This window comes from Xanthomonas translucens pv. cerealis, from assembly GCF_006838285.1.
GTDB lineage: Bacteria > Pseudomonadota > Gammaproteobacteria > Xanthomonadales > Xanthomonadaceae > Xanthomonas_A > Xanthomonas_A cerealis.
In genome coordinates this window covers 4,456,823-4,572,165 of sequence record NZ_CP038228.1, presented here as the reverse complement: position 1 = coordinate 4,572,165, position 115,343 = coordinate 4,456,823, and the positions used below count along the sequence as shown (strand labels likewise).

Sequence of the window (115,343 nt, the reverse complement as noted above, 5' to 3'; positions counted from 1 at the left end):
TCGCCGACAGCCCCAAGCAACGCTACAGCGCGGGAAACACCGGCTTGCTGGCGCATGCCGGCACCGCACCGGATACCGAGGCCGCATAGGTGCTGACCGAGCTGTCGACGCTCGGCTGCAGGTTGGAGCGGTCCACGCCGATGCGCGCATTGCTGGCTTTCAGCGCGGTGACGTCGACCGACACGTTGGCCAGCACCAGATCCAGCGGCGCCGAGGCGTTGTAGCCCTGCACCGAACTACCCTTGCCCTTCACCGACCCCTGCGCCTTCAGGCCGTTGACCACGATGTTGGCGAAGCTCGGCATGGTGCCGCTGCTGCCGCCGCCGTACAGCGGGTTGATCACCAATGCATTGGCCACGCCGAACAGGCAGGTATTGCGATAGGTGACGTCGCTCACCGCGCCGCCCTTGGCCAGCCCGGTCTTGATGCGCAGGCCGTTGTTGTCGGTGCTGGGCGTGCCATCGGCGTCGCTGCCGAGCACGCTGTTGCCGTCGATCAGGACGTTGTCCACGCCGTACATCACCTCGCTGCCGATGGAGATGCCGTGGGTGCCGTAGAAGCGCGAGTCGCGCACGCTGATGTTGGCCGATCTGGAGGCGATGGTCTTGATCGCCACGCCGTCGTCGCCGCTCATCACGTCGTTGTCGTAGAGGGTGGCGTTGCTGACGCTGTCCAGGTCCAGGCCGTCGGTGTTCGGGCTGCTGGCCGGTGCCTTGACGCGCACGCCCCAGATGGTGAGGCCGTCGGCGATGTGCACGAACAGATGGAAGTACGGCGCGTTGACCAGATTGACGTGATAGATGCTCACGTCGCTGGCGTTCTGTACCTTGATCAGGTCGGGGCTGTTCTGGGTCTGGCTACTCGCCTTGGCCTTTTCCCCGAACTGCCACCAGCTGCCGCTGCCGCCAAGCATCGGCAGGTCGCCGCGGCCATCGATGCTGCCCTGGCGGCCAGCGCCGTCGCGCAGACCCATCACGCCCAGCGACTTGCCCTTCAGATTGAGCAGCGCGCGGCAGCCGCCGCTGGAGCCGGCGGCCTTGCCGCAGGCATTGGCGCCGGCGACCTGATAGTCGGACGGCTTGCGCGAGGCGAACAGGGTCACCCCGGCATCGATCACCAGGGTCACGTTGCCGCCGATGTTCAACGGCCCGCTGAGGAAGGCATTGCCGGCGCCGGCACGCAGCAGCACCGCCGAACGTCCTCCCTTGGCGGCGCACCTGCCCAGCGCGGCCTGGATGCGCGCGGTGTCCGGCGCGCTCTGCTCATCGGCATCGCCGAAGAGGCGCGCGTCCGCCTGCAGCGTGGCATCGAGGGTGTCGCACAGACTCGGCATCGCGGGTTCGGCGACCACCCGCGTATCGCCGGTCGCGGCGGATGCGTGGAGCGTGACCAGGGCCAGGAGCAGAAGGCAACCGAACGCGGGCGATGTCATTGCTGCAGGACTCCAGACGAGGTGCGCAGCGGCGAGGGTTGCACTGCGTCCACGCGAGGATGCCTGGCATCTATTGCAGCCATGGGGCGGCGTGCGCCTTCTGCGAGCTGCTGCCAACGGTTGTCTACAATCGTCGCCAAGCCGGCCGGATGCTGGTCGAAATGATGGCCGCCATGCAGCGCGACGATCTGCGCGCCGCTGCCGCGCAACTGCGGACACACCGTGTCCTTCTCCTGGTCGCCGTACACGCACAGCAGCTGCGACGGCGCAATGCGCGCGATCTCCGGCAACACCGGCTTGGCGTCGTCGGCATCGCCCAGGTCCAGCCAGTTGCGCACGCGGATCTGGAAATCGGCCTTGCGGTCCACGCCGAACAAGGCCAGCAGAGCGACCTGCGCGCGCTGCGCGGGCGGCAACCGGTTGTACATGAACGGCATCGCGGTGGCGCCGAAGGAATAGCCGACCAGCAGGATGCGTTGCGGATGCCATTGCTGCTGGTAGTGCGCGATGACCCGCGCCAGGTCGGCGCTGGCCTGCGCCGGCGGCTTGTCGTGCCAGAAGTAACGCAGGCTGTCCCAGCCGACCACCGCGATGCCGCGCTGCTGCAAGGCCTCGGCCATGCCTTTGTCGATGTCGCGCCAGCCGCCGTCGCCGGACAGCACGATCGCCAGCGGCGCGCCCGGCGCGCGCACCGGCAATTCGGTCAGCGGCAGGTCGTCGAGCGCACCGCCGCTGCCCGGCGTGTGCAGGTGCATGGCCACGCGTGCGGCCACGGCCGCTTCCGGCGTGCCCGCGGCCGGTGCCGTCGCGATATCGACGAAGCCCTGCGCGGCGCTGGCTGGCGCGGTGCCAGCGCACACCTCGGTCGGCGCCGGCGCCACGCCGATCGCGCCGCCCAGGGTTGCCGCCGGCGCGGCGCCGACGATGCGTTCGACCAGGGTCGCGCTGGTACCGGTCCCGGCCAGCATCGGCAGGAAGTAGCGGTCGCCGTGCAGATCGCGCTGCAGGTGCCGGCTCAGCTGCTCGGCATCGTGCCAGGCATGCCCGCAGCCACTGCCGGCATGCTGCAGCCGGGCAAGATAGCGATCGCCATCGACCGTGGCGACCACCGCGCCGGTCGCGGCGATGCGCGCTGCCGCCGCCTGGCGCTGCGCCCGGTTGCCGCTGGCGAACAAGATCACCATGCCCTGCGCCGGGCCGGCCGGCTGGGTCAGCGCGACCCGGCCGTAGCCGTGGCTGTGCATCGCACCCGCAGGAAAGTAGTAGCGGATCAACGCATAGCCGCTCAGGCCCAGCGCAACACTCAGCAGCAACAGGAATTTCAGGAATTTCATCAACACACAACCATGTCGGCACAGCCGAGCGGACAGGAACCACGGGGAAGACGCGAGGAGGGCGGACGGACGCAGAAAGGACGACACCAGCCAGGCCGGATCGACGATGCGCTGCGTTGGCTCCCCTCGATGGACGCGGGCCGGCTGGGCGGCATCGACGCCGCGCATGGCTCACCCGGAACAGATCCTGCGCTCGTGGCTGGTCGCTGCAATCAGCGCCGTCACAGGGCATCGACGCGAATTGTGGCGAGCGCCGGCACATCCGGCAATCGTTGCGTACATCGACGCATACTTCCGGTTAAGCCGGCGGTGCACCCGCCATGACCGCGCTCAGTAGCCGTGCACCGGGCGGTGCGCCTTGACCGCCATCACCAAGCCCAGGCCGGCCAGCAGCGACACCGCGGAGGTGCCCCCGTAGCTCATCAGCGGCATCGGTACCCCGACCACCGGCAGCAGCCCGGAGATCATGCCGCCGTTGACCAGCACGTAGACGAAGAACGCCAGGCCGGTGGCACCGGCGAGCAGCCGCGAGAACGTGTCGCGCGCCTGCGCGGCGATCCACAGGCAGCGCGCGATCACCACCAGGTACAGAGTCAGCACGGTGGCCACGCCGATCCAGCCGAATTCCTCGCTGAGCACCGAGAACGCGAAGTCGGTGGTCTGTTCGGGGATGAAGTTCAGGTGCGACTGCGAACCCAGGCCCCAGCCCTTGCCGTGCAGGCCGCCGGAGCCGATCGCGATCTTGGACTGGATGATGTTCCAGCCGGCACCGAGCGCATCGTTTTCCGGATTGAGGAACATCATGATCCGGTCCTTCTGGTAAGGCCGCAGCAACCACAGCCAGGCCACCGGCGCGGCCGCGGCGACGCCGCCCACCGCGATGCCGACCCACCACCACGGCAGCCCGGCCAGCAGCAGCACGAAGCCGCCGCTGGCGGCGATCAGCACGCCAGTGCCGAAGTCCGGCTGCAGCATGATCAATGCGGTCGGCAGGCCGATGATCGCCGCGCTGACCAGCACCGTGGGCAGCCGCGGCGGCAGCGGCATGCGATGCAGGTACCAGGCCACCATCATCGGCATGCTGATCTTCAGCAACTCGGCCGGCTGCAGGTAGAACACCTTCAGATCCAGCCACTGCCTGCCGTACTTGCCGGTGCCCAGCGCGAACACCGCCAGCAGCGGCAGCATCGACAGCGCGTAGATCAGCGGCGTCCAGGCGCGCAGGCGCAGCGCCGAGACCCGCGACAGGCCCCACATCGCCGCCGCGCCGATCGCAAAGCGCATAGTCTGGGCCAGCATCAGATGGTTGCCGCCTGCCTGGCCGCCGGCGCTCTTGAGCACGGCCAGGCCGATCACCATCAGCGCCCCTAGGGCCAGGCACATCGGCCAGTCCAGGGTGCGGGCGAAACGGCCACCGAGATCGGCCAGCCAGCGCAGGAAGTCCTTCATCGCTCGTCCGGGATCTCGTCGGGGATCGGCGGCGGCGCGTCCGGCGGCGGCACCGCGGCGGCATCCACCACCACCGGCCCGACCAGCACCGGGCGTTCGCCGGCGGCCAGCGCCACCGCCTCGGCGGCGCCGCGCGAGCCCGGATCCTCGGCATAGTAAAGCCGGCTGCCGAACGCGGTGGCGCCGCGCAGGCTGTCCAGCGGCTCGATGCCGGCGGGCAGGCGCCCGAGCAGCCAGGCATCGAAGATCTTGCGCGCGATCGGTGCGGCGGTACTGGCGCCGTAACCGCCGCCCTCCACCGCCACCGCCAGCGCGATGGTCGGCTGCTCGGCCGGGGCGAAACCTTCGAACAGCGAACGATGGCGCAGGTGCATCGGCAGGCTGCGCGGATCCACCGCGGCCAGGCCCTTGCGGCTGACCACCTGCGCGGTGCCGGTCTTGCCGGCCATCTGGTACGGCGCGCTGACCGCGATCGCATGCCCGCTGCCGCCCGGACGCATGGTGTCCATCATGCCCTCGCGCACCGCCTGCAGGTTGGCGGGATTGTCGCTGATCGGCTTGCCCGGGCCGAGCGCCACCGACGCCCACGGCTGATCGAACGCGCCGCGCTGGGCCATCACCAGGTGCGGGGTGCGCAGCTGGCCATCGGCGATGCCGGCCACCGCGCGTACCAGCTGCAGCGGCGTCACCTTCCAATCGCCCTGGCCGATGGCGATGTTGACCGTGTCGCCGGGATACCACGCTTCCTTGCGGCTTTTCGCCTTATAGGCCGGCGACGGCACGATGCCGCCGATCTCGCCCAACAGGTCGATGCCGGTCGGCGTGCCGAAGCCGTAGCGGTTCATGTACTGGTCGACCTTGCCGATGCCCATGTCGACGGCCAGCTTGTAGTAATAGGTGTTGACCGACTGCGAGATCGACTTGCGCAGGTCGGTCCAGCCATGTCCGCCGCGGTGCGAGTCGCCCCAGCCGCGGCTGACCCCGGGCAGGTAGAACATGCCGGTGGACAGGATCTTGTCCTCCGGGCGGCGGGTGCCGCTGTCCAGGCCGGCCAGGCCCATGAACGGCTTGATGGTCGAGCCGGGCGCCACTCCGCCCAATACCAGCCGGTTGAACTGCGGCCGCGACGGATCGCTGTTGAGCGCCTGGAAATCGGCGTGCGAGATGCCGTTGACGAACAGGTTGGGATCGTAGGACGGCAGGCTGACCATGGCCAGAATCTCGCCGGTGCGCGGATCGATCGCGATGGCTGCGCCCTGGTAGTCGCCGAACGCGGCGACCATCGCACGCTGCAGGTCGGCGTCGATCGACAGGCGCAGGTCGGCACCGGACTGCGCCGGGACCCGGCCGACGGTGCGGATCGCGCGGCCCTGCACGTTGGTCTCGACCTGCTCGTAGCCGACCTTGCCGCGCAGTGCCTCTTCGTAATAGCGCTCCAGCCCGGACTTGCCGATGTGGGTCAGCGCGGCATTGCCCTCGCCGAGCATCTCCAGATCCTTCTCGTCGATACGACCGACGTAGCCGATGATGTGCGCGAACAGGTCGCCGTAGGGATAGTGGCGGGTCAGGTACGGCTCCAGCTCAACGCCGGGGAAGCGCCAGCGGTCCACCGCGAAACGCGCGCGCTCCTGCTCGCTGACCCGCAGCTTCAGGGTCACCGGGCGGAAGCTGCGGCTGGCCTTGCGCGCGGCCTGGAAGCGTTCGATGTCTTCGGCCGACAGCGCGATGACCTTGCCCAGTTCGACCAGCAGCGCGTCCATGTCCTGGACCTTGTCCGGGGTCACGTCGAGCCGGAACGCGGGCACGTTCTCGGCAAGCAGGCGGCCGTTGCGGTCGTAGATCATGCCGCGCCCCGGCACTACCGGCCGCGGCTTGATCCGGTTGGCGTCCGAGCGCGTGGCGTAGATGTCGTGGTCCAGCACCTGCAACTTGAAGTACCAGGCGCCCAGGCCGACCAGCGCCACCAGCACGCCAAGGAACCCCAGCGCCGCGCGGCGCCGGAACTGCTCGGCCTCGGCGTGCGGGTTCTTCTGCGTGCGACGGGTATGCAAGGCCACGCTACTTGCTCCGGCGGCCCAGCCGCAGCGCATCCATCAGCACGAACAGCGGCGGCCACAGCGCCATGCCCAGCAGCGGCGCCCACCAGTAGTTCCACGGCAGGGTCGGCTCGCCCACCGCCAGGTGCACCGCTGCGGCGACGATGCGGTCGTTGACCAGCAGCCCGCCGATCGCCAGCGCCTGCTGCGACATCGGGAAGAAGCGGATGCGCGCGCGGAAGCGCTGCAGGATGAAGCTCAGGATCACCAGCCGCAGCGCCTGTTCGCCGAGCACCCCGCCGTACAGCAGGTCGGCGACCACGCCGATGGCGAAGGCGAAACCCAGCCCGACCTTGTCCGGGGTCTCGATCACCCAGTACGCCACCACCAGGGCCAGCCAGTACGGCCGCAGCGGCTGCAGCAGCAGCGGCAACGGCAGCAGGCCCAGCAGCAGCGCCAGGAGCAAGCTGACCGGCAGCACCCAGCCTTTGCTGCGGGGGCGGCTCATTGCGGCTCCTGCGCAGCCGCCGGGACCGGGGACCGGGGACCGGGGAGCCGGTCAGGAGCGGACGCAGAACCGCGCCCTTGAGCCGGCCCATGCGTCGCATTGCTGTTGCTGTTACCGGGTCCCTGGTCCCCGGTTCCTGGTCCCGATTCTCCCGGCTGTCCGGGTCCCTGGTCCCCGGTTCCCGGTCCCGCTGCCGCGACCGAAGGTCGCAGCAGCAAAACGTCCCGCCCGCGGTCCAGCTTCGCCGCCGGCTTCAGATTGCCGACCAGGAAGGCATGGGTGTCGTCCGGGCGCAGCGTCGCCACGGTGCCGACCGGGAAGCCGGCCGGGAAGCGCCCGCCCAGGCCGGAGGTGACGATCTCGTCGCCGACCTCGACCCCGGCGCTGAGCGGCACGTCGCGCAGCTCCAGGGTGTCGCCGCGGCCGTAGACGATCAGGCGCACGCCGTTGCGTGCCACCGTCACCGGCACCGCATGGTCCGGGTCGGTCAGCAGCAGCACGGTGGAATGCAGCGGGGTCACCTCGATCACCTGGCCCATCAGCCCGCCGGCGTCGATCACCGCCTGGCCGACGTGCACGCCGTCGCGGCCGCCGGCATCCAGCACCAGGCGCTGCCGGGTCGGGTCCAGGTCGATGTCCAGGATCGGCGCCAGCTGCACGTCCAGGCCACGGCGTTCGGCCACCCCCAGCAACTCGCGCAGCTGCGCATTGTCCAGCGCCGCGGTCTGCAGCCGGGTCAGGCGCGCCTTGGCGATCAGCAGCTCGTTGCGCAGCGCACGGTTTTCCCTGACCAGCTGCGCATGGCTGGCGGCGCTCTCCTGCACCTGCGAGCCGAGCCGGCCGGGCAGCCCGGCCAAGGCCCACAGCGGCTGCACCAGCAGGTTGGTCTGGCTGCGCACCTGCTTCAGCCAGCCAGCCTGCACGTCGAGCACGATCAGCACCACCGCCAGAGCCAGGTACGCCAGCAGGCGCGGCGTGCTGGCGGCTTCGCCCGGGCGGGCAGTGACGGGAGGACCGGCGTAGGGAGGCACGGGCTAGAGCCGGGAAAGGGGAATCGGGAAAGGGGAATCGGACAACGACAGCGTGCTCCCGACTCGATCGGGCCGGGGCGCAGGCACGGTGGCGGTCGCGGAGCCGGCAATGTCGGTGCGGATGGGGGATTCGATTCCCCATTCCCCATTCCCGATTCCCGGCCTCACCATCACTCCGGCGCGAAGAACTCGTTGCCGTGCATGTCCACCAGCTCCAGCGCACGGCCGCCGCCGCGCGCCACGCAGGTCAGCGGGTCGTCGGCGACCTGCACGTGCAGGCCGGTCTCCTCGGAGATCAGCCGGTCCAGGTCGCGCAGCAGCGCGCCGCCGCCGGTCAGCACGATACCGCGCTCGGCGACGTCGGCGCACAGCTCCGGCGGGGTCTGCTCCAGCGCCAGCTTGACCGCCGAGACGATGCCCGACAGCGGCTCGTGCAGCGCCTCCAGCACCTCGTTGGAGTTGATCTTGATCATCTTCGGCACGCCCTCGGCGAGGTTGCGGCCGGAGATTTCCATCTCCTGCACTTCTTCCTGCGGATAGGCGCAGCCGATCTGCAGCTTGATGCGCTCGGCGGTGGCCTCGCCGATCAGCATGCCGTGGTTGCGGCGCACGTAGTTGGTGATCGACTCGTCGAAGCGGTCGCCGCCGATGCGCACCGACTGCGAGTAGACGATGCCGTTCAGCGAGATCACCGCGACCTCGGTGGTGCCGCCGCCGATATCGATGACCATCGAACCGCGCGCCTCGGTGACCGGCATGCCGGCGCCGATCGCCGCGGCCATCGGTTCCTCGATCAGGTACACGTCGCGCGCGCCGGCTTCTTCGGCCGATTCCTTGATCGCGCGGCGCTCGACCTGGGTCGAGCCGGCCGGCACGCAGACCAGCACGCGCGGACTCGGGCGCAGGAAGCGCGACTTGTGCACCTTCTTGATGAAGTGCTTCAGCATCGCCTCGGTATAGGTGAAGTCGGCGATGACGCCGTCCTTCATCGGGCGGATGGTGGTGATGTGGCCCGGGGTGCGGCCGAGCATCTGCTTGGCCTCGGCGCCGACCGCAGCCACCGACCGGGTGCCGCCGATCGCCCGGTCCTGGCGCACCGCGACCACCGACGGTTCGTTCAGCACGATGCCCTGGCCACGCACGTAGATGAGGGTGTTGGCCGTGCCCAGATCGATGGACAGGTCGTTGGAGAACATGCCGCGGAGTTTCTTGAACATCGGGGAATTGAGTCCTGGGGAGTCGCGTGCCGTCGCCGAATGGCGAAAAAATGGGCAGAAAACGAAGTCTGCTAGCGTAACAACCCACTTGGGTGCGGGCAAGGAAAATTCTCGCTAAAACCGCGCCTTGCATGCGCTCGCAGGGGCGCCGTCGATCGCGCTTCTGGCCCTGCCCGGCCGCAGCCGTTACCCTTTGCGCCGCGGCGACCCCGCACACTGCCCGCCTGAATGCGGGCTCCTCCCTCCGCCAAGGCCTGTCCGATGTCCGTACTGATCTGTGGTTCCCTCGCTTTCGACACCATCATGGTGTTCCCGGACCAGTTCAAGAACCACATCCTGCCGGACAAGGTGCACATCCTGAACGTATCGTTCCTGGTGCCGCGGATGCGCCGCGAGTTCGGCGGCTGCGCCGGCAACATCGCCTACAACCTGCACCTGCTGGGCGGCGATCCGATCCCGATGGGCACGGTGGGCCAGGATTTCGGCCCGTACCGCGAGCATTTCGAGACGCTGGGCATCGACCTGTCGCGGGTCAAGGTGATCGAGGACCTGTTCACCCCGCAAGCGTTCATCACCACCGATCACGACAACAACCAGATCACCGCGTTCCATCCGGGCGCGATGATGCGCAGCTACGAGAACCACGTGCGCGACGTGCCGGGCGTGACCCTGGGCCTGGTCGGCCCGGACGGGCGCGAGGGCATGATCCAGAACGCCGAGGAGTTCGCCGCCGGCGGCATTCCCTTCATCTTCGACCCCGGCCAGGCGATGCCGCTGTTCAACGGCCCGGAGCTGCGCACCTTCATCGAACAGGCCGACTACGTGGTGGTCAACGACTACGAGTCCAACCTGCTGCAGGAGCGCACCGGCTGGAACGAGCAGGACATCGTCTCGCGGGTGCAGGCCTACATCACCACCCAGGGTCCGAAGGGCGCGCTGATGTACACCCCCGACAAGACTTACGACGTCCCGCCGGCGCACGAGCGCCGCGTGGTCGACCCGACCGGCTGCGGCGACGCGTTCCGCGCCGGCCTGATCTTCGGCATCGAGCGCGGCTGCGACTGGCTGACGATCGGGCGCATGGGCAATCTGATGGGCGCCTTGAAAGTGGAACACCCGGGCACCCAGAACCAGCGCTTCGACTTCGACGAATTCAACGACCAGTTCAAGCAGCAGTTCGGCTATGCCTTGTAACTGCGATTCGGGAGTGATGAGTGGGGATTCGTAAAAGCCGGGTCCTGCCGCTTTAATGACACGATGAACCGCGCAACCGCGCGGTTCTTTCGTTTTGGGCGGAGGCCGGAAAGGGATCCGCATAGGCAAACTGCTCTTGCCAATCCCCGCTTTGAACAGCCGACTGTCTGGTCATCGCGAATCCCCAATCCCAGCTTTTGCTGAAGTGCGGTTTGAGCCCCGGCCCGGTTTGTGCGTCACTGCCGCTCTGCTCCCGGGTGGGGACCGAGGATGCGCCACGTGTCGGAACTGACTGTCGCCCTCCCGCAGGCCACGGCCGGAGCGCTGTCCGCCGCCGAGGCCGCATCCGCGTTGCTGGCGCGGATGCGCCGCTTCCGCCAGATCGAACCGCTGCCGCCGGCGCTGGCACGCTCGTGGCAGCGCTGCCTGGACGAGTACGAACTGAGTCCGCCCCCCTTCGCCGATGGTCCACGATGGCAGCGGCTCGAAGACGTGCTGCGCATCGCCAAGGTGGAGATGGAGAACCACTACGAGAAGATCGCCGGCGGCGGCTACGCAGTGGTGTTGGCCGACGCCGAGGCGACCTTGCTGCACAGCGTGCAGGACCCGGCGCTGCTGCGCGAATTCCGCGAGACCGGGCTGTTCTGCGGCGCCAGTTGGGCCGAGCGCTAGCAGGGTACCAACGGCATCGGCACCTGCGCGGTAGAGCGCAGCGCGCTCAGCGTGCACCGCGGCGAGCACTAGCTGGTCCGGCATCTGCCCCTGTCGTGCAGCCGCGCACCGATCCTGGACCCGCACGGGCAACTGCTGGCGGTACTGGACGCCTCCACCCCGGACGCGCGCGGCACCAAGCTGGTGTAGCGCCACACCAACGCGCTGGTAGGCATGTCCGCGGCGCAGATCGCACGCTCGTATTTCCTGGAGCAATACCGGCATGCCTGGATCCTGCGCTTCCACAGCCGCCCGGAGTTGGCCGGCCTGCTGCACGAGGCGCCGATGGCGATCGGCGACGACGGCTGCGTGCTCGCGGTCAACGAAGCCGCGCTGAAACAGCGCGGCAAGGGCGACCGCAGCCTGCTGGCCGGGCGCGACATCTCGCAGGTGATGCAACTGCATTTTGGACACAGTGGAGCAGCGCGCACGCAACGACGCCAGCACGCTGTGGTCGATCCGCTGCGCCTGCCACGGGCGCCGTTTCTTCTCCCTGGCGCAGCCGCCGCGACGCGGCCGCTGGCCGCGCGCACGCGGCCAGTGCCGACAGCGGCGAGGCTGCCTACGCCCGCGCACACGTGGGCTCCTATCCGCGCATGCGCCACAACCTGGACAACGCGCTGAAGCTGGCCGCGCATCGCGTGTCGATCCTGCTGTGCGGCGCCACCGGCACCGGCAAGGAGGAGTTCGCCAAGGCGGTGCACCGCGGCTTGCCGTGGGCGGCGCAGCCGTTCGTGGCGGTGAACTGCGCGGCGATCCCGGAAGCATTGATCGAGAGCGAGCTGTTCGGCTGCGCCCGCGGCGCCTTCACCGATGCCGCGCGCGAAGGCCGCCACGGCAAGCTGCTGCAGGCCAGCGGAAGTACCCTGTTCCTGGACGAGATCGGCGACATGCCGCTGCAGACGCAGCTGCTGCGGGTGCTGGAAGAACAGCACATGACCGCCCTGGGCAGCGACCGGACGATGCCGCTGGAACTGCACGTGGTCAGCGCCAGCCACCGCGACCTGATGCAGATGGTGGCCGCCGGCGAGTGTCGCAAGGACCTGTATTACCGCCTCAACGGTGTGGTGCTGCACCTGCCGCCGCTGCGCGAACGCAGCGACAAGGCCGAACTGATCCGCACCCTGCTGCGCGAGGAGAGCGGCGAGCTTCACATGCGCATCAACGAAGACGCGCTGCACGAGCTGCTCAGCTATCCCTGGCCGGGCAATCTGCGGCAGCTGCGCAACGTGCTGCGCACCGCCGCGGTGCTGTGCGCCGACGGCATGATCCGCATCTCCAACCTGCCGCAGGGAATCGTCGATGCCGACAGCGGCCCGTGCCTGGTCAACGGCGATATGGTCGCCGCCGACGACATGCCCGGCCGCGTGGCCCTGGACAGCGCCGAGCGCAGCGTGCTGCAGCAGCACCTAGTTAATCGCCCCGGCTTCGGTGCCACGACTGAAGTCGCTCCCACAAAGAAGCTGTCGCCTGGTGCGAAGGCCTTTGCCTTTAGCTTTTGCCTTTGCCCCCTATTGCGGTGGTGATGGCAAGGGAATCAGAAATTGGCAATCCGCCAAGCGACGCATGCACACAAGAAACCGGCTCTGCATGAAAGAGGCAACAACCGCAGCTGGCGCGCTTTTCACTTTGTGGGAGGGACTTCAGTCCCGACGAAACTTCACCCACAAAGCGTCGGGACTGAAGTCCCTCCCACAGAAAAGAACCCCCTACCCGGCCGAGCCGTGCCACCATTCCAGCAGCGCCGCACAATCGGCGAAATGCAAATCGGCCAGCGCCGGCCAGAGATTGTCCACATGCAGCAGCACCGTCGTCGCGCCGGCATGGCGCCCGCACTGCAGGTCGTATTCGTGATCGCCGAGCATTGCCAGCGAATGCGGCGCCACGCCCCAGTGCGCAGCCAACTGCTGCAGACCGCCAGGATGCGGCTTGGGCGGCGCCTCATCGCGGCCGAGGATGGCAACGCCCTCGAACACGTCCTCCACCCCGATCTCGCGCAACGTCAGCCGCGCCAGTTCCTGCGCATTGCGGGTCAGCACCGCCAGCCGGCAACCGGCCGCGTGCAGCGTGCGCAGCAGCGCCGGCGCGCCGGGCGCGGCGACGGCGCCAAAGGCCAACTCGCGTTCGTGCTCGAGCAGCCAGGCATGCTTGGCCGCGGCCTCCTCGGCCGGCAGCGCGGCCAGATGCTGCAGGATGTCGGCCTGCTGCGGAATCTGCAGCTCGCGGCGGATCAGCGCGAAATCGTGCACCGCACGGGTCAGCGTGCCGTCCATATCGAACACCCAGTGCCGCACCTGGCGCAGGCGCGCGCCGGGTGCCGCCGCGCTCAATCCCATCCCGGCATCTGCGACCCGTCCAGGCCGCCGGTCTCGAACACCGCGGTACGGGTGCCGCCGGCCTTCACCGGGAACTCGATCTGCAGCACCGTGGTCTTGCGCGCCAGCTTCCACAGCGCCTTGTCGTCGCTGATGAACATCGCGATCGCCTCGTCGGTGTTCGGACGCCATGCCGCAGCCGCGCGCGGCGCGGCAGCGTCGGCCTTGAGCTGCACCTTGCAGCCGCCTGCGCAACGGAAATCGCCGGCCTGCAGCACCAGGTAGGCGCTGCGCTTCCATTCGGGGTGATCGCGGAACACCAGCTGCACCGGCTTGGGACCGCTGCCGTCCACATCGACCTTGTCGCGGCTGTACAACATCGCAGAGCGTTGCGTGCCCTTGCCGGCCGGTACCTGCGAATATTCCCAGGCGGCCTGCATGCGCCGCAGTTCGCGCGCCGCCTCGCCCTTGGCCTTGACCTCGGCATAGCCGGGTTCGATGCGCTCGGCCGCGTCCGAACCGGGATACTGCTCCAGCAGCGCCGCGCCATGGATGCGCGCCAGGTCCCAGTTGCCGGACTTCACTGCGGCGTCGTAGTGCTTGGCCAGGTCGTCGGCGGCCTGCGCCGTGGCTTGCGCTTCGGCGGCGGCCTGCGCCTTGCGTTCGGCCTCGTGGTCGCCGCAACCGGCCAGGGCCACGGCGCACAGCGCGCCGAGCAGAATGCGTTTCATCGGGGAACTCCTCGTTGGATCAATTGATCGATCGCCTGCGCGACCTCGGCCGGCTTCTCGACGATGGACATGTGGCCGCTGCCGTCGAGCAGCACCTGCAGCGCCTGCGGCACGCGCGCGGCGTACAGCGCCAGCGCGCTGGCATCGATCACCGCGTCCTGCACGCAGTTCAGCAGCAGCGCCGGCTGGCGGATGCGCGCGGCTTCTTCGAACGGCAGGAAGGCCTCCTCGCTGCGTCCGATCCGCGCCAGCACCTGTTGCTCGAAACCGGCTTCGCTGCGCCGCCAGGCGACGACCGACGACACCGCCCAGGACGGGATGCGCGGCTTGCGCGGCTCCAGCAGAAACACCGTATCGATGTAGCGGCGCAGCGAGTCGGCGTCGTACACCGCGAACGGATTGTCGCCGTCCAGCACCGCCTGGCCGAAGGCGTTGTCGGCGAAGCGCACGCCGGCGGCGTTGAGCAGGCCGACCCGATCGAACAAGGCCGGATGGCGCGCGGCGGCGAGCGCGGCGATGCCGCCGCCCATGGAATGCCCGATCAGCACGCATTCGCTGCCCGTACCGCGCACGCACTGCGCGGCGAACGCGGCCATGCGCTCGGCCTGCGCGACGAAGCCGTAGTCCTGCCCGTCGATGCGCTGGCTCTCGGCCCAGCCGGGCAGATCAGGAATAAACAGGTGATAGCGATCGCCGAGCGCGCGCGCCAGCGGCAACCAGTTCTCCTTGCTGCCGGTGAAGCCGTGCACCAGCAACAGCGCCGGCGCGCCGGGATCGGCCGCGGCGCGGTGCAGATAGGTCCAGCGATGCACGGCGACCTGCGTCCGGCAGCGCCGCAGGCCGCTGCCCCGGCGCTGGCGCAGGCTTTCCAGGCGCACCAGCAGGAACGGCTTGCTGCGCAACAACAGCACCGCGCCCACCAGCAGCGTCAACCCCACGGCCAACGCGGCGAACGCCACCAGCAGCAACAACGTCAGCAGCAACATGGAAGAGCCGGGAACCGGAAACGGGCCATGCGCCTACCTTCGCATGTGGCTCGGTTTGCGCCAAGTCCTGCACCGGAGGGACTGCGGGGCGCTCCACTCACCCATGTGGGAGCGACTTCAGCCGCGACGGGCTTTACCGGGAAAGCCGTCGCGATTGAAGTCGCTCCCACAGGTGCTGCATCCATCGGCGCGCCGCCTCAGTGCGCGGCGGCGCCCTCGTCGGCCTTGGCCAGCATGTCTTCCACCGACACCGTGGTGATCGGGTGGTAGCCGGGCTTGGCCTGGGCGAAGACCTGCTTGGCGAAGGCCAGGCCGTCCGCGGTCTTCACCAGCTCGGCGTAGATCGGCAGGATCAGCTTACGGCGGCCGACGCGGGCGATGAACTCGCCGGCGGCCGGGCGCGCTTCGGCGTAGCCGCTGCGGATCGCCAGCGGATACCAGCGCATGGCGATCTCGCCGTTCGCGGTGCCGGTGAAATGATAGGCGGCGTCGAGCTGCTTGAGCTGTTCGGGCTTCAGCGTGGCGCCCAGGCCGCTGAGGAAGCGCGTCCATTCCTGCGTGCTCCACGCGTCGGTGACCTGCTTGCCCGGCAGGGTGCCGCTGCCGGCCCAGGCGATGCGCGCGGTATCGACCATCGCGAAGTTGCGCGAACGCGCCTTCTGCGCGAACGCCGGGATGCCCGGCTCGTCCAGCCATGCGTGCAGTTCGGCTTCGGTGACCGCATCGGGCTTGCTGGCCAGCAGGTTCTTCTTCAGATACGCGACGAACTGGTCGGTATTGGCGCTCTGGAACGCGTGGTCGTCGAACCAGCCGCGCAGGAACGCGTCGAAGGTGGCGCGGCCGAAGCGCTGTTCCAGGAACTGCAGGAACCAGGCGCCCTTGACGTAGGCGACCTGGCTCAGCGCAATGTCCGGATCGCGCTCGGTCAGCGCCGGCAGCGCCAGCACCTGGTCGGCCGGACGCATGTCCTTGAACTCGGCGAGCAGGTCGGTCTGGTCGATCTCGCGTTCCATCTCCGCCGCTTCGGCGCCGTACAGCGCTTCGGTGATGCGCGCCTGCACGTAGGTGGTGAAGCCTTCGTTGAGCCAGATGTCCTTCCAGCTGGCGTTGGTCACCAGGTTGCCGGACCAGCTATGCGCCAGCTCGTGCGCGATCAGCGACACCAGCGACTTGTCGCCGACGATCACGGTCGGGGTGGCGAAGGTCAGACGCGGGTTCTCCATGCCGCCGAACGGGAACGACGGCGGCAGCACCAGCATGTCGTAGCGGCCCCAGCGGTACGGACCGTACAGCGTCTCGGCGGCGGCGATCATCTTCTCGGTGTCCTCGAACTCCTTGGCCGCCTTGTCGGCCATGGACGGTTCGGCCCAGATGCCCGAACGCGCGGAGATCGGCTTGAACACCAGGTCGCCGGCGGCGATGGCCAGCAGGTAGGACGGGATCGGCTGCGGCATCTTGAACGTGTAGTCGCCGTCGCGCGCCGCCGTGGGGTCGTTGTCGGCGCTCATCAGCACCATCACGTCCGGACGCGACACGACGTGCGCGCTGTAGGTGAAGCGCACACTCGGCGTGTCCTGCAGCGGCACCCAGCTGCGCGCATGGATCGCCTGCGACTGGCTGAACATGAAGGGCAGTTGCTTGCCCTCGGTCATCGACGGCTGCAGCCACTGCAGGCCCGAGGCGGTCGCGGCGGTGTGGTAGGCGATGGTGACCTTCTGCGGCTGGTTCGGCGCTTCGATGGTCAGCTTGCTGCCGTAGATCTTGTCGGCTGGCGCCAGTGCGTATTGCAGCGGCGCCAGGTTGCCCTTGCCGTCGTCGCCCTGCACGTTTTCGATGGTCAGTTCGCGCGTGTCCAGCAGCAGCTGCTTGGCGCTTTTGTTCTTCCAGTCAAGGGTATAGGTGGCGGTGCCACCGATCTGCTTGCGGTCGAAGTCCAGCTTCAGGTCCAGCGCCAGGTCCTTGATCACGACCTTGCCCGGTTCGGCGTAGGAGCTTTCGTCGTGGCTACGATCGGTGGGTTTCACGGCGGCGTCTGGCTTTGCAGGGATGGAGGACGCGGCTGGCGGAGCAGGCGTATTGGAACAGGCGGCCGCAGCGAAGGCCACGGCCAGGGACAGCAGGAACGCAGATCGCATGAACGCCACCGCATTTAGAAAGCGTGGATTCTATCGCAGCCGTGCCGGGCGCCGCATGCGGCGCCCGGCAGCGACGGATGCTATGCCGGCAATTCCTGCACGATCGGTTGCCAGGTCGCCGGAAGCTTGCCCATATCGCGTTCCTGCCATTGCGCGTGGTCAAGATATTCCTCGGCGATTCCCTGCACCAGCCGCTGCCTGAGCTGCGCATCCATGTCCGGCAGCCGGGGCACAGGCACGCCCCACTGCTGCGCGAACCGGATCGCATACCGATATCCGTCCACGTCCTGCAGAACCGGGCGAAGCGCAGGATCCGCCCACGCCGCGACCAGTTCCTGCAACAGCGAGGAACGTCCCTGGTCCGCGCGTAGCATCTGCTCGACACGACGCCTGGCCCTGTCCAGGAACGCTGCAGGATCCCCCAGGCGGAACCTGCGCGAACTCCAGTGGAATACGTTTGCCCAATGCGGGTCGGCCATCATCTCCCTGAGCAGGGAAATCGATCCTCCCTCGAGGATGACCGCGCCGCTGCCTCCATTCCGGGCGACGGCATGCTTGAGCAAGGCGTTGGCCTCCGATGCGGTCATCATGCCGTCGGCCAGCCGGCGCGAGGCGAGATAGATCCGGCGCGTAGCGCGCAGCTCCACCGGCAGCGGCCGCCCACTGCCGGTGGCCAACTCGGGGTAGCACTGGATCCGGTCCAGGGCAACGACCGGCAGTCCGCTGCGTTCGGCCAATGCCACGGCAGCGGCGGTCTTGCCGCTGCATGTCGGGCCCCAGATCAAATGCACGCAAACGTCCATTACGCCTCTGCCTCTTGCTGGCGTTTTAGCGTGACGGACGGGGACGTAGGCCGCGCACGCGTCTGCATGAAATTGGCGATCGTCCTGGCGGCATGCCGGCCAATCCCTTCCTTCCAATTTTCGGACAGAATCAGGCCGCTGCTCAATGACTGCGCAACGTCCATGCCAGGAGTCTCCCACTGCAGATGCGCAGAAGCGGCGACTGTTTGCGCAAAGGTGGGGCCAAGCGTGGAGTCATCCCAGGTATACAGAAGGCAGATGCGTCCCCCCTGCCGCGCCACAGCGTCGAAGCGGTTCGCCGCCTCGCGCGACATCGCGCCCGGCACCAACGGGATCGACGAACGGATGAAGACGATGTCGGTGGCGCGAAACCACTGGCGATTTCCCGCATCGCAGCCATGAATGAGAAAAAACCGCGAGCCCCCGGGCAACCGGAATTCGCGCTGGCAAGAATGGTGAGCCTCGAACACATGCGGCACCAACTGCGACAGCGCGGGCATGCACTCGAACTCTTCGAAACACAGGATATCCATCAGCACCAGCCATTCGAAGGCATCGCCAATGCAGGTGCAGGTGAGGGGGGGCAATGTCATGCGTCACTATCACCGTGACCGGGAAGAGCAACCAGCCTGCGCCGCGCGATGTAACAAGCAGGCCAAAGCGATGTGACGAATTTCTGCAGTTCTGAACCCGGTCATGCCGATCGCGCTGCAGCTGCGCAAGCACCGCCGAAACTGCGGACTTCAGGCAACGGGATTGCGCACACCGCACATGATTGCCATCACATCTCTGGCCCGTGGCGGTGGCAGTCGCCGCAGCGCGCAACCGCGCCTCGCGCAGACAGCGGATCGCCAGGGACTACCACCGGCACCGAAGCGCCGACGCGGCATCTAGACCTTGTAGCCCGAGTGGATCGCGACGATGCCGCCGGTCAGGTTCTTGTAGTGGCTGCGGGCGAAGCCGGCCTCGGCCATCATGCCCTTCAGCGCGTCCTGCGGCGGGTGCTTGCGGATGCTCTCGGCCAGGTACTGGTAGCTGTCGGCGTCCTTGGCGAACAGCTTGCCCAGCCGCGGCAGGATCTTGAACGAATGGAAGTCGTAGATCGGCTTGAACCAGTCGGCAGTGACCGCGGAAAACTCCAGTACCCGCGCCTGCCCGCCGACCTTCAGCACCCGGTACATCTCACGCAGCGCCGCATCCTTGTCGGTGACGTTGCGCAGGCCGAAGGCGATGGTGACCAGGTCGAAGCTCTGGTCCGGGAACGGCAGCGCCTCGGCGTTGCACTGCACGTAGTCCAGGCCCGCGACCAGGCCACGGTTGGTCAGCCGGTCGCGGCCCACCGACAGCATGCCGGCGTTGATGTCGCCCAGCACCACCGCGCCGTCGTCGCCAACCCGCTCCTTCAGCAACGCGGCGATGTCGCCGGTGCCGCCGGCAAGGTCGAGCACGCGGTCGCCCGGCTTGACCTGCGCGGTGGCCACGAAATAGCGCTTCCAGGCCCGGTGGATGCCCAGGCTCATCAGGTCGTTCATCAGGTCGTAGTTGCCGGCGACCGAGGTGAACACCTCACCGACCAGCTTCTGCTTGTCCTTGGCGGCGACGTCGCGGAAGCCGAAATGGGTGGTACCGGAGGTGTAGGGGGATTCGCTCATGCGGGGGATTATCGCACTGCCGGCCGGTTCGTGGCGGTGAAGCGAGCGCAGCGCCGCCGCGCCGGGGTGACAGCCGCCCGCCGCCTGGGCCAGACTCCGGGGCCATGCCCCCCCATTGGCCCGACGATGCTGACCACGCCCGATTACCGCGCCCTGCTCGACACCGCCATCGCCGAGGCCCGCCAGGGCCTGGCCGAGGGCGGCATCCCGATCGGCGCGGCGCTGTACCACAACGATGGCCGCCTGCTCGGCTGCGGCCACAACCGCCGCGTGCAGGAAGGCGACCCGTCGGTGCACGGCGAAACCGATGCGTTCCGCAAGGCCGGCCGCCAGCGCCGCTACCAGGACACCATCATGGTCACCACGCTGGCGCCGTGCTGGTACTGCAGCGGCCTGGTGCGGCAGTTCAACATCGGCACCGTGGTGGTCGGCGAATCGGTGACCTTCCAGGGCGGCATCGACTGGCTGCGCGAGAATGGGGTCAGCGTGATCGACCTGCGCAGCCAGGAATGCATCGACCTGCTCGGCGGCTACATCGCCGCCAATCCGGATGTGTGGAACGAGGACATCGGCGAGGACTGAGCGCGCGCCGCGCTCAGAACCGGTACTGCACGCCGGCGGTGAAGGTGCGCGCCGCGCCCACCGACACCCACGGCGTCGCCGCGACCGAGCTGGTGTAGTAGCGGCGGTCGAACACGTTGTCCACGTCCAGCGACACGCGCAGCCGTTCGTCGATGCGCCAGTACGCCAGCAACTTGGCCACGCTGTAGCCGGGCAGCTGCGCCGGCGCGATGCCGGCGTCGGCCTGCGCCTGGGTATAGACTTCGGCTAGCCGCTGGCCGCTGTAGGTCATGCCGCCGCCGAAACCGAGCAGGCCGCCGCCGGGCAGCGCCGTCTCGCGCACCGCGAGCAAGCTGGCGTTGAACTTGGGCACGTTGATCAGGCTGCCGCCGAGCTGCAGCGTGTTGTCGCGCAGCACCTGCACCCGGTTCCACGAGGCACTGGCGTTGAGCCGCCAAGACTCGCTCAGCTGGCCGGAAACGTCGGCCTCGGCGCCGCGGCTGCGCACGCGGCCGGCGGCGATCTGGTTGCCGGGATTGTTCGGATCGCCAGTGAGCACGTTGTCCTTGACGATCTCGTACAGCGCCACGGTGGCGCCGAGGCGGCCATCGCGCGCCTGCCACTTGCTGCCCAGTTCCAGCGCGCGGCCGCTTTCCGGCGCCGGCGCGTGCGCAGTGCCGGTGCCGTTCCACACATCGGAACCGGTGTTGGGGCGGAACGTGCGCCCGGCGTTGAAGTACCACGACCACTGCTCGCCCGGTGCGTAGCTCAGGCCGATGCGCGGGGTGGTCTTGGTCGGCGCCTGCAGGTAATGGCCGCCGCTGCGGCGGTCGTCCAGCGCCTGCCGGTAGCGGTCGTGGCGCAGGCCCAGCAGCAGCGTCCACTGCGGCGTCAACGCGATCGCATCCTGCAGGTATAGCGCCGCGTTGCGCTGGCGCTCGCGGGTATCGACGAACGGCAGCGGCGTCGGCAGCGGCTGCCCATAGACCGGTGCGAACACGTCCAGCGCGTATGGCGCGGCGGCGCTGGGGCGGATCCGCCGCATGCGCTGGGTCAGCACGAAGTCGTAAGCCTCGGCGCCAAGCAGCAACCCGTGGCGCCAGGCGCCGGTGTCCACCTGGCCGCGCAGTTCGGCCTGCAGCGCGGTGTCGTGCGAGGCGAAGTCGCGCCAGCGCCGCTGTCGCCACAGGCTGCGGCCGTCGTCGCGCAGCACGCTGGGCTCGGTGGAATAGCCGCTCAGGCTGCCGTCGCGGCGCGAGGCGGCGAGCAGCGCGCTCCAGTCGGCGGCGATGTCGTGCTGCAGCAGCAGCTGGTGATTGCGGTTGTCGACCTGCACGTCGCCGTCGCCCGGCTCGCCGAGGAAGCGCGAACGCGGGATCGCGCCGAGGTCGCCGCGCACCGCGACGATGCCGCGGTCCAGCGGCACCTGCTGGCGCAGCCATTCGCCGTCGTAGCGCAACGTGGTCGCCTCGCCCAGGCGCCAGGTCAGCGCCGGCGCCACGAAACGGCGCCGGGTGTGCACGAAGTCGCGGAAGCTGTGCTTGTCCTCGAGCGCGACGTTGAGCCGGTAGGCGAGCGACTCGCCGAGCAGCGGGCCGGTGCTGTCGGCGGCGACGCGGTAGGCATCGTGGCTGCCGGCGGACACTTCCAGCGCCGCGGCCGGCCGCCACTGTGGACGCTTGGTGACGATGTTGAGCGTGCCGCCCGGTTCGCTGCTGCCGTACAGCGCCGCCGCCGGCCCCTTCAGGAATTCGATCGCCTCGATGTTGGCGGTATCGCGCGGGGCGTTGTAGCCGCGGTTGGCGGCTAGGCCGTTGCGCAGGGTCGCGCTGCCGGTGTTCTCGTTGCCGGGCAGGCCGCGCACCGCGAAGTTGTCCCACAGCCCGCCGAAGCCGTTCTGCCGCGAGATGCCGCCGACGTAGTCGAGGGTGGCGTCGAGCCGGGTCGCACCGAGATCGTCGATCGCCTGCCGCGGCAGCACCCGCACCGATTGCGGCAACTGGCGCAGGTTCAGGCCGGTCTTGCTGCCCTCGATGGCGTCGGCCTGATAGGTCCCCGAATCGCGGCGACCGACCACCTGCACCGCATCCAGCTCGACCCGCTCCGGATCGGTAGCGGGATCGGTGCCGCGCAAGACCGTATCGGCGGCCGCCGGACCCGCGTACAAGCCGGCCAGCAAGGCCATGCAGGACAGGAACAAGGGATGCGGTGAGGGTAACGGCATGAAAAAGGCACCTTAAAAAATCGTTATATTATTTCATTATTGCAACGAATGCAGCAGATGTCTTCCGCTTCTCTCGCCGCCTCCGCAACTTCTCCTCCCGTGTCATCGCGCCTGGCCTCGAATCGATCTGCTGCGCGGCACGGTGATGGCGCTGATGCTGCTCGACCACGTGCGCGAGACGTTCTACTCGCATCATCCGATCGGCGATCCGCTGGACGTGGAAACCACCGCCCCGGCGCTGTTCGTGGCGCGCGCCCTGGCGTACCTGTGCGCGCCGATCTTCGTGTTCCTGACCGGCCTGTCGGCGTGGCTGTACGCGGCGCGGCGCGGCAGCCGCATGGCCGCACAGCGGCGGCGGCGTTCCTGCTCAAGCGCGGGCTGTTCCTGATCGTGCTGGAAATGACCCTGGTCAACTTCGCCTGGACCTTTGCCTTCCCGTCGCAGCTGCTGTCCTTGCAGATGATCTGGGCGATCGGGCTGAGCATGCTGGCGCTGGCGGCGCTGCTGTGGCTGCCACGGCCGCTGCTGGCGCTGCTCGGCGTGGCGCTGGTGGCCGGGCACAACCTGCTCGATGGCGTGTACGTGCACGGCGACGGCCCGTTGGCCACCGCCTGGGCCATGCTGCACGATCGCAGCTGGCTGCACCTGGGCGAGCTGCGCGTGCGCACCTCGTATCCGTTGCTGCCGTGGACCGGAGTGATCGCGTTGGGCTATGCGGCCGGCCCCTGGTATGGCGCCGGCACCGCGCCGGCGTAACGCCAGCAGCGCTTGCTGGCCTGCGGCCTCGGTGCGCTGGCGCTGTTCCCTCTGCTGCGCTGGCACAACGGCTATGGCGACGCGCCCTGGCGCGACCAGGCCGACGTGGCGCATACCGCGATGAGTTTCTTCAACCTGACCAAGTACCCACCGTCGCTGCTATTCCTGCTGCTGACCCTTGGCGTGGGCCTGCTGTTACTGCGCCTGTACGAACAGCCGCGGCTGGCGCCTGCGCTGGCGCCGCTGGCGGCGATCGGCGCGGCGCCGATGTTCTTTTACCAGCTGCATCTGTACGTGCTGAAGCTGCTGAACCTGGGGGCGCTGGCGTACTGGGGCGCGAATCACGACGGGTTGTTCGGCGTGGACAGCGTCGTCGCGCTGTGGGCGATCGCCGCGGTGTTGGGCGTGGCATTGTACTGGCCGGTGGCCGCATTCGCGCGACTGAAGGCACGCCGCCGCGACCTGAACTGGCTGCGCTATCTGTAGCGGCGCCTGGGTCGGGTCGGTCCAGGATTCATCCCCATGTAATGGCGGCATGCTCGACTGGTCGCCCTGTCCGCGCCTGGAGACCTGCAGTGCCGACCCGCCTGCCGCGCCTGCTGCTGATCGGCCTACTCCTGGCCGCCGCCGGCGGCGCCACCGCCGCGCGTCAGCGCGACGCCTGGGTGGTGCAGCAGATCCACGACTACAACCATCCCTACGCGGCGCAGCAGGCCGAGCTGGACACCAAGATGGCGATCATGGCCAGCAGCGCCTACGCGTTCTACCGCGGCACCGACCATCTGTTCTACCAGGACATGAAGACCTTGCCGGCCTCGCTGTGGACCAGCCCGCAGACCGGCTACACCTGGCTCGGCGGCGACACCCACATCGGCAACTTCGACGCCGCGCGCGGCAGCAGCGGCAAGGCGGTGTTCCAGGTCGCCGACTTCGACGAAGGCCACCTCGGCCAGTACGTGTGGGACCTGCGCAGGCTGGCGGCGAGCATGGTCCTGGCCGGGCGCGACAACGGCCTGTCCGACAGCGACATCGGCAGCGCGATCGACACGATGGTCGGCGCGTACCTGGACAAGATCGGCGACTTCAAGGGCAGCGACGCCGAGAAGCGTTTCCAGCTGGTCAAGAGCAACACCAGCGGCGTGGTGGCCAAGGCCATCGACAGCGCCGACGGCAAGAGCCGCAGCAGCCTGCTGGGCAAATACACCGCGGTCAGCGGCGGCAAGCGGACGTTCCAGTCCCTGGACAACCTGGTCGCGGTGGACAGCGCCACCGCCTCGGCGGTCGCCGCGGCGATGAACGGCTACGTGGCCTCGATCGCCGCCTCCAAGCGCTATGCGCCCAGTTACTACACGATCAAGGACGTGCACCAGAAACTCGGCTCGGGTACCGGTAGCCTCGGCCGGCAGCGCCTGTATGTGTTGGTCGAAGGCGCGAGCAGCGCGACCGGCGACGATGTGATCCTGGAATGGAAGCAGCAAGCGGCCAGCGTGGTCGCCGTCGCCGCGCCGTCGCAGATGCCTGCCTCCAGCTACGACAAACACGAAGGCGAGCGCGTGGCGCGCACCGCCAAGGCGCAGACCCTGGATGCCGACGTGCTGATCGGCTACGCCAGCGTCGCCGGCGTGCCGTTCTACGTGCACGAGAAATCGCCGTTCCAGGAAGACCTGGACCCGACCACGCTGAGCAGCGCCGGCAAGCTGGCCACCGCCGCCACCTACCTGGGCCAGGCGGTGGCCTCGGCGCACGCGCTGTCCGACCAGGACTACGACCCGGCCTTGGTCGGTTACAGCATCGACAAGCAGATCGATGCCGCGGCCAGCAGCAAGAGCGGGCTGACGTCGGAACTGCGCCAGTTCGCGTTCGACTACGCGGCGCAGGTGCAGCTGGACTGGCGGGGATTCGTGGCCGCGTACCAGGCGGGGACGCCGTTGTACTGAGCGTCGCGCAAGCGTGCGTCTTCCATATCCGGCCGTAGATGGAATTTTTGTGGGGGGCGACTTCAGTCGCGACGGGCTCTACCGGTAAAGCCGTCGCGACTGAAGTCGCTCCCACAAGGTACCGGCGCGCCCGCCGCGTGCCGGTATGCAAGCAGTCACAGCAAGCAACGCACTTACAGGATATAACGGCTCAAATCCGGATCCTGTACCAGCTCGCCCAGATGCGTGTTGACGTAGGCGGCATCGACGACGACGCTCTGTCCTTCGCGATCCGGCGCTTCGAAGCTGAGCGTGTCGAGCAGGCGCTCGAGCACCGTGTGCAGGCGCCGCGCGCCGATGTTCTCCTGGCGTTCGTTGACCAGGAACGCGATCTCGGCGAGGCGGTCGATCGCATCCTCGGTGAAGCTCAGGGTCACCCCTTCGGTCAGCAACAGCGCTTCGTATTGCTTGCTCAATGCCGCCTTCGGCTCGGTGAGGATGCGGATGAAATCGTCCTTGGACAGTGCCGACAGTTCGACCCGGATCGGGAAGCGACCCTGCAATTCCGGAATCAGGTCGCTGGGCTTGGCCAGGTGGAACGCACCGGAGGCGATGAACAGGATGTGGTCGGTCTTGACCGTGCCGTACTTGGTGCTGACGTTGGAGCCTTCGACCAGCGGCAGCAGGTCGCGCTGCACGCCTTCGCGCGACACGTCGCCGCCCGTGGATCCTGCCTCGCCGCGCTTGGCGACCTTGTCGATCTCGTCGATGAACACGATGCCGTGCTGCTCGCAGGCCTCGATCGCCGCGGCGCGCACGTCGTCCTCGTTGACCAGCTTGCCCGCCTCTTCCTCGATCAGCAGCGGCCGCGCCGCCTTGATCGTCAGCTTGCGCGACTGCGACTTGCCGCCACCCAGGTTGGAGAACATCTGCCGCAGCTGCTGGCCCATTTCCTCCATGCCCGGCGGGGTCATGATGTCCATGCTGACGTTGACCGCCACGTCCAGCTCGATCTCGCGCTCGTCCAGTTCGCCGGCGCGCAGCATGCGGCGGAACTTGCTGCGGGTATCGTTGTCCTGCGCCGAGGGCTCGTTGCGCGCGGCTTCCGGATCGAAGCCGATGCCGGCGCTGCGCCGCGGCAGCAGCGCGTCGAGGATGCGGTCTTCGGCGCGTTCCTCGGCCTGGGTGCGCACGCGGGTCTTGGCCTGTTCGCGATACAGCTTGACCGCGGTGTCGGCCAGGTCGCGCACGATCTGCTCCACGTCCTTGCCGACGTAGCCGACCTCGGTGAAGCGGGTAGCCTCGACCTTGACGAACGGCGCGTTGGCCAGCGTCGCCAGGCGCCGCGCGATCTCGGTCTTGCCGACGCCGGTGGGGCCGATCATCAGGATGTTCTTGGGCATCACTTCGTTGCGCAGCGCATCGGGCAACTGCATGCGCCGCCAGCGGTTGCGCAGCGCGATCGCCACCGCGCGCTTGGCATCGTGCTGGCCGACGATGTGGCGGTCCAGTTCCTGCACGATCTCGCGCGGGGTCATGGTGCTATGGGGATCGGTCATGGTCGGGAAATCGAAGAGGGAATCGGGAAGGGAGCATCGGCAATGGCAAGCGCAGGCGTCATCGGCAAGGGAGACGGGAACCGTGGTTGCGATTCCCCAATCCCCATTGCCGATTCACAGCTCCTCGACCACCACGTTGCGATTGGTATAGATGCAGATGTCGCCGGCGATGTTCAGCGCTTCGACCGCGATGGTCTTGGCATCCAGTTCGGTGTGGCCGAGCAGCGCGCGCGCCGCCGACAGCGCGTAGGAACCGCCCGAGCCGATGGCGATGATGCCGTCCTCCGGCTCGATCACGTCGCCGGTGCCGCTGATGATCAGCGAGGTTTCCTTGTCGGCCACCGCCAGCAACGCCTCGAGCTTGCCCAGGCGGCGTTCGGTGCGCCAATCCTTGGCCAGTTCCACCGCCGCGCGGGTCAGCTGGCCGTGCTTCTCGAGCTTGGCCTCGAACAGCTCGAACAGGGTGAACGCATCGGCGGCGGCGCCGGCGAAACCGGCCAGCACCTGGCCGTCGCGGCCGAGCCGGCGCACCTTGCGCGCATTGCCCTTCATCACGGTATGGCCCAATGTCACCTGACCATCGCCGGCCACGGCGACATGGCCGTTGCGGCGCACCGACAGGATCGTGGTGGCGTGGAAAACGGTGGGATTCTGACTGGGGTCCATGCGGCCTCCGGGGTGTTCTGCCAGAGGTGGGGCCGGCCGCGCGCGCTTCAAGCGCCGCGACGCAGAGTCAGGCTGCGGGCTTGCGCTTGGCGCGCGGATGGGCCGCGTCGTAGACCTTGGCCAGATGCTGGAAATCCAGGTGAGTGTAGATCTGCGTGGTGGCGATGTCGGCATGCCCAAGCAGCTCCTGCACGCCGCGCAGGTCGCCGGAGGATTCGAGGATGTGGCTGGCGAAACTGTGCCTTAGCATGTGCGGATGCACATGCTTGAACAGGCCCTGGCGCCCGGCCAGCTGCTTGATCCGGATCTGCACCGCGCGCGCGCCGATCGGCGCGCCGCCGCGGCCCGGGAACACCGGCGCCTCGGCGGCGGCCTTGGTTTCCGCCTGCCATACCAGCAGCGCCTTACGCGCGTGCGAGCCGACCGGCACCAGCCGCTGCTTGTTGCCCTTGCCGAGCACGCGGACCAGGCCGCTGGCAAAATCCAGGTCGCGCCAGCGCAGCGCGCACAGCTCGCTCAGGCGCAGCCCGGAGGAATAGAACAGTTCCAGCAGCGCGCGATCGCGCAGGCCCAGCGGTACGTCGGTCGGCACTTCGACCAGGCGCACCGCCTCGTCCGCATCCAGCACCTGTGGCAGCTTGCGCGGCGCCTTCGGCGCACGCAGCGCGGCGGCCGGACTGGCCGCGATCCGGCCGTGCTTGAGCAACCACGCATAGAAACTGCGGCACGCCGACAGGCGCCGCTGCAGGCTCTTCGGCGACAGTCCGCGGCGGTGCTCGGCGGCGATGAAATGGCGCAACTGCTCGGCGCCGAGCGCCACTATCTCGCCACCGGCATTGTCCGCCGCCCACGCCGCCAGCGCAGCCAGATCGCGGCGGTACGCGTCCAGGGTGTGCGCGGACATGCGGCGTTCGACTTGCAGATAGTCGAGGAAGGCGAACACGTGACCGAGGACCGGGGACCGGGGACCTGGTGCAAGCGAGCCTTGGGCATCGGCTACGGCGCAAACGGCCTCATCATTGCGGCTTTGCTGCTCTTTCCCGGTCCCCGGTCCCCGGTCCCCGGTCCCGCGCTTCATCGCTGCAGCGCCACCGTCAGCGACTCGCCCATCATGCGCAGGAACAAGGTGCCCATGCCGGGGTAGAAGCGGTTCGGATCGCGGCTGCCGACCGCGAGCAGGCCCACGCCCGGCAGCGGCAGCAGCGCGGTGGACTGCACTTGCTCGATGCGCTCGGCGTACAGCAACGCCTGCTTCTCCGGCTGCAGGCGGCCGCAGATCGGCTCGCCGTCCTGCAGGCAGTCGCGGAATGGCGCCAGCCGCGGATCGTCCTGCGCCAGGATCTGCAGCCACGGCGCCTGTTCCAGCCCGGGCAGCGGGCGCAGCAGCACGATGCTGACCAGATCGCCCTGGAAATCCTCCTGCAGCGAGGCGGCCATGGCGCGCACACTGTCGGCGGCGCTGGTCTGGCGCATCAGCGCCAGGGTCAGCTGGTGGGTGCGCACCGCCAGGCGCTCGTTGACCTGGGCGTTGCCGGCCAGCTCGGACAGGCGCCGCGACAGCTCGCGGTTCTTGTCGCGCAGCACTTCCAGCTGGTAGCTCGCCAGCGACGCGGTCGGGCCGTCGTCGCGCGGCACCACCAGGGTCAGCGCCAGGTCGGGGAACTGTTTCAGGAATGCCGGGTGGCGGCGCAGCCATGCGGCGATTTCGTGCGCGCCGATCTTGTCCTGGGTCTCGCTCATCGGATCCACTCCCCATCGAAAACGAAGGCGGCCGGCCCGGACATCACCACCGGCGCCGCGTCGTGCGGCCAGCGCACGCGCAGTTCGCCGCCGGGCAGCACCACGCGCACGTCGCGCTCCACGCGGCCGCGCTGGATCAGCACCGCCGCGGCCGCGCAGGCGCCGCTGCCGCAGGCCAGGGTCTCGCCGACGCCGCGCTCGTACACGCGCAGGCGCACATGGCCGCGGTCGATCACCTGGGCGAAGCCGACGTTGACCGAATCGGGGAACGACGCATGCTGCTGCAACAGCGGCCCCAGCCGCTCGACCGGCGCCGCATCGACCAGGCCCACTTCCAGCACCGCATGCGGATTGCCCATCGACACCGCGCCGAAGCGCACGCTGCCGCCTTGCAGCGGCAGCACGTATTCCTCGCGCATGCGCGGGAAGCCGATCAGCGGCACGTCCTCCGGGGCGAAGCGCGGCACGCCCATCGCCACCGCGAACTGGCCGTCGGCGCCGCGTTCGATGCGGTGCGAGGCGAACGGACTGTCGATGACGAACGCATCGCTGCCGGCGGCACCGTCGCGCACCAGCCAGGCGGCGACGCAGCGCGCGCCGTTGCCGCACTGCCCGGCCAGGCTGCCGTCGGTGTTCCAGATGCGGTAGCTGGCCACCGCCTCCGGGGTACGCGGCGCCTCGATGGTCAGCAGCTGGTCGCAGCCGACGCCGAAATGGCGGTCGGCCAGGCGTATCGCCAGCGCGGCGTCCGGCGGCGGGGTGCCGTCGCGCAGATCGAGCACCACGAAATCGTTGCCCGCGCCCTGCATCTTGGAAAAGCGCAGGCGCGCCGCGCCACTGGCCTCACTCATTCCCATCGGTGGACGTGGGGCTGGTGGTGGCGGCCGGCTTCTGCTGGCCATCGACCGGCTGCGCCTGGCCGGCCGGATCGGTGGTGGCGGGCGGCGTCGCGGCGGGCGCGGCGGCCGGTGCGGCTTCCACCGGCACCGGCTTCTGCGGCATCACCAGCGGGCCCTTGTTGCCGCACCCGGACAGCACCAGCAGAGCGGCGCCGAACAGGACGGTACGGATCGGATGAGGGAACGATGTACTCATGCGCCGAGTATAGCCAGAAGGGCATGAACCGGCTGTGCCGTCTGCCACGCTGTGTCCGGGCGTAGCCACGCCTGGGCCGAGGCAGACGCGCGATCCCGCTTCAATCGCGTGGCGGCGGCTCCGGGCGCAGCCACAGCCACAGCGCCACGCCGCTCATGCAGCCGATCGCCAGCACCTGCACCCAGAGTTTGTGCACGAACAGCAGCAGCACCAGCGCGCAGACGGCCATGGTCAGCGTGGCCATCCACTTGCCACGGCGGCTGACCGCGCCGTGCGCTTCCCAGTCGCGGATGCTGGCGCCGAAGCGCGGATCCTCCAGCAGCCGGCGGCGCAGGCGCTCGGAGCCGCGCGAGGCGGCATAGGCCGAAATCAGCACGAATACCGTGGTCGGCAATCCGGGCACGAAGATGCCGACGATGCCCGTGGCCAGGCTGGCATAGGCCAGCAGCCACCAGGCCCAGCGGAAACGGGAAGGGGGTTCCATCGGCGCATGATAAAGCCGCGACCGGATGGCCACGCGGGAGATGCATGCTCGGCAGCCGCCTCTTGTGCGGTGTGCGAGCGACGTCAGTTGCGACGCGCGAAGCGGTGCGCTTGCCGAACCTCGATGCCGTCGGGACTGAAGTCCCTCCCACAGTGCGCCGAGCGGCACTCGGCCTACCCCGTCCTTGTGGGAACGACTTCGGTCGCGACGCGGAAATCGTCGGCCACCGGCTTCGGAATCCGTCGCGGCTGAAGCCGCTCCTACAGGACGCGGGTGGCGCGCCGGCCGCCTGCACTGTGCAGCGGCTTCAGCCGCGACGAACGCCAGGCCACTGCGTCTTACTTCGCCGCCTGCTCCAGGCCCAACTGGTCGAGCATGAACGCGTACGATTCGGCCTGCTCGCGGTAGCGGCGGAAGCGCCCGGACTTGCCGCCGTGGCCGGCTTCCATGTTGACCCGGAACACGATCGGGCGGGTACCGGTGTTGTCCTCGCGTAACTTAGCCACCCACTTGGCCGGCTCCCAGTACTGCACCTGCGAATCCCACAGGCCGGTACCGACGAACAGTGCCGGATACGCCTGGCGCGTGACGTTGTCGTACGGCGAATAGCCGAGCATGTAGTCGTAGTACTGCTTCTGCTCGGGGTTGCCCCACTCGTCGTATTCGTTGGTGGTCAGCGGGATGCTCGGGTCGAGCATGGTGGTGACCACGTCGACGAACGGCACCTGCGCGACCATCACCCGGTAATCCTGCGGCGCCATGTTCGCCACCGCCCCCATCAGCAGGCCGCCGGCGCTGCCGCCGGCCGCGGCGACGCGGTCCGGCGCCGCATAGCCCAACTTGACCAGGCTGCGGGTGACGTCGATGAAGTCGGTAAAGGTGTTCTTCTTGTGGAGCAGCTTGCCGTGGTCGTACCAGTCGCGGCCCATCTCCTGGCCGCCGCGGATGTGCGCGATGGCGTAGACCACGCCGCGGTCGAGCAGGCTGACCACCGGCAGGTTGAAGGCCGGATCGGTGGACATGCCGTAGCTGCCGTAGGCGTACTGGTACAGCGCGGCCGTGCCGTCCTTCTTGAAGCCCTTCCTGTACACCAGCGACACCGGCACCTTGACCCCATCGCGCGCTGCCACCCACACGCGCTCGGTCTGGTACTTGCTCGCGTCATAGCCGGTCACCGTCTGCTGCTTGAGCAGCTTGCGCTCGCCGGTGCGGGTGTTGAGTTCGTAGGTGGTGGCCGGCGTAGTCAGCGAGGTGTAGCTGTAGCGCAGCCACGGCGTGTGGGGCTCGGAATTGACCGACAGGCCCATCGAGTACGCCGGCTCGTCGGCCTTGACGTAGTCCTCCTTGCCATCTGCGAAGTGCAGGCGGATCCGCTCCAGGCCGTCGGAACGCTCGGCGATCGCGGTGAAGCCGTCGAACAGTTCGAAGCTGTCGATGAACACCTTCTCGTCGTAGGGCAGCCAGGCCTGCCATTGCGCACGCTTGGTGGCGCCGTCGGGCGCGGTCATCAGCGCGTAGTTCTTGGCCTTCCAGTTGGTGCGGATCACCCAGCGCCCGTCGAAATGGTCGGCGTGGTATTCGACGTCGCGCTGGCGCGGCGCCAGCACCGCAAAGCGCTGCGGATCGGCGGCCGGCGCATAGCGCTGCTCGGAAGCCACGGTGCTTTTCAAGTCGATGACGATGTACTTGTCGTCGCGGGTGCGACCCAGGCCCATGTAGAAACTGTCGTCCTTCTCCTCGTAGACCAGCGCGTCCTGCGCCGCCGGCGTGCCAAGTACATGCTTCTTGACGCGCACGGTGAGCAGCGTTTCCGGATCGTTCTCGACGTAGAACAGGGTCTTGTTATCGTCGGCCCAGACCAGGTCCGGCGACACGCCGGGCACACGGTCGGCGTAGACCTCGCCAGTGTCCAGGTTCTTGAAGCGCACCACGTACTGGTTGCGGCCAACGTCGTCCTCGGTCCAGGCCAGGATGCGGTTGTCCTGGCTGACCACCGCATCGCCCAGATTGAAATAGCCCTTGTCGGCGGCCATCGCGTTGACGTCGAGCAGGATTTCCTCCGCCGCGTCCATGCTGCCCTTGCGCCGCGCGTGCACCGGGTAGTCCTTGCCGCTCTCGTAGCGGGTGTAGTACCAGTAGCCGCGCTCGCGGTACGGCACGCTGCTGTCGTCCTGCTTGATGCGGCCGACGATTTCCTTGTACAGCGTGTCCTCCAGCGGCTTGAGCGGCTTCAGCACTTGGTCGGCGTAGGCGTTCTCGGCATTGAGATAGGCCAGCATCTGCGGGTTTTCGCGCTTGTCGTCGCGCAGCCAGTAGTAGTCGTCCTGGCGGGTGGCGCCGAACGGCGCGGTGACCGTGTGCGGCTGCTTGGCCGGATGCGGCGGCGTGGCGTCGGTGGCGAGGGCGGAAGCGAAGGGCGCGGTCATGAGCAGGAACAAGCTCGCTAGCAAGGGACGGTGGTGCATCTCTAATGGGGCTCCGAGGGCGGTAACGCAACAGGGACACGCCGCCCGGACCGGGAGACGGCAGACACGCGGCGCGGCGGCGCACAATGCCGGCCGAGTGTCCGCACAACACCGCATTCTGGCAAGCGCGCGCGACGGTTTTTGAGGCGTACTGCTCTATGATCGGGGCATGAGCCCGCTTCCGAACGAATCCCGTACCGCGCCGCACGGGCCACCCGCCTACAGCCAGCGCAGCCGCGACATCGAACCGTTCCATGTGATGGCGCTGCTGGCCCGCGCCAACGAACTGGAACACGCCGGCCACGACGTGATCCACCTGGAGATCGGCGAACCTGACTTCACCACCGCCGCGCCGATCGTCGCCGCCGGCCAGGCCGCGCTCGCTGCCGGCCACACCCGCTATACCGCCGCGCGCGGGCTGCCGGCGCTGCGCGAAGCGCTGGCCGGTTCCTACCGGCAGCGCCACGACGTGGACCTGGACCCCGCGCGGATCATGATCACCCCAGGCGGCTCCGGCGCGCTGCTGCTGGCCAGCGCGCTGCTGGTGGATCCGGGCAAGCGCTGGCTGCTGGCCGACCCCGGCTATCCGTGCAACCGGCATTTCCTGCGCCTGGTCGAAGGCGCCGCGCAACTGGTGCCGGTCGGCCCGGACAGCCGCTACCAGTTGACCCCGGCCTTGCTGGACGCGCACTGGAATGCCGACAGCGTCGGCGCGCTGGTCGCCTCGCCGGCGAACCCGACCGGCACCCTGCTGGACCGCACCGAACTTGCCGCGCTGGCGCAGGCGCTGCAAGCGCATGGCGGCCACCTGGTGGTCGACGAGATCTACCACGGCCTCAGCTACGGCATCGACGCGCCCAGCGTGCTCGAGGTCGACGACAGCGCCTACGTGCTCAACAGCTTCTCCAAGTACTTCGGCATGACCGGCTGGCGCCTGGGCTGGCTGGTGGCACCACGCGCGGCGGTGCCGTCGCTGGAGAAGCTGGCGCAGAACCTGTACATCAGCGCCTCCAGCATCGCCCAGCATGCGGCGCTAGCCTGTTTCCTGCCGGAAACCCTGCAGATCCTGGAAGCGCGCCGCGCCGAATTCGGCCAGCGCCGCGACTACCTGCTGCCGGCGCTGCGCGCGCTCGGTTTTCGCATCGAAGTGGAACCGCAGGGTGCGTTTTATCTGTATGCCGACGTGAGCGCCTTCACCGACGACGCGCAGGCGTTCTGCGCGCATTTCCTGGAGACCGAGCACGTGGCGTTCACCCCCGGCGTGGACTTCGGCCGGTACCGCGCGCGCCAGCACGTGCGCATCGCCTACACGCAGAGCCTGCCCCGGTTGCAAGAAGCGGTGGCGCGCATCGCGCACGGGCTGGCGCGTTGCGATCGCCACGCTGAACCGTAAGCGCCTTCATGCACTGTCGATCGCAATGATCTTGCAGACCGAAACCAAGTCCAAGATCGCCAGAGGCCACATCGCGTAGCCAACGCCGTCTTGGCTTTGGCTTTTGATTGTCTTCGCCTTAAAGCGAGCCGAGCACCGCAGGCGCAAGCGGCCGAAGAGGCGCCCTTGTTTGAGCGAAGCGAGTTTGGGCGCCGTGCCGCTTGCGCCGAGGAGCGCAGGGAACCGATGCGGCTTTATCGCATCGGCTCGCGTCGGCGACAGCGGTTTTGGTTACTTTTGCCAAGACAAAAGTAACTCGCGCCGAGGGCGCGAAAGCCTTTGCCTTTGCTCCGGCCGTTGCTGTTGCTCCGGCCGTGGGATTACACCGCCTTGCCAGAACTCCAAACGCCCGCACCAGGCGCACGGACATCCGCTGCGACTGGCCGCTACCGAGCCTTCAATCCTTCAGCCGCTCCCACAGGAACCCGTACGCCAGCGCCTGCATGTGCGCGGCCTGCGCGTTGTTGGCCGCGCCGCCGTGGCCGCCTTCGGTGTTCTCGAAGTAGCTCACGTCCTTGCCGGCGTCGATCATCTTCGCCGCCATCTTGCGCGCATGCCCTGGGTGCACCCGGTCGTCGCGGGTGGAGGTCAGGAAGATCACCGGCGGATAGGTCTTCTTCGGGTCGAACAGATGGTACGGGGAGAAGGTCTGGATGTAGGTCCAGTCGTCGGTGTCCGGATTGCCGAACTCGGCCATCCACGAGGCGCCGGCCAGCAGGTGGCTGTAGCGCTTCATGTCCAGCAGCGGCACCTGCACCACCACCGCACCGAACAGCTGCGGGTACTGCACCAGCATGTTGCCGGCCATCAGCCCGCCGTTGCTACCGCCCTGCACGCCCAGGTGCTTGGCCGAGGTGATCTTGCGCGCGGCCAGGTCCTGCGCCACCGCCGCCATGTCCTCGTAGGCCTTGTGCCGGTTCTGCTTCAGCGCCGCCTGGTGCCAGCGCGGGCCGTACTCGCCGCCGCCGCGGATATTGGCCAGCGCGTACACGCCGCCCTGGTCGAGCCAGGCGCGGCCGAGGCCGCCGTAGTAGAACGGGGTCATCGAGATCTCGAAGCCGCCGTAGGCGTACAGCAGGGTCGGATGGCTGCCGTCGAGCTTGAGCTGCTTCGGCCGGACCAGGAAGTACGGCACCTTGGTACCGTCCTTGGATACGGCGAAGTGCTGCTCGATCACGTCCTTGGACGCATCGAAAAAGCTCGGCATCGCCTTCAGCGTCTCGATGCTCTGCGGGCCGCGCTGCACGTCGGCCAGCATCAGCGTGGTCGGGGTCAGGAAGTCGGTGGAGGTCAGCCATACCTGGTCGTTCTCGTCGGCATCGACCGCATCGACATCGATGCTGCCGAACGCCAGGTCGCCGACCGGGAACGGCGTGCGCGCCCACTCGCCCTCGCCCGGGGTCAGCACCCACAGCCGGCTCTTGACGTTATCCAGCACGTTCAACACCAGGTGCGACTTGGTCCATGCGAAGGCTTCCAGCGAAGTGCTGTCGGTCGGGGTGAACAGCACCTGGAACGCGCGCTTGCCGGCCATGAAGTCGTCGAACTTGGCGGCCAGCAGCGCGCCGGCGGGATACGTGGTACCGCCCACGGTCCACGGCTCGCGCAGCTGCAGGGTCAGCCATTCGCGGTGCACGCGCTTGCTGGCAGAGTTGGGCACGTCGATCTTGCGCAGACGGCCATCGGCGCCCCGCAGGTACAGCTCGTCGTTGTAGAACGCCAGCGTGCGGCTGACGAAATCGCGCTCGTAGCCGGGCGTGTCGTCGTGCGTCGCGGCGACGTACATGTCTTCCGGCTTGCCTTCGTAGACCAGGCTCGCGCTCTGTTGCGGGGTGCCGCGCTTCCACTGCTTGACCATGCGCGGATAACCAGAGCTGGTCAACGAACCGGCGCCGAAATCGGTGTAGAGATAGACGCTATCGGCATCGATCCATCTCAGGCCGCCCTTGGCCTCGGGACGGAAGAAGCCGTCCTTCACCCATTGTTTGGAACCCAGATCGAACTCGCGGGTAACGTCGGCGTCGGCACCGCCGCGCGACAGCGCGATCAGGCAGCGGCGGTAGTCCGGACGCAGGCAGTCGGCGCCGTGCCACACCCAGTTCTCGCCCTCGGCCTTGTTCAGCGCGTCCAGGTCCAGCACCGTCTCCCACTTCGGCTCGGGCTTGCGGTATTCGTCCAGGGTGGTACGCCGCCACAAGCCGCGCTCGTGGGCGCGGTCCTTCCACAGGTTGTAGTAGTACGGGCCGATCTTCTGCACCGCCGGAATCTTCGCGTCCGAGTCCAGCACTTCGCGGATGCCGGCTTCGCGCGCCTGGAAGCCCGGTTGCGCACTCAGCCGCGCCTCGGTCTTGGCGTTCTGTGCCTTGACCCAGTCCAGCGGCTTGGTGCCGGCGACGTCTTCGAGCCAGGCGTAGGGGTCTTTGGGCATCGCAGTTTCCTTCGCCGCTGCGGTGCCTGAGACGATCAGTCCGGCGAGCAAGCAGGCATGGGCAAGAGAGGGCATGGGTCAGGTCCAGGGGGTGGTGGAGGAACAGCCCGGAACCGTAGCATGCAGGGCCGCGGCCATCCCCTGCCGAAGGTCAGGCCGCGCGGGTGAATCGCCATGCCGGCGCACGCCGTCGGCGCCGCGCCTGCACCCGTGGCCGTACCCGCGCCAGGATCCGGCGCAACGGCCACAGCGGCAGCGGAAATCGATGCAACGCCCACCATGCGCTCAGCGGCATGCCCAGCAGCCACAACGGCCGCCATCCCAGCCATTCGCTATAGCCGCGCGCGGCTGGCCATACCACGACCAGGGCCAGGCCGGCGAGCAGCGCCTGCCGCACCAGGCGGCGCAGGCCGGGGTGCGGCGCGTGAGCGCGGCGGGAGGAACGGGCGATCGGCATGGCGGCGACTCCGGAGCAGGGCTGAGGCGCGCAGCCTGCCGCGCGGCCATCTCAACGACTGCGACCCACTATTGACATGACTTTCGCCCGATACTGGGTAGCGTATTTCTTCAAGCCCCGGATTCCTGCCCTATGCGCCTGTTTTCCCTGTTCGCCTCCGTGCTGCTGCTCGGCATGGCCGTTCCCCTGCCGGCGGCGCGCGCGAAGTCCCCGGAGCAAGAACCCTCGCAGCCGCCGCCGATCGACCTGCAGCGCTTCATGGGCCGCTGGTACGTGATCGCGCACGTGCCTTATTTCGCCGAACGCGGCCATGTCGCCAGCAGCGACGAGTACACACTCAAGGAAGACGGCAAGATCGGCGTGCGCTACCAGTACCGTGAAGGCTTCGACGAGCCGCTCAAGGAAGTGACCTCGCGCGCCACGGTCAAGGACGGCACCGGCAACCGCCGCTGGACCACCTGGTTCTTCGCCGTGGTCCCGACCAAGTACCGCATCCTCGAGGTGGCGCCGGACTATTCCTGGGCGCTGATCGACTATCCCGGCCGCGACCTGGCCTGGATATTCGCGCGCAAGCCGGACATGGATCACAAGCAATACCGCGAACTAGTAGACAAGCTGGACCGCGACTACGGGATCAATGTAGACAAACTCAAGCGCGTGGCGCAGCACCGCGCCCAGGTCGGCAAGCTCGGTTTCGAAGTGCCGAGCAAGCCCTGAGGCGTGTCGTCAATCCCCGAATAGGTTGCAGCGCCGATCACCTGCCGCTCAGCGAAGCGCAAGCCGGCCCACGTATGATCGGGCCGGTCCGTCCCAGACAGGTGCACCGCTTGGCCACCGTTCCCTCCGACATCCTCTGCGCTTCGCCGCCCGCTCCCGCCGCAGATCCGACACGGGGCCAGGTGTTCGCGCAGCACTGCCCTTCGCGCGCCGTCCTCAGCCATGTGACCAGCCGCTGGGGCGTGCTGGTGCTGGTGGCCTTGCGCAAGGGCACGCACCGCTTCGGCGACCTGCGCCGCACGCTCGAAGGGGTCAGCGAGAAGATGCTGTCGCAGAGCCTCCAGGCGCTGGAAGCGGACGGCTTGGTGCAGCGCACCGCCTACCCGGTGGTGCCACCGCACGTGGAATACGCGCTGACCCCGCTGGGCGAGGACGCAGCGCTGCATGTGCAGGCGCTGGTGGATTGGATCGAGACCAATATCGGTGCCATCCTCAGCAGCGGCAGCGCACCGCCGGATGTTGTGTAGAAGCGGCTTCACGCCCGATCGCAACGCCTCAGTCGTCGCTGTAATTGCTCAACGCCAGCGACAGCAGCGCTTTGGCCTGTTCACGCAGCGAGCGCGGCTCGACAATCTCGGCATCCGAACCGTAATGCAGCACGTCCATCAGCAGCTCGCGCGAGACGCTGTACGGCACCTTCAGTTCGTAGCGGCCGTCGGCCAGGAAGCGCCCCTGCTGCTTGGAATGCCAGTGTTCGTCGGCGACCCAGCGCGCCGCCTTGGGACTGAACACGATCGTCGCCCAGCCCTTGGGCGCGCCGGAGAAGATCCCGTAGCTGGCCGCCAGCTGCGAGTCCAGTTCCTCGTCGGCCACGTCCTGCGCCACCTGATCGAGCAGCCGCGCATGGTTGATGCGGTCCACCGCGAAGCTGCGTACCGCATCGCGGCCATGGTCCCAGGCATCCAGGTACCAGTTGTCGCGGTAGTGGGTGATGCGCTGTGGAGACACAGTGCGCTTGGTCGATTCGTCGGTGGAGCGCGCGCGGTAGTCGAACGACAGCCGCTTGCGCTCCAGCACCGCCGAGGCGACGGTGCGGAAGCTGGCTTCGTCGAGCTTGCGGCCGCGGTGCGGGATCACCCGCACCCGCTCCACCGGCCAGTGGGTGGCCCCGGCCTGTGCCGCCAGCAGGCTCTCGATGCGCTGCTGCAACGGCGCCAGCACCGAGGACAGCACCCCGCCGCCGGTGCGCGCCAGCAATTGCTGCGAGGCCAGCAGCGCGTGCAGTTCCTCGGAACTGAGCCACAGCCCGGGCAGTTCGAAGCGATCGCTCTCGCCGGTTTCGTAGCGAAACCCGGCCTCGCCGTCGCCTTCGACCGGGGCCATCAGCGCATCGCGCAGGAACGCCAGGTCGCGGTAGACGGTGGCGCGGGAACAACTCAATTCGTCCTGCAGGCGCGCCACCGTCACCGGGTAGCGGGCGGACTTGAGCAGCCGGTGCAGAGCATTGATGCGTTCGTAGCGGTCCATGGCGCCGATTATGTCTGAGTCCGCGGCGGAAAACGCGCCGCGGCCCGGCGTGCGTTCGCTCCGGAGCGCGGCGGCGCCCCCGAACCGGCGATGAAGCCGGAGCCTGGCAGCGGCCGGGAGATCATGTGGATCCGGTATGATGAAATCGTTTCCATTTCGTTAGCCGAAGGCTGCGTCCTCAACCGGAGAGTAAAGCCATGCCCCGCCGCGCCACCGCACTATCCGCGATCACCTTGCTGCTGCTGTACACCTCCGCGGCCTGCGCCGCCGACGTGCCCGCCCCGCCGGCGGAACCGGGCAGTTCACCGTGGAGCGGCTCCGGCGAGCTGGGCTTCGCCTCTTCGCGCGGCAACAGCTCCAACGAAAGCTTCAACGGCCGGCTCAAGGGCCAGTATCTGGATGGCGACTGGATCCACAGCATCGACCTGTTCGCGCTGCGCGCCAGCGCCGAGTACACCAACACCAACGACGACGGCAGCACCGAGCGCGTGCGCCAGACCACCTCCAACCGCTATACCGGCAGCGCCGGCAGCGCGCTGCAGCTGGGCGAACACCGCCAGCTGACCGCCTCGCTGCGCTACGAGCGCGACGATTTCGCCACCTACGACCGGCTGGCCACGATCGGCATCGGCTACGGCACGCGGATCATGGACGGCGACCGCAAAAGCATCGACGTACAGATCGGCCCCGGCGTACGCCGCGCCCACGACGTGGACGAGGACCGCACCGAAACCGGCCTGATCGGCCGCGGCCTGGTCGACTTCAAGTACGGCCTGACCACCAACACCGAGCTGGTCAATACCCTGCTGGTCGAGTCCGGTTCGTACAACACCTTCGCGCAGGACGACCTGGGCATCTCGGTCAGCATGAACTCGCGGCTGGCGCTGAAGGCCGGCTGGCAGGCGCGTCACAACAGCGATGTCAGCGACGACAAGAAGAAGACCGATACGCTGACGACGATGAATGTGGTCTACAAGTTCAAGTAGGGCTGGGAATCGGGAATCGGAAACTGCATGCGCGGACCATCCCGCGCGTGCGACCCGGCGTTTCAGCCGACCACGGCTTTCGTAGGAGCAGCCTCTATATCTCCGCGTGCCCGGATCGGGCGCGCGCGGGCTCCGATCCGCTCAAGCCGGCAGGTGCAGATCCAGTAGCTCGCGCGCACCGGCGCCGAGCAGCGCCTCGGCCACGGCCTGGCCCAGCGCCCCAGGATCATGTGCCGGACGCTGCGCATCGGCGCGCACCAGGCGACCGTCGGCGACCCCGCCGACCATGCCCTGCAGCAGCAGGTCTTCGCCCTGCCATTGCGCGAACGCGGCCACCGGCACGTGGCAGCTGCCGTGCAGCGCACGGTTCATCGCCCGCTCGGCCTCCACGCAGCGGCGGGTGGACGCATCGTCGAGCGCGGCGAACAGGCCCAGCGCCGCCGCGTCGTCGCCGCGGCATTCCACCGCGATGGCGCCCTGCGCGGGCGCCGGCAACCAGTCCGGCGCCTGCAGGCGCTGGGTGATGCGCGCTTCCAGGCCCAGCCGCTGCAGGCCGGCGCAGGCAAGCACGATGCCGTCGTAGCCGCCGTTGTCGAGCTTGGCCAGGCGCGTGTTGACGTTGCCACGCAGGTCCAGCAGTTGCAGGTCCGGGCGCCGCGCGCGCAGTTGCGCCTGCCGGCGCAGCGAGGAGGTGCCCACGCGCGCACCCAGCGGCAGCGCCTCCAAAGACGCATAGAGATTGGAGACCAGCGCATCGGCCGGGTCGGCGCGGACCAGGATCGCCGGCAGTACGAACGGCGGGTCCAGTTCCATCGGCACGTCCTTCAGCGAATGCACCGCGCAATCGGCATCGCCGCGCAGCATCGCCAGCTCCAGCTCCTTCAGGAACAGGCCCTTGCCGCCGATCGCCGCCAGCGAGCGGTCCAGTACCTCATCGCCGCGGGTGCTCATCGGCACCAGCACCACGTCCAGCTGCGGATGCGCCTGGCGCAGGCGGGCGGCGACGTGTTCGCTCTGCCAAAGGGCAAGCGGACTCTTGCGGGTAGCGATGCGCAGGATCTTCATCGGCCCATTATCGCGGAAAGCGCCGCCACCGGCCGCTGGCGCAAAGGCCGACCACGGCTGCCAATCGCCGCCTTTGCACAGGCGCACGCCCGGTCAACGCAAATCGCAACGCCGAACGGCTCCCCATGCCGAGTCCCCAATCGCGGCCTTCAACGATGGCGGATCTCCTGCCGCAGCTGCGCCACGCAGCGCCGGCTCACCTCCAGCGGCTGCTTGCCGTGGCGCAGGACCGCATGCACCTGGCCTTCGCCGAGGCGTCGCAGTTCGACAAGTTCGTGGCGCGCGACCAGGCAGTTGCGGTGGATGCGCACGAAGCGTTCGGCGAATTCCTCTTCCAGCGACTTCAGCGACTCTTCGATCAGATCCTCGCCGCGCGCATGGTGCACCACCACGTATTTTTCCTCGGCCTGCAGATAGTGGATGTCGTCGACCGGGATCAGCCGCAGGCTGCCGCGCAGGCGCGCGCACAGGTGGCTGCGGCGTTGCTGCGACGGGAGCGCCGTGGCGCTGCCGCGCCCGGCCATGAAGGTGCGCGCGCGTTCCAGCGCCGCCGCCAGCCGCTCGGCGCGCACCGGTTTCATCAGGTAGTCGATCGCCGCGGCCTCGAACGCGGACAGCGCGTGCGCGTCGTAGGCGGTGCAGAACACCACCGCCGGACGCGGCTCGAAGCTGGCCAGGTGGCGCGCCGTCTCCAGGCCATCGATGCCGGGCATGGCGATGTCCAGCAACACCAGGTCCGGGTGGAGGTCGGCGCAGGCGCGCAGCGCCTCCAGGCCATTGCCGGCCTCGGCCAGCACCTCGACGCCGGGGTGTTCGGCCAGCAACGCACGCAGGCGCTCGCGCGCCAGGGGTTCGTCGTCGGCGATCACCACCTTCACGTACGTCACCTCAGTGGGCTGGAGCGCGGTCTCGCCGCATAGTAGCCCCGCTGCCGGCGGGCCGTCATCGGCGCCGCATCGGCTGTCGCCGCGGAGTGCGCCCATCCGGCGATGCGCTTCGCCGCGGCTCAGCCAGCGGCGAAGCGCGCGCTCATCCAGTCGCGCAGATCGGCGATCTCCTCGGCGCAGACCTGGTGCGCCATCGGATAGCGCTGCCACTGCAGCGGCATGCCCAGCGCCTGCAGCGCCTGTGCGGTCTGCTCGGCATAGGCGTACGGGATCACCGGATCGCCCTGCCCGTGGGCCATGAATAGCGGCTGCGACAACGCCGCCGGCGCATGCCAGCGGGCCACCTCGGCCACCTCCGGCAGATAGGTGGACAAGGCGATCAGCCCGGCCAGCGGCCGTTCGCGGCGCAGTCCCGTCGCCAGCGTGATCGCCCCGCCCTGCGAGAACCCGGCCAGCAACAGACGCTCGGCGGGCACCCCGCGCACGTGCTCGCGCGCGATCAATGCCTCGAGCTGGGCGACCGAGGCGGCAACGCCGGCGCTGTCGGCGCGGTTGGAGAAATCCGGGCTGACGATGTCGTACCAGGCGCGCATGCGCACGCCATTGTTGATCGTCACCGCACGCACCGGCGCATGCGGGAACACGAAGCGCAAGGCCGGCCAGTCCGGTCGCAGCAACTCCGGCACCAGCGGCGCGAAGTCGTGGCCGTCGGCACCGAGTCCGTGCAACCACAAGACGGTCCACGCCGGCGAAGCGGCGGTTTCGTGTTCCACTGTTTCCAGCATGCGCGCAGTCCCCCATCGAGATGGGGCGCATTATGCCTGCCGCGTCAGCCAGTGACGCGGCGCGCGGCGGCGGCGCGGCGCAATTCGCCCGCGCGCAGCAGTACGGCCGGCGGCGGCTGCTCTTCGGGGATGGCCAGGATGCGCAGCTGGCGCAGCCAAAGCCCGGCCGCACGCGAGGAACTCAGCGCCACCACCGGAATCGCCAGCGCCATGCCGATCACCACCGGCGCCATCCACGCCGCCAGCGACGGCGACACCACATAGGCCATCCCGCCCATCAGCAAGCCGAACGCGCTGAGCCCGCCATAGCTGCGCGCCAACGCCAGCCACGACAGGCGGCCATCGTCGCGCTGCTGCGCGTCCCAGCCCGAGTCCTTGCCGGCCAGCACTTCGGCCACGCCGCGCGACTGCACGTACATCACCACCGGCGCCATCAGCGCCGCCAGCACCGTCTCCAGCAGCATGCTCAGCAGCGCGCGCAGCGCACCGCCGCAGCCGCGTCGCTCCTGCGGCTTGAGCAGCATCGCGAAGTAACCCAGCACCTTCGGCGCCAGCAGCACGAACATGGTCACCGCGAACACCCAGAACACGCGGGTCGAATCCTGCTGGTGCCAATAGCGCGCCGGCGAGAACGGGGACACCACCTTGGCGACCAAGTCGAAGCCGTCGCTCTGCAGCGGGATCGCGATGCCGATCAGCATCAGCAAGCCCCACATCGGCGCGGTGAAGTAATGGCCGATGCCGATCATCATGTGCATGCGGCTGATCCAGTGCAGGCCGCGCGCGAAGACCACCTTGGAGTGCTGCAGGTTGCCCTGGCACCAGCGGCGGTCGCGCACCAGCAGGTCGGTCAGCGTCGGTGGGCCTTCCTCGTAGCTGCCCTGCAGGTACGGCACCATGTGCGTGGCCCAGCCGCCGCGGCGCATCAGCGCGGCCTCGACGAAATCGTGGCTGAGCACGTGGCCGCCGAACGGCTTGCGCCCCGGCAGCGCCGGCAGGCCGGCCTGTTCGGCGAAGGCCTGGGTACGGATCACCGCGTTGTGGCCCCAATAATTGCTCTCCGCGCCATGCCACCAGGCCACGCCATAGGCGATCACCGGGCCGTAGACACGGCCGCCGAACTGCTGCATGCGTGCGAACACGCTGTTGCCGTTGACCACTTCCGGCAGGGTCTGGATCAGGCCGACATCGGGATTGGCCTCCATCCCCGCGACCAGGCGCACGATGGTGTCGCCGGTCATCAGGCTGTCGGCGTCCAGGATCAGCATCTGCGGATAGGCGGCGCCGAACCGGCGCACCCAGTCGGCGATGTTGCCGGCCTTGCGCTCGGCGTTGTCGGCGCGGCGCCGGTAGTAGATGCGGCCGTGGCCGCCGGTGCGTTCGACCAGGTCGGCGTAGACCTGCTCTTCCTCGGTGCCGACCGCGGCACGGGTGGTGTCGCTGAGGATGAAGAAGTCGAAGTGCGCGATCTGCCCGGTGGCCTCGACCGATTCGTAGATCGCCTGCAATCCGGCCATCAGCCGGTGCGGATCCTCGTTGTAAGTGGGCATCAGCAACGCGGTGCGGCTGCGCACGCTGGGCAGCGGCACGTCCGGGTCGATGCCCAGCTTGCGCCCGCCGCCGAACACCAGGGTCACGAATCCGGCCAGCGCGCTGACGAACGAGAACGCGATCCACGCGAACAAGGGGATGAACAAGGCCATCAGGCAGCCTTCGAGCACGCTGACCCCGCCGATCAGCAACACCTTGCCGATCAGCACGCTGGCGTAGGCGGTCATCAGCGCAGTGCTGCCGAACACGTACAGCCGCCGCCAGAACATGCCGGGCGGGGTGCTGGGCAGGCGCTTGTTGCGCAGTTTTCCCTGGCGCAGCGATTGCACCGGCATCGGCAACGGCGCCTCCGGCGGCAGCACCGCATGGCCGGCATCGAGGACAGCGGAATCGGGCAGGGTCGATGTGGGGGCGACCATGCTCATGCGTTCCGCCAGCCTCGTCGGACGGCGCAACGACGCGACGACGCATCTGCGCGCGGCGCGACGAACCCTGGCGCCACTACCGGCGCCGTCTTGCTGTGATTGCCACTGGTACCCACGTTCTCTCCTGTCGGGCGGGCAAAATACTGCCGCCACTGTAAACCTCTAATAGTAAGCTTTCGCGAAGATGGCCAGGCAGGCGGCGCCACAGGCGCAGGCAGGTTCGTTCAGCCATGTGGCAATGCAGCGGCGTGCACACGGCAATCGCTGCAGGCACCGGCATTGCAGGCAGCGGCCGGCACATGCAGATGTGGCGTTACCTCAACTGCAAGACGCCATGCCCTGCCGCGCGATCGCACGCGAAGACAACACGCAACCCCGATCCGATCGGTTGCGACGCAGATGCCGAAGCCGCGGCGCCGTTGCAGTTGCAGTTACCCCAATGCTGGCGTGCACGCGGCGCAACAGGGCGCATGCCGCAGCGACGCGGGATCGGCGCCGTTGCAGCGCGCGGCACGCCGCTGCGCGGCTCAGGCCGGCGCCGGCAGGGCGGCGCTGCCGCTGGCCTCGCCCGGCGGTGCTTCGGCGACGTACGGAAACGCCAGGGTGATGGTGGTGCCGCACCCCAGTTCGGAATCCACATCGACGAAGCCGCCGGCCTGGCGCACCAGGCCGTAGACCTGCGCCAGGCCCAGGCCGGTGCCCTTGCCTTCGGGCTTGGTGGTGAAATAGGCCTCGAACAGCCGCGACTTGGTGTCCTCGGACATACCCTCGCCCTGGTCGCTGACCGCCAGGGTCACGTAGCGGCCCGGCTGGCGCATCGCTGCGGCCTGCTTTGGCGGTACCTGCAGGCTGCCGCAGCGAATCGACACCACGTCGCCAGGCTGACAGGCATCGCGCGCGTTCAAGGCCAGGTTCAGCACGGCCTGCTCGACCGAACTGCGGTCGGCATAGGTGGTGGCGCCGCCGGCGGTGGTCGCCAGCTGCAGTTTCATGTCCCCGCCCAAGGCCTGCGCCAGCAGCGGCTGCATCTGCGCGACCACCTCGCACAGGTCCAGCCACTGCGGCTTGACCGGGTGCGCGCGAGCGAAGCCGAGCAGGCGCCGGGTCATCCGCGCACCATGCTGCAAGGCATCGCCGGCGATGCCGAGCAGCTTGCGCTGGTCCGGCTGCAGCCGCTGCGGATGTTCGGCCACCATGCTCACCGAGGTCATCGCGGTCTGCAGCATGTTGTTGAAGTCGTGGACGATGCCAGCCAGCATCTGCCCGATCGCCTCGCCCTTCTGCGCCTGGGTCATGGCCCGCTCGGCGACGCGCTGCGCGGCCAGGGCGATATCCAGTTGCCCACGCAGCTCGATGTGCTCGGCCTGCAATTGCTGTCCCAGCGTATCGCTGACGACCTGCACCACCGCGCCGGTGCCTGCCTGCGGCAGATCGCCCAAGGTGCGCAGGGCCTCTTCGATCTGGCGATGCTGGGTGACGTCGCGGCTGATCACCAGCACGCGTTCCACTTCGGCGTTGGCGTTGGTCAGCGGACTGGCCAGCACGTGCCACCAGCGCGGCCTGGCGTCGAACGTCTCGCGCTGCGCCCAGAATTCGTATTGCTCGTTGCGCAAGGCGGCGTCGAATGCCGTTCCCACGAGCGGGCGCATCTCCTCCGGCCACAGATCCAGCCAGGCGCGGCCAACGACATGCTTGGGCTCGGTCGCGCCGAGCAGGCTCAGGCCGCGGGTGTTGATCGAACGCACGACACCGTCGCGGCCGATCTCCTTGATGCAGTCGTGCGAGAGTTCGACGATCTGGCGATAACGGGCATGGGTGGGCAAGCTGCGTCTCATGAGGGGTAGATTCAGCATATCGGCATCACTGCAGCGTCACCAGCGCTTCACCGGCGAATCGTGAAGCTGCACGTAATGAAGACGACGTGGCATCGCATTATGCGCGGGACTTGCGCCCTTACTACGATTCTCTTGGTAGAGGACGACCAAACGATTCGGGAATTGGCGGCAATGATGCTGGATGGCGATGGCTATCGCGTCCTGTCCGCCGGCACTGCCAACGAGGCACTCTCGCTTCTGGAGCGGCATCCCGACGTGGACCTGATCTTCAGCGACGTGCAGATGCCCGGTTGCGACGGCATGACCATGGTCCGCGAACTGCGCCGCCGCCTGGTCACGATCCCCGCCTTGCTCACCTCTGGCATGAAGAACCCCGACACCGCGACGCTGCCGACGCATACCGGCTTCCTGTCCAAACCCTACAGCCATGCCGGCCTGTTGGCGGCGCTGCATCGGCTGCAGCCGGCGCACTAGCGCGCGCTGCCGGCGCACGCCGCCCACGTTTGGTAGCGGCACTCGCAACTCAACCAAACACCAATTTCCCGTACTGCGCCGAACGGATCGCGGCCAGACGTTCGGCGACAAAGTGCTCGCCTGCGCGGACATCGCCGAAGTACACGCCGTCGAAGGCGTGCCGTCTGAGCACGGCGCCATCCGCGTCGGAGATCTGGATCTGCGGCACCAGCGCCCCGTCCGGCGCCGCGGCGAGAATCGCGTCCAGCACGAAGCCGTCCAACTCGCGTCGCATTCGCTGTGCAGAGGAGTTCATGCCGGCATTGCAGCACAGGGCCGATGAAGACAACACAACCGCAGGTTCGCGTCGGCGATGGCAGTGGACGGCGGCATCGGAGACGAAGCTAAACGGTTCATCGGTATCCCCCGCGTCCTGCCGCCTGGAGTGCGGCGAAATCACTATGCGGTAACCCCGCGGGCGCAGTGTAGACAAGGCGCCACTTCACGTTGCTTTTATCGTTGCATTCGTACATTACTTGACAGGCGTTGATCGGGCCGTTCAGTCCCCTCTGTTTCGTCTCGGGTTTTTGGTTTCCGCGTCGCGCGCCCGCATGGACGCGCGGCGGCAGTCGCTTTCCGTGTGCCCCGTGCCCCGTCCCCCCCTCCCCGACGGAACCGCCATGTCGCCCCCAACCCTCGCCGATCTGCCCGATAGACAACGCGATACCCATCCGGTGCTGCGCGCCCCGCGGCGGCGCCACCGCGATGCGCGCGGACGCTTCATCCGCCCCGCCGAAGTGACCGTCAAGCTGCAGCCGGCGCGGCGCCGCGCCAGCCTGTTCGTGACCTCGGAGATGGCCGACTTCATCAAGGCCGGCGGCCTGGGCGACGTGGCCGCGGCGCTGCCGCGCGCGCTGCGCGGCAGCTGCGACATCCGCGTGCTGATCCCCGGCTACCCGGCGGTGCTGCGCAAGACCGGGCCGCTGGAGATCGTCGGCCAGATCGCTGCCCACGCCAGCCTGCCGGCCTGCACCGTGGGCCGCGCGGACCGCCCCGACGGCCTGTGCGTGTACGTACTGCTGTGCCCGCAGCTGTTCGAGCGCCAGGGTTCGCCGTACGTGACCAGCGAAGGCCGCGACTGGGAAGACAATGCGCTGCGCTTCGCCACGCTGTCGCACGCCGCCGCGCAGATCGCCGGCGGCCACGCCGGGCTGGACTGGAATCCTGACCTGCTGCACCTCAACGACTGGCCATGCGCGCTGGCCGCCGCCTACGTGCGGTGGTCAGGCGGGCGCACGCCGTGCCTGCTCACCATCCACAACCTGGCCTACCAGGGCCTGTTCCCGTATGCGATGGCCAGCGCGCTCGGCATCCCCGGCGACGGCCTGCAGGACCTTGAGTTCTACGGGCAAATGTCGTTCCTGCGCGCCGGCATCGTCCACGCCGACCACATCAACACGGTCAGCGTCAGCTACGCCGCGCAGATCACCGGGCCGGCGCAGGGTTGCGGCCTGGACCCGCTGCTGGCCCGGCATGCCGCCAGCGGCCGCCTCAGCGGTATCGTCAACGGCATCGACCCCAGCTGGGACCCGCGTACCGACGATCATCTGCATACTCATTTCGGCATCGACCAGGTGCAGGGCAAGCGCGACAACGCCGCCCAGGTGCGCCGTGCGTTCGGCCTGATTAACAGCGACGGCCCGCTGTTCGCGGTGGTATCGCGGCTGGTGCACCAGAAAGGCCTGGACATGGTCTGCGAGGTAGCGCCGCAGATCGTCGCCGCCGGCGGCCAGATCGTGCTGATCGGCGGCGGCGAGCCGCAGATCGAGCAGGCGGTGGCGGCGCTGGCGCGGCGCTTCCCCGGCCATGTCGGCGCCCACATCGGCTTCGAGGAGCCGCTGGCGCGGCGTATGTTCGCCGGCTCGGATTTCCTGCTGATGCCGTCGCGCTTCGAACCGTGCGGGCTGAGCCAGATGTACGCGCAGCGCTTCGGCAGCTTGCCGATCGCGCACGCCACCGGCGGCCTGATCGATACCGTGGACGACGGCGTCACCGGCTTCCTGTTCGAGGAACCGTCCGCCGATGGCCTGCGCCGCTGCCTGCAGCGGGTGTTCCGCACCTTCCGCCTGCCCAGCCTGCTGCAGGCGATGCGCCGCGCGGCGATGCTGCGGCCCAGCGGCTGGGACCTGGCCGGGCGCAAGTACATGGCCCTGTACGACCGCACCGCCCCGCTGTCGCCGGCGGTGGCATGAGCGAACGGGAACGGGCGCCGGATGCGATCCCGGTGTGGGACGCGCCGCTGGAAGCGGCGAACGACGAGCGCGAGCGGCTGGCGCTGCGGGCACTGGCCCGCGGCGACGCGGTGGACGCGTTCGCCTGGCTGGGTCCGCACAGCAACGCAGACGGCACCGTCCGGGTCCGCGCGCTGGTGCCGGGCGCTGACGCGCTGGGCCTGCTCGACGGCAACGGCAAGCTGGTGGCACGGATGCGCGCGCACCCGGATGCCGAGGGCCTGTTCGAAGGCGAACTGAAGACCACGATGGACTACCGGCTGCGCATCGTGTGGCCGGACGCCCTGCAGGAAATCGACGATCCCTACGCATTTGGCCCGGTGCTGGACGAGGCCTGGCTGCAAGGCATGGCCGAAGGCGACGGCGCCGCGCTGCGCACCGCGCTGGGCGCGCACCACAGCCGCATCGGCACGGTCGACGGGGTGCGCTTCGCGGTGTGGGCGCCGCATGCGCGGCGGGTCGCGCTGGTCGGCGATTTCAACGGCTGGGACGGCCGCCGGCATCCGCTGCGCCTGCATCGCGAGGCCGGCGTCTGGGAACTGTTCGTACCTGGGCTGCTAGGTGGTGAGCACTACCAGTACGAAATTCTCGATGCCGACGGCACGCCGCTGCCGCGCAAGGCCGACCCGGTCGCCCGCCACAGCACGTGCGCACCGGACACCGCCTCGGTGGTGCCCGGTGCTGCCGGCTTCGTCTGGCACGACACGGCCTGGCTGGCGCAGCGCGAGGGGCGCGTCGGCGCCGCGCAGCCGATGAGCATTTACGAAGTGCATGCCGGCTCCTGGCGCCACGACGCGCACGGCCAGCCGCTGCACTGGGATGCGCTGGCCGCGCAGCTGATCCCGTACGTGCAGGAGCTGGGCTTCACCCATCTCGAACTGCTGCCGATCGCCGAATATCCGTTCGGCGGCTCCTGGGGCTACCAGCCGCTGGGCCTGTACGCGCCGACCGCGCGGCATGGCGACGCGGACGGTTTCGCGCGCTTCGTCGATGCCTGCCACCAGGCCGGGATCGGGGTGATCCTGGACTGGGTCGGCGCGCACTTTCCCGACGACGCGCACGGCCTGCAGCGCTTCGACGGCACCGCGCTGTACGAGCACGCCGACCCGCGCGAAGGCGTGCATCGCGAGTGGAACACGCTGATCTACAACTACGGCCGCGCCGAAGTGGTCGCCTACCTGATCGGCAGCGCACTGGAGTGGATCGAGCGTTTCCATGTCGATGGCCTGCGCGTGGATGCGGTGGCGGCGATGCTGTACCGCGACTATGGCCGCAACGAGGGCGAATGGGTGCCCAACGCCCAGGGCGGGCGCGAGAACCTGGAGGCGATCGCGTTCCTGCGCCGACTCAACGCCGAGATCGCGCAACGCTTCCCCGGGGTGCGGGTGATGGCCGAGGAATCCACCTCCTGGCCGGGCGTGACCGCGCCGCTGGAGCAGCGCGGGCTGGGCTTCAGCCACAAATGGAACATGGGCTGGAGCCACGACACGCTGAGCTACATGCAGCGCGACACTAGCCATCGCCAGCACCACCACAGCGAGATGAGCTTCGGCCTGGTGTATGCGTTCTCCGAGCACTTCGTGCTGCCGCTGTCGCACGACGAAGTGGTGCACGGCAAGGGCTCGCTGCTGGCGAAGATGCCCGGCGACAACTGGCAGCGCTTCGCCAATCTGCGCGCCTACCTGGCCTTCATGTGGGCGCACCCGGGACGCAAGCTGCTGTTCATGGGCGGCGAGTTCGGACAATGGCAGGAATGGGACCACGACCGCGCGCTGGACTGGGTGCAGGCGCAGCGTGCAGAGCACCGCGGCGTGGCGCGGCTGGTCGGCGACCTCAACCGGCAGCTGCGCGCGCAGCCGGCGCTATACCGCAGCGATCGCGCCGCGGACGGCTTCGAATGGAGCGTGGCCGACGACCACAGCAACAGCGTATTCGCCTTCGTGCGCCACGACCGCGCCGGCGGCGCGCCGCCGCTGCTGGCGGTGAGCAACTTCACCCCGGCCGTGCACCACGGCTACCGCCTCGGCGTGCCCCGCGGCGGGCAGTGGCGCGAACTGCTCAACACCGACAGCGGCCATTACGGCGGTTCCAACCAGGGCAACGACGGTGTCTTGCGCACCGCGGCGCAAGCGATGCACGGACACGCGCAATCGCTGGCGCTGACCCTGCCGCCGCTGTCCACCCTTTGGTTGCAAGTGGAGTATTGATGTGAAAATCGCAACGAGCACGACCCCGACCGACGGCGCGGCCACCACCTCGCCCTCAGCACTGCGCCAGGGCGCATGGCCTACCGCCAACGGCGAAGTCGCCTTCGCACTGTGGGCGCCGGATGCCAGCAGCGTCGACATCGTGTTCGACGACGGCCGCCGCCAGCCGCTGGCCGCCGCGGCGGACGGCTACTTCGCCGCGACCGTGGCCTGCGCCGCCGGCGCCCGCTACCGCTACGCGATCGACGGCGGCGAACCGGTACCGGACCCGGCCTCGCGCTGGCAGCCCGACGGCGTGCATGGCGCCAGCGCGGTGCTGGCCAGCGACAGCTATCGCTGGCAGCACGACGATTGGCGCGGCCGGCCGTGGGCGGACACGGTGTTCTACGAACTGCACGTGGGCGCCTGCGGCGGCTACGCCGGGCTGCGCGCGCAGCTGCGGACGCTGGCGGCGCTGGGCGTCACCGCGATCGAGCTAATGCCACTGGCGGCATTCCCTGGCCGCCACAACTGGGGCTACGACGGCGTGCTGCCGTACGCGCCGGCCGCGGCCTACGGCCATCCGGACGAGCTCAAGGCGCTGATCGACGAAGCCCACGGCCTTGGCCTGAGCGTGTTCCTGGACGTGGTCTACAACCACTTCGGCCCGGACGGCAATTACATCGGCCAGTACGCCTCGGCGTTCTTCCGCCAGGACGCGCCGACCCCGTGGGGCGCGGCGATCGACTTCCGGCTCGCGCCGGTGCAGCGCTACTTCATCGACAACGCGCTGATGTGGCTGCACGAATACCGCTTCGACGGCCTGCGCCTGGACGCGGTGCACGCGATCGTGCCGAACGCGTTCCTGGACACGCTGCGCGAAGCGATCGCGGCCAGCGTGCAGGCCGGGCGCCATGTGCACCTGGTGCTGGAAAACGAGTTCAACCAGGCCGGCGTGCTGGAGCGCGGCTACAGCGCGCAATGGGACGACGATTTCCACAACAGCCTGCACGTGCTGCTGACCGGCGAGAACGAGGGCTATTACGCCGGTTTCGCCGATGCGCCGGCGCAGCACCTGGCGCGGGTGCTGGGCGAAGGCTTCGCCTACCAGGGCCAAGCCGACTATCGCGGGCATGCGCGCGGCGAGCCGAGCGCGCAGCTGCCGCCGCACAAGTTCGTGATCTTCGCGCAGAACCACGACCAGATCGGCAACCGCGCGCGCGGCGACCGGCTGATCACCCAGGTGTCCGAGCCGGCGCTGCGCGCGGCGCTGGCGCTGACCGCGCTGACCCCGATGATCCCGCTGTTCTTCATGGGCGAACCGTGGGGCAGCCGCACCCCGTTCCTGTTCTTCACCGACTTCGCGCCGCCGCTGGACGAAGCCGTGCGCGAAGGCCGGCGCCGCGAGTTCGCGCATTTCGCCGCGTTCGCCGATCCGCAGCAGCGCGCGACCATTCCCGACCCGAACGCGCTGAGCACGTTCGAAGCATCCATCGCCGACATCGGCGATGCCACCCACGGCGACGGCGCGCGCTGGCGCGACTGGTTCGTGGCGCTGCTGGCGCTGCGCCGCCAGCACCTGGTGCCGGCGTTGCCACAGGCACGCGCGGTGGGCGCCCGCACGCTGGGGCCAAAGGCGGTGGCCGCGGGCTGGACCCTGGGCAGCGGCGAATGGCATGTGGCGGCGAACTTCGGCGATACGCCGGTGGCGCTGGATCTGCCTGGCGCAACGGTACATGCCGAAAACGCCGGCGACGACCCGACGCAGCTGCCGCCGAACGCCTTCGTCGCCCGCTACCGAGCCGGTTCCGCCACGTGAGCGCGGGCTGTCGCGACGCCATCGCGACAGCGCTTCCGGCAAGCTGCCCATTCCGTTCGTCGCCCGCGAGTGTGCGCCTGCCTGACGGGTGCGCGGCGCGCGCTGCGACGGCGGTGCGTCCGTCTTTTCCCATTGCCGCGGCACCGACTCGCCCATGACCGATACCCCCCTGCACACCCTGGCGTCCGCCGCCGGCCTGCTGGTCGACTGGATCGACGCATCCGCCACGCCGCGTACGGTCGGCACCGACACGCTGCGCAGCGTGCTCGGCGCGCTCGGCCTGGACGCGCACGACGCCGCTGCCTGCCGCGACAGCCTGCGCCGGCTGCAAGCCAGCGCCAACGTCGAAGCGTCGCTGCTGACCGCCGACCTCGGCACGCCGATCGACGCCGGCGGTACGCCCAGCGCGGCGTACCGGCTCGAACACGAAGACGGCGGCCGCCGCGACGGCCGCTTCGATGCACAAGGCCGCGTCGCCGCGGTCGATCGCCACGGCTACTGGACCCTGCAGCACGGAGACCGCCACACCACGCTGGCGGTGGCGCCGCTGCGTTGCTACGGCGTGGCCGAGGCGGTCGGCGCGGACGCGCCGCGGCGCTGGGGCCTGTCGCTGCAGGTGTATTCGGCGCAAGGCCCGGGCGACGCCGGCATCGGCGATGCGGACGGCGTGGCCGCCTGGGCAAGGAGCATCGCGCAGGTCGGCGGCGATGCGATCGCGCTGAGCCCGGTGCATGCGGCACGGCCGATCGGCACGCACTACAGCCCGTATTCGCCGGGCGACCGGCGCTTCCTGGATCCGCTGCACGCCGCACCGGCGCGCGTGCTCGGCGCCGCCGCGGCGCAGCGCGCGCTGCAGGCGGCCGGGCTCGAACAGGCCTTCGCCGACGCGCAGACGCGCGCACTGATCGACTGGCCTGCCTCGTCCGCGGCGAAGTGGCAGTGGCTGCGCCAGCTGCATGCCGATTTCGCCCAGGCCGACAGCGCCCTGCATGCGGATTTCGCCACCTTCCAACTGGCCCGCGGCGCCGCGCTGCGCGACTACGCCGCGTTCGCCGCGCGCGATTTCGGCGATGCCGATCCGGCCCTGCACAGCTTCGCGCAGTGGCTGGCCGCACGCAGTTGGGCCGGCGTGCAGCAGCAGGCGCGCGATGCCGGCATGGGCATCGGCCTGATCGCCGACCTGGCGGTAGGCTTCGATCCCGGTGGCGCCGAGGCCGCGGCCTGGCCGCAGGCGGTGCTGGTCGGGCTGGAACTGGGCGCGCCGCCGGATGCGTTCAACGGCGACGGCCAGGCCTGGGGCATCGGCGGTTACTCGCCGGCCGGGCTGCGCGCCAGCGGCTTCGCGCCCTTCATCGAACTGCTGCGTGCGGTGCTGCGCGACCGCGGCGGCGTGCGCATCGACCACATCCTCGGCCTGCTGCGGCTGTGGACGATCCCGCGCGGCGCCAATTCGGCCGACGGCGTGTACCTGCGCTATCCGCTGCGCGATCTGCTGCGCCTGCTGGCGCTGGAATCGTGGCGGCACCGCGCGATCGTGATCGGCGAAGACCTGGGCGTGGTGCCGGACGGCATCCGCGCCGAACTGTCGCAGCGCGGGGTGATGGGCATCGACGTGCTGCTGTTCACCCGCGACGCCAAGGGCGCGTTCCTGGCGCCTGCGCAATGGCGCGGCGATGCCATCGCCACCACCACCACCCACGACCTGCCGACGCTGCGCGGCTGGCGCCGCGGCGAGGACATCGACTGGCGCCGCCGCCTGCAGCTGTCCGACGCCGCGCAGCAACACGCCGACCACCTGGCCCGCAGCGCCGACGTGACGCGCATGGACGCTGCGGTCGCCGTAGCGCTGCCGCAGGCGCACGACCCGGAACTGGACGCGCTGCGCTTCGTCGCCGCCACGCCCTCGCCGCTGGCGCTGCTGCCGGCCGAGGACGCGCTGGGACTGGATCAGCAACCCAATCTGCCCGGCACCGTCGATGGCCACCCGAACTGGCGCCGGCGCTTGCCGGCGGCGGACACGGCGGCGGCCGGCGCGCCGCTCGCCACCCGCCTGCAGGCGTTCGCGCACGCGCGCCGCGGCGCCTGCGCCGCGCAAGGAACCAACGCATGAGCTTCACCCCGCTGCGCGCCACCGCGCGCCTGCAAGTGCACGCCGGATTCACCCTGCTCGATGCCGCCGCGCAGGTGCCCTACTACGCCGGCCTGGGCATCAGCCATCTGTACCTGTCGCCGATCGGCGTTGCCGTTCCCGGCTCCACCCACGGCTACGACGTCACCGATCCGCGCCAGGTCGATCCCGAACTCGGCGGCGAACCGGCGCTGCTGCACCTGTCCGAGCGCCTGCGCGCGCACGGCATGGGCCTCATCCTGGACATCGTACCCAACCACATGGCCGCGCACGCGGCCAATCCCTGGTGGTGGGACGTGCTCAAGCATGGCCGGCGCAGCCGCCACGCCGGCTGGTTCGACATCGACTGGCGCGCGCCCGGCCGCGACGGCAAGCTGTGGCTGCCAGTGCTGGACCGCGCCTACGCGCATGCGCTGAGCGAAGGCGCGTTGCAGTTGCGTGTGGCCGAGGATGGCGAGGTGCAGTTGGAGCACCACGACCAGCGCTTCCCGATCCGCCTGGAAGGCGCCTTGGCCCAGGATCCGCCGGCCAAGCGCCAGGCATGGGCGGCGCGGCTCAACGACGCCGCGCGGCTGGGCGACGACGCGCTGCATCGGCTGCTCGAACGCCAGTGCTACCGGCTGGCCTGGTGGCGGGTCGGCAACGACATGCTCAACTACCGCCGCTTCTTCGATATCACCTCGCTGGCGGCGCTGCGCGTGGAGCAGAACGAGGTATTCGCCGCGGTGCACGAACTGCCGCTGCGGCTGGTCGCCGAAGGCCACCTCGATGGCGTGCGCGTGGACCACGTCGATGGCCTGGCCGACCCCACCGGCTACGTGCAGCGGCTGCGCGCGCAGCTGGACCGCGCCGGGCGCCGCCGTGGCATCGCCGCCGGCGGCATCGCGCTGTACATCGAGAAGATCCTGGCGCCGCAGGAAACCCTGCGCAGCGACTGGCCCTGCGACGGCAGCACCGGCTACGACTTCATGGACCAAGTCGCCGGGGTGCTGCACGACCCGGCCGGCGCCGCGCCGCTGACCGCGCTGTGGCGCCGCTACAGCGGCAGCAGCGGCGACTTCGGCCAGGAACAGCGCGCCGCGCGCGACGAGATCCTGCAGGGGTCGCTGCAGACGGAGTTCGTGCGCACCGTGCAGGCGCTTTCCGCCGCCGCGCACCTGGACCCGGCCACCCGCGAGTTCAGCCCGCAGATGCTGGCGCAAGGCCTGATGGCGCTGCTGCGGCACTTCGAGGTGTACCGCAGCTACGCCGGGCCGGATGGCCTGGACCAGGCCGATGCGGCGCGCCTGGCGCAGGCAGCGCAGCACGCGCGCAATGGTGCCGAGCCGCGGGTGTGCGCGGCGATCGACGCGATCGAGCGCTGGAGCCGCGACGGCCGCGGCACCGGTAAGGCGCAGATCGCGCTGCGGCGCAGCGTGCGCCGGCGCATCGAGCAGCTGTCGGCGCCGCTCAACGCCAAGTCGGTCGAGGACACCGCGTTCTACCGCCACGGCGTGCTGCTGTCGCGCAACGAGGTCGGCAGCGACCCGGACGTGTTCGCGTGGACGCCGGAAGATTTCCACGCCGCCAACGCCGCACGCGCGCAGCACCACCCGCGCACGCTGCTGGCCACCGCCACCCACGACCACAAGCGCGGCGAAGATGTGCGCATGCGCCTGGCCGCGCTCAGCGCGCAGGCGCCGTGGTGGGCCGAACAGGTGGCGCGCTTCCATGCCTTGTGCGCCGACCTGCTGCCGGCCGGCAGCGCCGCGCCGCTGCCCGGCGACGTGCTGATGCTGTGGCAGATGCTGGTCGCCGCCTGGCCGCTGGAACTGGCCAGCGACGATGCCGCCGGCCTGGCCGACTACGCCGAGCGCATCGGTGCCTGGCAGCTGAAGGCCGCCCGAGAGGCCAAGCTGCGCACCTACTGGACCTGGCCGGACGCGGCCTACGAACGCGGCGCGCGCGCACTGCTGGACGCGGCGCTGCTGGCGCCGGCCGGCGCGCCGCTGCGCGAGGCGCTGGCGCAGGCAGCGGCCGCGCTGGCCCCGGCCGGCGCGCTCAACAGCCTGGTGCAGACCACGCTGCGGCTGAGCGTGCCGGGCGTGCCCGACCTGTACCAGGGCAGCGAAGGCTGGGACCTGTCGCTGGTCGATCCGGACAACCGCCGCCCGGTGGACTACGCGCTGCGCCAGGCCTGGCTGGACAACGCCAGCGCAGGGTCGGCGCTGCTGCGCGACTGGCACAGCGGCCACATCAAGGCCTGGTTGACCACGCAATTGCTGCAGCTGCGCGGCGCGCATCCGGCGCTGTTCGCGCATGGCAGCTATCGCCCGCTGCAGGCGCAGGGTCCGCACGCGCAGCACGTGCTCGGCTTCTCACGCGAACATGCGGGCAAGACTCTGCTGGTGGTGGTGCCGCGTCTGACTGCCGCGGCGCAACCGCTGGATGCGGCGGCACCGCTGCGCGCGCAGCTGAATTGGCATAACACCTTTCTGACGTTGCCCGCGGCACAGTACCGGCACGTGCTGAGCGGGCGCGACCTCGCGCTACCGGCCTCGATGCCGGTGGCCGACCTGCTCGCCGACTTCCCGGTGGCCGTGCTGACCGCCGTTCCCTGACATGCCGGTGGCCGTGCAGGCCACCTTCCCCTGACAAGATCGCCATGGACGCAGAAACACGCCAGCGCCGCATCCAACAACTCGCACACGAAATCTGGGAAGCCGAAGGCCGGCCCGACGGCCGCGCCGCCCGCCACTGGGCCATGGCCGAACGCCTGGTCGACGCCGAAGCCCGCGCCGACCCGCAAGACCACTCGCTTTCCCCGGCCGGCAACGGCCCCGCCACGTCGTAAGGATTCTGCATGCCGCTTCGCAAGCTCGCCCGCCGCTCCCGCATCCGCGAAGGCCGCCCGTTTCCGCTGGGCGCCACCTGGGACGGCCTGGGCGTGAATTTCGCGCTGTACTCGACCAATGCCACCAAGGTCGAGCTGTGCCTGTTCGACGAACGCGGCCGCGAGGTCGAACGCATCGTGCTGCCCGAGTACACCGACGAGATCTGGCACGGCTACCTGCCCGATGCGCGCCCCGGCCAGTTGTACGGCTACCGCGTGTACGGCCCGTACGCGCCCGATGCCGGGCACCGCTTCAACCCCAACAAGCTGCTGCTCGATCCCTACGCCAAGCAACTGGTCGGCGAGCTGAAATGGGCGCCGGCGCTGTTCGGCTACACCATCGGCCACAAGGACGCGGACCTGAGTTTCGACCGCCGCGACAGCGCCGCCTACGTGCCCAGGTGCGCGGTGATCGATCCAGCCTTCACCTGGGGCAAGGACCAGCGCCTGCAGACGCCGTGGGACCGCACGGTGATCTACGAGACACACGTGCGCGGCACCACCATGCGCCATCCGTCGGTGCCCGAGGCCTGGCGCGGCACCTTCTCCGGGCTCAAGGTGGACGAGGTGGTGGAACACATCAAGCGGCTCGGCATGACCGCGGTGGAACTGTTGCCGGTGCATGCCTTCATCGACGACGAATACCTGCTCAAGCAGGGCCTGCGCAACTACTGGGGCTACAACACCATCGGCTTCTTCGCGCCTCAGCCGCGCTACATGGCCACGCGCACCGTGGCCGAGTTCAAGCAGATGGTGGCGCGCCTGCACCATGCCGGACTGGAAGTGATCCTGGACGTGGTCTACAACCACACCGCCGAAGGCAACGAACTGGGGCCGACGCTGTCGTTCAAGGGCATCGACAACGCCAGCTACTACCGCCTGGCGCAGGACCGCCGCTTCTACATCAACGACACCGGCACCGGCAACACCTTCGACCTGACCAATGCCGGCGCGCTGCGCATGGTCAACGACTCGCTGCGCTACTGGGTGTCGGAGATGCACGTGGACGGGTTCCGCTTCGACCTGGCCACCATCCTCGGCCGCGAGCATCACGGCTTCGATCCCAAGGGTGGCTTTCTCGACGCCTGCCGCCAGGACCCGCTGCTGAGCCAGGTCAAGCTGATCGCCGAACCGTGGGACGTGGGGCCCGGCGGCTACCAGGTCGGCGGCTTCCCGCCGGGCTGGTCGGAATGGAACGACAAGTTCCGCGACAACGTGCGCGCGTTCTGGCGCGGCGACGAAGGCCAGCTGGCGGAACTGGCCACGCGCCTGACCGGCTCGGCCGACCTGTTCAACCACCGCGGCCGCCGCCCCACCGCCTCGGTCAACTTCGTCACCGCCCACGACGGCTTCACCCTGCACGACCTGGTCAGCTACACGCACAAGCACAACGAAGCCAACGGCGAAGACAACCGCGACGGCTCGGACAACAACATCTCGGCCAACTACGGGGTAGAGGGCGAAAGCGACGATTGGGAGATCAACGCGTTGCGCCTGCGGCAGATGCGCAACATGCTGGCCACGCTGCTGCTGTCGCAGGGCACGCCGATGCTGCTGGCCGGCGACGAGTTCGGGCGCAGCAAGGGCGGCAACAACAACACCTACTGCCAGGACAACGAGCTGACCTGGCTGAACTGGGAAAGCGGTGAGCGCGCGCAGCGCATGACCGCCTTCGTGACGCGCCTGACCCATCTGCGCGCGCACTACCCGCTGCTGCACCGCGCTCGCTTCTTCGACGGCGTCTACGACGAAGAGCTGGGCATCAAGGACGTAAGCTGGCTGGCGCCGGACGGCGAGGAGATGACCGAAGCGTCCTGGCACGATCCGCACGTACGCGCACTGATGATGCGCCTGGACGGCAAGGCGCCGTCCAGCGGCCTGCGCCAGGCGGCCTCGAACGTGACCTTGCTGATGATCGTCAACGGCGCCACCGAGGACGTGACCTTCACCCTGCCGATGGTCGAGGGCGAACACTGGCGCGTGCTGATCGACACCGCCGAACGCGACCACGAACACGGCCTGCCAGGCGGCTCGCAATGGCATGGCATCTGCCGTTCGTTGACCCTGCTGGCGGCAGAACGCGACGGCAAGGTCGCCGCCGCGCAGCACCAGAATGCGGCGCCGCCGGCACCGGCGGAGTAACGCGCGGCTGCCACAGACAGCGGCCCAGATTCGATGGCCGGGGCCGCTCCCACAAGGATTGCACCGGCGCTGTGGAGCTGCGAGGCCTCTTGTGGGAGGGACGTCCGTCCCAACTGCATGCCAGTTCGGAACATTCACCACTTCGCTCGTCGCGGCTGAAGCCGCTCCTACAGGGAGCGCTGGCGAACTTCCGATGCCGATGCTGTCGTTTGTGGGAGCGACTCTGGGTGGCCTCGGGCCATCAGTCGCGACGGGCTTTACCGATGAAGCCCGTCGCGGCTGATATTGCTCTTCCAAGCAATCACGCTATCGCCTGCATTGCATGCGACTGCGAGAACGCCTGCACCTGCGCCTCGCCGACCGCGCCGCCGATCAGGATCACCCCGGGCGCGCCGATGCCCAGGCCTTCCACATCGGCCGCCAGGCGCTCGAGCGTGGTCAGCACCTGCGCCTGCTGCGGCAGGCTCGCCGACTGCACCACCGCGGCCGGCGTAGCGCCGGGCAGGTGCCGCAGCAAGGCAGCCGTCAGCGCGGCGATACGGCCCATGCCCATGTAGATCGCCAGCGTGGTGCGGGTGGCGCACAGCGCTGCCCAGTCCGGCTCGCCATGGTCCTGGGTGTGCGCGGTGACGAAGGTGATGCCGTGGCAATGGTCGCGATGGGTCAGCGACATGCCCAGCCCGGCCGCCGCCGCGAACCCGGCGCTGACGCCATTGACGATGCGCACCTGCACGCCCGACGCGCGCAGGAACGCGATCTCCTCGCCGGCGCGGCCGAACAACAGCGCTTCCCCGCCCTTGGCGCGCACCACATTGGCGCCCTGCAGCGCATAGCGCCGCATCAGCCGGCAGATGAAATCCTGCGGCGTGGAACGGCAGCCGCCGCGCTTGCCGACCCGGATCACCCGCGCCTGCGGCGCGAACTGCACGATGTCGGGATTGACCAGATCGTCGAGCAACAGCACCTGCGCCGCGGCCAGCGCCTTGACCGCCTTCAGCGTCAGCAGTTCCAGGTCGCCAGGACCGGCCGACAGCAACACCACTGCGCCGCCGCCATGCATACCGCACACGCTTGCATCGTTCATCGCAGACTCCGCCAAGAAAGAAGGAACAACACCCAGGACATCGCAGCTGCCTGTGCACCGCTGCGCGCATCCGCAACGCCATCTGTCCGCACCCGCCACACGCGCTGTCGCCGCGCCCTGCCGCTGGCGTGGCCCAGGCGGCGGGCGCATGCGGCGTTCGTCGCGGCATCCGCAGCGCACACCAGGACCGCGTTCAAGCCGCGACCGCTCAAGCGCTTGCCGCCGTAGCGCACAGCCGCAGCACCTGCGGCATGCACGAGCCGCACACGCTGCCGCAGCCCAGCCGCGCGCGGATCTCGGCAGGCGCCATGCCGCGCGCGGCTTCGGCGCGGATCGCCGATTCACGCACCTGGGTGCACTGGCACACCACCGGATCGCGCGCCGCGCCGCCGGCCTGCGCGAATACCGCCAGCCGCGCGCCGCGCCAGGCTTCGCCACTCAATGCATGCTCGAGCAATGTCTCGCCGCCGGCATCGCGCTGCGCGCCGGCCAGCAACAGGCCATCGAGATGACTGACCGGTGCGGCGCCGCGCCAGGCCACGCGCTTGAGCAGGCCGCGGCGCGCGTCGCGGTATTCGAGCGTGTCGGCATTGCCACCGGCCAGCGCCAGCGCCGCGGCCAGCGCTTCCAGCTGCGCGGGCGCCGGCGCCTGCCCGGCTGCGGCGCGCAGCACCAGCCACGCCTGCTCCGGTTCGCCGGCCTCGGCCTGCAGACTCAGCGCGGCATAGCCGAAGTCGCGCAGCCACGGCTGCGCTGCGGCCTGCAGCGCGAGCGCATCGCCGCGCCGCGCCAGCAGCAGATGCCAGCCGAATTCGGCCTTCTCCACGCGCACCGCGGCGTGCTTGAGCTCGGGTTGTTGCGAGCGTGCATCCACCGTGCCCAGGCTCAGTTCGTTGATGCCGCCGCTGTCCAGGAACTGCGCGCTCCAGTGCATTGCCGCGAATACATCGCCCGAGCGCATCTCCTCGCACGCTTCAAGCGGCAACACCAGGCTGCCGCGCTTGCTGACGATGCGCACCAGCTCGCCATCGCGCAGCCCGCGCCGCGCCGCGTCCTGCGGATGCATGCGCAGGCCCGGCTGCGGGCTATGCGCGAATAGCCCCGGCACCCGGCCGCTGCGCGACATGCCATGCCACTGGTCGCGCAGGCGCCCGCTCAGCAGGCGCAGCGGAAACCGTGCGGAGGTCGGCTCGGCGACCGGCTTGTACGGCGTGGGATGGAAGCGCGCACGGCCATCGGCGGTGGCGAACACGCCATCGGCATAGCGCCGCGCCTGGCCGTGTGCGGCGCCGGCCGGCAGCGGCCATTGCTGCGGGCCTTGCGCATCCAGCCGCGCGTAGTCGAGTCCGCCGATGTCCAGGTCGCGGCCGACCGTCAATGCACGGTGCTCGTCGAACACCGCCGCGGTATCGGCGAAGCCGAAGCGCGAGCCGGCGGCCGGCGCCTCCAGCCGCGCTTCCAGGCGCCGCGCCACCTCGTTGGCGATCCACCAGTCCGGCCTGGCCGCGCCCGCTGCCGGCAGCGCCTTGCGCACGCGCGAGATGCGGCGCTCGGAGTTGGTCACCGTGCCGTCCTTCTCGCCCCAGCTCGCCGCCGGCAGCAGCACGTCGGCGTAGGGCACCGTATCGGTGTGCACGAACGCTTCCTGCACGATCACCAGCTCGGCCTGGCGCAGCGCGTCGCGCACGTTCGCGATATCCGGCATCGAGTGCACGGGATTGGTGCAGGCGATCCACACCGCCTTGACCTCGCCGCGGCGCAGCGCATCGAACAGCGCCACCGCCGGCAGGCCGGGATGCGCCGACAGCCGCTCGGCCGGCAGCTGCCACAGCCGCTCCAGTTCGGCGCGATCGCTGGCGCTGGCGATCTCGCGGTGCGCGGCCAGCATCGTCGCCATGCCGCCGACCTCGCGCCCGCCCATCGCGTTCGGCTGTCCGGTCAGCGAGAACGGGCCGGCGCCGGGCTTGCCGATCTGCGCGGTGGCCAGGTGCAGGTGGATCAGCGCCAGGTTCTTGTCGGTGCCGTGCGCGGACTGGTTCAGGCCCATGCAGTACAGCGACAGCGCCGGCGCATCGCGGCCGAACCATTCCGCCGCCTGCACCAGGTCGGGGACCGGCACGCCGCAGATATCGGCGGCCATCGCCGGGGTGTATTCGCGCAGCGTCTGCCGCAGCTCGGCGAAACCCTGCGTATGCGCGGCGATGAACGCGCGGTCGATGCGGTCTTCCCAGATCAGGTGGTGCAGCATGCCGTTGAACAGCGCCACGTCGGTGCCGGGCTGGATCGGCAGATGCAGGTCTGCCATCGCCGCGGTGTCGGTGCGGCGCGGATCGACCACGATCCAGCGTACGTCCGGATCGCGCGCACGCGCCTCCTCGAGCCGGCGGAACAGCACCGGATGCGCGTAGGCCATATTGCTGCCGGCCAGCAACACGGTCCGGGCCAGCTCCAGGTCTTCGTAGCAGGTCGGCGGGCCGTCAGCGCCCAGCGCCAGCTTGTAGCCGCTGACCGCACTGGACATGCACAGCCGCGAATTGGTGTCGATGTTGTTGGTGCCGATCAGGCCCTTGGCCAGCTTGTTGAAGACGTAGTAGTCCTCGGTCAACAACTGCCCGGACAGATAGAACGCCACCGCATCTGGCCCATGCCGCTCGACGATGCCGGCCAGGCGCTCGGCCACGCTGTCCAGCGCTACCGCCCAGTCCACCACGCGCCGCGGCGCGTCGCGCTGGGTACGCAGTTCCGGCTGCAACGCGCGGCCGTGCAGGCTGCGCACAGTCTCCGGCAAGGTGCGGCCCTTGCTGCACAGGCGGCCGTAGTTGGCCGGATGCTGCCGGTCGCCTTCGATGCCGACGATGCGCGCGGCGCCGTCGGCGCCGTGCTCGGTCTCGATCAGCACGCCGCAGCCGACCCCGCAGTAGCAGCAGGTGGAACGGGTCAGCGTGCGCCGCGCCGCGTTGTCCGCGGCCGCGTGCGCTGCGGGCACGTGCGCGCCGTCCATCATGCGGCGCCCTGCAACGACAGCCACACCTCGCCCTCGTCCACCCGCACCGGATAGCGGCGCGCGCAGCCCACGTCCGGCGCGCAGGCCTGGCCGCTGTCCAGGGCGATGTTCCAGTTGTGCAGCGGGCAGGTGACGCTGTCGCCGGCGACGATGCCCTGCGACAGCGGCCCGCCCTTGTGCGGGCAGCGATCGACCAGCGCGAACACGCGGTCGCCGGCGGTGCGGAACAGCGCGATCGGATCGACGCCGGCGATCTCCAGCACCCGCGCGCCGAGCGTGGGAATATCGTCGAGACGGCAGATGCGGATCCAGTGGCGGGCGCTGGCGTCGGGAACGATGAGGTCGGAAGCGGCAGCGTTCATCGCTCAGTCCTCCACCAGCGCCAGCGGCGCGGCCACGCGCAGCGGCTGGAATTCGCGCTGCCTGGCCCCGGCGATGCGCTCCGCCCACGGATCGGGCAAGCCTTCCAGCGCGTACAGCAGGCGCTCGTACAGCGCGCGCCGGTTGGACGCGTCCTCGATCACGCGCTGGCGGATGTAGTCCATGCCCACGCGCTCGATGTAGTGCACGGTGCGGTCCAGGTAGTAGGCTTCCTCGCGGTACAGCTGCAGGAACGCGCCGGTGTACTCCTTCACCTCCTCGGCGGTCTTGACCTTGACCAGGAACTTGGCGACCTCGGTCTTCATGCCGCCGTTGCCGCCGATATGCAGTTCCCAGCCCGATTCCACCGCGATGATGCCCACGTCCTTGATCCCGGATTCGGCGCAGTTGCGCGGGCAGCCGGACACCGCCAGCTTCACCTTGTGCGGGCTCCACATGTTGGCCAGCATGGTTTCCAGCTCGATCCCCATCTGCGTGCTGTTCTGCGTGCCGAAGCGGCAGAACTCGCTGCCCACGCAGGTCTTCACCGTGCGGATCGACTTGCCGTAGGCGTGTCCGGAATTCATCCCCAGGTCCTTCCACACCCCCACCAGGTCTTCCTTGCGGATGCCGAGCAGGTCGATGCGCTGGCCACCGGTGACCTTGACCATCGGCACCGCGTACTTGTCGGCCACGTCGGCGATGCGGCGCAGTTCCGAAGCGTTGGTCACCCCGCCCTTCATCTGCGGGATCACCGAGAAGGTGCCGTCCTTCTGGATGTTGGCGTGGGCGCGCTCGTTGATGAAGCGCGACTGCGGATCGTCCACCGCCTCGCGCGGCCAGGTCGACAGCAGGTAGTAGTTGATCGCCGGGCGGCAAGTCGCGCAGCCGTTGGGACTGCGCCACTGCAGCTGCGTGTACACCGCGCCATGGGTGAGCAACCTGCCCTCGCGGATCGCCTTGCGCACCTCGCCGTGGTTGAGGTCGGTGCAACCGCACACCGCCTTGGTCTTGGGCGTCTGCTGGAAGTTGGAGCCCAGGCAGTTCATCAGGATCTGCTCGACCAGGCCGGTGCACGAACCGCAGGAACTGGCCGCCTTGGTCTGCTTCTTGACCTCGTCCACGGTGAACAGGCCTTGCGCATTGATCGCCTTGACGATGGTGCCCTTGCACACCCCGTTGCAGCCGCATACCTCGTCGCTGTCGCGCATCGCGCTGGCGCGGTCCTGGCCGGCGGTGCCGGCGTCGCCGAGCGCGCTCTCGCCGAACATCAGCCGCTCGCGGCGCTCGCCGATCGGGCTGGCATCCTTGAGCAGCTGGAAATACCAGGCGCCGTCGTTGGTATCGCCATACAAGCAGGCGCCGACCAGCTTGTCGTCCTTCAGCACCAGCTTCTTGTAGACGCCGCCGGCCGGATCGGACAGCACGATCTCCTCGCTGCCCTCCCCGCCCATGAAGTCGCCGGCCGAGAACAGGTCGATCCCGGTGACCTTGAGCTTGGTCGAGGCCACCGAACCGCGATAAATGCCGATGCCGAAACCCGCCAGGTGGTTGGCGCAGATCTTGGCCTGCTCGAACAGCGGCGCGACCAGGCCGTAGGCGATGCCGCGGTGGCTCGCGCATTCGCCGACCGCGTATACCCGCGGATCGAAGGTCTGCAGCGTGTCGTTGACCACGATGCCGCGCGTGCAGTGGATGCCGGCGGCCTGCGCCAGCGCGATGTTGGGGCGGATGCCGGCGGCCATCACCACCAGGTCGGCCGGCACTTCGCTGCCGTCGGAGAACTTCACCGCCACCACGTCGCCATCGGCGTTGCCGACCAGTTCGGTGGTGGAGGTGCCGAGGCGGAACTCCAGGCCGCGTTCGCTGAGCGAGCGCTGCAGCAGCTGCCCGGCGACCGGGTCGAGCTGGCGTTCCAGCAGCCAGTCGGCCAGGTGCACCACGGTCACCTGCATGCCGCGCTGCTTCAGCCCATTCGCCGCCTCCAGGCCGAGCAGGCCGCCGCCGATCACCACCGCGTGGCGCTTGCGCGTGGCGGTGTCGATCATGGTCTGCGTGTCGTGCATGTCGCGGTAGCCGATCACGCCCTTCAAGTCCTTGCCCGGCACCGGCAACACGATCGGCAGCGAACCGGTGGCCAGCAGCAGGCGGTCGTACGGTGCCTCGGTGCCGTCGGCGGCGATCACCTTGCGCTTGACCCGGTCGATGCGGGTCACTTCCTTGCCCACGTGCAGATGGATGCCGTGCTCGGCGTACCAGGCCAGCGGATTGAGCACGATCTCGTCGAACTGTTGTTCGCCGGCCAGCACCGGCGACAGCAGGATGCGGTTGTAGTTCGGATGCGGCTCGGCGCCGAACACGGTGATGTCGTACATCCCCGGCATCAGCTTGAGCAGTTCTTCCACGGTGCGGATGCCGGCCATGCCGTTGCCCACCACCACCAGTCTTGGCTTGTTCATGCGAGTCTCGCTTCGGTGGAGAGGATCAGACGCGCGCCGCGCCGGCCGCGGCCCATTGGCTGCGCCAGTGCTGCTTGACGTTGGACAGCAGGCCCCAGGCCAGCAGCGCGCAGCCGGCGAACAGCCACAGCCCCAGCGCATAGCTGCCGGTGTGCTGCTTGACGATGCCCAGCCCCGCGGCGAGCAGGAAGCCGCCGATGCCGCCGGCCATGCCGATCAGCCCGGTCATCAGCCCGATGTCGCGGCCGAAACGCTGCGGCACCAGCTGGAACACCGCGCCGTTGCCGGTACCCAGGCACAGCAGGGTCAGCACGAACAACGCCACCGTCGCCGCCGGACCGCCGACGCCGACCGCTGCGGCGGCCACCAGCAACGCCACCAGCAGATAGATCGACAGCAGCGTGCGCGTGCCGCCGATGCGATCGGCCAACGCACCGCCCAGCGGACGCATCACCGAACCGGCCAGCACGCACGCCGCGGTGGCCCAGCCGGCCAGCTTCGGAGAGAAGTCGAACTGATCGTGGAAGTAACCCGGCAAGGCGCTGGCGAACCCGGCGAAACCGCCGAAGGTGATCGCGTAGAACAGCATGAACCACCACGAATCGCGATTACCGACCAGCACCCGCACGTAGTCGTGCAGATGCTTGCGCGGCGCCGCCACCGGTGCGTCCTTGGCGCACAGCGCGAACACCAGCAAGGTCAGCAGCAGCGGAATGCAGGCCAGCCCGAACACCGCCTGGTAACCGAACGCCGTGGCCAGCGCCGGCGCGAACAGCGCCGCGAACACCGTGCCGGAATTGCCTGCGCCGGCGATGCCCATCGCCGTGCCCTGGTGCTGCGGCGGATACCAGCGCGAGGCCAGCGGCAGCGCCACCGCGAACGAGGCCCCGGCCACGCCCAGCATCAGCCCCAGCAGCAGCACCTGCGCGAAACTGTGCACGCCCAGCTGCCACGCCACCGCCAGCGCCACGATCACCAGCACCTGCGCCAGCATGCCCGCGCGCTTGGCGCCGATCACATCGGCGAGCATGCCCAGCAACAGCCGCAGCACCGCCCCGCACAGGATCGGCATTGCCACCATCAGCGCGCGCTGCTGGGTCTCCAGCTGCAGCGCCGCGGCGATCTGCACCTGCAGCGGACCGAGCAGATACCAGACCATGAAGCTCAGGTCGAAATACAGGAACGCCGACAACAGCGTGGGCGTATGCCCGGCTTGCCAGAACGATCGATTCATCCGCGCCATCTCCGAGAAGCGTTGGGCCGCAGCGCTGCACACCACCCGCAGCGCGCGGTAGTCGAGGGGAGAAAAACAAAAACGGCGCCGCCCGGTTCGCACCGGAAGACGCCGTTGTCTGGGCAGGCGGGCCGCCGTTGGCCCACCTACCGAATCGCATTGGTGCGGACACCCCGTTGCGTCCGCAGGATCACTATCGCAATCGGCATGCCAAGTGTGCGCGCCACCACAGCGACAGAAAAATTCCCTTTAAATTCAATTGATTGTCGGACCCGGTCACGATCTGCGGCCGCGTTGCACGGCCACCACGGCGGGCCTCAACGAACACAAGTGGTGCGCGGCGCACCTTTATTGTGCGCCGCGGCAACATCTGCTTTTGATCGAACGTCGGCTATGCGTGTCAGAAGCGGAGTTCCGGCAGAGCAGCAGGGCAATGAGTGCATTGGTCACTCGTCATCCATTGGCGAGCGTTTGCGTCGAGTCGAACCGCGCTGAGAGGCGACGTCCACTGCAGCGAGTGTCCCGCGCAAGGCTGCTCCCATGCGACCTGAGCAAGAGGACCGAGCATCACCTAAGCGGCAACATCACCGTCCGATCGTGGATGGGCGAGGCGATAAAGCCGTGTTTGAGATAACACGTCTTCGCTGCTTCATCGATTTTGCATAATGCATACACGACACGACGATCACTCAACCTGGCCCGTCGCAGCCATGCCGCACCCATCGCGCCGGCCCATTGAGTTCATCAAGCATCATTCACGCTTGCAGCGCTCTGAAAGCCGCATCGGCCGACGCTGAGAATACCGACGTTGCGCCGCTCCGGCCCGCGCAGGCGCTACGCAGGCGTAAGTCCAACCCGCCAATCCGGCAATCCATCCTCGCGCTCATCACGCTCCGGCAGCGCAATCCCCAACTGCGCAGCCGCGGCACGATACGTCTCCAACCGATGCACCCGCGCCACGATCTGCGCATCGTGCGCCGCATCCTGCCCGGCCCCCGCTTCGCTCGCCGGCAACCACCCCCAACGCCGGAACTGCTGCAGGAACCAGCGTCCATCCGACAGCCATGGCATGTTCGCCAGGCCACCCGCATGGAAGCGCAAACCTTGCGGATCTGCACCATCATCGGCGGCGCCACCCGGCAACAGGCACGCTGCGATGCGCTCCGCCGGCAAGCCGATCACGTCCGCATCGGCCAGCCACGCCACCGCTTCGCGGCGGTGCGCGGCATCGTCGAGCCAGCGGCAGGCGTCGAGCAGCGTGGCGGTCAGCGCGGTCGCCAGTTCCGGCTGCAATGCGGCAAAGGCGCGGCGGCAGGCCAGCACTTTCTCCGGATGGCCGGGCCACAGTTCGCCGCTGCGGATCGCGCGTCGGCCCGCGCCCATCGCTTCGGCCTGCGCCGCCCACGGTTCGCCGGCGCAGTAGCCGTCCAGTTCGCCGCGCGCCAGTGCGTCGGGCATCTGCGGCGGCGGCAGGGTCACCGCCTGGATAGCGCCGATCGGATCCACGCCCTGCGCCGCCAGCCAGTAGTACAGCCACATGGCGTGGGTGCCGGTGGGGAAGGTCTGCGCGAACACCGGCGCGCGGCCGAGCGCGGCCAGCGCGCTGCGCAGCGGCGTGCCTTGCGCCAGCGCGTCGGCCAGGGCCGACGCCAGGGTGATGGCCTGGCCGTTCTGGTTGAGCGTGAGCAGGATCGCCAGGTCAGCCTGCGGTCCACCGATGCCGCATTCCACGCCGTAGACCAGGCCGGCCAAGGCGTGCGCCGCGTCCAGTTCGCCGGACAGCAGCTTGTCGCGCACGGCGGCCCACGAGGCCTGCCGTTGCAACTCCAGGCGCAGGCCGTGGCGGCGGTCCAGGCCCAGCCGCACCGCGGCGATCAGCGGCGCGCAGTCGATCAGCGGCAGATAGCCCAGGCGCAGGGTGCGCGGTTCGGGGTGCAGTGGTGCGCTCATCGCTTCCTCATCCCAGCAGGTCGGCCATCGCGAGGATGCGCTGGGCGACCTCGGCCAGCTTCAGCCCCTGTTTCATCGCCTGCTGCCGCAGCGCAGCGTAGGCCTCGTTCTCGCTCATGCCGCGCTTGTCCATCAGCAGGCGCTTGGCGCGGTCGATCTGTTCGCGGTCGCGCAGCTTGCCCTGCACTTCGTCCAGTTGCCGGCGCATGCCCGATTCCTGTTCGAAGCGGGCCAGCGCCACCTGCACGATCGGCGCCAGCCGCGCCGGCGCCAGCCCATCGACCACGTAGGTGGTGACGCCGGCGCTCACCGCGGCGCGGATCAGCTGGTCGTCGCCGTCGGCGGAGAACATCACCACCGGGCGCGGCGCCTGGCGGTGGATCAGCGCCAGTTGCTCGAGGGTATCGCGCGAGGGCGAATCGACGTCGATGATGACCACGTCCGGCTGCTGGATGGACACTGCCTTGAGCAGCGCCGGCGCCGCCGCCACTTCGTCCAATACCTCGTAGCCGGCGTCGAGCAGCGCCTGGCGCAGCTGCCCGATCGGCTTTTCGGTATCGTTGACCAGCAGGACGCGCAGCATACGGTCATGGCTAACGGAAGTTGGCTGAGCCGCATGGTGCCATGCAACACGCGTCCGCCGCGAGCCATCCCCCACACCGCAGGAGTTTGCATGCCGCTGTATCCCTTGTTCGCCGATCTGGGCGGGCGCCGCGTGCTGGTGGTCGGTGGCGGCGAGGTGGCGATGCGCAAGATCGAAGCACTGCTGCACGCCGGCGCGCAGGTGCTGGTGTACGCGCACGCGCTCAACGCCACGGTGGCGCAGTGGCTGGCGCAGGGTCGGCTGCAGCGGGTGGATGGCGCGTTCGATCCGCAATGGCTGGACGACGCCTGGCTGGTGGTCGCAGCCACCGACGACAACGCCTTCAACCGCGAACTGGCCGCGCAGGCCGGGCAGCGCCGCAAGCTGGTCAACGTGGTCGACGATGCCGAACTGTCCACGTTCCAGGTGCCGGCGATCATCGACCGCGATCCGCTACTGGTGGCGATCTCCTCCAGCGGTGCGGCGCCGATGCTGGCGCGGCGCCTGCGCGAGCGCTGGGAGACCGAACTGGACCATTCCTATGCGCAACTGGCGCAGTTGTTCGCGCGCCACCGCGAGGCAATCCGCGCGCGCCTGCCGCAGCTGGCGCAGCGCCGGCGCTGGTTCGAACAGGTGCTGGAAGGTCCGGTGCAGGTGCTGTTGCAGAGCGGGCAGACGCAGGCCGCCGAGCAGGCCTTCCACGACGCCCTGCAACGCAGCGAGCAGGATGTGCCGCGCCGCGGCAGCGTGTGGCTGGTCGGCACCGGCAACGGCGACCCCGGCGCGCTGACGCTCAAAGCGCTGCGTGCGTTGAACCAGGCCGATCTGCTGCTGTGCGATCCCGCAGTGGAGGCCGCGGTGCTGAGCCTGGCGCGCCGCGATGCGACGCGGCAGCCGCTGCCCGCCGACGACGACGCGCACCTGGCCCTACTGATCGAGCAGGTGCACGCCGGGCAGCGCGTGGTCAGCCTGAAACCGGGCGACGCGTTCCGGCAGGCGCCGCATGACGCGCTGGCGGCAGCCCTGGCAACGCACGGCATAGCTTGCGACGTGGTCGCTGGCGTGGCGCGTTAGTCGTCCCCGCAAACTGAAGCGCCATGGCCCTGCGCCTGAGACGGGGATTGACGCTGCGCCGGCCACGACACCTCGCGCAGCACCATGTCCATCTGCTCCGCAAGCAACTCCATGCACACCGCCAGCTCGCCCGCCCGCACCTTCGGCGCGGCCTCGCGTTCTTCGGCCACGCTGCGTGGCTGTGCGAGTCGCCCCAGGAACGTGATGAACTCGCCCAGCCGCACCAATCGGAACTGGCTTTCCTCGGGCAGGAAGTAGCCCGACATGGCGTCGGGATCCCCATGCACCCCGATGCTCTCCTCATGAACGGGTTGCGGCATTGCGCGCCCTCCTGGCTTGGGCCGCGTCTCGGCCCCGCAATAAGTTCTACATACAACTCAAACGCCCGTCAACATCTTTTATTACATCAAACTGATTGATGCACAATTTATTTTGACATCCCAGAAAAAGCGGACCATGATCCGCTTCATGGGAAATCATGCAAAACAAGCCCCACTGTCGGCCACCGCCCAGATCATGCTGGGGCACCCGTTCCGTGGCGCCATCCCCAGCGTGCCTGGCGGCTCGACGAGGGTGTTGCAGCTGCGCGATCTCACGCCTTCTGGTCGCCTGGCCTGCGACAACCTCCTCACCACCGAACTGCAGGGCCGAAAATCACCGGACTGGCTCCGCAACCAGGACATCGTCTTTGTTGCCCGCGGCGACAACACGTTCGCCGCACTGGTCGCCGATCCCCCACCCCGCACCGTGTGCTCGCCGCACCTGTACATCATCCGCGTCAGCCAGCCGGACGCCCTCCTGCCCGCCTTCCTGGCCTGGCAGCTCAACCAGACCCCGGCACAGCGCTATCTGCGCCAGTCGGCCGAAGGCAGCAACCAGCTGAGCATCCGCCGCAGCGTGCTGGACATGACCCCGATCCGCATCCCTCCGCTGGACCGGCAACACGCCATCATCGCGCTGGACCGCGCCGCCCAGGCCGAGCGCCTGGCCCTGCATGCCCTGATCAAGAACCGCGACACCGAGCTGGCGATCCTCGCCGAGCGCCTCCTCGCCTAATCTTCCGGAAACCGCCATGAGCAACACCGACATCGCCCAGGACACCATCAACGCCGCCGTCTGGGGTGCCTGCGACACCTTCCGCGGCACCGTGGACCCCAGCGTCTACAAGGACTACGTGCTGACCATGCTGTTCCTGAAATACGTCTCCGACGTCTGGCAGGACCACTACGATGACTACAAGGCCAAGCATGGCGACAAGCCCGGCCTGATCGAAGAACTGCTCAAGAGCGAGCGCTTCGTGCTGCCGCATACCGCCAACTTCTACACCCTGCACGCCCAGCGCCACCGCCCCGGCAACGGCGAGCGCATCGACAAGGCCCTGCATGCCATCGAAGACGCCAACCTGGGCAAGCTGCGCGACGTGTTCCAGGACATCAGCTTCAACGCCAACAAGCTCGGCGAGGAGCAGCAGAAGAACGACCTGCTGCGCCATCTGCTGGAAGACTTCGCCAAGCCGGCGCTCAACCTGCGCCCCTCGCGCATCGGCCAGCTGGACATCATCGGCAATGCCTACGAGTTCCTGATCAAGAACTTCGCCTCCAGCAGCGGCAAGAAGGCCGGCGAGTTCTACACCCCGCCGGAAGTCTCCGCGCTCATGGCGCGGCTGATGGATCCACAGCAAGGCGACGAGATCTGCGACCCCACCTGCGGCTCCGGCTCGCTGCTGCTCAAGTGCGGCCGCCTGATCCGCGAACGCACCGGCACCGGCAACTACGCGCTCTACGGCCAGGAGGCCATCGGCAGTACCTGGGCGCTGGCCAAGATGAACATGTTCCTGCACGGCGAAGACAACCACCGCATCGAATGGGGCGACACCATTCGCAACCCCAAATTGTTGAACGTCAATGCCTTGAAGCAATTCGATATCGTCGTCGCCAATCCGCCGTTCTCGCTGGAAAAGTGGGGACACGACAGCGCCGACAACGACCCGCACGACCGCTTCCGCCGTGGCGTGCCGCCGCGCACCAAGGGCGACTACGCCTTCATCCTGCACATGATCGACGTCATGAAGCCCAAGTCTGGGCGTATGGCCGTGGTGGTGCCGCACGGCGTGCTGTTCCGTGGCGCCGCCGAAGGCCGCATCCGCCAGAAACTGATCGACGAAAACCTGCTGGACGTGGTGATCGGCCTGCCGGAAAAGTTGTTCTATGGCACCGGCATCCCCGCCGCCGTGCTGGTGTTCCGCAAGAAAAAGGCCGACGACAAGGTGCTGTTCATCGACGCCAGCCGCCACTACCAGGACGGCAAGAACCAGAACCTGCTGCGCGAACGCGACCTGCAGCGCATCCTGGACACGGTGCAGGCGCGCCAGAACGTGGACAAGTACGCCTACCTGGCCAGCCCGGCCGAGATCGCCGGCAACGACTACAACCTCAACATCCCCCGCTATGTGGACACCTTCGAGGAAGAGGCCGACATCGACCTGATGGCCGTGCGCCGCGAGCGCGAACAGCTCAAGAGCGAACTGGCCAAACTGGAGCAACAGATGGCCGGGTATCTGAAGGAACTGGGCTATGAGTGAGAAGAAAGCGGACACCGCCGTCGATGCCATCGACGCATTGCCCACGCACGAAGGCGCCGCGGTCCGGCGCACCTGGCATGCCGATCAGTGGTGGTTCGCGGTCATCGACCTGGTCAGCGCACTGACCGACTCGGAAAGCCCGGAAAACTATCTACGCAACCTGCGGCGACGCGATGCAGAACTCTCCGTCAGTTGGGAGAAATGGGTGACGCCACTGCGTGTGACCACGGCCGGCGGCCCGCAGCTATTGAATTGCACCACGCTGGAAGGCGCGTTACGCATCATCCAATCCATTCCCTCGCCCAAGGCCGAACCCTTCAAACGCTGGCTGGCGCGCGTCGGCAATGAACGCATCCAGGGTCAGGAGGCCGTCGATTTCGACGCATTGAGCGAGAATCAGCGCCGCCTGTTCCTGCGCGACCAGATCAGCCAGCACAACAAGGATCTGGCGGCGGCCGCCAAACAGGCCGGCGTGGAGACGCCGCTGGAATACGCCATCTTCCAGGACCACGGCTACAAGGGCCTGTATGGCGGCCTGGGCGCGAAGGAGATTCACGTGCACAAGGCGCTGAAGAAAAGCCAGAAGATCCTCGACCACATGGGCAGCACCGAGTTGGCCGCCAACCTGTTCCGCGCCACGCAGGCCGAAGAAAAGCTGCGCCGCGACAACGTGCAGGGCAAGACGGCAGCCAACCGCACGCACTTCGAGGTGGGCCAGACCGTACGCAAGACCATTCAGGAACTGGGCGGAACCCTGCCGGAACACCTGCCTGCAGCGCCAACCAGCATCAAGCGGCTGCAGAAGGACGCCACGCCGTCGCTGGAGCAGGAGCCGGACAACGTCCAGGACGAACAATGAACAGCCATTTTGTCGCATGGCAAATCAAGCACTTGCCGCAAGGGGGGGTCAATGTGACCCCCCCCTTCCCAGAGCCATGTCCACAACTACGCCAGCTGGTGTGCAGCAATGGGCAGCTCGCTTACGGGCGCGGGCGGCCTCCTGGCCGAAGGTGCGTGGCGATGCGTAAGCGCACACCCACTGAACGGCCAACGCCATCCGCCACCACAGAGGCCGACCGTGCAACCAACACGCACGGCGAACTGGTGCTCTACGCCACCGAGGACGGCGCAACCCGCTTCTCCCTGCGCGCCGAGAACGGCAGCGTCTGGCTCAGCCAGCTGGCGCTGGCCGCGCTGTTCCAGACCTCCGTCCCCAACATCAACATCCACATCAGGAACGTCCTGGCGGAAGGCGAACTGCAGGCCGGGGCAACCATTAAAGATGACTTAATGGTTCGGACCGAGGGCACCCGCCAGGTCCGGCGGCCGCTGAAGCTCTACAACCTGGACATGATCCTGGCCATCGGCTACCGGGTGAAATCCCCGCGCGGCACCCAGTTCCGCCAGTGGGCCACCACCCACCTCAAGGAATACCTGGTCAAGGGTTTCGTCCTGGACGACGAGCGCCTGAAAGACCCGGCCGGCTGGGACCACTTCGACGAACTGCTGGAACGCATCCGCGACATCCGTGTCTCTGAGAAGCGCTTCTACCAGAAGATCCGCGACCTGTTCGCGTTGTCGGTGGACTACCGCGACGACGACACCGCCACCGGCCAGTTCTTTGCCATGGTGCAGAACAAGATGCTCTACGCCGTCACCCAGAAGACCGCCGCCCAACTCATCGTGGAACGTGCCGACCCCGACCAGCCCAACATGGCGCTGACCGCTTGGAAGGCCGGCCGCGTGCGCAAGACCGATGTCATCGTAGCCAAGAACTACCTGACTGCTGATGAGGTCACGCAGTTGAACCGCATCGCCACGATGTTCCTGGACTACGCCGAGGACCGCGCCAGCCAGCGCCAGGACCTGCGCATGGACGACTGGCGCCAGTACGTGGACCGCTTTGTCGAATTCAACGAACGGCCGCTGCTGAAGGATGCCGGCACCGTCAGCCACGAGCGTATGCAGCAAATCGTGCATGAGCGCTATGCCGTGTTCGATGCCAAGCGGCGCAAGGCGGAGGCGTTGGCGGCGGATGTGGAGGACATTGAGGCGCTGGAATCGGTGGAGAAGCTGGCGCGGAAGGGAGGCAAGCATGCATCCAACTGACGTCACCTCAATCGTCGCAGTGCAAGAACGTTCGAACAAGACAGGAGACTGTGATGCTGCCTGAAGGCTGGAGCCGTCAACCTCTTCATGAGGTCGCAGAAGTGCGCACCGGATTGGCGAAGGGAAAGACCGGCTTACTTGATCCGGTGGAATTACCTTATCTTCGCGTGGCCAACGTGCAAGATGGTTTTATCGACCTCAGTGAGGTCAAGATGATTGCAGTGGAACGGCATCAGATCGATCGTTATTCGCTCAAGCAGGGCGACATCTTGATGACGGAAGGCGGCGATTTCGACAAGCTGGGGCGAGGAGCTGTGTGGGACGGCACACTCGACCCTTGCCTTCATCAGAACCACGTCTTCGCGGTCCGTGCCAAGCCCGACTCGGTCAACCCGCTGTTTTTGTCGGCATTGTCCGGGAGTGAATACGGACGCACCTACTTTCTCAGCTGTGCAAAACGTAGCACTAACCTCGCAAGCATCAACTCTTCGCAGTTGAAGGCTTTCCCAGTCCTACTGCCTCCCATCGCAGAGCAGAATCGCATCGCCCACATCCTCTCCACCTGGGATCAAGCCATCGCCACCACGGACCGATTGCTTAAAAATAGCCAGAAGCAAATGGACATACTTCTGCGCGACTTAACTCTCGGGACACATCGAACGACCTCGACACCTTCCTCTTGGGAAAATTTCACACTTGGTGAGCTTGGGCGCACTTATAGCGGCCTTTCCGGAAAGAAAGGCGAGGACTTTGGATCCGGCGCTAAATTTATCCCATACACCAACGTCTTCAAAAATAACCGCATAGACATTGAAGACTTTTCCTTGGTAAAAATTTCGGAAGGCGAAAACCAAACACGAGTGAAGTCAGGCGACATTATTTTCACAATCTCTTCTGAAACACCAAATGAGGTCGGCATGGCGTCGGTACTGCTTGATGACGTGGACGAACTTTACTTGAACAGTTTTTGCTTTGGATATCGACTGAACGAATTCACAACCTTATTGCCAGAATATGCAGCATTTGCACTGCGCGCACCTCATATTAGAGCCCTCATGACACAGCTTGCACAAGGCTCAACTCGCTACAATATTTCTAAGGCGAATGTGATGCGCATGAAACTCACACTCCCATCTATCACCGAGCAAAAGCGCATAACCCCGATCCTCAATGAGGCTCACTCAACAGTAAAAAACTTCCGCGACCAGCTTGCTCGACTCAAGCAGGAAAAAGCCATCCTCATGTCCCAACTCCTCACCGGCAAGCGCCGCGTGCGCCTGCCCGCCGACGAGACCGCATCCGCATGAGCCACACCGCCCCCGACACCCGCGAACAGGCCAGCGCGCAGCTGCCCGCCCTGCACCTGCTGTGCAACCTGGGCTGGCACTACCTGAGCGCCGCCGACTGCCTGGCGCTACGCGGAAGTACCCGCGAGGTACTGCTGCTGCCGCGGCTGCTGGAGGTGCTGCAGACCCGGCGCTACCGCTACAAGGGCCAGGACTACCCGCTCTCGCCCGGCGCCATCGACCAGATCGTGCGCGAGCTGTCGGCGCTGCCGCTGGGCGAGGGGCTGCTGGCCGCCAACGAAACGCTGTACAAGCGGCTGGCGCTGGGCATCACCGTCACCGAGTTCATGCCCGACGGCAAGAAGCACCAGCCCACCATCGCGGTGATCGACTGGACCGACCCGGCCGCCAACCGCTGGGACATCACCGAGGAATGCCAGGTGCTGTCCGCGCAGGGCACGCACGCCCGCACCCCGGACATCGTGGGCTACGTCAACGGCCTGCCGCTGGTGGTGATCGAAACCAAGCGCGCCGATGCCGGGCATGCCGGCAAGTCGATGGTGGCCGAGGCCATCAGCCAGCAGTTGCGCAACCAGCGCACGGAAGAGATTCCGCACCTGTTCGCCTATGCGCAGTTGCTGCTGGCCATCAGCCTGACCGAGGCGCGCTACGGCACCACGCTCACCCCGGCCAAGTTCTGGGCGCGCTGGCGCGACGAGCAGGTCGACGAGGCGCAGCTGAGCCAGATCAAGAATGCGCCACTGCCCGCTGCCACCCGCGATGCGCTATTGGCCGGCAAGCCGGCCGCGCTGCGCGCCTACTGCCAGGCGCTATGGGCACAGCCGATGCTGCCCACCGAGCAGGACCGGCTGCTGGCCGGCGTGCTGACCCCGGCGCGGCTGCTGGAATTCCTGCGCAACTTCGTGCTGTTCGACCGCAAGGCCGGCAAGCTGGTGGCGCGCTACCAGCAGTTCTTCGGCATCCGCGCGCTGCTGGCGCAACTGCGCAAGCTCCGGCCCGATGGCGGCCGCGAGGGCGGCGTGCTCTGGCACACCACCGGTTCGGGCAAGAGCTTCACCATGGTGTTCCTGACCAAGGCGCTGCTGCTGGACCCGGCCCTGCAGGAATGCCGGGTACTGGTGGTCACCGACCGCACCGACCTGGAAACCCAGCTGGCGCGCAACTTCATCAGTGGCGGTGCGTTCGGTTCGGCCGTGGCCACCCGCAAGGAAGGCGAGCGCAGCAAGGCCACTACCGGCCGCGACCTGGCCCAACGCATCGGCCAGGGCAACGAGCGCATCACTTTCTCGCTGGTGCAGAAGTTCACCACCGCCGCCAAGCTGCCCGAGTGCCGCAACCCGTCGCCCGACCTGATCGTGCTGGTGGACGAGGGCCACCGCAGCCATGGCGGCGAAACCCACGAGCGCATGCGCAAGGCGCTGCCCAACGCGGCCTACCTGGCCTTTACCGGCACCCCGCTGCTGAAGGACGAGAAGACCGCCAACAAATTCGGCCCGATCCTGCACGCCTATTCGATGCAGCGCGCGGTAGAAGACCAGACCGTGGCGCCGCTGCTGTACGAGGAGCGCGTGCCGGAACTGGACATCAACGAGGCCGCGGTGACCCGCTGGTTCGACAAGATCACCGCCGGGCTGTCCGAGGCGCAGAGCAGCGACCTGAAGAAGACGTTCGCTGGCAAGCGCGCGATCTACGGCGCCAGCAACCGTCTCGAACTGATCGCCTGGGACATTGCCGCGCATTACCACGAGCACGTCAAACCCTTGGGCCTGAAAGGCCAGGTGGCCACCGACAGCAAACTCGATGCGATCCGCTACAAGCGTGCACTGGACGACACCGGGCTGGCCAGCAGCGCGGTGGTGATCTCCCCGCCCGATACCCGCGAGGGCAACAGCGCGGTGGACGAGGACAGCTTGCCGGAGGTGCAGAAGTGGTGGAAGCAGACCATCGTCGATGCCCGCATCGCCCCGGAGGACTATGAGCGCGAGACGCTACACGCCTTCGGTGGCGAGGGCGACCCGGAGCTGCTGATCGTGGTGGACAAGCTGCTCACCGGCTTCGACGAACCGCGCAACGGCGTGCTGTACATCGACAAGCCGCTGAAAGGCCACAATCTGATCCAGGCGGTGGCGCGGGTGAACCGCCTGCACGATGCCAAACGCCACGGCCTGCTGGTGGACTACCGCGGTATCCTGCCGGAACTGGATACCGCCGTACGCGCCTACCGCGACCTGGAAACCCGCACCCAGGCCGGCTTCGACGTGGCCGACCTGGACGGGCTGTATCACGCGGTCAGCACCGAGTACAAACGCCTGCCGGCGCTGCATGCGCGGCTGTGGTCGTTCTTCGATGGGCTGGACAGCCGGCACGATCCGGAGCAGTTCCGGCAACGGCTGAGCCCACGCTTCGTGCGCGGCGCCGATGGCGAGGAATACGACGAACGCCAGGCGCTGCGCGAAGACTTCTATGCGGCACTGACCGAATTCGGCCTGTGCCTGCAGACGGCGCTGTCCTCGCGCAGCTTTTTCGAAGATCGCGACTTCCCCGACAGCCTGATCGACCGCTACAAGCAAGATCTGCGCTTCTTTTCCAGTCAGCGCCAGACCGCACGCCGCGATGCGATGGAAACCGTGGACTACGGCCTCTACGAAGAGCAGATCCGCAAGCTGGTGGACAAGCAGGTCATCGGCCGCGAGGTCCGCGAGTCGCAAGGCACGTACATCGTGCACGAGTTGGGCAAGCACGAAGAGCCTGAGACCTGGCCCGAGGACAAGACCCGCAACGAGGCCGACCTGATCCGCACCCGCCTGCGCAAGACCATCGAGCAGGACCTGGCCAGCGATCCGTATGCGCAGAAGATCTTCGGCGAACTGCTGCGGCAGGCGATCGCCGAGGCCGAAGCGATGTTCGACCACCCGCTCAAGCACTATGCGCTGTTCAAGACGTTCGAGGAGCGGCTGCAAGACGCGCACCTGCCCGGCATTCCCGACCGGCTGCACGCGCACCCGCACGCCAGGGCGTATTACGGCGCGATCCGGTTGGAACTGGGCGAGGAAGCGATGGCGGCACGACAACCCGACGAGGTAGACCGGCTGGCCGCCCTGGCGCTGGAGATCGATGGCGTGGTACGCACGGCGGTGGCCGAGAATTCGCTGAACCAACAGAACATCGAATCGCAGATCCGCCAGCAGTTGTTGCCGCGCGTGTTCGACCTGGTGGGGCTGGAGCACGCCAAGGGGATCGTGGAGCAGGTGGTGCAGATCACGCGCCTTGGGCTGCGCCCGTCATGAATCTGCCGGCTGCAACCGCCATGCAGGTTCGCTACGGCGAGCGCACGATCCTGTGCCAGATCCGGCGCTCGCCACGCCGCCGCAAACGCAGTGTCGCCATCCATGTCGACGCCGATGGCGCAGTGCACCTGGATGCACCGCAGGACGCCAGCGACGCCGACATTCGCCAGGCGTTGCAGCGACGTGCGAGTTGGATCCATCGTCATCTGTTGGAAACGGAGGCACGCCGTCGCCTGTTGCTGCCGCGCGAATACGTCAGCGGCGAGACGGTGCTGTACCTGGGGCGTCGCTATCGACTGAAGGTTTTGGTCGGTGCGCAAGGCGAACGCACTGCGCTGCGCGGCGGCTATCTCGAGGTGACAGTGCCGGCACGATCGGCGCAGGCCGTGCGCGCCACGCTGGAACGTTGGTTGCGCCAGCGTGCCAAGGACATCTTCCAGCAACGCCTGGCCGCCACCGCCGAACCGCTGCGCTGGGTGCAGCACCCACCTGCACTAACGGTACGCAGCATGCAGCGGCGCTGGGGAAGCTGCTCCAGCAAGGGCCGCATCACGCTCAACGCCGGCCTGATCCATGCCTCGCGCGAATGCATCGACTACGTCATCCTGCATGAGCTGTGTCATCTGAAAGCCCATCATCATGGGCGGACCTTCCAGCGCCTGCTCGACGCGCACCTGCCGGACTGGAGAACGCTCAAGCAACGGCTCGATGGCATGGCCGAGCTTGTCATGCAGCGTTGATCGCCACGCTCGGCAATCTGGCGGCGCCACGGTGACGCTGGACCGATCCAGCGCCACGGTACGCCCGACGACCGGTCAAGCCGGCGCCGGCGCCACCGCGACTTCCGCCGTCGGCACCCCGGCCACCCGCAGCAACTGTTTGCGGAAACCCACCCACAGCGCCAACGACAGCAGCGAGATGCCGCCGAGCAGCAGGAACGCGGCGCGGTAGCCGAAGTCCTGCGCGATCCAGCCGCCCAGCGCCGGACTCAGCGCCGCGCCGATGCCCTGCACCGTCATCACCGCGCCCTGGCCGACGTTGACCCGGCCGGTGCCCTGCAGCAGCCGCGCCACCAGCGCCGGCACCACCACGCTCTGCAGGCCGGCGCCGACGCCGTCGAGGATCTGCACCGGGAACACGCCCCAGGCATGGATCAGGCTGGCCGCGATCAGGCCGCGCAGCGGCAGCGCCAGGAAGGTCAGCAGCATCACCCACCAATGGCCGCGCACGCGGATCAGGCGCATCGCCAGCAGCGAGGCCACCACCATGGTCGCCTGCGCGACGATGATCGTGGTCGCGGTCAGCGCACTGGGGTCGCTCTGGTGCGCGGCGACCACGGCCATGCCGTACAGCGGCAGCATCGCCGCATTGCCCAGGTGGAACAGCGCCAGCGCCAACGCCAGCACCAGCAGCGGCTTGCAGGTCAGCAGCACCGACCAGCCGCTGGCGTGGTCCGCGCCGGGCGCGCCGGTCTCGGCCAGGCCGCGTGCGGCGCGATGGTCGATCGCATCGCGCGGGATCAGCAGCGCCGAGGCGATCGCCAGCACGCCGAAGCAACCGGTCAGCGCGAACACCGCGCCGAAACCGAATTTCCAACCGAGCAGGCCGGCCAGCGCCGCCGCGACCACGTTGCCGGCATGGCTGCCGACCTGGTTGCGCGCGATCTGGTGGTCGAACCCGGCCTGCCGCACCAGGCCCAGGGTGATGCCCGACAGCGCCGGGCCCAGCGCCGCGGCGGCGAGCGCGGTCATCACCTGCGCGGTCACCACGCCGGCGAAGCTCGGCGCCCACCACAGCAGCGCCGAGGCCAGCAGGATCAGGCTGCAGCCGACCACCACGATGCTGCGTTTGCGCCTGGTCGCATCGACCAGCGCGCCACCCGGCGTGGTCGCGAGCATGCCGGCGATGCCGCCGACGCTCATCACCGAGCCGATCGCCGCCAGCGACCAGCCCCTGGACTGCAGGAACACGCTCAGGAACGGGCCGAGCCCGTCCTGCACATCGGCCATGGTGAAGCTCAGCGCCTCCAGCGCGCGCGTGCCGCGCGGGCGGGCGCTCGGCACGCCTGCCGGCGGCGCGCTCATTGCGGCACCGTGGCACGGGCGGAACAGCGCGGGGAAACGTCTCGATGCGCACAGCGGAAAAGCGACATGGCGATATCCTGGAGGCGCCGCCGCGACAACCGCGGCGAACCGCAAAACGATACGCGATGCAGGGGCCGTCGCGTCAACGCGACTCCCCCCGCGCTGCCCGGTTCAGTGCTTGGGTTTGGGTTTGGGCTTGTCCGCGGCGTGCGGCTTGGGCGGATGCGGCTTGGGCGCGATCGGCTGCAGCGTCGCGGCCTTCGCGCCCAGTGCCTGCGCGTGGATCACCGTGCCGTGCGGGGAGACCAGCGCGTGGCCTTCCACCGCCAGCGGCTTGCCCACCGCCAACCATTTCGCCAGGGGCGCGGCGGCGTGCGGTGGGAAGCGCACGGTACTGTCGTCTTCGAGCAGCGCGCCGTGCACCTGTCCGTGTGGGCCATGCAGCAGCCGCGCGACGACGCCGCTGTGCTGGATCTTGGCCGGCTTTGCGTGCTTGTCGGGTTTTGCGGATTTTTCCGGCTTTTTGGCCGGCTTGTGTTCGCCGTGCGGCCCATGCGGCCCGCGGTCGGCGATGCGCTTGCCGCCGTCGGGATCGATCGCCAGCGCAACCAGCATGTCCACGCCGTACGGCTTGAGGCCGCGCACGCCGAGCGCGATGCCCGGCGTGAGCGCTTTCAGCAACTGCGCCGACAGGTGCGGCGCGGTGTGCACCTCGGTGCCGTCGTCGAGCAGCAGGCCATCGACCTCGGCCTTGGGATTGAGCAGGAAGCGGGCGAGCGTGCCGCGGGTTTCGGGCAGGTAATCGGGATCGACCCAATGCATAGCGTAACTCCAATGAAAGTGGGGAACTGGCGTCGTGCCGGTAGCGGCGCCCGCCGCGGCAGGCAGCGGGCGCCGGGGTCACACGGGCAGGCGCATCAGCGCGGCGCGGGCGGCGGCACCGGCGGCGCGGCCGGCGCAGCGGGACCACCCGGCGGCGGCGCGGCCGGCGGGACCGGCGGTGCGGGCGGCGCGAACAGGGTGCGCTGCGAGGCGCGGTCGCGGCCGAGCTGGGTCGCTTCCAGCGAGCGGCCGGCCGCGGTGGCCACGCCGAAACCGCTGACGCTCAGCGGCGCGCCGACGCGCAGCAGCGTGGCGTATTGCAGGGCCACATGCGGCGGTATCCGCACCACCGTGCCATCGCTGAGCAGCACCCCGGCGGTGTCGCCGCCCGGGCCGTAGACCAGGCGTTCGATGCGGCCTTCGGCCCGCATCTGATTCAACGCAGGCGGGGTCGGCGGCAGCGGCGGGCCGGCAAGCGGGTTCGGCGGGCGGTCTACCACCTGCTTGCCGCTGCGCCGCGCGCTGATCGCACTGGCCTGCAGCAGCGGCAGCGTGCCCAGGCGATAGCCCTGCACGGTCACCGCATCGCCGCGGCGCACCGCGGCCTGCAGGTCGGCCGACAGGTGCGGCGGGAAGCCGACCTGGGTGCCATCGCGCAGCCACAGCCCATCGACGTCGCCGTTGGGATTGAGCATGAAGCGCTCGACCGTGCCTTCCAGACTGACCGGCGTGGCGGCGATCTGTCCCGGTGCCGGTGCCGGTGCGGCGGGTGGCGCCGGCGGGGCCGGCGGGGGCGCTATGCCGGCAGGGGCGGACGGAGCGACAGCGGGGGGAGCCGGCACCTGCGCGGCAGCAGTGGCGGTGGCGATAGCCAGCGAGAAAGCGAGTGCGCTACGACGGATCATCGGAAGTTCTCCAGGGCGGCGAGGGAGTCCGCCTGTGCAGATGTCAAAGCAGTATCCGTGCCAATTTCCAAGTATTTGATTATTAAAGGCATATTGCATGCAAACAGCCATTGCGGGTGTCTGCGCTTCATCCACTGTCGTCCGCTTTGCGGACAGCTGTGATGTCTGCCAGCGGACGCTTGGGGGCGTTCTTCATTCGCTGCTCTGCTGGTCGCCGCTGTGGGGAAGTGCGTCTGGCGGATTGGGTTGTTCGGTTTGGCGGTCGCGTGCGGGGGAGTGGGTGTCGCGGCTGAAGTTGCTCCTACAGTGACTTGTGGCAAAGCTGCTCAGTGCATTGTGGGAGGGACTTCAGTCCCGACTGTGACCGGAGCCAGGAAGTTCCGCCGCTGCGCTCGTTGCGGCTGAAGCCTCCTGCAAAAGCGTTGCTGTTGCGCCTGCGTCGATGCATTCGGGCGCGTTGTGCCTGACCGGTGGCCCACCTAACCCAGCCCGTAATCGTCGAGCTTGCGGTACAGCAGCTGGCGGTGGATGCCGAGCCGGCGCGCGGCTTCGGCGCGGTTGCCCTGCGCCTGCACCAGCGCCGCCTGGATCATCTGTTTCTCCAGTTGCGCGATCGCATCGGGCAGGGTCAGCGCCGACGTCTCCGCAGGCGCCGCGGCTGCATCGCCGGCCAACACCTCGTCCAGGTCGTGCGCCTCGATCGTCGGCATGCGCACCAGCACCTGGCAACGCTGCATCGCATTGCGCAACTCGCGTACATTGCCCGGCCACGGATAGGCGCGCAGCCGCGCCTGCGCTGCCGCCGACAGCGTACGTGCCGCGCTCGCGCCGTCCTCGAGGAAATGCTGGGCCAGCAGCACGATATCGTCGCCGCGCTCGCGCAGCGGCGGCAGTTCGATCGGCACCACGTTGAGCCGGTAGCGCAGGTCGCTGCGGAAGCGGCCGTCGGCGACCAGCTGCGCCAGCTCGCGGTGGGTGGCGGCGACCACGCGCACGTCCACCTTCTGCGCGCCGCGCCCGCCCAGCGGCGAGACCTCGCCTTCCTGCAGGAAACGCAGCAACTTGGCCTGCATCGGCAATGGCATGTCGCCGATCTCGTCGAGGAACAAGGTGCCGCCGTCGGCTTCGCGGATCAGCCCGGCACGATCGGCGACGGCGCCGGAGAAGGCGCCCTTGCGGTAGCCGAACAATTCGCTTTCGATCAGCTCGGCCGGGATCGCCGCGCAGTTGACCGCGACGAAGGCGGCGCCGGCACGGGCGCTGGCGCGATGCAGTGCGCGCGCCACCAGTTCCTTGCCGGTGCCGGTCTCGCCGCTGACCAGCACCGGCAGGTCCGAGGCCGCGGCCAGGCCGATGCGCTTGTGCACGGTGCGCATCGCCGCGCTGTGGCCGAGCAGTGCACCGGCTTCCTCGGCCGGCGCCGCCAGCGCTGGCGGCACGCTGGCGGCGCCGGCATGCGCCTGCAGCGCGCGCTCCACCACCGCGACGATGTCGGCGCGGCCCACCGGCTTGACCAGATGATCGAACGCACCGAGCTTCATCGCTTCGATGGTGTTGCTGCTGGAGGCATAGGCGGTGAGCATCACCAGCGGCACCGCGGCGGCCTGCGCATCGTCCTGGCGCGCGCGCATCAGCGCGATGCCGTCCATGCCGGGCATGCGGAAATCGACGAAGGCCAGATCGATGCCGCCTGCGCGCAGCCGCGCCAGTCCGGCCTGCCCGTCGGCGGCGGCGATCACCTCGTGGCCGAACGAGCGCAGCGTGGCCTGCAGCGTGCTCAGGAAAGCGGTGTCGTCGTCGACGATCAGGATGCGCGCCATGGCAGCTCCAGAATGAAGGAGGTGATGCCGCCGTGGTGGACGTAGCGCACCTCGCCGCCGTGCGCGCGGGCGATCTCGCGCACCAGCGCCAGGCCCAGGCCGTTGCCGTCGCTACGGCCGCTGGCGAAAGGTTCGAACAAATGCGCGGCCACCGGCGCCGGCACCGGTTCGCCGCGATTGGCCACGCTCAGCCGCAACAGGTCGGCGTCGGCGGCGACCGTCAACGTCACCGCGGTGCCGGGCGTGGCGTGCTGCAGCGCGTTGCGCAGCAGGTTGTGCAAGGCGCGCGCGGCCTGCTGCGGATCCAGCATCCACTCGCCTGGCGCGTCCGCCAGTTGCAGCGCGATCGGCGGCGCCGGTTCGCCCCATTCGGCCGGATCCAGCAGCGCCTGCAGCCACGGCTGCAGCGCCACCGTCTGCCGTTGCAGGCGGATCGGCTGGACCATGCCCAGCAGGCTCTCCACCACGCCGTCCAGGCGCTGGATCTGCGCCAGCATCAGCTGCGCCTGCGCCTCGTCGAAGCCGCCCTCGCCGGCCGCGATCTGGTTTTCCAGGGCCAGGCGCAAGGTCGCGATCGGATTGCGGATCTCGTGCGCCACGGTCGCCGTCATGCGCCCGAGCGCGGCCAGCCGTTCGTGCCGCGACAGCTCTGCGCCAAGCCGCCGCGCCTCGGCCAGGGCCTGCGCACTGCGCTGCGCATAGTCGGTGACCGCTGCGCCGAGGCGGTCCAGCTCCGGCGCGCCGGTCGCCGGAATCGTCGGCACCTCCGCCGGCGTCGCCAAGGCCAGCTGGATGGCGCGCAAGCGCTGGCTCCAGCGCCGCACCACCCAACCCAGGGCCACCGCCGAAACCACTGCCAGCGCCAGGATCAGCGCCATGCCCACCGCCAGCGGACGCCCGGCCGAGGCCTCGCCGGTCGCCGCGACCCGAGTCATTGCCCACGCCGCGGTGGTGCGGTCCAGCGCGCAGGCGGCGATCAGCAGCGTCTCGCGCTGGCCATCGCGCTGGTACTGCAAGGACTGCTGGCCGCCGACCGCGCGCTGCGCGGTGGCGACGATGGCGTTGCGCTCGGCGGTCGGCACATCGGTCTTGTGCTCGCTGCCGTCGTACGTGGGATAGGCATAGGCGATGAAGCCGCGCTGCCGCTCCCAGATTCCGCCCTCCACGCCCGCGGCGTCGGCCAGCACCAGTTGCACCACCACCGCAGCCAGGCCGGCGCCGTCGCTGCCGCGCGCGGCCGCGCTGGCACCGTTGTAGCGCTGCACGATGCGCGTGCAGTCGGCCTGCAGCCGTGCCTGCGCCTCGCCCACGCGCACGCCTTCGCTGTGCCGGTACAGGCCGAACAGCACCACCGCCATGCCCAGGCAGGCAGCGAGGATGACGATCCAGATCAGCAGCAGTTGCCGCAACAGCGAACGGGGCATGGTCCACCGGGGATGCGAAAAAAGGGAAGGTAGCAGTGCGGCGAGCCGCCGCGCATGCGCAGACGCGCGACCGCCGTTGGCCGCTCAGCGCAGGTTGGTCTTGACCAGTTCCACGACCTCGTCGCCGCGCCCGCTCATCACCGCACGCAGCAGGTACAGGCCCATGCCCTTGGCCTGCTCCAGCTTGATCGCCGGCGGAATCACCAGCTCCTGGGTGGCCACGCGCACATCGAGCAGCACCGGCCCCGGATGCGCGAAGGCCTGGCGCAGCGCCGGCTCCAGTTGCGCCGATGCGTCCACGCGCAGGCCGAGGATGCCCATCGCATTGCTCATCGCCGCGAAGTCCGGGTTGCTCAGGTCGGTGCCGGTGTCCAGATACCCGGCCGATTTCATCTCCATCGCCACGAAGCCGAGCGAGGCATTGTTGTAGACCACCACCTTCACCGGCAGGCCCAGTTGCGCCAGCGAGATGAAGTCGCCCATCAGCATGCTGAAGCCGCCGTCGCCGGACAATGAGATCACCTGCCGGTGCGGGAACTGCGCCTGCGCGCCCAGCGCCTGCGGCATCGCGTTGGCCATCGAGCCATGGTTGAACGAGCCGAGCAGGCGGCGCTTGCCGTTCATGGTCAGGTAGCGCGCCGCCCACACCGTGGGCGTGCCGACATCGCAACTGAAGATCGCGTCCTCGTCGGCCAGCGCATCGATCATCCGGGTCAGGAACTGCGGATGCAGCGGTTCGCCGGGCGCAGCGGCCACGGCCAGCGCGTCGAGGCCTTCGCGCGCCTTGCGGTAGTGCGCCAGCGATTTTTCCAGGAAGTCGCGCTGTTCGCGCCGCTGCAGTTTCGGCAGCAATGCGGCGATGGTCTCGCGCACGTCGGCGGCGATGCCCAGCTGCAGCGGCGTGCGCCGGCCCAGCGCGGCTGGATCGCGATCGACCTGCACGATGGCCGCGTCCTGCGGATAGAACTGGCGGTACGGGAAATCGGTGCCGAGCATCAGCAGCGTGTCGCAGTTGAGCATGGCCTGATAGCCGGAACTGAAACCGATCAGGCCGGTCATGCCGACATCGAACGGGTTGTCCCACTCCACGTATTCCTTGCCGCGCAGCGCGTGCACGATCGGCGCGCCGAGCAGGTCGGCCAGCGCCACCAGTTCGTCGTGTGCGCCGGCGCAGCCGCTGCCGCACAGCAGCGTGGTCGCCGCGCTCGCCTGCAGCAGTTCGGCCAGGCGTTCCAGGTCGGCATCGGCCGGCAGGATCCGCGGCGGCGTCAACGCCGGCCATGCGCTCGACGTGCCCTTGGGCAGCTCCTGCAGCGCCACGTCGCCGGGAATCACCACCACTGCCACGCCCTGTTTCAGGATCGCGGTGCGCATCGCCCGGTGCAGCACCTCCGGCATCTGCGCCGGATTGCTGATCAGTTCGACATAGTGGCTGCATTCGCGGAACAGCTCCTGCGGATGGGTTTCCTGGAAGTAGCCCAGGCCGATCTCGGAAGAAGGGATATGCGCGGCGATCGCCAGCACCGGCTGATGGCTGCGATGGCAATCGAACAGGCCGTTGATCAGGTGCAGGTTGCCCGGCCCGCAGCTGCCGGCGCAGACCGCGAGCTTGCCGCTCAGCGCGGCCTCGGCGCCGGCCGCGAACGCGGCCACCTCCTCGTGGCGCACGTGCATCCACTGGATGCTGTCCATCTGCCGCAACGCATCGGTCAGCCCGTTGAGACTGTCGCCGGTGACGCCCCAGATGCGTTCGACCCCGGCGCTGTGCAGGGTTTCGGCCAGATGCCGGGCGATGCTGAGTTTCGGCACGTGCGCTGCTCCGCGGGAGGGGAGTGGGAGCGTCCCACGGGCCGCGTAAGTCCGGCGTCACGGAGCGGCCGGCGCGCTGCCAGCGCGCCGGCGTGGGTCCGCATGGCGACGTCAGTGGCTGCAGTCGCCGACGCGCGCCACGCTGCCGGCGGATGCAGGGTGCGCGGCGGCCGGCTCCGTCGCATCGCTCAGGAACCGGTTCAGCGCCTTGCTGTAGTGGTGGACATTCGCGTGATAGCCATAGAAACGATTGGCGGAGGGCTGGGGCGGCGCTCCGTCGCGGCCGTCGTCCGGCTTCAGGCCCAGGCTGATACGCACCAGGCCGGTGCCATGCAAACGCACCGTCTTGAGGTTGTCGACCAGGTTGCGGCGCGGCGCATGCGCCGCATTGAGCGTGATGATCACGCCATGGGATGACCTGAGATCGTAATGCGGGCTGTCCGCGAGCGCATGCTTCACCTGCGCCCGATTGAACAGCGCCGGGTCGGCCAGGACCAGCGATGGCGGATGGCTGAGCCTGCGTGCGCCTTGCAGCCCGGCGGCGAACATCTGTGCCGAGCCGCCGCCCAACGACAGGCCGCAAACGCGCCGTATCCTGACATCCTCTCGCTCTCCCAATGCCTTCGCAACGAGGCTGCCGGCTTCCTTGGCCCACCGATAGACCTGGCCAACGCCGCCCTTGATAGTCGTGCCAATCTGCTGTCTGGCTTCATCGGCCTCACCGTCGAAATAGATATCGACCTCGGTCCTTTCCAACCGGGTGTGCGGATCGGTAACGGTCCTCTCTCTCAGCCACAGGTGGGTATGCTCCGCCAGCCACTGCAACCGTTCACGGTCGCTCAGCGTGATATTCGAATGTGACATCAAACGGGATCGTTTGATGATTTCATTCTCTTCAAGGCAGTCGTAGCGCTTGAACACGCTGTGCAAGCCCATGTCCAGACGCTCGCGCATGTCTGCCAACAGCTGGGCGCGGGCGGCAGGATCGTGCAGCGCGTGCGCGTCGACCGGAGCAAGGTTCAATGCCTGCGCCAGGCTGCCCAGCTGCTGCGAGGACAGCGACTGCAGCGTCGCATCCGGTTGCTTCACCAGCTTGATGTGCTTCACCGCCGATGGCGCCGCGGTGGTCGCTGACGCGCCCGCGGTGGCGACTGGCGGCGGCGTGCCGGCCGCACTGCTGCTGGTGGAGGGCGGCACAGCTGACGACGTGGATGGCGCCGCGCTCGGCGGGCTTCCCGCGACGGCGGCGTCCAACGCTTCCTTGCGCGCTGCATGGCGCAGCAACGCGCCCAATGGACCGCGCGTTCCCGGCGGAAGATCCGCGGTGACGGGAGGGGACATCAGGCTCGCCAAGTCGGCGTGGGTCTGCGCCGGCAAGCTGACCCAACTGGACGCCGCGGTGGGCACCGGCGCGGGACGGCCGGACCGAGTTGCGTTCTGGCGCAACAGCTGCGGACGGCGCGGCAAGCCGTCGACGACCGACGACGATGCCGGATCGTGCGCCGCGGCCGCCGAAGACGTCACGGCCGCGCTCGCTACAGGCGCCGCTGCAGCGGTTGGCTTCTTGCCGAACAGTCTCGAAGGATATGGAAATTTCATCCTGGCCCGCCAATGCAGCGCTTCCCGACCTTTGCGACAACTGCGATCACCAGCATGCGCCAGCGGCGCATGTTTGCACGCATCGGCGCCATCGGCCCACGGCAGGCCTCCGCTGTCTGGACCCGCCGCATACCGTTGCGTTGCCACTTCGTTTCGCAAGAGGCTGCCTGGCAGGCGATACGCAAGCTCTTCGTTTGCCTTGAACAAGGCCTACAAGGCTACGCGTGCGCCATGCCGTGCTTCCCGCGCACAGCCGAAAAAACAACCGCGTTTTCGAAGCAGCGCCTGCCGAACGACCGGCCAGCGGCGTGGCGGCATTGCATGCATGCCCGGCAGCGGGCATGGGCAGCAGCCGAGCGGGCAATGAACCCGCCGGTGTTTTCCGGCTGCGCTCGTGGGGACGGCTACCGACCCCGAACTCAACCCGCGTGGGTCGCCTGCCGCAAGCGGTGGGCATGCTGCGGCCGGCTCGGGAAGGCGTGGCGCACGATCCGCCACATCACCTGGCCGAACTGGCGCGGCAGCGAGCCGGTGTTGTAGTGCTGGCCGTAGCGCGCGCAGATCGCCTTCACCTCCACCGCCAACGCCGCGTAGCGGTTGGCCGGGATGTCCGGGTAGAAGTGGTGTTCGATCTGGTGGCTCAGGTTGCCCGAGAGCACGTTCAGCAGCTTGCCGCCGGCCAGGTTGGACGAACCGCGCAGCTGGCGCAGATACCAGTGGCCGCGCGACTCGCCCTTGATCGACTCCTTCGGGAACGTCTCCGCATCGGCGGTGAAGTGGCCGCAGAAGATGATCACGAAGGTCCATATGCTGCGCAGCACGTTGGCGGTGAGGTTGCCCAGCAGCACGGTCAGGAAGAACGGGCCGGCCAGCGCCGGGAAGATCACGTAGTCCTTCAGGATCTGCCGGCCCATCTTGCGCCCGACCGGCAGAAAGGTGCGGCGCAGCTCGCCGCGCTTCATCTTGCCGGAGAACCAGCGGCCCAGACGCAGGTCCTGGATCGCCACGCCCCATTCGAACAGCAGCGCGAATACCACCGCGATGAACGGCTGCGCCAGGTAGAACGGGCGCCAGCGCTGCTCGGGGAAGATCCGCAACAGGCCGTAGCCGATGTCGTCGTCCATGCCGCGCACGTTGGTGTAGGTGTGGTGCCTGAAGTTGTGCGTCTTGCGCCAGTTGTCGCCGGTGGCGACGATATCCCACTCGTAGGTGTTGCCGTTGAGCTGCGCATCGCCCATCCAGTCGTACTGGCCGTGCATCACGTTGTGGCCCAGCTCCATGTTCTCCAGGATCTTGGACAGGGTCAGCAGCGCCACGCCGGCGATCCACGCCGGCCACAGCACGCTGTGCACGAACGCGCCTAGGAACAGCAGCGCGCGCCCGGCCAGGCCGGTGTAGCGCACCGCGGCGATGATGCGGCGGATGTAGCGCGCGTCGGCCTCGCCCAGGGTGGCGACGGTGCGCGCGCGCAGCGCGTCGAGTTCGTCGCCGAAGGCCTGCAGTTCGGCCGGGGTCAGTGCGCGGTTGCGGGGAACAGCCATGGGCAAGTCCTTCAAAGGTCCAGGATCAGGTCGCTGCTGGCGCTGTTGATGCACAGCTTCAGCATCGAACCCGGTTCGGTGGCGTGCGCGCCGGTGAGCAGGTCGCGGGTCGCCCCGGACTGCTTGCCGCAGGCGCAGCTGTTGCAGATGCCCATACGGCAGCCGTGCTTCGGGCGCAGGCCCTCGGCTTCCAGCGCGCTGAGCAGCGATTGCCCGCGCGGCAGCTGCAGCACACGGCCGCTACGCGCCAGGGTCACTGCGACCGTGCCGTGTTCGGCATCGGCCAGTTGCGGCGGACTGAACGCCTCGGCCTGGAAGCGCGCGACCCTGCCCTCCAGGCGGGTACGCGCAGCCTGCACGAAACCGCCGGGGCCACAGGCCAGCACCTGCGCCTGTTGCAGCCCGGCCAGGTGCGCCAGCGGCAGCGTGTCCACGCGCGGCGCCGGCGCGGCGCCTTCGCCGGTGACCGCCAGGTGCAGGCGGAAACGCGGGTGCGCGGCGGCCAGCGCCTGCAGTTCCTCGACGAAGCAAAACTGGTCGCTGCGTCGCGCCCAGTAGATCAGGTCCACATCGGCGGGCATGCCGGCCGCGGCCAATTGCCGCAGCAGCGCGCGCATCGGGGTGATGCCGCTGCCGGCGGCCAGCAGCAGCCAGCGCCCCTGCGGCGCCGCGGGAAGCACCATGTCGCCGAACGCCTGGCCCAGTTCGAAGGTCTCGCCAATCCGTGCGGTGTCGGCCAGGTACTGGCTGACGCGGCCGCCGTCGATCGCCTTGACCGTGATCGCCAGGCGCCCGCCCGGCAGCGGCGTGGGGCTGTAGCTGCGGGTCAGGCGGCGCCCGTCGATCTCCACGCCCAGCTGCACGTGCTGGCCGGCGCGCAGGCCGCGCCAGTGGCGGTTGGCCTTGAGGATCAGGGTCACCGCGTCGCTGCTGGCGCGTTCGCGCTGCAGCAGCCGCGCGCGCGGGCGCTGCCAGGTCCACAGCGGATGCAGCCGCGTGGACCAGAAATCGAACACCTCCGGCTGCACCCAGGCGCGCAGGGCGCGGGTGGCGGAGCGGGTGGCGGCAGGACGACGGGCAGCATTCATGGCGACCACTATACAGACGCAGATACAGATGTCTATACAGCTGTATATTCACGAAGAGGTTATGATCGCGGCATTGCCACACCCAGTCCGTCCATGACTTCCATCGTTCCCCTACCGCTGCCCGCGGACGCGCTGCCCGCGCGCAAGAGCGCGATCTCGCGCGAAGACCTGCTGGCGGCGGCGCTGAAGCTGATCGGGCCGCACCGCAGCGTGTCCACGCTGAGCCTGCGCGAAGTGACCCGCGAAGCCGGCATCGCCCCGAACAGCTTCTATCGCCAGTTCCGCGACATGGACGAACTGGCGGTGGCGCTGATCGACCTGGCCGGCAGTTCGCTGCGCACCATCATCGGCCAGGCGCGGCGGCGCGCGGCCGGCAGCCACCGCAGCGTCATCCTCAGTTCGGTGGAAACCTTCATGGAGCAGCTGCGCGCCGACGACAAGCTGCTGCACGTGCTGCTGCGCGAAGGCACGGTGGGGTCGGACGCGTTCAAGCGCGCGGTGGACCGCGAGCTGAACTACTTCGAGGACGAGCTGCGCGTGGACCTGATCCGCCTGGCCGCGATCGACCATGCGCCGCTGCACGAACCGGCGCTGGTGTCCAAGGCAATCACCCGGCTGGTGTTCGCGATGGGCGCCACTGCGATGGACCTGCCGCCGGAGAGGGACCCGGAACTGATCCGCCAGATCAGCGCGATGCTGCGCATGATCATTCTCGGCTCGCGCACGATCGCCGCTTCGGCGTAGCCGCATCCGCGTAGCGCATGCGCTGAATACGCGCACGTGGCCGCGGTCAGCGCTCCTGCCCTGAATCGGGTTGCGCGTACGCGCCTGCGCATCGCTCGCCATTCCTGCCGGCCGCAAGGCTGCTAGGGAATGGCGCACAGGACATAGTGGACATGCTATGTGGATAGGCATCCGCCGACCTGCCATATCCGCAATCTGCGGCCAGATCGAGAGCGCGTGAGGAAGACAGCACACGCAACGGCCGGCGCAGGTATACAGTAACCCTACATATTCCACAGGTATGCGCAAGGCAATGGAAAATCCCGCGCTATCTGCGGCTGTTTCCGCGCTGGGACGACAAGCCGCCGTCGGCATCGAGGCATCGGTAGTCGCGGCGTCGGTTGCAGCCACCTGGCAGCAGATCGAACAGGCACTGACCCCGATCCTCGGCGCACGCGGCGTCGCCGCGCTGTTCAAGCGCGCCCTGTTCCTGACCAAGGGCGGTTTCCCGTGGCTGCACGACGCGTTCGTCGCGATCGAGGCATCCAGCGAACACAACGCGCTCGACATTTTTCGCGTGGTGCTGAGCCAACAAAGCGCTGCCACTGCGGCCGCTGGCGCTGGCGCCTTCCTTTCGACCTTTCATGACGTGCTGATCAGCATGATCGGCGCAACCCTCACCGAGCGGCTGTTGCAGTCGGTGTGGGCCACTTTTTCCAGCGGATATCCCGCGCAGGACATCTCTTCATGAGCAGCAAAGTCGCCATTCATTGCCTGCAGACCGGCGTCCCAGGACTTGACGAGGTACTAGGTGGAGGATTGCCCGAGTTCTCGTTCAACCTGATCGCCGGCCCGCCCGGCTGCGGCAAGACCACACTCGCGCACCAGATGATGTTCGCGCTGGCCACGCCCGAGCGGCCGGCGCTGTACTTCACCGTGCTCGGCGAGCCGCCACTGAAGATGCTGCGCTACCAGCAGCAGTTCGATTTCTTCGACACCGCAGCGATCAATGCCACGATCCACTTCGTCAATCTCTCCGAGGAAACCCTGGCAGGCGATCTGGACTTGGTACTGGCGCGCGTCGTCGCCGAGGTGGAGGCGCACGGCCCGGCGCTGGTGTTCGTCGATTCGTTCCGCTCGGTGGCGCTGGCCAGCACTGCCGACGGCAACCTGCACAACAACCTGCAGCGCTTCATCCAGCAGCTGGGCATGCTGATGACCAGCTGGCAGGCGACCACGTTCCTGATCGGCGAATACTTCGTGGAGTCCGATCCCAATCCGGTGTTCACCGTGGCCGACGGGCTGATCTGGTTGCGGCAGAGCGTGCAGCGCAACTCGATGGTGCGCAAGATGGAAATCATGAAGATGCGCGGCAAGCCATCGCTGCCGGGGCTGCACACGTTCCGCATCGACCATTCCGGCGTGCGCGTGTTCGCGCCGGTGCCGGTGCCGGTGCCGGGCGCGCCAGCGCAGCGCAGCGACGCGCGCATGCCGATGGGCGTGCCGGAACTGGATGCGATGCTCGGCGGCGGCCTGCCGCAAGGCTATTCACTGCTGGTGGCGGGTCCTTCCGGCTCCGGCAAGAGCCTGCTCGCCGCCGCCTTCCTGGCCGAAGGCGCGCGCCAGGGCGACAACGGCGTGCTGGTCGCCTTCGAGCGACAGCCGCAGCGTTCGCGCATCCCGGCGCTGGCGGCGTTGATCGCCGGCGGCCAGGTCGGCGTGGTGGACAGCCGCGCGCCGGACCTGTCGATCGACGAGATCCTGCTGATGCTGGTCGAGGAGATCGAGCGGCTCGGCGCCACCCGCGTGGTGATCGATTCGCTGTCGGCGTTCGAGCTGGCGTTGGCGCCGACGTTCCGCGAAGACTTCCGCGAATCGCTGTCGCGCATGGTGGTGGCCTTGGCCGCGACCGGCGTCACCGTGCTGATGACCTCCGAACTGGAAGACCGCTACACCGACCTGCGCTTCAGTCCCTACGGCACCGCCTTCATGACCGATGCGATCATCGTGCAGCGCTACATCGAGGTGGACAGCCGCTTGCGCCGGGTCATGGCCGTGGTCAAGGTCCGCGCCAGCGCGCACTCGGACGCGTTGCGGGAATTCCAGATCGACGACAGCGGCATCATCCGCATCGGCGCGGCGCTGCCGCAGCAGGAAGGCCTGCTCGGCGGGCGGCCGATGCGCAAGTACAGCACGCACGACGTGCTCGACACGGGTTGAGCCGGCATGCACATGCCCCCCGAACAGCCCGCCATCGACGCGGCCCGGCTCGAACTGTCGCAGCTGCGCCGCCAGTCGCTGCTCGCGCGACTGGAACTGGACCGATTGCAGGCGGAACTGAGCGCACTGAAGGACCAAGCGCCGCTCGGACTTGCGACCGATCTTCAGACCGCCAACGAACGCCTGGTGCTATCCATGCTGCGCGCCCAGGCGCAGGTGGTCACCTACCAACTGGCGCTGGACGACGCCAACCGCCAGGCCAAGCGCGACCCGTTGACCGGCCTGCCGAACCGCGAACTGCTGTTCGAACGGCTCAATCTGGCGATCACCACCGCGCACGCGCAACACCACCGCATCGCCGTGCTGTTCCTGGATCTGAACGAGTTCAAGCAGGTCAACGATCTGCTCGGACACGCCACCGGCGACCGCTTCCTGCGCCTGGCCGCCGAACGCATCGGCGAGATCGTCGATGCGCACGTCACGGTGGCGCGTTACGGCGGCGACGAGTTCGTGGTGGTGCTGACCGGATTGAGCAGCGACGCCTATGCTGCGGCGACCGCCACGGCGCTGATCGAAGCCTTCGAACGGCCCGCGATCGCCGGTGAGGACACGCTGCGGCTCGGCGTGAGCATCGGCATCAGTCTGTATCCGGAGCATGCCGACAGCGCCGAGGCCCTGCTGGCGCATGCCGACGATGCCATGTATTGCGCCAAGCGCCTGTCGACCACGCGCTTCGAGTTCTACGATCCACGCCTGGTCGCCGACCTGCACGCGCATCGCAATGCCCTGGGCGCAAACGCACGCGCGCTCGGCGCAAGGGCGGCATCGGATGCAGATGCGAGCGAGCAGCACGCGCAGTTGCGCCAGGCCAACGAGCGCCTGGTGCTGGCGGCCTTAAGCGCGCAGGAGCTGCACGCCGGCGCGCAGAAGGCCTACCAGCGGCAGAGCGAGTTCCTGGCCTTCGTAGCGCACGAGTTGCGCAACCCGCTGACGCCGATCCGCGCCGCCGGATCGATGCTGGCCACCTTGCCACCCGACGATCTGCTGCGCATGCAACGGATCATCGAGCACGAGGTCGTGCACATGACCCGCCTGATCGGCGACCTGCTCGACCTATCGCGGCTCCACACCGGCAAGCTGCGCCTGGTCCTGGAGGCGATGGACCTGTGCGAGATCGTCCTGGGCGCGGTCGATGCCTGCCGCCCGGCGATCGCCGCGCGCATGCAGACCCTGGCGTTGACCATCCCCGAGCACGCGCTGATGATGCACGGCGACCGCGTGCGCTTGTCGCAGGTGGTGCGCAATCTGCTCGACAACGCCTCCAAATACACCGCCGAACACGGCCGCCTGACGCTGGACCTGCAGCAGGTCGCCGACCAGGCGCTGCTGGTCGTCTCCGACACCGGCATCGGCATCTCCGCGCAGGCCTTGCCGCTGGTCTTCGAACCGTTCGTGCAGGACATGCACGCGGTCGGTTTCGACAGCGCCGGCATGGGCATCGGACTGACCGTGGTCCGCGAGATCGTGACCGCGCACGGCGGCATGGTGGTCGCCACTAGCGCCGGCGTGGACGGCGGCAGCACGTTCCGCGTGTCGCTGCCGCTGTAGAGGCCCGCTGCGGCACGCGCTCCCGCGGCCGCACACGCGGCGATGACGCGGTCTTGGCCGATTCTTTACCCGCACCTGCGCAAGGTGATGCTTCCCCCGAAGCAGGACATCGCCATGCCGGTTCCGAATTATCCCTACCCGCCCTTCAAACCCCAGCAGCAGTCGTTTCCCGGGCTGACCGACAAGATGGATCCGAGACCGGACCACGGCGAGGACAGCTACGTCGGCCACGGCCTGCTGCAAGGCAAGCGCACGCTGATCACCGGCGGCGACAGTGGCATCGGTGCCGCGGTGGCGATCGCCTATGCGCGCGAAGGCGCCGATGTGGCCATCGCCTATCTGCCCAGCGAGCAGCACGACGCCGAGCGCATCGGCCAGTTGATCGAAACTGCCGGGGTCCGCGTGCTGTTGCAGCCCTGCGACATCAGCGACCGCGCGCAGGCGCACCGGTTGATCGAAACCGTGACCGGTGCCTTCGGCGGACTCGACGTGCTGGTCAACAACGCCGCCTACCAACGCTATTTCCACAGCTTCGACGAGATCACCCTGGACGAGTGGGAGAAGACCTTCGCCACCAACGTGCACGCGGTCTTCCACCTGGTGCGGCTGGCGGTACCGCACATGCCCGAGGGCGGTTCGATCATCAATACCGCCTCGGTCAATTCCAAGAAGCCGACACCCAACATCCTGCCGTACTCCACCACCAAGGGAGCGGTGGCGAACATGACCATCGGCCTGGCCGGGATGCTCGCCGACAAGAAGATCCGGGTCAACGCGGTGCTGCCCGGTCCGATCTGGACGCCGTTCATCCCTGCCGGCATGGACGAAGACTCGGTGAAGGAATTCGGCACGCAGACCCCGTTCGGCCGCCCCGGGCAGCCGGCGGAACTGGCCTCGGCCTATGTGCTGCTCGCGGCCGATACGTCCAGCTATACCTCCGGCGCCTTGCTCACCATCGCTGGCGGTGCGGCGACGCTGTAGGTCTATTTCGGACCCGGGACCCGGGACTCGGTAAAACCAAGCGGAACTACTTGCGGCGCGGCGGTGGCCGCGCCCGGTGCAGCGGTCGAGAATGCCGAACTCCTTCTCACGCAAGCGCTCGTCCAGCGCCAGCGCGTATGCCTGCACACCCAATTCTTGGCCGATCGTGCGCATGTCTGTTGCGCGCGCAGGAATGGCCGACGCCGACAGCGGGCAGCGCGACGCACGCATCGCATTCAGTGTCTTCATCGCGGCGTGGATGCCGCTCTCGCGCTGCGTTCACCGTGCATTGAATCGTCACTAACGCGCGGAGGTCTAGCTTGGTTCGCACAAGGGAAGACTTCCCGCACACGTCATCGACCTACACGTTGGAGCAATGTTCATGACCCGAAGCAATACCGAGCGCCTGTTGAAATGGCTGCAGGACGCCTACGCGATGGAGCAAGAAGCGAGCACGATGCTGACAGCCACTGCCGGACGCCTGGAGCACTATCCGCAACTGAAGGCGCGCATCGAGCAGCACATCACCGAAACCAAGGGCCAGTCCGAGCAGGTCAAACGCTGCATCGACCTGCTCGGCGGTACCACGCCCGCCATCAAGGGCGCGCTCGCCAGCGTAATGGCGACGGTTCACGCGGCCGGCAATTCGATGATGAGCGACGAAGTGGCCAAGAGCCTCGGCATCAGCTACGCATTCGAACACCTGGAAGTCGCCAGCTACCGCGCGCTGGTGATCGCCGCCAAGCAAGCCGACCAGCCGCAGATCGCCGAGATCTGCAGCGCCATCCTCGACCAGGAAATCGCAATGGCCGAGTGGCTGATCGAACACCAGGAAGCGACGGTCCTTGCATTCCTGGAACGCGAACGCACCGACGCCGAGACGGCCAAGCGTTGAGTCCGCGCACTTCCCCGCACCAACCATCCCAATCACGGAGATCCATCGACATGGCCATCAAGACCATCGACGACCTGTTTCTGCACGAACTGTCCGACATCTACAGCGCGGAGAAGCAGCTGACCAAGGCGCTGCCGAAACTGGCCCGCGCTTCCACCAATCCGGCCCTGCGTGCGGCGTTCGAAGCGCATCTGGAGGAAACCCAGGGCCAGATCGAGCGTATCGACCAGATCGTGGAAAAACTCGAGCTGCGCCTGAAACGCATCAAGTGCGCGGCGATGGAGGGCCTGGTGGAGGAAGGCAAGGAAGTGATCGAATCGATCGAGGCCGGCCCGGTGCGCGATGCGGCGTTGATCGGCGGCGCGCAGAAGGTGGAGCACTACGAGATCGCGTCCTACGGCACGCTGGCGGCAATGGCCAGGCAACTGGGCAAGACCGATGCGCTCAAGCTGCTGCTGGAGACGCTGCAGGAAGAGAAGTCCACCGACGAAAAGCTGACCCTGCTCGCCGAGCAAGGCGGCAACCAGGCGGCTGCGCAGAAGCGCAAGGCCGCCTGATCGCCCCACCGCGGCGCCGATTCCCGGCGCTGCGGGTTTTTATAGCCAGACGTCCCCACCGGCCAGGCGCCCCATCGTCCGTCATCGTGGCGTTACCGTGGGCGGTACTCCAGGAGATATTCGATGTTCATGCACAACAAGCGGCTGATGTACACGGTGCGCGTGGCGCAGCCGGATCCGGCGCTGGCCTCGCTGATGCTGGAGCAGTTCGGCGGCCCGCAAGGCGAGTTGGCCGCGGCCATGCGCTATTTCACCCAGGCCATCGGCGAGGTCGATCCCGGCCGCAAGGACCTGCTGTACGACATCGCCACCGAAGAGTTGAGCCATCTCGAAATCATCGGGTCGATCATCGCCATGCTCAATCAGGGCCACAAGGCGGTGCTGTCCGAGGGCATGGTCGAGGCCGAACAGATGCGCAACCTGACCAGAAACAACACCACCAGCCAGACCCAGCAGATCCTGTACGGCGGCGGTCCTGCCCTGGTGAATTCCAGCGGCGTGCCGTGGAGCGCGGCCTATGTGGATTCCATCGGCGAACCCACCGCCGACCTGCGCTCCAACATCGCCGCCGAGGCACGCGCCAAGATCGTCTACGAGCGACTGATCAACGTCACCAACGATCCGGGCATCGTCGATGCCTTGAAGTTCCTGATGACCCGCGAGGTGGCGCACCAGAAGTCGTTCGAAAAGGCGCTGTACGCGATCGAGCCGAACTTCCCGCCGGGCAAGCTGCCGGGCGAGCCGATGTTCACCGACACGTTCTACGACATGTCGCAGGGCGACGGCGACATCAACGGCCCGTGGAACAGCGGCAGCCAGTGGCAGAAGGTGTCAGACCGCAACCACCAGGCGGCCGTGGACGGCGGCAGTGGCGTGCCGAGCGTGGGCCTGACTCCGGCCGAGGAAAGCGCGTTGCAGGCATTAGCGGCACGCACCGTGTCGCAGCAGGACAGCGATCCGACCACCGGCGCCGACCTGGGCGCAGGTCCGGGCGCGGGCTCGACCAAGGGCAACATCACCCTGTGATCGCACGGCGCGCAGCGGCGAGTGCTTCGCTGGCGCTGCCGGTTTGCCGGGACACCGACCATGCCACGCCTGCAACGCAGGCCGCCTGTAGGAGCGGTTTCGGCCGCGACAGGCATTCTCGATAGCGCCCGGTCGCGACCGAAGTCGCTCCGACAATTTGACATCATCGGAATCGACGCTGTTCCCGAATCGAATGCGTACACTCGCTCGCGCCTACGGTATGCACGGCGCAATGCAGCATGCACGAAGACGCACGCTGCCTGCCTCGGAACGCGGAAGGCCAGGCAGTGACGCCCGCTCAGTCGCCGGTCTGCGCGTGCGGCGCGCGCACCGGCTTGGACTGCGGCGAATCCTTCTGCCGCAGCCAGATGGTCAGCGCCACCAGCGCGAACACGGCCAGGAACTCGCTCTGCCAGTTCTGCATCGACTCGAACCAGAACTGCGCGCCGGTCACATGCTCGAACAACGAAATCGAAGGCAACCGCTGCATCGCCCGCTCTGCCAGTTCGTGCCGCCAACTGCCCAGCGCATGCAGCACGAAGCTGCTCAGGAACAACACGCCGAACGCCAATACCAGCGAGTGCTCGTACACCTTCAGCCACACGCCACCGGCGCGCACCGGCCACGGCGTGGGCCCTGGCGCGATGGTCTCGTGCTCATCCTCGGGCGACAGCGACCGCGATTCGGCCGAACCCCACTGCCGCAGCTTCACCGTCAGCAGCACATACATGCCCATCTGCAGGAACTCGCTTTCCCGGTTCTCGAACAACGCGCCGATGAAATGGCCGCTGTGCAGATATTCCCAGAACATCAGCGGCGCCTGCCGGTACTGGCGCAATTCGTCGTTGTAGGCGAAGTGGCCGCTGAACGCCTGGCCGGCCATGAACAACAGGGTCAGCCCCAACAGCACCAACGACAGGCCATTGCGTTTCCAGAACATGGGCGATTGCCTCCTTCCTGCGCTACGCGCGGTTGTGCGGCGGCGGATGTGTGGCAAAAAATATGCGAGCGCGAGCGGGAAGAACGGATCAAGAACTCACCTGCCGCGAGCATGCAGTCGCCAAGCGCATGCGCGCACACCGCGGCGTACGCCCCACTTCTTCACCTGCGCTTGCCGGCCATGCGCCCTAAGCTGCAACGACGCAAGGCGAGAGACCGATGAGACGCTTCGTCCAGGCCTTCGGCGTCGAGGATGTCCTGCCCGCGCGGCTGGACCCGCCATTGCGCGCAGCGCTTGCGGCATTCCCCGACCACTACAACCTGGGCAAGGGCGACATCGCCTCCGTGATCTTGTGCCACGAAGGCATTGCCGGGGTGCAGCGTCTGCAATGGGGCATCGTGCCGCGCTGGTCGAAGACGCCGCACACGCCCTACACCACCGTCACCGCGCGGCTGGAACGCGCCGCGCGCAGCCGTATCTTCGCCGCACCGTGGAAGAGCCAGCACTGTGTGATCCCGCTGTGCGGTTATTACAAGTGGGACCGCAGCCGCAAGCCGGCGCAGCCTTACTACATCCACCATGCGCAGGGCGAGGTGCTGCTGGCGGCCGGACTGTGGGAACGCTGGGAACGCGGCGAGCCAGCCTTGCTCAGCTTCAGCGTGCTGACTCACGCCAATCCCGCGATTCCCGCGCCCCTGACCGCGGACGGCCCGATCTTCCTGAGCGGTGACCGCTGGCGCAGCTGGTTGTGCGGACCGCGCCTGTTCCCCACCGCGTTCCTGGTACGGGCGCCGCAACCGACGCTGACCGCCTATCCAGTGTCATCGGCGTATCGGCAGCGCGAACGCAACGACTACACCTTGCTGGAACCGGTCGACGCCGCTGCCGCATGGCTAGACGATGGCGCCGATGCGGAAGAAGACGAGGACGACGACAGTGCGTGACCCGCACGCCGGCGGCGGCAGTCGTTGCGCGTTCGCAGCTACCGCTGCCGCGCGCAGCTGGATGTAGCGGCGCCAGGGCTCGCCTGCACCGCAACGACGACGCCGATGCGTTGCCGCATCGGCGTCGTCAGCAGCCAGTCCCTCGGTTACCGCCGTGGCGCAGGCTCAGAACTCTTCCCACTCCGCGCTTTCCACCAGCGTGCCGCTGGGCTTACTGCGCGCCAGCGGACGCGGCGCCGGTGCGGACGCTTTTTTGATCGGCGCGCGCGCGGCCACCGCCCGGCCAACCGGCGGCTGCGCCGCCAGCGGCCGGGACACGGCCGCAGCGAGCGGCTGGGCACCACCGGCGAGACGGAACACCGCCACCGCATGGGTCAGGTCCGAGGCCTGGTCTTCCATGCTCTTCGCCGCCGCAGTGGCTTCCTCCACCAGCGCCGCATTCTGTTGCGTGGCCTCGTCCAGCTGCATCACCGTCTTGCTAACCTGCTCGATGCCCGAGCTCTGCTCGGCGCTGGCCGCGGAGATCTCGGCCATGATGTCGGTGACCCGCTTCACCGAGGTCACCACCTCGGCCATGGTGGTGCCGGCGCGCGCGACCAGGGCCGTGCCCTGCTGCACTTCCTGCACCGAGTCGGAGATCAGCGTCTTGATCTCCTTGGCCGCCGCCGCCGAACGCTGCGCCAGCGAGCGCACTTCCGAGGCGACGACAGCGAAGCCGCGGCCCTGCTCGCCGGCACGCGCCGCTTCCACCGCAGCGTTCAACGCCAGGATGTTGGTCTGGAACGCGATGCCGTCGATCACGCCGATAATGTCGGCGATGCGCGTGGAGGCAGCGCTGATCGAGGCCATCGTGGTGACCACGTCCTCGACCACGCGGCCGCCGCTCTCGGCCACTTCGCCGGCGCCCAGCACCAGCTGGTTGGCCTGGCGCGCGCTGTCGGCGTTCTGCTTGACCGTGGAGGTCAGCTCTTCCATCGACGCGGCGGTCTCTTCCAGGCTCGCCGCCTGCTGCTCGGTGCGCACCGACAGATCGCTATTGCCGCTGGCGATTTCGCCGGCCGCGGTGTTGATCGACTCGACCGAGCGCTGGATGCCTTGCACGATGGTGGTCAGCTGTTCGGCGGTGCGGTTGGCGGCATCGGCCAGCTGCCCGAACGCGCCCTCGTAGCGCACCTCCACGCGCTGCGACAGATCGCCGTCGGCGATCGCGCCCATGATCCGGCCCACATCGGTCAGGCCGCTTTCGGCCTGCCGCATCAGCCGGTTCAACGCTTCCACCATTTCCTTGAACGCGAACTGGTAGCGCGCTTCGTCGCCGCGCGCGGAGAAATCGCCGCGCGCTGCCGCATCGGCCAGGCGCGCGATGTCGCCGTTGATCGCCGACAGATTGCGCTTCACCGCATCCAGCGCCTCGTGCAGCGCGGCGCGCTGGCCCGGCAGGCGGCGCATGTCACGGCGCAGATCGCCGCGGCCGTACTCGCCCATGATCGCCATCGCCTCGATGATCGCATCCAGGTGTTCGAACAGCGCGGTGTTCATACCGCGCGCCAGGGTGCCGTAATCGCCGGGGAAATCCTCCGGCATGCGGTGACTGATGTCGTCGCCCTGCTGCAGCTGCACCAGCGTCTGCATCTCGCCGTTGAAGCGCTGCAGCTGGGTCTGCATCTGCTGCATGCTGGTCATCAGCTGCCCGGTCTCGTCGCGCGACTCCACCTTGATCGTATTGTCGAAACGGCCCGAGGCGATGGCCTCCGCGGTGCGCGTGGCCGCGCGCAGCGGGGTGACGATGGCGCTGGCGATCAGCCAGCACAGGCCGACGACCATGCCGACCAGGGCAGCGCCGATGATGGTCAGGATCTTGGTGAAGCCCAGCGCCTCGACCTGGATGTCCTCGGCGTACACGCCCATCACCAGCACCCAGTTCCACTGCGGGTACAGCTTGGCGTAGCTGATCTTCGGCAGCTGTTCCTTCTTGCCCGGCTTGGGCGAGGTGTAGTAGCTGAAGCCATCGCCGCTGGTCACTGCGGTGCGGATGTCGCGGTACACGTATTCGCCGGCATCGCTCTTGTAGTCGGTCATGTCGGTGCCGACCTTGCGCTTGGGATGCATGAGGATGCGCATCTGCGGGTCGACGATGAAGAAATAATCGACGCCGCCGTTGGTCTTCATGTCGGCCAGCGCAGCCTTCGCCGCCTGCTTGGCCTGCGCCTCGGTGATCTCGCCGCGCTTGGCCTGTTCGGCGTAGTGCTGCAACACGCTCATGCCCATGTCGACCTGGGTCTTCACGGTCTGCTTGCGCGCATCCACCAGGTCCAGATACTGCAGGCGCGCAGCGGCGACCGCGAGCAGGATCACGCCGATGGCGAGCAGGGTGCACAGCACGACGAACTTGCGCGTCATCGGCAAGTTGGCGATGCGGCGACGCAGGAAAAGAACGGGGCTCATGGCGATCCTGGGCGATATCGAGGTATGTCTGTTGATATCGGCCACAGTTGTTTGAAACTTAACGGCTGGCGGCGCCGGAAAAAACAAAAATTCGTGACCGAATATGCGCTTTGAGTTGCGGTAACGACAGTGACACGCCACATTCAGGTTAAAGTGGCGCAGCGTTGCAATGGCTTTCAGGCAACCGATGCGACGCGCTGGCGCTGCGCCACGTCTACGCCAGCATCGCCATGCCAGAGCAGGCGATGGAAATCGAAACCGAACTGCAGGCGCGGCTTCACCACGTTGAAATAGGGCGACACGTCGAAGTCGCGCGGCAGGTACAGGCTGTGATGGCGGTTGTGCAGGATCTCCGCATCCTGCGCGTCGGGTGCCGGCACACTGCCGATGTCCGGCAGGATCGGATAGCGGATCGAGCCGAAGGCCTGCGCCAGCAGCGTCGAGCAGATCGCCTTGGTCGGCTCGCCGCTGCCCAGTTCCAGGAAGCGGCGCTTCACCGACGACGGTAGAGGTGGCGTACGGATCAGGTAGCGCGCCAGGTCGAAGATGTTCTTCAGGTCGTAGCTGTTGCCGACGCGGCTGACCATGTAGTCGACCACCGCGTCGATCTCGTCGGCGCCCAGCCCCACCGGGCGGCAGATGCGCGTATGCAGCCCGGCGAAGTCGCTGAGGCCGACCACGCGCACGCCGACGTTGATGTCCACGTCGCAGAAGGTCGGCGCATCCGCGTCGGCTGCCGCTCCCAGGTGATCGCCGATGTACAGCGCCGCGTGCGACCAGGTGGACTGGCTCAGGTATTTGATCGCGGTGGAGAAGCGGCTATTGCCTTCGACCAGTAGTACATCGCCCTTGCGCAAGGTCGCCTGCAGCAACTGCGGCGGACTGGTCGGCAGTTCCGAACGGTGCCGGCGCGGCTTGGACAGGAACTTGGCCAGGTGGCGACCCAGCAGGCGTGGCAAGGACAACATGCGCGTGACCTCATGGACGGCCCGATCCGGGCGGCGAAAGCGGCGTCGCTTCCCCATGATGGCGGCGCTGCCGGGGAATTCTTGAGCGCTGCCCGGCCGGCATCAGCGGCTCCCTGTGTTCCCTTCTCCCACCGGGCGAAGGTGGCGCGTGGCGCCGGATGAGGGGACGGGCGCAGCCTCGTGCACCCAAATCCCGCGAGACGCGTCGCGCCGAACCCTCACCCCAACCGCTCTCCCGAGGGGAGAGGGGCTTGAACGCCGCGCCGTCCGTCGTCCCGACCAACCAGCAGCCGCACTTCGATGCGACGATCGCCTCGCACCCGCATCCTGCATGCGTGCGCGCATGCCTGGCGCGATGCCACGCAGCAGCCTCACCGGCCCATTCGTGCACATGACTTGATGCACGCGCCGCACGCGCGCCAATGCGCTGCAATCGTGATCCTGCCGCAGGAGTCCACCATGCGCCTTCGCCCTCTCATGCTGTTCGCGCTGCTGGCTGCGGGCGGCGCCGTCGCTGCAGCCGACGACGACGACGCGGCGGTACGCGCTGCCGATGCGCGCTACTGGCAGGCCTACAACGCCTGCGACATGCGCGCGATGGGCGAGCTGCTCACAGACGACGTGGAGTTCTATCACGACAACACCGGCCTGACCGCCTCCAAACCAGCGGTCCTGCACTCCTTGCGCAACGGCCCCTGCGCCGACCCTGCGATGCACCTGCGCCGCGAAGCGGTCGCCACCAGCCTGAAGTTCCATCCGCTGGCCGGCGGCTTCGCGCTGCTGTCGGGCACGCATCGCTTCTACGTGCAGCGCAACGGCAAGCCCGAATCCCTGGACGGCCAGGCCGAGTTCACCAATCTCTGGCAGGCGGTCGATGGCCACTGGCGCATGCGCCGCATCTACAGCTATGCGCACGGCGCGGCGGCGTACGTGGCGCCCGCCACGCACCTGACGTTGGCGGGCGACATCCTGGCCGGTTACGCCGGCACCTATCGCGGCAAGAAGGTCGGCGACATCCGCGTGGCAGTGGAAGGCGACCATCTGAAGCTCACTGCCGGCGCGTTGGTCGTCACCCTGCGCGCCGAATCGCCGACACGCTTCTTCGCCGAGGAACGCGACCTGCGCTTCGTGTTCGCGCCGGCGACGGACGCAAGCGTGCGCCAGCTGAGCGTGTACGAGAACGGCGCCATCGTCGAGACCGCAACCGCACAGTGAAGCAGCAGCGGCGACATCGCCCACTGCGGTTCAAGGCCGATGCAGCAAGGACACTTCGATGAAGTCGGCCGTGCTGCGTTTCAGATAGATCTGATAAGTGCCCTGCCCGGCAACCGGCACCTCGAAACTGTCGCCTGGCGACAGTCCCGACCGCTCGACCGACGCACCCTCGCGTGGCGTCACCCGCAACCGCGTCTTCGTGCCGTCCGCGCCGCGCGTCGCATTGGCCACCGTCAGTGCGCCATCCCACAAGACGCGGCTGTCGCCCGGCAATAGGCTGAACTCGCTCGATGGCGAACTGGGCGCAGGCTTGCACACGGCCGCCTGCGCTTCGGCCAAACGCCGCTCCAGCGGCTTGACCTCCACGTACTGCACGAAGCCGTAAGTGCCGCCGACCAACACCAGCACCGCCGACACCTCGGCGGCGGCGCGTTTGAACGATAGCGTCTGCCACCATTTCTGCGCAGGTGGTTGCGGTGGCTGACGGTTCACTCGGGCCATGCCCGCCACGCTATCGGCGCCGCGCATGCTTGTCTGTTAGCACCGCTTGCGGCGCAGCACGCCAACGCCTCCGTCTACCTATTGATCCACAGGCCGCGTCCAGCAGCCGGTTCGATCCTGAAAACCCGACCGAGCGGGCCACGGACCCGGCCGGCCATGCAGCCGTCAGGAGCTGGCGGCCGTGCCTGCACTACTTGTTCACCGACGAATCGGCCTCTCCCTTCGTCGCCGCAGCATCCTTGGCCGGGCGGTCACGGTTCTTCTTCGCCCGGGTCACCAGGTACAGGGCGGAGCCGATGAGCAGGATGAACAGCCCGGCGACCCAAGGCATCAATGTGGTGTCCATACGATACTCCTTACGTGTGTGCGGCCACCAACACACCACAGGCGAGGTGAAGGGAGCGCCTAGCGCGTGCCTGGCGACGATCCGGCCGGCAAGCAAGGCGATGTGCTGACGGTCGAATTCAGCGCGCTCGGCATCCCCTGCTTCGGCCTCAACGCCGGCCACGCGTCGCCGCACAGCAAGGCGTTCTCGTTCCGGTGGCCACCGACGACCAAGCGGAGACCGATCGCCTGTGGAACGCGATCACCGGCAACCGCTGCCAGGAAAGCGCCTGCGACGAGTGTCGCTGGAGCACGTGGCCGAAGCGACCCATTTCCGGTGGTCAAAGCCATCGAGCAGGCGAGGCCATTTCCCGCAGGCACAATGGCCGCATTTTTTGCGGCCATCGAAACAGGTAATTGCCGCATCGGCACAAGCGAGCCGTTTTGCGTCGCTTTTTGCAAGACCTGATGCGCTCACCCAGCGACTGTCGCTTGACAGTCAGGCCTCGGCTCGCAATAAATGACCAACTGGTCATTTATTTCAAGGAAGCCCGTCATGACTGAGGTTCTGATCGTTGGCGCCGGCCCTACCGGGCTCACTCTGGCCTTGTGGCTGACCCGGCAGGGGGTGAGCGTGCGCCTCATCGACAAGCACGCCAGCCCCGGCGAGACCTCGCGCGCCATGGCGGTGCAGGCGCGCACTCTCGAGCTGTACCGGCAGGTGGGCATCGCGGACGCGGTCGTCGCCGCCGGCCATCGCACTCCGGCCATGAACCTGTGGGCACGCGGCAAGCGCCGCGCGCGGATCGCGCTGCAGGATTCCGCGGCGGGCCTGTCGCCCTACCCATTCGTGCTGGTGTACCCGCAGGACCAGCATGAGCGCCTGTTGGTCGCCGAACTCCAAGCGCTGGGCGTCGCCGTCGAGCGCACTACCGAACTGCTCACCTTCGAGGACCATGGCGATCGCATCGCCGCGCGCCTGCGCCTGCCCGACGGCAGCGAGCAGACCGCGCAGGCCCGCTATCTGGCCGCGTGCGACGGCGCGCGCTCGCCGATGCGCCAACAACTCGGCATCGGCTTCGAAGGCGGCACCTACAGGCAGGTGTTCTACGTCGCCGATGTCGAACTCGGCGGCCTGCCCTCGATGGACGAAGCGCATATCGCGCTGGGCGACGGCGACTTCATCCTGGTCCTGGCCTACAGCAAGCGCGGGCACTACCGGCTGATCGGCACCGTGCGCGACGCGCGTGCCGAGCGTGCAGAAAACCTGACTTTCGCCGACGTCAGCCAGGACGCCATCGGCAACCTCGGCGTGCGCATCGAGCAGGTCAATTGGTTCTCGACCTACCGCGTGCACCATCGCGTCGCCGACAGCTTCCGCCGCGGGCGCGTGTTCCTGCTCGGCGATGCCGCGCACGTGCATAGCCCGGTCGGCGGCCAGGGCATGAACACCGGCATCCTCGACGCCATCAACCTATCCTGGAAACTCGCCGACGTGCTCAAGGGCCGCGCATCCGACACCGTGCTCGACAGCTACGCCGCCGAGCGGCAGGCCTTCGCCCGCACCCTGATCGCCACCACCGACCGCGCCTTCACCCTGATCACCGCCGAAGGTAGCGTGGCGAGTTTCGTCAGGACCTACCTCGCCCCGACCCTGGCCAGCCTGGCCTACCGGCTGCGCAACGTCAGCGAGCTGATGTTCCGTACCGTCTCGCAGACGATGCTGCACTATCGCGACAGTCCATTGAGTGCCGGCAAGGCCGGCGCCGTCGCCGGCGGCGATCGCCTGCCGTGGGTGCGCACCGAAGACACCGACAACTACGCAGCGCTGCCGCAGATCGGCTGGCAGTTGCACGTCTACGGCAGCGCACCGCCCGCACTGCAGGCCTGGTGCGATGCCCGCGACATCGCCCTGCGCGTGTTCGCCTGGCAGCCTGGACATCACGCTGCCGGCTTCGCGCAGGACGCGGCCTATCTGGTGCGTCCCGACGGCTATGTCGCCTGCGCCGCGGCCGATGCGTCGCGCGCGGCACTGGATGCGTATCGTGTGTCCCGCGGCTACCGCCAGCACTGAGCATCGAAACCGCATGACGCAACCGACCACACCCAAATGGAAACGCCGCAAGGACGACCGCCCTGCGGAGATCCTGAGCGCCGCGCTGGATGCATTCGCCGAGAACGGTTTTGCCGAGACCAAGCTGGCCGACGTGGCGAAGCGCGCGGGCGTGGCGAAAGGCACGCTATACCTGTATTTCGACACCAAGCAGGACCTGTTCGCCGCCGTCGTGCGCCATGCGCTGCTGACCAACCTCGCGCCGATCGAACAAGCCGCCGCAAGCTTCGAAGGCGGGCTCGCCGAACTCGTCCCCCTGCTGCTGAGCCGCGCCGCCCAGCGCATGGGCGACCAGCGCCTGCCCGCGATCCTGCGCATGGTGATCGGCGAGAGCCGCGCGTTTCCGGAACTGGCCCGCATCTGGCACGCCGAAGCCATCGACCGGGTGATGGCCACCGTCGCCGGCCTCATCGAAAAAGCCCAGGCGCGCGGCGCGGCCCCCGCTGGCGATCCCAAACTCTACGTGCTGTCGATCATGGGGCCGATGCTGATGGCGATGCTGTTCCAGCAGGTCTTCGGTAGCGACAGCGCGCATGCGCCGGACCTGCAGGCACTGGCCGAACAGCATGGCCGACTGCTGCTGCACGGGATCGCGCCGCGCGCCGCTGCCTGACGCGCGCAGACCGGAACGCGTCCCCCCTTCCTCGCCGCACAACTGTGCCATTGCCCTCCCATCGCCCCGATCGCACTCCGATGAAAAACCCCCACTACAGCGGCCCCGTCAGCGACCACTTCGATGGCGTGCGCTTCTTCAATCCCGGCCAACCGACCATCGACAACTCGCTGGGAAAGGTCGTGCGCTGGAAAGCCGCCATGGGCACGGTGCGCTGGCCCGCGCAGGTGCCAGTGAATCCAAGCGTTCCGGCGCCGCGGCACGATCGCCTGCACATCACCATGGTCGGCCATGCCACGTTGCTGATCCAGCTGGCCGGCATCAACCTGCTCACCGATCCGGTCTGGTCGCAACGCGCCAGCCCCTCGCAGATCGCCGGCCCGAAGCGGGTCACCGCACCCGGCGTCGCGTTCGCGGACTTGCCGCCGATCGATGCGGTCCTGCTGAGCCACAACCACTACGATCACTTCGACATCGCGACCCTGCGCAAGCTGCATCGAGCGCATCGCCCACTGTTCGTGATGCCGCTGGGCAACGACCGCCTGCTGCGCAACAGCGTTGCCGACGCGCACATCGCCACCGGCGACTGGCACGACCGGCTCCCGATCGGCGCCACCGCGACGGCGACCCTCACCCGCGCCAACCACTGGTCCAGCCGCGGCGTGCGCGACCGCAGGATGGCGCTGTGGTGCGGCTTCTTCATCGAGACGGCGCGCGGTTCCGTCTGGTTCGCAGGGGACACCGGCTATGGCGACGGCGCCATCTTTCGCGAGATCCGCGCCAGGTACGGCACGCCCGATGTCGCGTTGATCCCCATCGGCGCCTATGCGCCGCGCTGGTTCATGGCGCCCCAGCACATCGACCCCGCCGAAGCCGTGCGCATCTTCCAGGACACCGGCGCCCGGCACGCCCTGGGCATCCACTGGGGCACCTTCCAACTCACCGACGAGGGCCGCGAGGAGCCGCGCGAGGCGCTATCGGACGCGCTACGCCAGGCCGGCATTGCCGCGGCCAGATTCATCGCCGCCGAGCCCGGGCAGGTCTTCGACTTCGACGATTCTGCGGCGTAGCGCGCTGCGCCGGTCGTTCCCCGTCAGTCGATGTCGTCGTCGATGTAGATGTAGATGTCGGTGTCGATGTCGAAGATGCCCATGGTGTGCATCCGCAGGTAGCGGTGTACGGATCGCCTACGTTTCGTCCCTGGTCACGCAATCGCCACCGGCCCAGTGCCTGCACTGATCCGCCCGCGGACGCACTGGCGTCGCAGTCCATGGCGCCGCTACCGCCTGCGGTACCGTGGCCCGCAGGCCACGGGCGACAGGCAAAAAAAACCCCGCCGAAGCGGGGTCATGCCGTGCGGCTGGAGCGCATCAGACGCTGGACATCACGCCGATGCTGAAGCCGGAGACCTGGCTGATCCGTCCGCGCCACAGGCAGCCATTGACCGGAAACTCGCCGCCCGTGGCCACGACCCGCGCATCGGCGAGGTGGACGAAGGTCGCCGGCTTCAGCTCGCTCTGATCGTAGATGTCGCGGTAGGGCTGGAAGCGCTCCTGCAGCGGCTCGACCAACTCGTCGGGCGCCACCTCGGTGATCGACTCCGTCAGCCGCTGCATGAACTCCTTGCCGCCGATCAGCATGCCGGAGATGGTGCTGCCGCCCACCGTCAGCGTCAGCCCGATCTGCACGCCCAGGTTCGCGATCGCCACCAGATCCTGCAGCAGATAGTCGGGATGATGCGCCGCGGCGAGCAGCGCATCGGTATCCAGCGCCGCGGTCGATTGTGCTTCGTGTTCTGACATGTGTCCTCTCCCTTGCAGTCGCCACGGCAATCCCATGGTGCATTGAGGGTATACAGATCCGTCGGCGCCCGCATGACGACGCCGTCTCATCGTGATAGCGGGCAGATTGAGGCGCCTCTCAATCGCCGCCCACGCCATCCTCAACGTGAGCCACCTCCTGCTGCCGACTTACCCCGCCCTGGCGTGAGCCACGCGCGGCAGGAAGGTCTGCAGAAATTCCACGGACGCCGCCGCCACGGCCCCGGCGATCGGCGTTTTGTGGGGTGAGCCGATGGCGTGGGCGCCCGCGGCAAACCCCTGCGCGCGCCGGTTGGCCGGGGGTGTCCCGAGCGCATCGAACATCGCCAGCATTGCGGGC

Annotated in this window: 93 protein-coding genes and 3 pseudogenes (1 of these 96 cut by a window edge); 40 read left to right on the top strand and 56 right to left on the bottom strand. The window is 68.3% G+C overall.

Annotation, left to right across the window (positions count from 1 at the left end; translation table 11 throughout):
- Positions 1-22: 22 nt before the first annotated feature.
- The 7 genes from E4A48_RS20140 to E4A48_RS20110 all read right to left on the bottom strand — a co-directional run bounded on the left by E4A48_RS20140 (position 23) and on the right by E4A48_RS20110 (position 9,007).
- Positions 23-1,432: a glycoside hydrolase family 28 protein gene (locus E4A48_RS20140; RefSeq protein WP_142743049.1), complete on the bottom strand. Its 1,410-nt coding sequence runs from the start codon at positions 1,430-1,432 to the stop codon at positions 23-25.
- Complete coding sequence (locus E4A48_RS20135; RefSeq protein ID WP_142743048.1) at positions 1,429-2,766, bottom strand: virulence factor family protein; 1,338 nt, start codon at positions 2,764-2,766, stop codon at positions 1,429-1,431. Before E4A48_RS20135 ends, E4A48_RS20140 begins: the two co-directional genes overlap by 4 nt.
- A gap of 330 nt (positions 2,767-3,096) precedes the next feature.
- Positions 3,097-4,215: a rod shape-determining protein RodA gene (rodA, locus tag E4A48_RS20130; RefSeq protein ID WP_039006061.1), complete on the bottom strand. Its 1,119-nt coding sequence runs from the start codon at positions 4,213-4,215 to the stop codon at positions 3,097-3,099.
- A complete protein-coding gene (mrdA, locus tag E4A48_RS20125; RefSeq protein WP_185910687.1) occupies positions 4,212-6,305 on the bottom strand; it encodes a penicillin-binding protein 2 in 2,094 nt (697 codons plus the stop codon). The genes rodA and mrdA overlap by 4 nt, the downstream gene beginning before the upstream one ends.
- Positions 6,274-6,759: a rod shape-determining protein MreD gene (gene mreD, locus E4A48_RS20120; RefSeq protein WP_058196211.1), complete on the bottom strand. Its 486-nt coding sequence runs from the start codon at positions 6,757-6,759 to the stop codon at positions 6,274-6,276. The genes mrdA and mreD overlap by 32 nt, the downstream gene beginning before the upstream one ends.
- Complete coding sequence (mreC, locus tag E4A48_RS20115; RefSeq protein WP_142743047.1) at positions 6,756-7,790, bottom strand: rod shape-determining protein MreC; 1,035 nt, start codon at positions 7,788-7,790, stop codon at positions 6,756-6,758. The genes mreD and mreC overlap by 4 nt, the downstream gene beginning before the upstream one ends.
- A 170-nt stretch (positions 7,791-7,960) precedes the next feature.
- Complete coding sequence (locus E4A48_RS20110) at positions 7,961-9,007, bottom strand: rod shape-determining protein (protein ID WP_003465837.1); 1,047 nt, start codon at positions 9,005-9,007, stop codon at positions 7,961-7,963.
- Positions 9,008-9,268: 261 nt separating this feature from the next.
- On the opposite strand from E4A48_RS20110, the gene E4A48_RS20105 reads away from it, so the two are divergent.
- Both E4A48_RS20105 and E4A48_RS21490 read left to right on the top strand, forming a co-directional pair.
- Positions 9,269-10,201 carry a carbohydrate kinase family protein gene (locus E4A48_RS20105; protein WP_039006065.1) on the top strand — a complete coding sequence of 311 codons (933 nt, stop codon included), beginning with the start codon at positions 9,269-9,271 and terminating at the stop codon, positions 10,199-10,201.
- Positions 10,202-10,480: 279 nt separating this feature from the next.
- Positions 10,481-12,324, top strand: a pseudogene (locus E4A48_RS21490) (sigma-54-dependent Fis family transcriptional regulator); the annotation flags it as partial.
- Positions 12,325-12,621: 297 nt separating this feature from the next.
- On the opposite strand, the gene E4A48_RS20095 reads toward E4A48_RS21490, so the two are convergent.
- The 7 genes from E4A48_RS20095 to ubiE form a co-directional block, all read right to left on the bottom strand.
- On the bottom strand, positions 12,622-13,248 hold the full coding sequence (locus tag E4A48_RS20095) for an HAD family hydrolase (RefSeq protein ID WP_039006066.1): 627 nt from the start codon (positions 13,246-13,248) through the stop codon (positions 12,622-12,624).
- Entirely contained in the window at positions 13,239-13,958 is a 720-nt protein-coding gene (locus E4A48_RS20090) for a hypothetical protein (protein ID WP_039006067.1), read from the bottom strand. Before E4A48_RS20090 ends, E4A48_RS20095 begins: the two co-directional genes overlap by 10 nt.
- Entirely contained in the window at positions 13,955-14,944 is a 990-nt protein-coding gene (locus tag E4A48_RS20085) for an alpha/beta fold hydrolase (RefSeq protein WP_142743046.1), read from the bottom strand. The genes E4A48_RS20090 and E4A48_RS20085 overlap by 4 nt, the downstream gene beginning before the upstream one ends.
- Positions 14,945-15,141: 197 nt before the next feature.
- Positions 15,142-17,079, bottom strand: coding sequence for a M1 family metallopeptidase (locus E4A48_RS20080; protein ID WP_142743045.1), 1,938 nt, complete (start codon positions 17,077-17,079; stop codon positions 15,142-15,144).
- Positions 17,080-17,159: 80 nt separating this feature from the next.
- The gene (locus E4A48_RS20075) at positions 17,160-17,870 is read right to left on the bottom strand and encodes an isopentenyl transferase family protein (RefSeq protein WP_230812537.1); all 711 of its coding nucleotides are present in this window, start codon (positions 17,868-17,870) and stop codon (positions 17,160-17,162) included.
- An 11-nt stretch (positions 17,871-17,881) separates the two neighbouring features.
- Complete coding sequence (locus tag E4A48_RS20070; RefSeq protein WP_058196207.1) at positions 17,882-18,475, bottom strand: hypothetical protein; 594 nt, start codon at positions 18,473-18,475, stop codon at positions 17,882-17,884.
- A 297-nt stretch (positions 18,476-18,772) separates the two neighbouring features.
- Positions 18,773-19,534: a bifunctional demethylmenaquinone methyltransferase/2-methoxy-6-polyprenyl-1,4-benzoquinol methylase UbiE gene (ubiE, locus tag E4A48_RS20065; RefSeq protein ID WP_003477863.1), complete on the bottom strand. Its 762-nt coding sequence runs from the start codon at positions 19,532-19,534 to the stop codon at positions 18,773-18,775.
- Between the two features lie 126 nt (positions 19,535-19,660).
- On the opposite strand from ubiE, the gene E4A48_RS20060 reads away from it, so the two are divergent.
- The gene (locus E4A48_RS20060) at positions 19,661-20,116 is read left to right on the top strand and encodes a nucleoside deaminase (RefSeq protein WP_039006074.1); all 456 of its coding nucleotides are present in this window, start codon (positions 19,661-19,663) and stop codon (positions 20,114-20,116) included.
- A gap of 13 nt (positions 20,117-20,129) precedes the next feature.
- On the opposite strand, the gene E4A48_RS20055 is transcribed toward E4A48_RS20060, so the two are convergent.
- Entirely contained in the window at positions 20,130-22,319 is a 2,190-nt protein-coding gene (locus E4A48_RS20055; protein WP_039006076.1) for a TonB-dependent siderophore receptor, read from the bottom strand.
- Between the two features lie 57 nt (positions 22,320-22,376).
- Between E4A48_RS20055 and E4A48_RS20050 the strand changes: the two are divergent.
- Positions 22,377-23,561: pseudogene (locus E4A48_RS20050) on the top strand (DUF1624 domain-containing protein).
- 89 nt (positions 23,562-23,650) lie between these two features.
- On the top strand, positions 23,651-25,012 hold the full coding sequence (locus tag E4A48_RS20045) for a DUF2252 domain-containing protein (RefSeq protein ID WP_142743044.1): 1,362 nt from the start codon (positions 23,651-23,653) through the stop codon (positions 25,010-25,012).
- Between the two features lie 173 nt (positions 25,013-25,185).
- On the opposite strand, the gene hslU is transcribed toward E4A48_RS20045, so the two are convergent.
- From hslU to E4A48_RS20005, 8 genes are all read right to left on the bottom strand, one after another.
- Positions 25,186-26,550, bottom strand: coding sequence for an ATP-dependent protease ATPase subunit HslU (gene hslU, locus E4A48_RS20040; protein WP_039006079.1), 1,365 nt, complete (start codon positions 26,548-26,550; stop codon positions 25,186-25,188).
- 114 nt (positions 26,551-26,664) lie between these two features.
- Positions 26,665-27,216: an ATP-dependent protease subunit HslV gene (gene hslV, locus E4A48_RS20035; RefSeq protein ID WP_046979894.1), complete on the bottom strand. Its 552-nt coding sequence runs from the start codon at positions 27,214-27,216 to the stop codon at positions 26,665-26,667.
- Between the two features lie 67 nt (positions 27,217-27,283).
- Complete coding sequence (xerC, locus tag E4A48_RS20030; protein ID WP_142743043.1) at positions 27,284-28,294, bottom strand: tyrosine recombinase XerC; 1,011 nt, start codon at positions 28,292-28,294, stop codon at positions 27,284-27,286.
- On the bottom strand, positions 28,291-28,956 hold the full coding sequence (locus E4A48_RS20025; protein WP_039006081.1) for a DUF484 family protein: 666 nt from the start codon (positions 28,954-28,956) through the stop codon (positions 28,291-28,293). Before E4A48_RS20025 ends, xerC begins: the two co-directional genes overlap by 4 nt.
- A complete protein-coding gene (gene dapF, locus E4A48_RS20020) occupies positions 28,953-29,807 on the bottom strand; it encodes a diaminopimelate epimerase (protein ID WP_039006082.1) in 855 nt (284 codons plus the stop codon). Before dapF ends, E4A48_RS20025 begins: the two co-directional genes overlap by 4 nt.
- Positions 29,800-30,051, bottom strand: a complete 252-nt coding sequence (gene lptM, locus E4A48_RS20015) for an LPS translocon maturation chaperone LptM (protein ID WP_039006083.1) — start codon at positions 30,049-30,051, stop codon at positions 29,800-29,802. The genes dapF and lptM overlap by 8 nt, the downstream gene beginning before the upstream one ends.
- A 100-nt stretch (positions 30,052-30,151) precedes the next feature.
- The gene (locus E4A48_RS20010; protein WP_039006085.1) at positions 30,152-30,535 is read right to left on the bottom strand and encodes a YbaN family protein; all 384 of its coding nucleotides are present in this window, start codon (positions 30,533-30,535) and stop codon (positions 30,152-30,154) included.
- 338 nt (positions 30,536-30,873) lie between these two features.
- Complete coding sequence (locus tag E4A48_RS20005; protein ID WP_039006086.1) at positions 30,874-33,000, bottom strand: S9 family peptidase; 2,127 nt, start codon at positions 32,998-33,000, stop codon at positions 30,874-30,876.
- A gap of 169 nt (positions 33,001-33,169) precedes the next feature.
- Here E4A48_RS20005 and E4A48_RS20000 point away from each other — a divergent pair, with 169 nt between their 5' ends.
- On the top strand, positions 33,170-34,393 hold the full coding sequence (locus E4A48_RS20000; RefSeq protein WP_142743042.1) for a pyridoxal phosphate-dependent aminotransferase: 1,224 nt from the start codon (positions 33,170-33,172) through the stop codon (positions 34,391-34,393).
- A gap of 436 nt (positions 34,394-34,829) precedes the next feature.
- Here the strand turns inward: E4A48_RS20000 and E4A48_RS19995 are convergent, their stop codons facing one another.
- Both E4A48_RS19995 and E4A48_RS19990 read right to left on the bottom strand, forming a co-directional pair.
- Positions 34,830-36,935 (bottom strand): prolyl oligopeptidase family serine peptidase, encoded by a 2,106-nt coding sequence (locus E4A48_RS19995; RefSeq protein ID WP_039006089.1) that lies wholly within the window; start codon positions 36,933-36,935, stop codon positions 34,830-34,832.
- 76 nt (positions 36,936-37,011) lie between these two features.
- Positions 37,012-37,317, bottom strand: a complete 306-nt coding sequence (locus tag E4A48_RS19990) for a hypothetical protein (protein WP_058196513.1) — start codon at positions 37,315-37,317, stop codon at positions 37,012-37,014.
- A gap of 132 nt (positions 37,318-37,449) precedes the next feature.
- Between E4A48_RS19990 and E4A48_RS19985 the strand changes: the two genes are divergently transcribed.
- Both E4A48_RS19985 and E4A48_RS19980 read left to right on the top strand, forming a co-directional pair.
- Positions 37,450-38,034 (top strand): lipocalin family protein, encoded by a 585-nt coding sequence (locus E4A48_RS19985; RefSeq protein ID WP_039006091.1) that lies wholly within the window; start codon positions 37,450-37,452, stop codon positions 38,032-38,034.
- Between the two features lie 101 nt (positions 38,035-38,135).
- Entirely contained in the window at positions 38,136-38,561 is a 426-nt protein-coding gene (locus tag E4A48_RS19980; RefSeq protein ID WP_256056523.1) for a winged helix-turn-helix transcriptional regulator, read from the top strand.
- Between the two features lie 28 nt (positions 38,562-38,589).
- Here E4A48_RS19980 and E4A48_RS19975 read toward each other — a convergent pair whose 3' ends face one another.
- Entirely contained in the window at positions 38,590-39,561 is a 972-nt protein-coding gene (locus tag E4A48_RS19975; RefSeq protein WP_039006093.1) for a helix-turn-helix transcriptional regulator, read from the bottom strand.
- A gap of 197 nt (positions 39,562-39,758) precedes the next feature.
- On the opposite strand from E4A48_RS19975, the gene E4A48_RS19970 reads away from it, so the two are divergent.
- Positions 39,759-40,547 (top strand): DUF481 domain-containing protein, encoded by a 789-nt coding sequence (locus tag E4A48_RS19970; RefSeq protein ID WP_003465932.1) that lies wholly within the window; start codon positions 39,759-39,761, stop codon positions 40,545-40,547.
- A gap of 141 nt (positions 40,548-40,688) precedes the next feature.
- Here E4A48_RS19970 and hemC read toward each other — a convergent pair whose 3' ends face one another.
- The 5 genes from hemC to E4A48_RS19945 form a co-directional block, all read right to left on the bottom strand.
- On the bottom strand, positions 40,689-41,612 hold the full coding sequence (hemC, locus tag E4A48_RS19965) for a hydroxymethylbilane synthase (protein ID WP_039006094.1): 924 nt from the start codon (positions 41,610-41,612) through the stop codon (positions 40,689-40,691).
- Positions 41,613-41,761: 149 nt separating this feature from the next.
- A complete protein-coding gene (locus E4A48_RS19960) occupies positions 41,762-42,490 on the bottom strand; it encodes a LytR/AlgR family response regulator transcription factor (RefSeq protein WP_039008988.1) in 729 nt (242 codons plus the stop codon).
- Between the two features lie 128 nt (positions 42,491-42,618).
- Positions 42,619-43,284, bottom strand: a complete 666-nt coding sequence (locus E4A48_RS19955) for an alpha/beta hydrolase (protein ID WP_039006095.1) — start codon at positions 43,282-43,284, stop codon at positions 42,619-42,621.
- Positions 43,285-43,328: 44 nt separating this feature from the next.
- The gene (gene mdoH / locus E4A48_RS19950) at positions 43,329-45,260 is read right to left on the bottom strand and encodes a glucans biosynthesis glucosyltransferase MdoH (protein WP_142743041.1); all 1,932 of its coding nucleotides are present in this window, start codon (positions 45,258-45,260) and stop codon (positions 43,329-43,331) included.
- Positions 45,261-45,787: 527 nt separating this feature from the next.
- Positions 45,788-47,083 (bottom strand): two-component system sensor histidine kinase NtrB, encoded by a 1,296-nt coding sequence (locus E4A48_RS19945; RefSeq protein WP_039006098.1) that lies wholly within the window; start codon positions 47,081-47,083, stop codon positions 45,788-45,790.
- Between the two features lie 87 nt (positions 47,084-47,170).
- On the opposite strand from E4A48_RS19945, the gene E4A48_RS19940 reads away from it, so the two are divergent.
- Entirely contained in the window at positions 47,171-47,569 is a 399-nt protein-coding gene (locus tag E4A48_RS19940) for a response regulator (protein WP_230812808.1), read from the top strand.
- Positions 47,570-47,618: 49 nt separating this feature from the next.
- On the opposite strand, the gene E4A48_RS19935 is transcribed toward E4A48_RS19940, so the two are convergent.
- Positions 47,619-47,864 carry a hypothetical protein gene (locus tag E4A48_RS19935; protein ID WP_039006101.1) on the bottom strand — a complete coding sequence of 82 codons (246 nt, stop codon included), beginning with the start codon at positions 47,862-47,864 and terminating at the stop codon, positions 47,619-47,621.
- A 364-nt stretch (positions 47,865-48,228) separates the two neighbouring features.
- Between E4A48_RS19935 and glgA the strand changes: the two genes are divergently transcribed.
- From glgA to glgX, 7 genes are all read left to right on the top strand, one after another.
- The gene (gene glgA, locus E4A48_RS19930; RefSeq protein WP_039006103.1) at positions 48,229-49,800 is read left to right on the top strand and encodes a glycogen synthase GlgA; all 1,572 of its coding nucleotides are present in this window, start codon (positions 48,229-48,231) and stop codon (positions 49,798-49,800) included.
- Positions 49,797-52,046, top strand: coding sequence for a 1,4-alpha-glucan branching enzyme (locus tag E4A48_RS19925; protein ID WP_058196855.1), 2,250 nt, complete (start codon positions 49,797-49,799; stop codon positions 52,044-52,046). The genes glgA and E4A48_RS19925 overlap by 4 nt, the downstream gene beginning before the upstream one ends.
- A 61-nt stretch (positions 52,047-52,107) precedes the next feature.
- Positions 52,108-53,844: a malto-oligosyltrehalose trehalohydrolase gene (gene treZ, locus E4A48_RS19920; protein WP_185910789.1), complete on the top strand. Its 1,737-nt coding sequence runs from the start codon at positions 52,108-52,110 to the stop codon at positions 53,842-53,844.
- 154 nt (positions 53,845-53,998) lie between these two features.
- Positions 53,999-55,954 carry a 4-alpha-glucanotransferase gene (gene malQ / locus E4A48_RS19915; RefSeq protein ID WP_142743039.1) on the top strand — a complete coding sequence of 652 codons (1,956 nt, stop codon included), beginning with the start codon at positions 53,999-54,001 and terminating at the stop codon, positions 55,952-55,954.
- Positions 55,951-58,572 (top strand): malto-oligosyltrehalose synthase, encoded by a 2,622-nt coding sequence (gene treY, locus E4A48_RS19910; RefSeq protein WP_142743038.1) that lies wholly within the window; start codon positions 55,951-55,953, stop codon positions 58,570-58,572. Before malQ ends, treY begins: the two co-directional genes overlap by 4 nt.
- Before the next feature lie 44 nt (positions 58,573-58,616).
- Positions 58,617-58,805 carry a DUF2934 domain-containing protein gene (locus E4A48_RS19905; RefSeq protein WP_039006109.1) on the top strand — a complete coding sequence of 63 codons (189 nt, stop codon included), beginning with the start codon at positions 58,617-58,619 and terminating at the stop codon, positions 58,803-58,805.
- 9 nt (positions 58,806-58,814) lie between these two features.
- Entirely contained in the window at positions 58,815-60,986 is a 2,172-nt protein-coding gene (gene glgX, locus E4A48_RS19900; protein WP_039006110.1) for a glycogen debranching protein GlgX, read from the top strand.
- Positions 60,987-61,287: 301 nt separating this feature from the next.
- On the opposite strand, the gene cobA is transcribed toward glgX, so the two are convergent.
- The 7 genes from cobA to E4A48_RS19865 all read right to left on the bottom strand — a co-directional run bounded on the left by cobA (position 61,288) and on the right by E4A48_RS19865 (position 71,657).
- Entirely contained in the window at positions 61,288-62,028 is a 741-nt protein-coding gene (gene cobA, locus E4A48_RS19895) for a uroporphyrinogen-III C-methyltransferase (protein WP_200886362.1), read from the bottom strand.
- Between the two features lie 250 nt (positions 62,029-62,278).
- Positions 62,279-65,071 (bottom strand): nitrate reductase, encoded by a 2,793-nt coding sequence (locus E4A48_RS19890; protein WP_409976385.1) that lies wholly within the window; start codon positions 65,069-65,071, stop codon positions 62,279-62,281.
- Positions 65,071-65,436, bottom strand: coding sequence for a nitrite reductase small subunit NirD (gene nirD, locus E4A48_RS19885; protein ID WP_003469752.1), 366 nt, complete (start codon positions 65,434-65,436; stop codon positions 65,071-65,073). The genes E4A48_RS19890 and nirD overlap by 1 nt, the downstream gene beginning before the upstream one ends.
- A 3-nt stretch (positions 65,437-65,439) precedes the next feature.
- The gene (gene nirB / locus E4A48_RS19880) at positions 65,440-67,857 is read right to left on the bottom strand and encodes a nitrite reductase large subunit NirB (protein WP_230812577.1); all 2,418 of its coding nucleotides are present in this window, start codon (positions 67,855-67,857) and stop codon (positions 65,440-65,442) included.
- 61 nt (positions 67,858-67,918) lie between these two features.
- Positions 67,919-69,088, bottom strand: a complete 1,170-nt coding sequence (locus E4A48_RS19875) for a nitrate/nitrite transporter (RefSeq protein WP_185910788.1) — start codon at positions 69,086-69,088, stop codon at positions 67,919-67,921.
- 873 nt (positions 69,089-69,961) lie between these two features.
- Positions 69,962-71,077, bottom strand: coding sequence for a CmpA/NrtA family ABC transporter substrate-binding protein (locus E4A48_RS19870; RefSeq protein ID WP_142743036.1), 1,116 nt, complete (start codon positions 71,075-71,077; stop codon positions 69,962-69,964).
- A gap of 7 nt (positions 71,078-71,084) precedes the next feature.
- A complete protein-coding gene (locus tag E4A48_RS19865) occupies positions 71,085-71,657 on the bottom strand; it encodes an ANTAR domain-containing response regulator (protein ID WP_142743224.1) in 573 nt (190 codons plus the stop codon).
- A gap of 93 nt (positions 71,658-71,750) precedes the next feature.
- On the opposite strand from E4A48_RS19865, the gene E4A48_RS19860 reads away from it, so the two are divergent.
- On the top strand, positions 71,751-72,734 hold the full coding sequence (locus E4A48_RS19860) for an NAD(P)-dependent oxidoreductase (RefSeq protein WP_142743035.1): 984 nt from the start codon (positions 71,751-71,753) through the stop codon (positions 72,732-72,734).
- On the opposite strand, the gene E4A48_RS19855 is transcribed toward E4A48_RS19860, so the two are convergent.
- Positions 72,731-73,054 (bottom strand): XAC0095 family protein, encoded by a 324-nt coding sequence (locus E4A48_RS19855; RefSeq protein WP_003469768.1) that lies wholly within the window; start codon positions 73,052-73,054, stop codon positions 72,731-72,733. The two genes, E4A48_RS19860 and E4A48_RS19855, sit on opposite strands and share 4 nt — an antisense overlap.
- 136 nt (positions 73,055-73,190) lie before the next feature.
- On the opposite strand from E4A48_RS19855, the gene E4A48_RS19850 reads away from it, so the two are divergent.
- From E4A48_RS19850 to E4A48_RS19820, 7 genes are all read left to right on the top strand, one after another.
- Positions 73,191-73,790, top strand: a complete 600-nt coding sequence (locus tag E4A48_RS19850; RefSeq protein ID WP_142743034.1) for a restriction endonuclease subunit S domain-containing protein — start codon at positions 73,191-73,193, stop codon at positions 73,788-73,790.
- 16 nt (positions 73,791-73,806) lie between these two features.
- Positions 73,807-75,315: a type I restriction-modification system subunit M gene (locus E4A48_RS19845; RefSeq protein WP_058364459.1), complete on the top strand. Its 1,509-nt coding sequence runs from the start codon at positions 73,807-73,809 to the stop codon at positions 75,313-75,315.
- On the top strand, positions 75,308-76,174 hold the full coding sequence (locus E4A48_RS19840; RefSeq protein WP_142743033.1) for a BRO family protein: 867 nt from the start codon (positions 75,308-75,310) through the stop codon (positions 76,172-76,174). The genes E4A48_RS19845 and E4A48_RS19840 overlap by 8 nt, the downstream gene beginning before the upstream one ends.
- A 161-nt stretch (positions 76,175-76,335) precedes the next feature.
- A complete protein-coding gene (locus E4A48_RS19835; RefSeq protein WP_260608139.1) occupies positions 76,336-77,424 on the top strand; it encodes a virulence RhuM family protein in 1,089 nt (362 codons plus the stop codon).
- Between the two features lie 53 nt (positions 77,425-77,477).
- Positions 77,478-78,731, top strand: coding sequence for a restriction endonuclease subunit S (locus tag E4A48_RS19830; protein WP_142743032.1), 1,254 nt, complete (start codon positions 77,478-77,480; stop codon positions 78,729-78,731).
- Complete coding sequence (locus E4A48_RS19825) at positions 78,728-82,018, top strand: type I restriction endonuclease subunit R (protein ID WP_142743031.1); 3,291 nt, start codon at positions 78,728-78,730, stop codon at positions 82,016-82,018. The genes E4A48_RS19830 and E4A48_RS19825 overlap by 4 nt, the downstream gene beginning before the upstream one ends.
- Before the next feature lie 20 nt (positions 82,019-82,038).
- Positions 82,039-82,758: a YgjP family zinc-dependent metalloprotease gene (locus E4A48_RS19820; protein WP_176717112.1), complete on the top strand. Its 720-nt coding sequence runs from the start codon at positions 82,039-82,041 to the stop codon at positions 82,756-82,758.
- Positions 82,759-82,833: 75 nt separating this feature from the next.
- Here the strand turns inward: E4A48_RS19820 and E4A48_RS19815 are convergent, their stop codons facing one another.
- The 9 genes from E4A48_RS19815 to E4A48_RS19775 form a co-directional block, all read right to left on the bottom strand.
- Positions 82,834-84,102, bottom strand: coding sequence for an MFS transporter (locus E4A48_RS19815; protein WP_060744808.1), 1,269 nt, complete (start codon positions 84,100-84,102; stop codon positions 82,834-82,836).
- A 171-nt stretch (positions 84,103-84,273) separates the two neighbouring features.
- Entirely contained in the window at positions 84,274-84,924 is a 651-nt protein-coding gene (locus tag E4A48_RS19810) for a hypothetical protein (protein ID WP_142743030.1), read from the bottom strand.
- A 95-nt stretch (positions 84,925-85,019) separates the two neighbouring features.
- Positions 85,020-85,829, bottom strand: coding sequence for a hypothetical protein (locus tag E4A48_RS19805; protein WP_237651502.1), 810 nt, complete (start codon positions 85,827-85,829; stop codon positions 85,020-85,022).
- 479 nt (positions 85,830-86,308) lie between these two features.
- Entirely contained in the window at positions 86,309-87,649 is a 1,341-nt protein-coding gene (locus tag E4A48_RS19800; protein ID WP_142743029.1) for a sigma-54-dependent transcriptional regulator, read from the bottom strand.
- Positions 87,634-89,073: a sensor histidine kinase gene (locus tag E4A48_RS19795; protein WP_142743028.1), complete on the bottom strand. Its 1,440-nt coding sequence runs from the start codon at positions 89,071-89,073 to the stop codon at positions 87,634-87,636. The genes E4A48_RS19800 and E4A48_RS19795 overlap by 16 nt, the downstream gene beginning before the upstream one ends.
- An 84-nt stretch (positions 89,074-89,157) precedes the next feature.
- A complete protein-coding gene (gene poxB, locus E4A48_RS19790; RefSeq protein WP_176717121.1) occupies positions 89,158-90,867 on the bottom strand; it encodes a ubiquinone-dependent pyruvate dehydrogenase in 1,710 nt (569 codons plus the stop codon).
- Between the two features lie 126 nt (positions 90,868-90,993).
- On the bottom strand, positions 90,994-92,406 hold the full coding sequence (locus tag E4A48_RS19785; RefSeq protein ID WP_260608010.1) for a polycystic kidney disease 1-like 3: 1,413 nt from the start codon (positions 92,404-92,406) through the stop codon (positions 90,994-90,996).
- 494 nt (positions 92,407-92,900) lie between these two features.
- Positions 92,901-94,022, bottom strand: a complete 1,122-nt coding sequence (locus tag E4A48_RS19780) for a fatty acid desaturase family protein (protein WP_058195999.1) — start codon at positions 94,020-94,022, stop codon at positions 92,901-92,903.
- Positions 94,023-94,033: 11 nt separating this feature from the next.
- Positions 94,034-95,110, bottom strand: coding sequence for a ferredoxin reductase (locus E4A48_RS19775; protein ID WP_058195998.1), 1,077 nt, complete (start codon positions 95,108-95,110; stop codon positions 94,034-94,036).
- 93 nt (positions 95,111-95,203) lie between these two features.
- Here E4A48_RS19775 and fabR point away from each other — a divergent pair, with 93 nt between their 5' ends.
- From fabR to E4A48_RS19730, 9 genes are all read left to right on the top strand, one after another.
- On the top strand, positions 95,204-95,854 hold the full coding sequence (gene fabR, locus E4A48_RS19770; RefSeq protein WP_039006139.1) for an HTH-type transcriptional repressor FabR: 651 nt from the start codon (positions 95,204-95,206) through the stop codon (positions 95,852-95,854).
- Between the two features lie 280 nt (positions 95,855-96,134).
- Entirely contained in the window at positions 96,135-96,584 is a 450-nt protein-coding gene (locus tag E4A48_RS19765; protein WP_260608009.1) for a hypothetical protein, read from the top strand.
- Positions 96,581-98,053: an ATPase domain-containing protein gene (locus E4A48_RS19760; RefSeq protein WP_142743027.1), complete on the top strand. Its 1,473-nt coding sequence runs from the start codon at positions 96,581-96,583 to the stop codon at positions 98,051-98,053. The genes E4A48_RS19765 and E4A48_RS19760 overlap by 4 nt, the downstream gene beginning before the upstream one ends.
- A gap of 6 nt (positions 98,054-98,059) precedes the next feature.
- Complete coding sequence (locus tag E4A48_RS19755) at positions 98,060-99,661, top strand: diguanylate cyclase domain-containing protein (protein ID WP_039006141.1); 1,602 nt, start codon at positions 98,060-98,062, stop codon at positions 99,659-99,661.
- Positions 99,662-99,775: 114 nt separating this feature from the next.
- A complete protein-coding gene (locus E4A48_RS19750) occupies positions 99,776-100,642 on the top strand; it encodes an SDR family oxidoreductase (RefSeq protein ID WP_039009000.1) in 867 nt (288 codons plus the stop codon).
- Between the two features lie 91 nt (positions 100,643-100,733).
- A complete protein-coding gene (locus E4A48_RS19745) occupies positions 100,734-100,946 on the top strand; it encodes a hypothetical protein (RefSeq protein ID WP_142743026.1) in 213 nt (70 codons plus the stop codon).
- Positions 100,947-101,024: 78 nt separating this feature from the next.
- Positions 101,025-101,537: a ferritin-like domain-containing protein gene (locus E4A48_RS19740; RefSeq protein ID WP_142743025.1), complete on the top strand. Its 513-nt coding sequence runs from the start codon at positions 101,025-101,027 to the stop codon at positions 101,535-101,537.
- Between the two features lie 50 nt (positions 101,538-101,587).
- The gene (locus E4A48_RS19735) at positions 101,588-102,094 is read left to right on the top strand and encodes a YciE/YciF ferroxidase family protein (RefSeq protein ID WP_039006143.1); all 507 of its coding nucleotides are present in this window, start codon (positions 101,588-101,590) and stop codon (positions 102,092-102,094) included.
- A gap of 123 nt (positions 102,095-102,217) precedes the next feature.
- Positions 102,218-103,120 carry a manganese catalase family protein gene (locus E4A48_RS19730; RefSeq protein ID WP_039006144.1) on the top strand — a complete coding sequence of 301 codons (903 nt, stop codon included), beginning with the start codon at positions 102,218-102,220 and terminating at the stop codon, positions 103,118-103,120.
- Between the two features lie 298 nt (positions 103,121-103,418).
- On the opposite strand, the gene E4A48_RS19725 is transcribed toward E4A48_RS19730, so the two are convergent.
- A complete protein-coding gene (locus tag E4A48_RS19725; protein WP_142743024.1) occupies positions 103,419-104,060 on the bottom strand; it encodes a DUF6766 family protein in 642 nt (213 codons plus the stop codon).
- Positions 104,061-104,278: 218 nt separating this feature from the next.
- Between E4A48_RS19725 and E4A48_RS19720 the strand changes: the two genes are divergently transcribed.
- Complete coding sequence (locus E4A48_RS19720; protein ID WP_052235005.1) at positions 104,279-105,004, top strand: SOS response-associated peptidase; 726 nt, start codon at positions 104,279-104,281, stop codon at positions 105,002-105,004.
- Positions 105,005-105,169: 165 nt separating this feature from the next.
- Here E4A48_RS19720 and E4A48_RS19715 read toward each other — a convergent pair whose 3' ends face one another.
- Positions 105,170-107,431: a methyl-accepting chemotaxis protein gene (locus E4A48_RS19715; protein WP_260608138.1), complete on the bottom strand. Its 2,262-nt coding sequence runs from the start codon at positions 107,429-107,431 to the stop codon at positions 105,170-105,172.
- Between the two features lie 194 nt (positions 107,432-107,625).
- Positions 107,626-108,417 (bottom strand): C40 family peptidase, encoded by a 792-nt coding sequence (locus tag E4A48_RS19710; RefSeq protein ID WP_039006148.1) that lies wholly within the window; start codon positions 108,415-108,417, stop codon positions 107,626-107,628.
- A gap of 459 nt (positions 108,418-108,876) precedes the next feature.
- On the opposite strand from E4A48_RS19710, the gene E4A48_RS19705 reads away from it, so the two are divergent.
- A complete protein-coding gene (locus E4A48_RS19705; protein ID WP_142743022.1) occupies positions 108,877-109,632 on the top strand; it encodes a nuclear transport factor 2 family protein in 756 nt (251 codons plus the stop codon).
- Between the two features lie 30 nt (positions 109,633-109,662).
- Here the strand turns inward: E4A48_RS19705 and E4A48_RS19700 are convergent, their stop codons facing one another.
- Complete coding sequence (locus tag E4A48_RS19700; protein ID WP_237655533.1) at positions 109,663-110,160, bottom strand: hypothetical protein; 498 nt, start codon at positions 110,158-110,160, stop codon at positions 109,663-109,665.
- 163 nt (positions 110,161-110,323) lie between these two features.
- Entirely contained in the window at positions 110,324-110,479 is a 156-nt protein-coding gene (locus E4A48_RS20695) for a hypothetical protein (protein ID WP_003478042.1), read from the bottom strand.
- Between the two features lie 69 nt (positions 110,480-110,548).
- On the opposite strand from E4A48_RS20695, the pseudogene E4A48_RS19695 reads away from it, so the two are divergent.
- The 4 genes and pseudogenes from E4A48_RS19695 to E4A48_RS19680 form a co-directional block, all read left to right on the top strand.
- A pseudogene (locus tag E4A48_RS19695) lies at positions 110,549-110,787 on the top strand (VOC family protein); the annotation flags it as partial.
- Positions 110,788-111,013: 226 nt separating this feature from the next.
- Positions 111,014-112,531 carry an FAD-dependent oxidoreductase gene (locus tag E4A48_RS19690; RefSeq protein ID WP_142743021.1) on the top strand — a complete coding sequence of 506 codons (1,518 nt, stop codon included), beginning with the start codon at positions 111,014-111,016 and terminating at the stop codon, positions 112,529-112,531.
- A complete protein-coding gene (locus tag E4A48_RS19685; RefSeq protein ID WP_260608008.1) occupies positions 112,473-113,183 on the top strand; it encodes a TetR/AcrR family transcriptional regulator in 711 nt (236 codons plus the stop codon). Before E4A48_RS19690 ends, E4A48_RS19685 begins: the two co-directional genes overlap by 59 nt.
- An 80-nt stretch (positions 113,184-113,263) precedes the next feature.
- Positions 113,264-114,253: an MBL fold metallo-hydrolase gene (locus E4A48_RS19680; protein ID WP_142743020.1), complete on the top strand. Its 990-nt coding sequence runs from the start codon at positions 113,264-113,266 to the stop codon at positions 114,251-114,253.
- A gap of 300 nt (positions 114,254-114,553) precedes the next feature.
- Here the strand turns inward: E4A48_RS19680 and E4A48_RS19675 are convergent, their stop codons facing one another.
- Positions 114,554-114,985 (bottom strand): hypothetical protein, encoded by a 432-nt coding sequence (locus tag E4A48_RS19675; RefSeq protein ID WP_039006154.1) that lies wholly within the window; start codon positions 114,983-114,985, stop codon positions 114,554-114,556.
- A 168-nt stretch (positions 114,986-115,153) separates the two neighbouring features.
- On the bottom strand, positions 115,154-115,343 hold the final stretch of the coding sequence (locus E4A48_RS19670) for an alpha/beta hydrolase (protein ID WP_142743019.1). It continues 623 nt past the right edge of the window; 190 of the gene's 813 nt are visible here — the last part of the coding sequence; its start codon lies beyond the right edge, outside the window; it ends in the stop codon at positions 115,154-115,156.

Excerpts from the sequence above, each read along its gene's own strand:
- E4A48_RS19825 (WP_142743031.1), top strand. The coding sequence starts at position 78,728 with ATGAGCCACACCGCCCCCGACACCCGCGAACAGGCCAGCGCGCAGCTG.
- xerC (WP_142743043.1), bottom strand. The coding sequence starts at position 28,294 with ATGAAGCGCGGGACCGGGGACCGGGGACCGGGGACCGGGAAAGAGCAG.
- E4A48_RS19700 (WP_237655533.1), bottom strand. The coding sequence starts at position 110,160 with ATGCGCGGCGCCGATAGCGTGGCGGGCATGGCCCGAGTGAACCGTCAG.
- E4A48_RS20695 (WP_003478042.1), bottom strand. The coding sequence starts at position 110,479 with ATGGACACCACATTGATGCCTTGGGTCGCCGGGCTGTTCATCCTGCTC.
- E4A48_RS19830 (WP_142743032.1), top strand. The coding sequence starts at position 77,478 with ATGCTGCCTGAAGGCTGGAGCCGTCAACCTCTTCATGAGGTCGCAGAA.
- E4A48_RS20085 (WP_142743046.1), bottom strand. The coding sequence starts at position 14,944 with ATGTTGCTGCTGACGTTGTTGCTGCTGGTGGCGTTCGCCGCGTTGGCC.
- E4A48_RS19815 (WP_060744808.1), bottom strand. The coding sequence starts at position 84,102 with ATGAGCGCGCCGCCGGCAGGCGTGCCGAGCGCCCGCCCGCGCGGCACG.
- E4A48_RS19680 (WP_142743020.1), top strand. The coding sequence starts at position 113,264 with ATGAAAAACCCCCACTACAGCGGCCCCGTCAGCGACCACTTCGATGGC.
- E4A48_RS20140 (WP_142743049.1), bottom strand. The coding sequence starts at position 1,432 with ATGACATCGCCCGCGTTCGGTTGCCTTCTGCTCCTGGCCCTGGTCACG.
- E4A48_RS19995 (WP_039006089.1), bottom strand. The coding sequence starts at position 36,935 with ATGCCCTCTCTTGCCCATGCCTGCTTGCTCGCCGGACTGATCGTCTCA.
- ubiE (WP_003477863.1), bottom strand. The coding sequence starts at position 19,534 with ATGAGCGAATCCCCCTACACCTCCGGTACCACCCATTTCGGCTTCCGC.
- E4A48_RS19955 (WP_039006095.1), bottom strand. The coding sequence starts at position 43,284 with ATGCTGGAAACAGTGGAACACGAAACCGCCGCTTCGCCGGCGTGGACC.
- nirD (WP_003469752.1), bottom strand. The coding sequence starts at position 65,436 with ATGAACGCTGCCGCTTCCGACCTCATCGTTCCCGACGCCAGCGCCCGC.
- E4A48_RS19780 (WP_058195999.1), bottom strand. The coding sequence starts at position 94,022 with ATGGCTGTTCCCCGCAACCGCGCACTGACCCCGGCCGAACTGCAGGCC.
- E4A48_RS19940 (WP_230812808.1), top strand. The coding sequence starts at position 47,171 with ATGAAGACGACGTGGCATCGCATTATGCGCGGGACTTGCGCCCTTACT.
- E4A48_RS20055 (WP_039006076.1), bottom strand. The coding sequence starts at position 22,319 with ATGCCGTTACCCTCACCGCATCCCTTGTTCCTGTCCTGCATGGCCTTG.
- E4A48_RS19710 (WP_039006148.1), bottom strand. The coding sequence starts at position 108,417 with ATGTTGTCCTTGCCACGCCTGCTGGGTCGCCACCTGGCCAAGTTCCTG.
- E4A48_RS19860 (WP_142743035.1), top strand. The coding sequence starts at position 71,751 with ATGCCGCTGTATCCCTTGTTCGCCGATCTGGGCGGGCGCCGCGTGCTG.
- E4A48_RS19740 (WP_142743025.1), top strand. The coding sequence starts at position 101,025 with ATGACCCGAAGCAATACCGAGCGCCTGTTGAAATGGCTGCAGGACGCC.
- mreD (WP_058196211.1), bottom strand. The coding sequence starts at position 6,759 with ATGAGCCGCCCCCGCAGCAAAGGCTGGGTGCTGCCGGTCAGCTTGCTC.
- E4A48_RS20060 (WP_039006074.1), top strand. The coding sequence starts at position 19,661 with ATGCTGACCACGCCCGATTACCGCGCCCTGCTCGACACCGCCATCGCC.
- E4A48_RS19725 (WP_142743024.1), bottom strand. The coding sequence starts at position 104,060 with ATGTTCTGGAAACGCAATGGCCTGTCGTTGGTGCTGTTGGGGCTGACC.
- E4A48_RS20000 (WP_142743042.1), top strand. The coding sequence starts at position 33,170 with ATGAGCCCGCTTCCGAACGAATCCCGTACCGCGCCGCACGGGCCACCC.
- E4A48_RS19735 (WP_039006143.1), top strand. The coding sequence starts at position 101,588 with ATGGCCATCAAGACCATCGACGACCTGTTTCTGCACGAACTGTCCGAC.
- E4A48_RS19705 (WP_142743022.1), top strand. The coding sequence starts at position 108,877 with ATGCGCCTTCGCCCTCTCATGCTGTTCGCGCTGCTGGCTGCGGGCGGC.
- mdoH (WP_142743041.1), bottom strand. The coding sequence starts at position 45,260 with ATGAGCATGGTCGCCCCCACATCGACCCTGCCCGATTCCGCTGTCCTC.
- E4A48_RS19905 (WP_039006109.1), top strand. The coding sequence starts at position 58,617 with ATGGACGCAGAAACACGCCAGCGCCGCATCCAACAACTCGCACACGAA.
- E4A48_RS19685 (WP_260608008.1), top strand. The coding sequence starts at position 112,473 with ATGCGTCGCGCGCGGCACTGGATGCGTATCGTGTGTCCCGCGGCTACC.
- E4A48_RS20110 (WP_003465837.1), bottom strand. The coding sequence starts at position 9,007 with ATGTTCAAGAAACTCCGCGGCATGTTCTCCAACGACCTGTCCATCGAT.
- E4A48_RS19935 (WP_039006101.1), bottom strand. The coding sequence starts at position 47,864 with ATGAACTCCTCTGCACAGCGAATGCGACGCGAGTTGGACGGCTTCGTG.
- E4A48_RS19820 (WP_176717112.1), top strand. The coding sequence starts at position 82,039 with ATGCAGGTTCGCTACGGCGAGCGCACGATCCTGTGCCAGATCCGGCGC.
- E4A48_RS19795 (WP_142743028.1), bottom strand. The coding sequence starts at position 89,073 with ATGCCCCGTTCGCTGTTGCGGCAACTGCTGCTGATCTGGATCGTCATC.
- E4A48_RS19745 (WP_142743026.1), top strand. The coding sequence starts at position 100,734 with ATGCCGAACTCCTTCTCACGCAAGCGCTCGTCCAGCGCCAGCGCGTAT.
- E4A48_RS19730 (WP_039006144.1), top strand. The coding sequence starts at position 102,218 with ATGTTCATGCACAACAAGCGGCTGATGTACACGGTGCGCGTGGCGCAG.
- E4A48_RS19890 (WP_409976385.1), bottom strand. The coding sequence starts at position 65,071 with ATGGACGGCGCGCACGTGCCCGCAGCGCACGCGGCCGCGGACAACGCG.
- E4A48_RS19800 (WP_142743029.1), bottom strand. The coding sequence starts at position 87,649 with ATGGCGCGCATCCTGATCGTCGACGACGACACCGCTTTCCTGAGCACG.
- E4A48_RS20135 (WP_142743048.1), bottom strand. The coding sequence starts at position 2,766 with ATGAAATTCCTGAAATTCCTGTTGCTGCTGAGTGTTGCGCTGGGCCTG.
- E4A48_RS19750 (WP_039009000.1), top strand. The coding sequence starts at position 99,776 with ATGCCGGTTCCGAATTATCCCTACCCGCCCTTCAAACCCCAGCAGCAG.
- E4A48_RS19805 (WP_237651502.1), bottom strand. The coding sequence starts at position 85,829 with ATGATCCGTCGTAGCGCACTCGCTTTCTCGCTGGCTATCGCCACCGCC.
- E4A48_RS20080 (WP_142743045.1), bottom strand. The coding sequence starts at position 17,079 with ATGCGATCTGCGTTCCTGCTGTCCCTGGCCGTGGCCTTCGCTGCGGCC.
- E4A48_RS19970 (WP_003465932.1), top strand. The coding sequence starts at position 39,759 with ATGCCCCGCCGCGCCACCGCACTATCCGCGATCACCTTGCTGCTGCTG.
- rodA (WP_039006061.1), bottom strand. The coding sequence starts at position 4,215 with ATGAAGGACTTCCTGCGCTGGCTGGCCGATCTCGGTGGCCGTTTCGCC.
- E4A48_RS19675 (WP_039006154.1), bottom strand. The coding sequence starts at position 114,985 with ATGTCAGAACACGAAGCACAATCGACCGCGGCGCTGGATACCGATGCG.
- glgA (WP_039006103.1), top strand. The coding sequence starts at position 48,229 with ATGTCGCCCCCAACCCTCGCCGATCTGCCCGATAGACAACGCGATACC.
- E4A48_RS20095 (WP_039006066.1), bottom strand. The coding sequence starts at position 13,248 with ATGGGATTGAGCGCGGCGGCACCCGGCGCGCGCCTGCGCCAGGTGCGG.
- E4A48_RS19845 (WP_058364459.1), top strand. The coding sequence starts at position 73,807 with ATGAGCAACACCGACATCGCCCAGGACACCATCAACGCCGCCGTCTGG.
- treY (WP_142743038.1), top strand. The coding sequence starts at position 55,951 with ATGAGCTTCACCCCGCTGCGCGCCACCGCGCGCCTGCAAGTGCACGCC.
- E4A48_RS19690 (WP_142743021.1), top strand. The coding sequence starts at position 111,014 with ATGACTGAGGTTCTGATCGTTGGCGCCGGCCCTACCGGGCTCACTCTG.
- glgX (WP_039006110.1), top strand. The coding sequence starts at position 58,815 with ATGCCGCTTCGCAAGCTCGCCCGCCGCTCCCGCATCCGCGAAGGCCGC.
- hslV (WP_046979894.1), bottom strand. The coding sequence starts at position 27,216 with ATGGACCCCAGTCAGAATCCCACCGTTTTCCACGCCACCACGATCCTG.
- fabR (WP_039006139.1), top strand. The coding sequence starts at position 95,204 with ATGACTTCCATCGTTCCCCTACCGCTGCCCGCGGACGCGCTGCCCGCG.
- E4A48_RS19810 (WP_142743030.1), bottom strand. The coding sequence starts at position 84,924 with ATGCATTGGGTCGATCCCGATTACCTGCCCGAAACCCGCGGCACGCTC.
- hemC (WP_039006094.1), bottom strand. The coding sequence starts at position 41,612 with ATGAAGATCCTGCGCATCGCTACCCGCAAGAGTCCGCTTGCCCTTTGG.
- E4A48_RS20025 (WP_039006081.1), bottom strand. The coding sequence starts at position 28,956 with ATGAGCGAGACCCAGGACAAGATCGGCGCGCACGAAATCGCCGCATGG.
- nirB (WP_230812577.1), bottom strand. The coding sequence starts at position 67,857 with ATGGCCGGCATCCGCACCGTGGAAGAACTGCTCAAGCTGATGCCGGGG.
- E4A48_RS20010 (WP_039006085.1), bottom strand. The coding sequence starts at position 30,535 with ATGGAACCCCCTTCCCGTTTCCGCTGGGCCTGGTGGCTGCTGGCCTAT.
- E4A48_RS19765 (WP_260608009.1), top strand. The coding sequence starts at position 96,135 with ATGCGCAAGGCAATGGAAAATCCCGCGCTATCTGCGGCTGTTTCCGCG.
- malQ (WP_142743039.1), top strand. The coding sequence starts at position 53,999 with ATGACCGATACCCCCCTGCACACCCTGGCGTCCGCCGCCGGCCTGCTG.
- E4A48_RS20105 (WP_039006065.1), top strand. The coding sequence starts at position 9,269 with ATGTCCGTACTGATCTGTGGTTCCCTCGCTTTCGACACCATCATGGTG.
- E4A48_RS19755 (WP_039006141.1), top strand. The coding sequence starts at position 98,060 with ATGCACATGCCCCCCGAACAGCCCGCCATCGACGCGGCCCGGCTCGAA.
- E4A48_RS19775 (WP_058195998.1), bottom strand. The coding sequence starts at position 95,110 with ATGAATGCTGCCCGTCGTCCTGCCGCCACCCGCTCCGCCACCCGCGCC.
- E4A48_RS19835 (WP_260608139.1), top strand. The coding sequence starts at position 76,336 with ATGCGTAAGCGCACACCCACTGAACGGCCAACGCCATCCGCCACCACA.
- E4A48_RS19855 (WP_003469768.1), bottom strand. The coding sequence starts at position 73,054 with ATGCCGCAACCCGTTCATGAGGAGAGCATCGGGGTGCATGGGGATCCC.
- dapF (WP_039006082.1), bottom strand. The coding sequence starts at position 29,807 with ATGAGTGAGGCCAGTGGCGCGGCGCGCCTGCGCTTTTCCAAGATGCAG.
- mrdA (WP_185910687.1), bottom strand. The coding sequence starts at position 6,305 with ATGCGCTGCGGCTGGGCCGCCGGAGCAAGTAGCGTGGCCTTGCATACC.
- E4A48_RS19975 (WP_039006093.1), bottom strand. The coding sequence starts at position 39,561 with ATGGACCGCTACGAACGCATCAATGCTCTGCACCGGCTGCTCAAGTCC.
- E4A48_RS20090 (WP_039006067.1), bottom strand. The coding sequence starts at position 13,958 with ATGAAACGCATTCTGCTCGGCGCGCTGTGCGCCGTGGCCCTGGCCGGT.
- E4A48_RS19760 (WP_142743027.1), top strand. The coding sequence starts at position 96,581 with ATGAGCAGCAAAGTCGCCATTCATTGCCTGCAGACCGGCGTCCCAGGA.
- hslU (WP_039006079.1), bottom strand. The coding sequence starts at position 26,550 with ATGACCGATCCCCATAGCACCATGACCCCGCGCGAGATCGTGCAGGAA.
- E4A48_RS19870 (WP_142743036.1), bottom strand. The coding sequence starts at position 71,077 with ATGAGCGCACCACTGCACCCCGAACCGCGCACCCTGCGCCTGGGCTAT.
- E4A48_RS19840 (WP_142743033.1), top strand. The coding sequence starts at position 75,308 with ATGAGTGAGAAGAAAGCGGACACCGCCGTCGATGCCATCGACGCATTG.
- E4A48_RS19925 (WP_058196855.1), top strand. The coding sequence starts at position 49,797 with ATGAGCGAACGGGAACGGGCGCCGGATGCGATCCCGGTGTGGGACGCG.
- E4A48_RS19720 (WP_052235005.1), top strand. The coding sequence starts at position 104,279 with ATGAGACGCTTCGTCCAGGCCTTCGGCGTCGAGGATGTCCTGCCCGCG.
- E4A48_RS20070 (WP_058196207.1), bottom strand. The coding sequence starts at position 18,475 with ATGACATTGCCCCCCCTCACCTGCACCTGCATTGGCGATGCCTTCGAA.
- E4A48_RS19985 (WP_039006091.1), top strand. The coding sequence starts at position 37,450 with ATGCGCCTGTTTTCCCTGTTCGCCTCCGTGCTGCTGCTCGGCATGGCC.
- lptM (WP_039006083.1), bottom strand. The coding sequence starts at position 30,051 with ATGAGTACATCGTTCCCTCATCCGATCCGTACCGTCCTGTTCGGCGCC.
- E4A48_RS19850 (WP_142743034.1), top strand. The coding sequence starts at position 73,191 with ATGATCCGCTTCATGGGAAATCATGCAAAACAAGCCCCACTGTCGGCC.
- E4A48_RS19990 (WP_058196513.1), bottom strand. The coding sequence starts at position 37,317 with ATGCCGATCGCCCGTTCCTCCCGCCGCGCTCACGCGCCGCACCCCGGC.
- E4A48_RS20005 (WP_039006086.1), bottom strand. The coding sequence starts at position 33,000 with ATGCACCACCGTCCCTTGCTAGCGAGCTTGTTCCTGCTCATGACCGCG.